At 73.0% G+C, this 111,159-nt stretch carries 108 protein-coding genes (1 of these 108 cut by a window edge); 51 read left to right on the top strand and 57 right to left on the bottom strand.

The genetic code is table 11. From position 1 onward, the window contains the following. Window positions 1-67: 67 nt before the first annotated feature. From OHA81_RS04110 to OHA81_RS04090, 5 genes are all read right to left on the bottom strand, one after another. Window positions 68-478 carry a rodlin gene (locus tag OHA81_RS04110; protein ID WP_329192847.1) on the bottom strand — a complete coding sequence of 137 codons (411 nt, stop codon included), beginning with the start codon at window positions 476-478 and terminating at the stop codon, window positions 68-70. A gap of 179 nt (window positions 479-657) precedes the next feature. Next, the gene (locus OHA81_RS04105) at window positions 658-849 is read right to left on the bottom strand and encodes a DUF5302 domain-containing protein (RefSeq protein ID WP_329192845.1); all 192 of its coding nucleotides are present in this window, start codon (window positions 847-849) and stop codon (window positions 658-660) included. A gap of 90 nt (window positions 850-939) precedes the next feature. Further along, window positions 940-1,215 carry a hypothetical protein gene (locus OHA81_RS04100; RefSeq protein ID WP_329192843.1) on the bottom strand — a complete coding sequence of 92 codons (276 nt, stop codon included), beginning with the start codon at window positions 1,213-1,215 and terminating at the stop codon, window positions 940-942. Then, window positions 1,212-1,925 carry a GmrSD restriction endonuclease domain-containing protein gene (locus OHA81_RS04095; RefSeq protein ID WP_329192841.1) on the bottom strand — a complete coding sequence of 238 codons (714 nt, stop codon included), beginning with the start codon at window positions 1,923-1,925 and terminating at the stop codon, window positions 1,212-1,214. The genes OHA81_RS04100 and OHA81_RS04095 overlap by 4 nt, the downstream gene beginning before the upstream one ends. A gap of 160 nt (window positions 1,926-2,085) precedes the next feature. After that, entirely contained in the window at window positions 2,086-3,591 is a 1,506-nt protein-coding gene (locus OHA81_RS04090) for an MFS transporter (protein ID WP_329192839.1), read from the bottom strand. 137 nt (window positions 3,592-3,728) lie between these two features. Here OHA81_RS04090 and OHA81_RS04085 point away from each other — a divergent pair, with 137 nt between their 5' ends. After that, window positions 3,729-4,181, top strand: a complete 453-nt coding sequence (locus tag OHA81_RS04085; protein WP_329192837.1) for a MarR family winged helix-turn-helix transcriptional regulator — start codon at window positions 3,729-3,731, stop codon at window positions 4,179-4,181. Window positions 4,182-4,203: 22 nt separating this feature from the next. Here the strand turns inward: OHA81_RS04085 and OHA81_RS04080 are convergent, their stop codons facing one another. Further along, a complete protein-coding gene (locus OHA81_RS04080; RefSeq protein WP_329192835.1) occupies window positions 4,204-4,683 on the bottom strand; it encodes a MarR family winged helix-turn-helix transcriptional regulator in 480 nt (159 codons plus the stop codon). 149 nt (window positions 4,684-4,832) lie between these two features. Between OHA81_RS04080 and OHA81_RS04075 the strand changes: the two genes are divergently transcribed. Then, the gene (locus OHA81_RS04075) at window positions 4,833-5,243 is read left to right on the top strand and encodes an organic hydroperoxide resistance protein (protein ID WP_329192833.1); all 411 of its coding nucleotides are present in this window, start codon (window positions 4,833-4,835) and stop codon (window positions 5,241-5,243) included. 194 nt (window positions 5,244-5,437) lie between these two features. Continuing rightward, window positions 5,438-5,824, top strand: coding sequence for a hypothetical protein (locus tag OHA81_RS04070; protein WP_329192832.1), 387 nt, complete (start codon window positions 5,438-5,440; stop codon window positions 5,822-5,824). 33 nt (window positions 5,825-5,857) lie between these two features. Here OHA81_RS04070 and OHA81_RS04065 read toward each other — a convergent pair whose 3' ends face one another. Then, window positions 5,858-6,319 (bottom strand): hypothetical protein, encoded by a 462-nt coding sequence (locus OHA81_RS04065; protein ID WP_329192830.1) that lies wholly within the window; start codon window positions 6,317-6,319, stop codon window positions 5,858-5,860. Window positions 6,320-6,495: 176 nt separating this feature from the next. On the opposite strand from OHA81_RS04065, the gene OHA81_RS04060 reads away from it, so the two are divergent. From OHA81_RS04060 to OHA81_RS04050, 3 genes are read left to right on the top strand one after another with little or no spacing between them, the layout of a single operon-like run. Further along, window positions 6,496-7,770 (top strand): sensor histidine kinase, encoded by a 1,275-nt coding sequence (locus OHA81_RS04060; protein WP_329192828.1) that lies wholly within the window; start codon window positions 6,496-6,498, stop codon window positions 7,768-7,770. Continuing rightward, on the top strand, window positions 7,758-8,414 hold the full coding sequence (locus OHA81_RS04055) for a response regulator transcription factor (protein ID WP_329192826.1): 657 nt from the start codon (window positions 7,758-7,760) through the stop codon (window positions 8,412-8,414). Before OHA81_RS04060 ends, OHA81_RS04055 begins: the two co-directional genes overlap by 13 nt. Next, entirely contained in the window at window positions 8,411-9,274 is an 864-nt protein-coding gene (locus tag OHA81_RS04050; RefSeq protein ID WP_329192825.1) for a hypothetical protein, read from the top strand. Before OHA81_RS04055 ends, OHA81_RS04050 begins: the two co-directional genes overlap by 4 nt. Before the next feature lie 21 nt (window positions 9,275-9,295). On the opposite strand, the gene OHA81_RS04045 is transcribed toward OHA81_RS04050, so the two are convergent. The 4 genes from OHA81_RS04045 to OHA81_RS04030 form a co-directional block, all read right to left on the bottom strand. Next, entirely contained in the window at window positions 9,296-10,339 is a 1,044-nt protein-coding gene (locus OHA81_RS04045; protein ID WP_329192823.1) for a LacI family DNA-binding transcriptional regulator, read from the bottom strand. Window positions 10,340-10,428: 89 nt separating this feature from the next. Beyond that, window positions 10,429-11,847, bottom strand: a complete 1,419-nt coding sequence (locus OHA81_RS04040; RefSeq protein ID WP_329192822.1) for a glycoside hydrolase family 16 protein — start codon at window positions 11,845-11,847, stop codon at window positions 10,429-10,431. A 199-nt stretch (window positions 11,848-12,046) separates the two neighbouring features. After that, window positions 12,047-12,784, bottom strand: a complete 738-nt coding sequence (locus tag OHA81_RS04035) for an SAM-dependent methyltransferase (RefSeq protein WP_329192820.1) — start codon at window positions 12,782-12,784, stop codon at window positions 12,047-12,049. 144 nt (window positions 12,785-12,928) lie between these two features. Continuing rightward, window positions 12,929-13,840, bottom strand: coding sequence for an AraC family transcriptional regulator (locus OHA81_RS04030; RefSeq protein WP_329192818.1), 912 nt, complete (start codon window positions 13,838-13,840; stop codon window positions 12,929-12,931). Between the two features lie 99 nt (window positions 13,841-13,939). Between OHA81_RS04030 and OHA81_RS04025 the strand changes: the two genes are divergently transcribed. Both OHA81_RS04025 and OHA81_RS04020 read left to right on the top strand, forming a co-directional pair. Continuing rightward, window positions 13,940-14,869, top strand: a complete 930-nt coding sequence (locus tag OHA81_RS04025) for an MBL fold metallo-hydrolase (RefSeq protein WP_329192816.1) — start codon at window positions 13,940-13,942, stop codon at window positions 14,867-14,869. Window positions 14,870-14,935: 66 nt separating this feature from the next. Further along, window positions 14,936-16,129 (top strand): cytochrome P450 family protein, encoded by a 1,194-nt coding sequence (locus OHA81_RS04020; protein WP_329192815.1) that lies wholly within the window; start codon window positions 14,936-14,938, stop codon window positions 16,127-16,129. A 64-nt stretch (window positions 16,130-16,193) separates the two neighbouring features. Here the strand turns inward: OHA81_RS04020 and OHA81_RS04015 are convergent, their stop codons facing one another. After that, complete coding sequence (locus tag OHA81_RS04015; RefSeq protein WP_329192813.1) at window positions 16,194-17,765, bottom strand: alpha/beta hydrolase; 1,572 nt, start codon at window positions 17,763-17,765, stop codon at window positions 16,194-16,196. Between the two features lie 230 nt (window positions 17,766-17,995). Here OHA81_RS04015 and OHA81_RS04010 point away from each other — a divergent pair, with 230 nt between their 5' ends. Further along, window positions 17,996-19,861, top strand: a complete 1,866-nt coding sequence (locus tag OHA81_RS04010; RefSeq protein WP_329192811.1) for a galactose oxidase early set domain-containing protein — start codon at window positions 17,996-17,998, stop codon at window positions 19,859-19,861. Between the two features lie 36 nt (window positions 19,862-19,897). On the opposite strand, the gene OHA81_RS04005 is transcribed toward OHA81_RS04010, so the two are convergent. Next, window positions 19,898-20,518 (bottom strand): L-threonylcarbamoyladenylate synthase, encoded by a 621-nt coding sequence (locus OHA81_RS04005; RefSeq protein ID WP_329192809.1) that lies wholly within the window; start codon window positions 20,516-20,518, stop codon window positions 19,898-19,900. Window positions 20,519-20,727: 209 nt separating this feature from the next. Here OHA81_RS04005 and OHA81_RS04000 point away from each other — a divergent pair, with 209 nt between their 5' ends. Then, complete coding sequence (locus OHA81_RS04000) at window positions 20,728-22,257, top strand: MFS transporter (RefSeq protein WP_329192808.1); 1,530 nt, start codon at window positions 20,728-20,730, stop codon at window positions 22,255-22,257. On the opposite strand, the gene OHA81_RS03995 is transcribed toward OHA81_RS04000, so the two are convergent. From OHA81_RS03995 to OHA81_RS03980, 4 genes are all read right to left on the bottom strand, one after another. After that, window positions 22,237-23,037, bottom strand: a complete 801-nt coding sequence (locus OHA81_RS03995) for a hypothetical protein (RefSeq protein ID WP_329192807.1) — start codon at window positions 23,035-23,037, stop codon at window positions 22,237-22,239. The two genes, OHA81_RS04000 and OHA81_RS03995, sit on opposite strands and share 21 nt — an antisense overlap. Window positions 23,038-23,118: 81 nt before the next feature. Next, window positions 23,119-23,655, bottom strand: coding sequence for a cupin domain-containing protein (locus tag OHA81_RS03990; protein ID WP_329192806.1), 537 nt, complete (start codon window positions 23,653-23,655; stop codon window positions 23,119-23,121). Beyond that, the gene (locus tag OHA81_RS03985) at window positions 23,652-24,893 is read right to left on the bottom strand and encodes a cytochrome P450 (RefSeq protein WP_329192804.1); all 1,242 of its coding nucleotides are present in this window, start codon (window positions 24,891-24,893) and stop codon (window positions 23,652-23,654) included. The genes OHA81_RS03990 and OHA81_RS03985 overlap by 4 nt, the downstream gene beginning before the upstream one ends. Before the next feature lie 16 nt (window positions 24,894-24,909). Further along, window positions 24,910-25,971: a type III polyketide synthase gene (locus OHA81_RS03980; RefSeq protein ID WP_329192803.1), complete on the bottom strand. Its 1,062-nt coding sequence runs from the start codon at window positions 25,969-25,971 to the stop codon at window positions 24,910-24,912. A 205-nt stretch (window positions 25,972-26,176) separates the two neighbouring features. Here OHA81_RS03980 and OHA81_RS03975 point away from each other — a divergent pair, with 205 nt between their 5' ends. Further along, window positions 26,177-27,433 carry a cytochrome P450 gene (locus OHA81_RS03975; protein WP_329192802.1) on the top strand — a complete coding sequence of 419 codons (1,257 nt, stop codon included), beginning with the start codon at window positions 26,177-26,179 and terminating at the stop codon, window positions 27,431-27,433. After that, window positions 27,430-27,684, top strand: coding sequence for an acyl-CoA carboxylase epsilon subunit (locus OHA81_RS03970; RefSeq protein WP_329192801.1), 255 nt, complete (start codon window positions 27,430-27,432; stop codon window positions 27,682-27,684). The genes OHA81_RS03975 and OHA81_RS03970 overlap by 4 nt, the downstream gene beginning before the upstream one ends. Window positions 27,685-27,841: 157 nt before the next feature. Here OHA81_RS03970 and OHA81_RS03965 read toward each other — a convergent pair whose 3' ends face one another. Further along, entirely contained in the window at window positions 27,842-29,014 is a 1,173-nt protein-coding gene (locus OHA81_RS03965) for an anhydro-N-acetylmuramic acid kinase (RefSeq protein ID WP_329192800.1), read from the bottom strand. Then, window positions 29,011-30,309: an MFS transporter gene (locus tag OHA81_RS03960; protein ID WP_329192798.1), complete on the bottom strand. Its 1,299-nt coding sequence runs from the start codon at window positions 30,307-30,309 to the stop codon at window positions 29,011-29,013. Before OHA81_RS03960 ends, OHA81_RS03965 begins: the two co-directional genes overlap by 4 nt. 242 nt (window positions 30,310-30,551) lie before the next feature. Here OHA81_RS03960 and OHA81_RS03955 point away from each other — a divergent pair, with 242 nt between their 5' ends. From OHA81_RS03955 to OHA81_RS03945, 3 genes are all read left to right on the top strand, one after another. Further along, window positions 30,552-32,639: a SpoIIE family protein phosphatase gene (locus OHA81_RS03955; RefSeq protein ID WP_329192797.1), complete on the top strand. Its 2,088-nt coding sequence runs from the start codon at window positions 30,552-30,554 to the stop codon at window positions 32,637-32,639. A gap of 216 nt (window positions 32,640-32,855) precedes the next feature. Next, window positions 32,856-33,506: a DUF4360 domain-containing protein gene (locus OHA81_RS03950; RefSeq protein WP_329192796.1), complete on the top strand. Its 651-nt coding sequence runs from the start codon at window positions 32,856-32,858 to the stop codon at window positions 33,504-33,506. Window positions 33,507-33,694: 188 nt separating this feature from the next. Then, window positions 33,695-35,311 (top strand): phospholipase D-like domain-containing protein, encoded by a 1,617-nt coding sequence (locus OHA81_RS03945; protein WP_329192794.1) that lies wholly within the window; start codon window positions 33,695-33,697, stop codon window positions 35,309-35,311. Between the two features lie 16 nt (window positions 35,312-35,327). Here OHA81_RS03945 and OHA81_RS03940 read toward each other — a convergent pair whose 3' ends face one another. The 3 genes from OHA81_RS03940 to OHA81_RS03930 form a co-directional block, all read right to left on the bottom strand. Beyond that, a complete protein-coding gene (locus OHA81_RS03940) occupies window positions 35,328-35,975 on the bottom strand; it encodes a hypothetical protein (RefSeq protein ID WP_329192792.1) in 648 nt (215 codons plus the stop codon). Between the two features lie 127 nt (window positions 35,976-36,102). Further along, entirely contained in the window at window positions 36,103-38,088 is a 1,986-nt protein-coding gene (locus OHA81_RS03935) for an RICIN domain-containing protein (RefSeq protein ID WP_329192790.1), read from the bottom strand. 384 nt (window positions 38,089-38,472) lie between these two features. After that, window positions 38,473-39,690, bottom strand: coding sequence for an Ig-like domain-containing protein (locus tag OHA81_RS03930; protein ID WP_443056745.1), 1,218 nt, complete (start codon window positions 39,688-39,690; stop codon window positions 38,473-38,475). 400 nt (window positions 39,691-40,090) lie between these two features. Here OHA81_RS03930 and OHA81_RS03925 point away from each other — a divergent pair, with 400 nt between their 5' ends. Further along, window positions 40,091-40,525: a VOC family protein gene (locus OHA81_RS03925; protein WP_329192787.1), complete on the top strand. Its 435-nt coding sequence runs from the start codon at window positions 40,091-40,093 to the stop codon at window positions 40,523-40,525. A gap of 258 nt (window positions 40,526-40,783) precedes the next feature. On the opposite strand, the gene OHA81_RS03920 is transcribed toward OHA81_RS03925, so the two are convergent. The 5 genes from OHA81_RS03920 to OHA81_RS03900 form a co-directional block, all read right to left on the bottom strand. Then, window positions 40,784-41,050: a hypothetical protein gene (locus OHA81_RS03920; RefSeq protein ID WP_329192786.1), complete on the bottom strand. Its 267-nt coding sequence runs from the start codon at window positions 41,048-41,050 to the stop codon at window positions 40,784-40,786. A 27-nt stretch (window positions 41,051-41,077) separates the two neighbouring features. After that, window positions 41,078-41,725, bottom strand: a complete 648-nt coding sequence (locus OHA81_RS03915) for a hypothetical protein (protein WP_329192784.1) — start codon at window positions 41,723-41,725, stop codon at window positions 41,078-41,080. An 80-nt stretch (window positions 41,726-41,805) separates the two neighbouring features. Continuing rightward, window positions 41,806-43,083: a pyroglutamyl peptidase gene (locus tag OHA81_RS03910; protein WP_329192782.1), complete on the bottom strand. Its 1,278-nt coding sequence runs from the start codon at window positions 43,081-43,083 to the stop codon at window positions 41,806-41,808. A gap of 55 nt (window positions 43,084-43,138) precedes the next feature. Continuing rightward, the gene (locus OHA81_RS03905; protein ID WP_329192780.1) at window positions 43,139-44,368 is read right to left on the bottom strand and encodes a low temperature requirement protein A; all 1,230 of its coding nucleotides are present in this window, start codon (window positions 44,366-44,368) and stop codon (window positions 43,139-43,141) included. Window positions 44,369-44,442: 74 nt separating this feature from the next. Then, window positions 44,443-45,534, bottom strand: coding sequence for a mechanosensitive ion channel family protein (locus tag OHA81_RS03900; RefSeq protein ID WP_329192778.1), 1,092 nt, complete (start codon window positions 45,532-45,534; stop codon window positions 44,443-44,445). Between the two features lie 370 nt (window positions 45,535-45,904). On the opposite strand from OHA81_RS03900, the gene OHA81_RS03895 reads away from it, so the two are divergent. After that, on the top strand, window positions 45,905-48,403 hold the full coding sequence (locus tag OHA81_RS03895) for a molybdopterin oxidoreductase family protein (protein ID WP_329192776.1): 2,499 nt from the start codon (window positions 45,905-45,907) through the stop codon (window positions 48,401-48,403). Beyond that, a complete protein-coding gene (locus tag OHA81_RS03890; protein WP_329192773.1) occupies window positions 48,400-48,894 on the top strand; it encodes a hypothetical protein in 495 nt (164 codons plus the stop codon). The genes OHA81_RS03895 and OHA81_RS03890 overlap by 4 nt, the downstream gene beginning before the upstream one ends. A 26-nt stretch (window positions 48,895-48,920) precedes the next feature. On the opposite strand, the gene OHA81_RS03885 is transcribed toward OHA81_RS03890, so the two are convergent. After that, the gene (locus OHA81_RS03885) at window positions 48,921-49,478 is read right to left on the bottom strand and encodes a hypothetical protein (RefSeq protein WP_329192771.1); all 558 of its coding nucleotides are present in this window, start codon (window positions 49,476-49,478) and stop codon (window positions 48,921-48,923) included. Window positions 49,479-49,645: 167 nt separating this feature from the next. Continuing rightward, window positions 49,646-49,858, bottom strand: coding sequence for a hypothetical protein (locus OHA81_RS03880; protein ID WP_329192769.1), 213 nt, complete (start codon window positions 49,856-49,858; stop codon window positions 49,646-49,648). Window positions 49,859-50,044: 186 nt separating this feature from the next. On the opposite strand from OHA81_RS03880, the gene OHA81_RS03875 reads away from it, so the two are divergent. Continuing rightward, the gene (locus OHA81_RS03875; RefSeq protein ID WP_329192767.1) at window positions 50,045-50,689 is read left to right on the top strand and encodes a flavodoxin family protein; all 645 of its coding nucleotides are present in this window, start codon (window positions 50,045-50,047) and stop codon (window positions 50,687-50,689) included. Window positions 50,690-50,814: 125 nt separating this feature from the next. Here the strand turns inward: OHA81_RS03875 and OHA81_RS03870 are convergent, their stop codons facing one another. The 3 genes from OHA81_RS03870 to OHA81_RS03860 all read right to left on the bottom strand — a co-directional run bounded on the left by OHA81_RS03870 (window position 50,815) and on the right by OHA81_RS03860 (window position 56,205). Next, on the bottom strand, window positions 50,815-51,192 hold the full coding sequence (locus tag OHA81_RS03870; RefSeq protein WP_329192765.1) for a hypothetical protein: 378 nt from the start codon (window positions 51,190-51,192) through the stop codon (window positions 50,815-50,817). 46 nt (window positions 51,193-51,238) lie between these two features. Further along, window positions 51,239-52,135, bottom strand: a complete 897-nt coding sequence (locus OHA81_RS03865; RefSeq protein ID WP_329192764.1) for a C40 family peptidase — start codon at window positions 52,133-52,135, stop codon at window positions 51,239-51,241. Between the two features lie 305 nt (window positions 52,136-52,440). Next, window positions 52,441-56,205, bottom strand: coding sequence for an nSTAND1 domain-containing NTPase (locus OHA81_RS03860; protein WP_329192761.1), 3,765 nt, complete (start codon window positions 56,203-56,205; stop codon window positions 52,441-52,443). 156 nt (window positions 56,206-56,361) lie between these two features. On the opposite strand from OHA81_RS03860, the gene OHA81_RS03855 reads away from it, so the two are divergent. After that, complete coding sequence (locus OHA81_RS03855; RefSeq protein ID WP_443056744.1) at window positions 56,362-57,606, top strand: serine hydrolase domain-containing protein; 1,245 nt, start codon at window positions 56,362-56,364, stop codon at window positions 57,604-57,606. A 158-nt stretch (window positions 57,607-57,764) separates the two neighbouring features. Further along, on the top strand, window positions 57,765-58,505 hold the full coding sequence (locus OHA81_RS03850) for a VOC family protein (protein ID WP_329192759.1): 741 nt from the start codon (window positions 57,765-57,767) through the stop codon (window positions 58,503-58,505). A gap of 41 nt (window positions 58,506-58,546) precedes the next feature. Here OHA81_RS03850 and OHA81_RS03845 read toward each other — a convergent pair whose 3' ends face one another. From OHA81_RS03845 to OHA81_RS03835, 3 genes are all read right to left on the bottom strand, one after another. Further along, on the bottom strand, window positions 58,547-59,032 hold the full coding sequence (locus tag OHA81_RS03845) for a VOC family protein (protein WP_329192758.1): 486 nt from the start codon (window positions 59,030-59,032) through the stop codon (window positions 58,547-58,549). A gap of 119 nt (window positions 59,033-59,151) precedes the next feature. Continuing rightward, window positions 59,152-59,973: a class I SAM-dependent methyltransferase gene (locus tag OHA81_RS03840; RefSeq protein ID WP_329192756.1), complete on the bottom strand. Its 822-nt coding sequence runs from the start codon at window positions 59,971-59,973 to the stop codon at window positions 59,152-59,154. A 50-nt stretch (window positions 59,974-60,023) separates the two neighbouring features. Further along, the gene (locus OHA81_RS03835) at window positions 60,024-61,127 is read right to left on the bottom strand and encodes a YihY/virulence factor BrkB family protein (protein WP_443056428.1); all 1,104 of its coding nucleotides are present in this window, start codon (window positions 61,125-61,127) and stop codon (window positions 60,024-60,026) included. 363 nt (window positions 61,128-61,490) lie between these two features. Here OHA81_RS03835 and OHA81_RS03830 point away from each other — a divergent pair, with 363 nt between their 5' ends. Beyond that, window positions 61,491-61,700, top strand: coding sequence for a hypothetical protein (locus OHA81_RS03830; protein ID WP_329192754.1), 210 nt, complete (start codon window positions 61,491-61,493; stop codon window positions 61,698-61,700). A 75-nt stretch (window positions 61,701-61,775) separates the two neighbouring features. Beyond that, window positions 61,776-62,873 carry a glutamate--cysteine ligase 2 gene (locus OHA81_RS03825; protein WP_329201972.1) on the top strand — a complete coding sequence of 366 codons (1,098 nt, stop codon included), beginning with the start codon at window positions 61,776-61,778 and terminating at the stop codon, window positions 62,871-62,873. Between the two features lie 146 nt (window positions 62,874-63,019). On the opposite strand, the gene OHA81_RS03820 is transcribed toward OHA81_RS03825, so the two are convergent. Next, complete coding sequence (locus OHA81_RS03820; protein ID WP_329192753.1) at window positions 63,020-63,247, bottom strand: DUF5133 domain-containing protein; 228 nt, start codon at window positions 63,245-63,247, stop codon at window positions 63,020-63,022. 235 nt (window positions 63,248-63,482) lie between these two features. Here OHA81_RS03820 and OHA81_RS03815 point away from each other — a divergent pair, with 235 nt between their 5' ends. After that, window positions 63,483-63,905: an ATP-binding protein gene (locus OHA81_RS03815; RefSeq protein WP_329192751.1), complete on the top strand. Its 423-nt coding sequence runs from the start codon at window positions 63,483-63,485 to the stop codon at window positions 63,903-63,905. Window positions 63,906-63,926: 21 nt separating this feature from the next. On the opposite strand, the gene OHA81_RS03810 is transcribed toward OHA81_RS03815, so the two are convergent. Together OHA81_RS03810 and OHA81_RS03805 are read right to left on the bottom strand one after the other, a co-directional pair. Beyond that, window positions 63,927-66,392, bottom strand: a complete 2,466-nt coding sequence (locus OHA81_RS03810) for a SpoIIE family protein phosphatase (protein ID WP_329192749.1) — start codon at window positions 66,390-66,392, stop codon at window positions 63,927-63,929. Window positions 66,393-66,431: 39 nt separating this feature from the next. Continuing rightward, window positions 66,432-70,493 (bottom strand): HAMP domain-containing protein, encoded by a 4,062-nt coding sequence (locus OHA81_RS03805; RefSeq protein ID WP_329192746.1) that lies wholly within the window; start codon window positions 70,491-70,493, stop codon window positions 66,432-66,434. 217 nt (window positions 70,494-70,710) lie between these two features. Between OHA81_RS03805 and OHA81_RS03800 the strand changes: the two genes are divergently transcribed. The 5 genes from OHA81_RS03800 (at window position 70,711) to OHA81_RS03780 (ending at window position 74,769) form a co-directional block, all read left to right on the top strand. Continuing rightward, a complete protein-coding gene (locus tag OHA81_RS03800; protein WP_329192744.1) occupies window positions 70,711-71,628 on the top strand; it encodes a SigB/SigF/SigG family RNA polymerase sigma factor in 918 nt (305 codons plus the stop codon). A 107-nt stretch (window positions 71,629-71,735) separates the two neighbouring features. Next, a complete protein-coding gene (locus tag OHA81_RS03795; protein WP_329192742.1) occupies window positions 71,736-72,626 on the top strand; it encodes an MEDS domain-containing protein in 891 nt (296 codons plus the stop codon). Beyond that, window positions 72,623-73,579: a sensor histidine kinase gene (locus OHA81_RS03790; protein ID WP_329192740.1), complete on the top strand. Its 957-nt coding sequence runs from the start codon at window positions 72,623-72,625 to the stop codon at window positions 73,577-73,579. Before OHA81_RS03795 ends, OHA81_RS03790 begins: the two co-directional genes overlap by 4 nt. 125 nt (window positions 73,580-73,704) lie before the next feature. Continuing rightward, on the top strand, window positions 73,705-74,076 hold the full coding sequence (locus OHA81_RS03785) for an STAS domain-containing protein (protein ID WP_329192738.1): 372 nt from the start codon (window positions 73,705-73,707) through the stop codon (window positions 74,074-74,076). A 201-nt stretch (window positions 74,077-74,277) separates the two neighbouring features. Next, entirely contained in the window at window positions 74,278-74,769 is a 492-nt protein-coding gene (locus tag OHA81_RS03780; protein ID WP_329192737.1) for an ATP-binding protein, read from the top strand. 126 nt (window positions 74,770-74,895) lie between these two features. On the opposite strand, the gene OHA81_RS03775 is transcribed toward OHA81_RS03780, so the two are convergent. Both OHA81_RS03775 and OHA81_RS03770 read right to left on the bottom strand, forming a co-directional pair. Beyond that, window positions 74,896-75,474, bottom strand: coding sequence for a Dps family protein (locus tag OHA81_RS03775; RefSeq protein WP_329192735.1), 579 nt, complete (start codon window positions 75,472-75,474; stop codon window positions 74,896-74,898). 130 nt (window positions 75,475-75,604) lie between these two features. Next, on the bottom strand, window positions 75,605-75,829 hold the full coding sequence (locus OHA81_RS03770; protein ID WP_329192733.1) for a DUF5133 domain-containing protein: 225 nt from the start codon (window positions 75,827-75,829) through the stop codon (window positions 75,605-75,607). Between the two features lie 227 nt (window positions 75,830-76,056). On the opposite strand from OHA81_RS03770, the gene OHA81_RS03765 reads away from it, so the two are divergent. Both OHA81_RS03765 and OHA81_RS03760 read left to right on the top strand, forming a co-directional pair. After that, window positions 76,057-76,395, top strand: a complete 339-nt coding sequence (locus OHA81_RS03765; RefSeq protein ID WP_329192731.1) for a hypothetical protein — start codon at window positions 76,057-76,059, stop codon at window positions 76,393-76,395. 58 nt (window positions 76,396-76,453) lie between these two features. After that, a complete protein-coding gene (locus tag OHA81_RS03760; RefSeq protein ID WP_329192729.1) occupies window positions 76,454-77,053 on the top strand; it encodes a VanZ family protein in 600 nt (199 codons plus the stop codon). A 24-nt stretch (window positions 77,054-77,077) separates the two neighbouring features. Here OHA81_RS03760 and OHA81_RS03755 read toward each other — a convergent pair whose 3' ends face one another. The 4 genes from OHA81_RS03755 to OHA81_RS03740 form a co-directional block, all read right to left on the bottom strand. Then, window positions 77,078-77,305, bottom strand: a complete 228-nt coding sequence (locus tag OHA81_RS03755; RefSeq protein ID WP_329192727.1) for a DUF6296 family protein — start codon at window positions 77,303-77,305, stop codon at window positions 77,078-77,080. Window positions 77,306-77,421: 116 nt separating this feature from the next. After that, a complete protein-coding gene (locus OHA81_RS03750; protein WP_329192725.1) occupies window positions 77,422-77,922 on the bottom strand; it encodes a C40 family peptidase in 501 nt (166 codons plus the stop codon). A 175-nt stretch (window positions 77,923-78,097) separates the two neighbouring features. Beyond that, a complete protein-coding gene (locus OHA81_RS03745; RefSeq protein ID WP_329192723.1) occupies window positions 78,098-78,484 on the bottom strand; it encodes an STAS domain-containing protein in 387 nt (128 codons plus the stop codon). A 43-nt stretch (window positions 78,485-78,527) separates the two neighbouring features. Next, window positions 78,528-79,211, bottom strand: a complete 684-nt coding sequence (locus OHA81_RS03740; RefSeq protein WP_329192721.1) for an HSP18 transcriptional regulator — start codon at window positions 79,209-79,211, stop codon at window positions 78,528-78,530. Window positions 79,212-79,349: 138 nt separating this feature from the next. On the opposite strand from OHA81_RS03740, the gene OHA81_RS03735 reads away from it, so the two are divergent. The 7 genes from OHA81_RS03735 (at window position 79,350) to OHA81_RS03705 (ending at window position 86,040) form a co-directional block, all read left to right on the top strand. Continuing rightward, entirely contained in the window at window positions 79,350-79,787 is a 438-nt protein-coding gene (locus tag OHA81_RS03735) for an Hsp20/alpha crystallin family protein (RefSeq protein WP_329192719.1), read from the top strand. A 153-nt stretch (window positions 79,788-79,940) separates the two neighbouring features. Continuing rightward, window positions 79,941-80,336, top strand: coding sequence for a DUF2267 domain-containing protein (locus OHA81_RS03730; RefSeq protein ID WP_329192717.1), 396 nt, complete (start codon window positions 79,941-79,943; stop codon window positions 80,334-80,336). A 70-nt stretch (window positions 80,337-80,406) separates the two neighbouring features. Next, complete coding sequence (locus tag OHA81_RS03725) at window positions 80,407-80,859, top strand: DUF2267 domain-containing protein (protein WP_329192716.1); 453 nt, start codon at window positions 80,407-80,409, stop codon at window positions 80,857-80,859. A gap of 1,201 nt (window positions 80,860-82,060) precedes the next feature. Continuing rightward, on the top strand, window positions 82,061-82,240 hold the full coding sequence (locus OHA81_RS03720) for a hypothetical protein (protein WP_329192714.1): 180 nt from the start codon (window positions 82,061-82,063) through the stop codon (window positions 82,238-82,240). 213 nt (window positions 82,241-82,453) lie between these two features. Further along, complete coding sequence (locus OHA81_RS03715; RefSeq protein WP_329192712.1) at window positions 82,454-83,905, top strand: uracil-xanthine permease family protein; 1,452 nt, start codon at window positions 82,454-82,456, stop codon at window positions 83,903-83,905. A 24-nt stretch (window positions 83,906-83,929) separates the two neighbouring features. After that, window positions 83,930-85,336 carry an amidohydrolase family protein gene (locus OHA81_RS03710; protein WP_329192710.1) on the top strand — a complete coding sequence of 469 codons (1,407 nt, stop codon included), beginning with the start codon at window positions 83,930-83,932 and terminating at the stop codon, window positions 85,334-85,336. After that, complete coding sequence (locus OHA81_RS03705) at window positions 85,333-86,040, top strand: sulfite exporter TauE/SafE family protein (protein WP_329192708.1); 708 nt, start codon at window positions 85,333-85,335, stop codon at window positions 86,038-86,040. Before OHA81_RS03710 ends, OHA81_RS03705 begins: the two co-directional genes overlap by 4 nt. On the opposite strand, the gene OHA81_RS03700 is transcribed toward OHA81_RS03705, so the two are convergent. The 3 genes from OHA81_RS03700 to OHA81_RS03690 all read right to left on the bottom strand — a co-directional run bounded on the left by OHA81_RS03700 (window position 86,037) and on the right by OHA81_RS03690 (window position 88,616). Then, window positions 86,037-87,077: a LacI family DNA-binding transcriptional regulator gene (locus OHA81_RS03700; RefSeq protein ID WP_329192706.1), complete on the bottom strand. Its 1,041-nt coding sequence runs from the start codon at window positions 87,075-87,077 to the stop codon at window positions 86,037-86,039. The genes OHA81_RS03705 and OHA81_RS03700 overlap by 4 nt on opposite strands. Window positions 87,078-87,162: 85 nt before the next feature. Continuing rightward, window positions 87,163-88,368: a beta-ketoacyl-[acyl-carrier-protein] synthase family protein gene (locus tag OHA81_RS03695; protein WP_329192704.1), complete on the bottom strand. Its 1,206-nt coding sequence runs from the start codon at window positions 88,366-88,368 to the stop codon at window positions 87,163-87,165. Continuing rightward, the gene (locus OHA81_RS03690) at window positions 88,365-88,616 is read right to left on the bottom strand and encodes an acyl carrier protein (RefSeq protein WP_329192703.1); all 252 of its coding nucleotides are present in this window, start codon (window positions 88,614-88,616) and stop codon (window positions 88,365-88,367) included. Before OHA81_RS03690 ends, OHA81_RS03695 begins: the two co-directional genes overlap by 4 nt. 203 nt (window positions 88,617-88,819) lie before the next feature. On the opposite strand from OHA81_RS03690, the gene OHA81_RS03685 reads away from it, so the two are divergent. After that, the gene (locus OHA81_RS03685; protein ID WP_329192702.1) at window positions 88,820-89,653 is read left to right on the top strand and encodes a lysophospholipid acyltransferase family protein; all 834 of its coding nucleotides are present in this window, start codon (window positions 88,820-88,822) and stop codon (window positions 89,651-89,653) included. Between the two features lie 23 nt (window positions 89,654-89,676). Here the strand turns inward: OHA81_RS03685 and OHA81_RS03680 are convergent, their stop codons facing one another. From OHA81_RS03680 to OHA81_RS03670, 3 genes are read right to left on the bottom strand one after another with little or no spacing between them, the layout of a single operon-like run. Beyond that, window positions 89,677-90,675: a beta-ketoacyl-ACP synthase 3 gene (locus tag OHA81_RS03680; protein WP_329192700.1), complete on the bottom strand. Its 999-nt coding sequence runs from the start codon at window positions 90,673-90,675 to the stop codon at window positions 89,677-89,679. A gap of 38 nt (window positions 90,676-90,713) precedes the next feature. Next, window positions 90,714-92,174 carry a hypothetical protein gene (locus OHA81_RS03675; protein ID WP_329192698.1) on the bottom strand — a complete coding sequence of 487 codons (1,461 nt, stop codon included), beginning with the start codon at window positions 92,172-92,174 and terminating at the stop codon, window positions 90,714-90,716. A gap of 46 nt (window positions 92,175-92,220) precedes the next feature. Further along, window positions 92,221-93,645 (bottom strand): lipase family protein, encoded by a 1,425-nt coding sequence (locus OHA81_RS03670; RefSeq protein WP_329192696.1) that lies wholly within the window; start codon window positions 93,643-93,645, stop codon window positions 92,221-92,223. Between the two features lie 369 nt (window positions 93,646-94,014). On the opposite strand from OHA81_RS03670, the gene OHA81_RS03665 reads away from it, so the two are divergent. From OHA81_RS03665 to OHA81_RS03640, 6 genes are all read left to right on the top strand, one after another. Next, window positions 94,015-94,572 carry a hypothetical protein gene (locus OHA81_RS03665; protein ID WP_329192694.1) on the top strand — a complete coding sequence of 186 codons (558 nt, stop codon included), beginning with the start codon at window positions 94,015-94,017 and terminating at the stop codon, window positions 94,570-94,572. 103 nt (window positions 94,573-94,675) lie between these two features. Continuing rightward, window positions 94,676-95,491 carry an SDR family NAD(P)-dependent oxidoreductase gene (locus tag OHA81_RS03660; protein WP_329192692.1) on the top strand — a complete coding sequence of 272 codons (816 nt, stop codon included), beginning with the start codon at window positions 94,676-94,678 and terminating at the stop codon, window positions 95,489-95,491. Window positions 95,492-95,615: 124 nt separating this feature from the next. Further along, a complete protein-coding gene (locus OHA81_RS03655; protein ID WP_329192690.1) occupies window positions 95,616-96,443 on the top strand; it encodes an NAD(P)H-binding protein in 828 nt (275 codons plus the stop codon). Window positions 96,444-96,560: 117 nt separating this feature from the next. Next, complete coding sequence (locus OHA81_RS03650) at window positions 96,561-97,199, top strand: hemerythrin domain-containing protein (protein ID WP_329192688.1); 639 nt, start codon at window positions 96,561-96,563, stop codon at window positions 97,197-97,199. Next, entirely contained in the window at window positions 97,196-97,702 is a 507-nt protein-coding gene (locus OHA81_RS03645) for an anthrone oxygenase family protein (protein WP_329192686.1), read from the top strand. Before OHA81_RS03650 ends, OHA81_RS03645 begins: the two co-directional genes overlap by 4 nt. A gap of 143 nt (window positions 97,703-97,845) precedes the next feature. Beyond that, on the top strand, window positions 97,846-98,853 hold the full coding sequence (locus OHA81_RS03640; RefSeq protein ID WP_329192685.1) for an AraC family transcriptional regulator: 1,008 nt from the start codon (window positions 97,846-97,848) through the stop codon (window positions 98,851-98,853). A gap of 3 nt (window positions 98,854-98,856) precedes the next feature. Here OHA81_RS03640 and OHA81_RS03635 read toward each other — a convergent pair whose 3' ends face one another. The 6 genes from OHA81_RS03635 to OHA81_RS03610 are packed head-to-tail and all read right to left on the bottom strand — an operon-like array spanning window position 98,857 to window position 104,931. Further along, window positions 98,857-99,507, bottom strand: a complete 651-nt coding sequence (locus OHA81_RS03635; protein ID WP_329192683.1) for a 4'-phosphopantetheinyl transferase family protein — start codon at window positions 99,505-99,507, stop codon at window positions 98,857-98,859. Window positions 99,508-99,517: 10 nt separating this feature from the next. Next, on the bottom strand, window positions 99,518-100,354 hold the full coding sequence (locus tag OHA81_RS03630; RefSeq protein ID WP_329192681.1) for an alpha/beta fold hydrolase: 837 nt from the start codon (window positions 100,352-100,354) through the stop codon (window positions 99,518-99,520). Further along, a complete protein-coding gene (locus OHA81_RS03625; RefSeq protein WP_329192679.1) occupies window positions 100,351-100,836 on the bottom strand; it encodes an SRPBCC family protein in 486 nt (161 codons plus the stop codon). The genes OHA81_RS03630 and OHA81_RS03625 overlap by 4 nt, the downstream gene beginning before the upstream one ends. Window positions 100,837-100,895: 59 nt before the next feature. Next, window positions 100,896-102,422, bottom strand: coding sequence for an FAD-binding protein (locus OHA81_RS03620; protein WP_329192677.1), 1,527 nt, complete (start codon window positions 102,420-102,422; stop codon window positions 100,896-100,898). A gap of 37 nt (window positions 102,423-102,459) precedes the next feature. Continuing rightward, on the bottom strand, window positions 102,460-104,025 hold the full coding sequence (locus tag OHA81_RS03615) for a flavin-containing monooxygenase (RefSeq protein WP_329192675.1): 1,566 nt from the start codon (window positions 104,023-104,025) through the stop codon (window positions 102,460-102,462). A gap of 9 nt (window positions 104,026-104,034) precedes the next feature. Beyond that, window positions 104,035-104,931 carry a class I SAM-dependent methyltransferase gene (locus tag OHA81_RS03610; protein ID WP_329192673.1) on the bottom strand — a complete coding sequence of 299 codons (897 nt, stop codon included), beginning with the start codon at window positions 104,929-104,931 and terminating at the stop codon, window positions 104,035-104,037. Window positions 104,932-105,211: 280 nt separating this feature from the next. On the opposite strand from OHA81_RS03610, the gene OHA81_RS03605 reads away from it, so the two are divergent. The 3 genes from OHA81_RS03605 to OHA81_RS03595 are packed head-to-tail and all read left to right on the top strand — an operon-like array spanning window position 105,212 to window position 107,213. Further along, the gene (locus tag OHA81_RS03605) at window positions 105,212-105,466 is read left to right on the top strand and encodes a hypothetical protein (protein WP_190183911.1); all 255 of its coding nucleotides are present in this window, start codon (window positions 105,212-105,214) and stop codon (window positions 105,464-105,466) included. An 11-nt stretch (window positions 105,467-105,477) separates the two neighbouring features. Further along, entirely contained in the window at window positions 105,478-106,464 is a 987-nt protein-coding gene (locus OHA81_RS03600) for a 3-oxoacyl-ACP synthase III family protein (protein ID WP_329192668.1), read from the top strand. Continuing rightward, window positions 106,461-107,213: an SDR family NAD(P)-dependent oxidoreductase gene (locus OHA81_RS03595; protein WP_329192666.1), complete on the top strand. Its 753-nt coding sequence runs from the start codon at window positions 106,461-106,463 to the stop codon at window positions 107,211-107,213. The genes OHA81_RS03600 and OHA81_RS03595 overlap by 4 nt, the downstream gene beginning before the upstream one ends. Before the next feature lie 173 nt (window positions 107,214-107,386). On the opposite strand, the gene OHA81_RS03590 is transcribed toward OHA81_RS03595, so the two are convergent. Next, a complete protein-coding gene (locus OHA81_RS03590; protein ID WP_329192664.1) occupies window positions 107,387-108,226 on the bottom strand; it encodes an AfsR/SARP family transcriptional regulator in 840 nt (279 codons plus the stop codon). A gap of 341 nt (window positions 108,227-108,567) precedes the next feature. Here OHA81_RS03590 and OHA81_RS03585 point away from each other — a divergent pair, with 341 nt between their 5' ends. The 3 genes in view from OHA81_RS03585 to OHA81_RS03575 are tightly spaced (at most 53 nt apart) and all read left to right on the top strand, a layout consistent with a single transcriptional unit that may run on beyond the window. Further along, window positions 108,568-109,785: an aminotransferase class I/II-fold pyridoxal phosphate-dependent enzyme gene (locus tag OHA81_RS03585; protein ID WP_329192661.1), complete on the top strand. Its 1,218-nt coding sequence runs from the start codon at window positions 108,568-108,570 to the stop codon at window positions 109,783-109,785. Between the two features lie 53 nt (window positions 109,786-109,838). Beyond that, complete coding sequence (locus OHA81_RS03580) at window positions 109,839-111,092, top strand: beta-ketoacyl-[acyl-carrier-protein] synthase family protein (protein ID WP_329192659.1); 1,254 nt, start codon at window positions 109,839-109,841, stop codon at window positions 111,090-111,092. Beyond that, window positions 111,089-111,159, top strand: partial view of a MaoC/PaaZ C-terminal domain-containing protein gene (locus OHA81_RS03575; protein ID WP_329192657.1) — the 5' end (the start) only. Its footprint extends 784 nt past the window's final position; only the first 71 of its 855 coding nucleotides appear in the window; it begins with the start codon at window positions 111,089-111,091; the stop codon falls past the right edge of the window. The genes OHA81_RS03580 and OHA81_RS03575 overlap by 4 nt, the downstream gene beginning before the upstream one ends.

The following is a 111,159-nucleotide window of genomic DNA, read 5'->3' as shown; positions in this document are numbered from 1 at the left end:
CGCCGACGCGAACGCCGGACCGGCGTGACGGCCGAGGCCGTCACGCCGGTCCGGGGACGAAGAGCGGTCAGCTGTTGGCGGACAGGTTCCCGGACAGGACCGGGATGTTGTCCAGGATGTGCGAGAGCGACTCGTCGCCCTTGGCCTGGGTGCTGTTCTCCGTGCACTGCTGGTTCTGCGGGTTGGACAGGACGTTGATGTCCTGGACGCCGATGTTGAGCAGGGCAATGAGCGACTGCACGTTCGCCTTGGCCGGCAGGCCGACGCAGAGCTTGTTCAGCGAACCCTGGACCAGGCTCAGCTGCGGGCTCATGGCGCCCTCGGTCTTCTGGTTGCCGTAGATCTGGGCGGCGCCGTTGCCGTTGACGGTGTTCACGCCGTTGTCGTTGCCGATCGCCATCGCCGGGGTGGCGGCGAGGGCGCCGGCGCCGACTACGGAAGCGGCGACCGCGGCGGTGGCCATGAACTTCTTGAGCATGGTGAGGAATCCTTCTGTCGCATGAGCTGTCCCCGGCGGGTACGACCGGATCAACTAGCGACCTGCCCGGGGGTTATCACCCGTCACCCATGCGGCCCAACGATCAGAGGACCGTCGAGGCGGGGCGCCCGCTGGGCGGCGCACCCCGCACAGGGGTCCCGGCCGCCCGGCGGAACGCGTCAGCCGGTCTTGCGGCGCACCTTCTTGTTCTTGCCGCCGGGGCCGCTGCTGGCGCCCTGCACCTTCGCCCGGCTCTGGTGGGCCTGCTGCGAATGGGCGTTCGCCGCGTTGCGCTCCAGGGCCTCGCGGAACTTGCGCTTGGCCTCCTCGGCGGGGGATTCGTCCTGCGGGGTGTCGGTCTCGTCGGCCATGGGGTCCTCCTGGGAGTGATGGAGCCACCTCAGTCTGTCAGCCCGCAGCCACGCTGACCAGCGCGTTCCCCGCGGCGGCCGGCTGACCGGTCAAGCACCGGGACGCGGAGCCCGCGCGCCGCCGCCCGCGCGGACGGCGCGCAGGGCCGCCAGGTGGAGGGCGTGCGGGTCACCGTGGGCGACGGGACTGCCGGTCAGGGTGTACCACTCGTCGGCGTCGAGGTACTGGATCTCGAAGCGGACCTTGCCGTCCGGTCCGGCGACGGTGCGCAGGGTGAGTTCCCCGGTGATCACGCCGACCTCGTCGGTCATGGCGCCGCCGCGCCCGGCGAGGACGTCGTCCTGCCACTGCCCGGGCGCGGTCATGAGGCGCAGGTGTCGATCATCGTGGTGAGCATGGCTTTCTCCGGTGGGGTGACGGTCAGCCCGTAGTAGGACTTGACGGTGGTCCAGGCGCGCCCGTACTGGCACCAGCTCGTCTTGTCCGGCGGCTGCCACAGGTCCGGGCTCTGGTCGCCCTTCGACCGGTTGGAGGCCGCCGAGACGGCCAGCAACTGGGGGCGCGTCAGGTCGTTGGCGAAGGCCTTGCGTTTGGCGGCGTCCCAGCCGGCCGCGCCGGAGCGCCAGCCCTCGGCGAGCGGGACCATGTGGTCGATGTCCAGCTTCGCCGGGTCGCCGACCTGCGCGCCGTCGTACAGGCTCTTCCACGTGCCGGACACCGCCCGGCACTGCGCGTCCTGGGTGACGTTCTTGCCGTCGCGCCGCAGGACGACCTCACGGGTGTCGCACTTGTCGCCCTGCTCGGCCCAGTGCGTGAACTTGTCGCGGCTGTACCCGGCCATCGTCCCCGGCTTGCCGACCACCAGCGCGGCCAGCTGCGTGCGGGCCACGGCCGCGCTGACCATGCCGGGCAGTACGTCCCCCGGAGCGGGTTTCGCGTCACCGCCGGCCGGGGGCCCGCCGGTGGCCCCGCCCCGCCCGCCGTCCGCGTCCCCGCCGGGCTGAGCGCACCCGGCAAGCCCCAGCAGCAGCGCCGCGGCCACCGCCGCGCCCCGCAGCCCCGCCTGACGACCCATGAACCCCACCCCGCCCCGAACTCCGTGCGCTGTCCCGGGAAGCGTACCCAGCCTGGCCCGTCCCACCGCCCTGGACCCGCGCGAGCCGCTTCGAGGACGACGCGACCGCCCCCGGTCGTCCAGGAGGACCGGGGGCGGTACGGGTGCGGGTGGCGGGGGATCAGACGGCGTCGGCCGTCTCGACCACCTTCGGGGCCGGGGCCTCGCCGGACGCGACGGGCTCCGTCACACGGGGGCCGTGGCCCTTGCGCAGTCCGGCCCAGCTGATCAGGGCGACCAGGGCGAAGGCCGCCGCCCCGATGCCGAACGTCAGGGTGAAACCGGACTCCGCGGGCAGGGCGGGGACGCCCGGCGGGAGGTGCTCGATCGTCTTGGAGGCCAGGATCGTGGTGACGATGGCGCTGCCGATCGCGCTGCCGGTCGAGCGGGAGATGGAGTTGATGCCGTTGGCGATGCCGCTCTGGTGGTGCGGGACGCTCGCCATGATCACGGCGGGCATGGCCGCGTAACCGAAGCTGACGGCCGCGCCGACGACGACACCGGCGCCGATCACCGAGAAGGTGTGGCCGTGGTCGAGGGCCAGCCAGCCGAAACCGGCTGCGCCGAGCCCGGCGGCCAGGGCCAGCGCGATGCGCGGACCGCGGTGACGGACCAGCTGGCCGCCGATGGGGGAGGCGAGCAGCGAGACGATCGCACCCGGCAGCAGGAACTGGACGGAGGCGCGCAGGATGGACGCGTCGAATCCGTACCCGGTCAGCGCCTTGGGCATCTGGACGAGGTAGGACACGCCCAGGAAGTTCGCGAACATGCCGAAGCCGACGAGGATGCCGGCCAGGTTGGCCATCAGCACCGGGCGGTGGACGAACATCTTCATGTCGACCAGCGGCTCGCGCACCTTGCGCTCGACCACGACCCACACGGCCGTCATGACGGCGGCGCCGGCGAAACTGGCGAGCGTACGGCCGGAGGACCAGCCCCACTCGTGGCCCTGCGAGATGGGCAGCAGGAGCAGCAGCAGGGCGATGCCGAGGGTCAGCGCTCCCAGGAAGTCGGTGCGGCCGCCGGTCTTGTGGCGGGTGGCCGGGACCAGGAACACGACCGCCAGGAGGGCGAGGGTCGCGAAGCCGGTCGCCATCCAGAAGGCGTTGCGGTAGTCGGCGCCGTCACCGGAGGTCAGCAGGCCGGTGGCGACCAGAGCCAGGCCGCTGCCGAACGCGAGCGTGCCGCTGACCAGCGCCATCGCACCCGGCAGCTTCTGCGGCCGGACCTCTTCGCGCAGGACGGAGAGCGCCAGCGGGAAGATGGCGGTGGCCGCGCCCTGGAGCACCCGGCCCAGGATGAGCAGGGGCAGCGAGGTCGCGAGGGCGGCGACGACGGAGCCCGCGACCATGATGGCGAGTACGGCCACCAGGGTCGGCTTCTTGCCGTGCTGGTCGCCGAAGCGGCCCAGGAGTGGGGTGAAGACGGCGGCGGACAGCAGGGTGGCGGTGGTCACCCAGCTGACGTTGGCGGTCGTGGTGCCGAGGTCGTTGCGGATCAGACCCAGGATCGGGACGGGCAGGGTCTGCATCATCGACACGACCATGGCGGCGAGGCTCAGGGCGAAGACGATGACCGTCTCGTTCCTGGGCCCGGCGGCGGAGGGGGCGGGTGCGGCGGTGCTCATGGCTGGCAGGACCTTCTTAACGCTTCAGATCGCAGATGTTTTACGTCATCAAGTACTTGGATGAAGGTAGACGGCAATAGTTAAGGAGGTCAAGTAAACAATTGATAATGCCAACCTTCTTGCGTACGCTCGACGGCATGAGTGCCACCGCCGGACCGGCCGCCCCCCACCGCCCCACCAAGCTCCAGCTCCTGGAGCTGCTCGCCGCCATCGGTACCGCCCAGTGGCGGGATTTCGCGGCCGCCGCGGCCCGCTACGGCCTCACGTCCACGCAGGCCAGGGTGCTCGCCCAGCTGGAGGGGCCGGTGCCGATGCGGGGCCTGGCCACCCTGCTGGTGTGTGACGCGTCCAACGTCACCGGCATCGTCGACCGGCTGGAGGCGCGCGAGCTGGTGCGGCGCGAGCCGTCCGCGGTCGACCGGCGCGTGAAGAACGTCGTCGCCACGGACGAGGGCCGGGACGTCATCCGGCGGGTGCGCGAGGAGATGCAGGCCACGCACGGCGCGCTCGACACCCTCGACGAGGAGGAGGGGGCGACGCTCTACGCCCTGCTGGAGCGGCTGCGCCCCACCATGGAGAAGGACGCCTGATCCCCGGGGGTCCGGCCGGGTTCTAGAGCTCCTGGCCGAAGGCGGCGGCGTCGAGGGCTGTGGTGAGGCGGCTCAGACGCGTCTGGAGATCGCGGATCTCCTCCAGCTCGAAGCCCGTCGCCTGCGCGATGCGGCGGGGTACCTCCACCGCGCGGGCGCGCAGCGCCGCGCCCTCGTCGGTCAGCACGGCGTGGACGGAGCGCTCGTCCTGCGTGCTGCGCTCGCGCCGGATCAGGCCGGCCCCCTCCAGCCGCTTGAGCAGCGGTGACAGCGTGCCCGAGTCGAGCCGCAGGTGCTGTCCGAGCTGCTTGACCGGCATCGTGCCGTGCTCCCACAGGACCAGCATCACCAGGTACTGCGGGTAGGTGAGGCCCAGGTCCTTGAGGACGACCCGGTATAGGCCGTTGAAGGCGCGGCTCGCGGCGTTGAGCGCGAAGCAGATCTGCCCGTCCAGGCGCAGGAAGTCCTGGTCGTCGAGCGGGGTGGCGGGCTGCTGCGTCATGTGGGCCAGTGTACCGCGAGGTGACTTGCAAGCCATTGAGTTGTGCACAACTGAATTGTGTGCTCTATTAGTGGAGGCAGTCGGGTCACCGGCCCCCCGCCGAGGTTCGAACCCGGACCGCCTTCCACCACCTCCCGAGAGGAACTCCGATGGACGCGCTGTACACCGCTGTCGCCACCGCCAACGGCCGTGAGGGCCGCGCAGTCAGCTCCGACGGCCAGATCGACCTCGCGCTGGCCATGCCCCCGGCGCTGGGCGGCAACGGGCAGGGCACCAACCCCGAGCAGCTCTTCGCGGCCGGTTACGCCGCCTGCTTCGCCAGCGCCCTCGGCCTGGTCGGCCGCCAGGCCAAGGTCGACACCGGCGACATCTCCGTCACCGCCGAGACCTCCATCGGCCAGGACGGCTCCGGCTTCGGTCTGGCCGTCACCCTGCGCATCGAACTGCCCGACTCCCTCGCGGGCGAGACGGGCGCGCTCCTGGTCAAGCAGGCGCACGAGGTCTGCCCGTACTCCAAGGCGACCCGCGGCAACATCCCCGTCGAGCTCGTCATCGAGTAGCGGTCGGCCCCGGCGGGCGGGAATTCCCCGCGGCGCCGCACGTGCCGCAGTGCAAGCGCCTCCGGCGCCCCGACGAGGGGCGCCGGAGGCGTTCGCGTCGCCGGGCAACTCCCGGCTCGGGCACACGTTTTGGGCGAGGGGGAAGTACGGCGGATCGGCTGCACGCGCCGGTGCGCCGCCACTACCGTTGCCGCATGAGCGCCGATGAACTCGACCCCCGGGACGTGTGGCCGCTACCGCCGGCCTGGATGTTCGACTGCACCGACTGTTTCCGGCTCTACCGTTCCATGAAGCGCATCGAGCGGGTCACGGAGGAGATGTGGCTCACCGGGCGGCGGGGGATCGACTGGGACCCCGTGGACAACGGGCCCGGCTCGCGGATCCGGCTCGCCCGCCACCTGGCCACCAGCCACGAGAGCCTGTTGCCCGACTGGGCGCCGGAGTGCGAGCGGTGCGGCGACCACGCACGCAGGCTCGCGCGGGGCGAGGACGCGGAATTCGGTCTCGCGGCGGCCCTGGTGGCCGCCGAACACCGCGCCGCGCACCTCTTCGTCCCGCCCCGCGGGCTGGGCCTCGTCTGACCGGAGGCGTCGGGGGCCCCTGCGCGGGGCCGCTCAGCCGCGCCGCCGGGCGGCCACCACGACGCAGGCCACCGCGAGCGGCACCTCCGCCCCCGCTGCCAGCAACAGGGCCGGCCCCTGGCCGCCGGTTCCCAGCGAGGTCGTGACGTCGAACCAGGCGTCCACCGCCAGCAGCGCGGCCGTCGCGGCCGCCACCGGCGAAGCCCGGGGGTCCCTCCGGCGCACCAGCAGCCCGGTCCCCGTCAGTCCGGCCGCCAGCATCACGTCCAGGCCGATCCAGGCGGTGGCCCAGTGGGACACCTCGGCGCTCCCCGGCAGCGTCATCGCCAGCACGACCATCCACGGGAGCAGCGCCGCACCCGCCCCCGTGAGGACCACGGAGATCCCCGGCACGGCGCGGCGGGCGGCAGTCCGGCGGCCCGTTGTCCGAGGAGCGGTCACCCGGCGGGCGGTCGTCCGTGCGGCGGCGGGCGGGCAGGGGGCGGTGAGGGCCATGGCCGCGGGTCTCCTTCCGGCCCGGCGGTCCGTCCGCGGGGCACGCCCCCACTCTTGTGTCCCGCAACGCGAAGATCAGTAGCCCCCCGGTCCGAACCCGGGGTGGTGCCCGTACCACCCCCGAGCGGGTACCAGGGTGGGCGCACGTCCTGAGCAGTGCGATTACCGTACGGGTCATGGCACTTCGCGGCGCGCTGAGGCGTACCTCCACCTGGTTCGCCGCCCACGCCCCGTGGTCGGCGTGGGCCTGGCGCAACACCGCCTTCGCGGCAGCCGCCATCCCGCCCGCGCTGCCCGTCCTCGCCGGGGTCACGGTCCTGTCGGTCCTCCCCGGGGACGGGCCCGTACCGCTGGCTGCCGCGCTCGCCGCGCTCGTGCTGTGCCCCCTGCTCACGCCGCTCCAGCGCAGCCGCTTCCGGTCGCTGCTCGGCCTCCACGTTCCGCCGGTCGTGCGCGAGCACCGGTGGTGGACCCCGCGCGGGGCGGGCGAGCGGCTGGGCTCCGGGGCGATGTTGCGGCAGTACGGGTACCACCTCATCGTCGGTCCCCTCACCGCGCTGGCGGGCGCCGCCGTCGTCCTCGCCTGGGCGGCGGGTGCCGTCGGCGCCACCGTCTACGGATGGGTCTGGCTGCTGCCCGGCCCCGGCGGAACGGGCGCCCCCGGCTGGACCGGGCAGTGCGACGTGGTCACCGTTGCGGGCGCTCTGGCCGTGCTCGCGGCCCCCTGGGCGGCCGCCCTCGTCGCCCGTCTCGACGCACTCGCCGCATCGGCGCTCCTCGGCCCCAGCCGCGCCGGCGAGTTGCTGCGCCGCGTCGAGGACCTCGCCCAGAGCCGGGCCGGCGTACTCGACGCCGCCGACCTCGAACGCCGTCGTATCGAACGGGACTTGCACGACGGCGCCCAACAGCGCCTGGTCTCCCTCGCCATGAACCTCGGGATCGCCCGCGCCACCCTTCCGGACCTGCCGCCCGAGGCCAGGGCCGTGATCGACGAGGCCCACCGCGAGGCGAAGGAGGCCATCGAGGAGCTGAACAGCCTGGTACGGGGCCTGCACCCGGCCGTGCTGGAGGACCGCGGGCTCGACGCCGCGCTCTCCGGGATCGCCGCCCGCGCCCCCCTGCCCGTCGAACTGTCCGTGGACATCACCGAACGCCCGGACCCGACGGTGGAGGCGGTCGCGTACTTCGTGGTCTCCGAGGCCCTCGCCAACGTCGCCAAACACGCCGGAGCCGCGCGCTGCACCGTCCGGGCCCAGCGGGTGCCCGGCGGCCGCACGGACCTGCTGCGCGTCGTCGTCACCGACGACGGGGCGGGCGGCGCCGACCCGGGCTCCGGCACCGGCCTGAGGGGTCTGCGCAAGCGGGTAGGGTCGGTCGACGGAACCATCAAGATCGACAGTCCTCTCGGGGGCCCGACCGTCATCACCGTGGAGCTGCCGTGCGTGCCGTGATCGCCGAAGACTCCGTCCTGCTGCGCATAGGACTCGTCAAGGTCCTCGAAATGGCGGGGTTCGAGGTGGCCGCCGAGGCCGGGGACGCCGAAGCGGTGCTCGCCGCCGTCGAGGAACACCGGCCCGACCTCGCGCTGCTCGACGTGCGCATGCCACCGGGCTTCACCGACGAGGGAGTCCGCGCGGCGCTGATGATCCGCAGCCAGAGCCCGGGCACCGCCGTCCTGCTGCTCTCGCAGTACGTGGAGGAACGCTACGCCGCCGACCTGCTGTCGGGCGAGAACGGCGCGGGCATCGGCTACCTCCTCAAGCAACGCGTGGCCGACGTCGAGGAGTTCATCGACGCCCTGCGCCGGGTCGCGGCCGGCGGCACCGCACTCGACCCCCAGGTCGTCGCCCAGCTCCTGCTGCGCCGGGGCGGGGGAGCGGATCCGCTGGAGCGGCTGACCCCGCGCGAACGCGAGGTGCTGGCCCTGATGGCCGAGGGCCGCTCCAACGCGGGCATCGCGGCCGGACTCGTGGTCAGCGAGAGCGCCGTGGCCAAACACATCAACAACATCTTCAGCAAGCTGGACCTGCCCCAGGCCGAAGGCGCCCACCGCCGCGTCCTCGCGGTCCTGCGCTTCCTGGACGGCACCCCGTGACCTCCGCCGACGCCCCCGCCGACGCCCCCGGCGCGCCGTCCGCCCCGGCTCGCCGGGAGCACCGCCGGGCGTGGCTCCTCGCGGCGCTGGCCGGTGCGTTGCTGGTCCTCGTACCGGCGGGCCGTCAGGCGTGGACGCACCACTCCCTGCACAGCCGCGTCCTGGCCGGCGACAGCGGCGGACCGCCGGTGCGGGCGCTGGAGATCACCGGCCGCAGCGCGGACATCACCGTCACCCCGCGCGCGGACGGGGTGGTCGGCTACCGGGCGGAGCTCGGCTGGTCCGCCCGGCCGCCCGTCGTCGAGGAGAGCCGGCTCGGCGACACCCTGCGGCTGGCCGCGCGCTGCCCCGGCGACGGCGGCGACGGCGGAGGTCCCGACGGCCCGGGCCCGGGGCCCGGCTGCGACGTGCGGCTCGCGGTGACCGTGCCGGCCGGCATCCCCGTACGGGTGTCCGCCGGCTCCGGCCGGGTCGACATCAGCGGCATGGCGGGCCCCGTCGACGCCAGCGTCGACTCCGGCACCCTGAACCTCGTCGGCCTGCGCGGCGCGGTGCGCGCCCGGGCCGGCTCCGGCGCCCTGACCGCCACCGGTCTGGCCTCGGCGCGGGCCGACATCGCGGCGGACTCCGGCCACGCGCTGGCCGCCTTCCTGGCCCCGCCCGAAGACGTCACCGCCCGCGTCGGCTCCGGCGGGCTCGACCTCGCCTTTCCGCCGGCCACCCGGTTCCGCGTCGACGCACGCGCGGGCTCGGGCACCTGCGAGGTCGCCCCGGCCCTGCGCGACCCCGCCTCCCCGTATACCCTGACCGTCTCGGCGGAGTCGGGCCGGGCCGAAGCCCGCACCACCGCGTCGTACTGACCGGTGGCGCCGGCCGCGGCGTCAGGCGGAGGCCCGGCGGACCAGTACGGTCGGCGTGATCACCGCCCGGGGCGCCGGCGGGGTGTCCAGCGCGCCCAGGGTGCCCAGCAGCAGCCGCGCCATCAGGCGGCCCATCCCCTCCACGTCCTGGCGGACCGTCGTCAGCGGCGGCTCCGCCGCCTCGGCCACCCGCTCGGTGTCGTCGAAGCCGACCACCGCCACGTCCCCGGGCACGTCGAGCCCCCGCTCCCGGAGCACCGCGAGGGCCCCCGTCGCCATCAGGTCGTTCGCGGCGAACACCGCGTCCAGGCCCGGCCGGCGCCCCAGCAGCTCCCGCATCGCACGGGCCCCGCCGGCCGTGGTGAAGTCACCCGCCGCCACCAACGCGGGGTCGGCGCCCACCAGTACGTCCCGGTAGCCGTCGAGCCGGTCGACGGCCGAGGTCTGGTCGAGGGGGCCCGCGATGTGCGCCACGCGCCGTCGGCCGCGGGCGAGCAGGTGGCGCACCGCCTCCCGCGCGCCGCCCCGGTTGTCGGCGTCGACGTAGGCGGCGCAGGGGTCGTCGGGGCCGGTCGTCCAGCCCGGCCGGCCTCCGTAGACCGTGGGCATGCCGACCCGGCGGGTGATCTCGGGCAGCGGGTCGTCGGTGTGCAGCGAGAAGGCGAGCGCCCCGTCGACGTGGCCGCCCGCCAGGTACCGTTCGATCCGGTCGTAGTCCGCCCGGTCCTCCACCAGGAGCAGCACCAACTGGGCGTCGTGCGCGGTCAGTTCCCGGCTGATCCCGCGTATCTGGCGGGAGAAGAACGGGTCGGAGAAGATCCGTGCCTCCGGTTCGGGGATGATCACGGCGACCGCCCCGGTGCGCCGGGTGACCAGGGTGCGGGCCGCGTGGTTCGGTACGTAGCCGAGCTCGCGCACGGCCTCCCGCACCTTGTCCGCCAGGTGCGCGCGGACCCCGTCACCGCCGTTGACGACGCGGGAGACCGTGGCCCGGGACACCCCGGCCAGTGCAGCCACGGCCTCCAGGGTGGGGCGGTTCCCGGGAACACGAAGCTGTTCGGGCACGGGCGCTCCTCATGCGTGGCCGTCGGCGGTTGACTTGCCGCGCAGCAGGTTAACCCCTGCCGCCGGGGGCGCCCGGCGCCCCGGCCCGCTCAGTGGCCGAAGTCGAACCAGTTCACGTTCACGAAGTCGGCCGGCTGGCCGCTGGTGAAGGTGAGGTAGACGTCGTGGGTGCCCGTGACGGCGCTGATGTTCGCGGGGACGGTCCGCCAGCTCTGCCAGCCTCCGGTGCCGGCGACGGAGAAACTGCCGACCGGCGGGCTCGTGCGGCTGTCCAGGCGGACCTCCACGAGGCCGCTGACCCCGCTCGCCGCGCCGCTCGCGACCCGCCCGTAGAACTGGCGGGCCGCGCTCGCGCCGAAGTCGACGCCCCGGTACACGGCCCAGTCACCGTTCGCCAGCGAGGCGAGGTCCTGGCCACCGCCGGTGTCCGAGGTGGTCTCCTTGGCGGTGCCCGCCTGGTCGTCGTACGACTCCGCCTGGATGGCGGCGTAGGCGTTCCGCGCCCCGGAGGGCGGCGTCGTGGGGGGCGTGGTGGGCGGGGTGGTGGTGCCCGTCTTCTGGAGTACCAGGACGTAGTCGACCACCATCGGGTGGCCGGGCTCGGTGCCGGCGTCCGGTCCGCCGCCGAAGGCGTCGGGGAAGCCGCCGCCCATGGCGACGTTCAGGATGATGAAGTAGCCGTGGTCCGTCGCATTGGTCCAGGTGGTGGCGTCGACCTGGTTCGCCTTCACGGTGTGGAAGTTGACGCCGTCCAGGTAGAAGCGCATCTCCTCCACGGCCGTGGACCGGTCCCACTCCACCGCGTAGGTGTGGAAGCCGCCCTGGCAGGTGGTGCCGGTGCAAGCGCGCTGGCCGCCGATGCCGGAGGTCTCGTTGCAGGGGCCGCCCGGGCTGGTGCCGCAATGCATGGTGGCCCACTCGTTGTTGAGGCCCTGGACGTTCTCCATGATGTCCAGCTCACCGATGCCGGGCCAGTTCCACCAGTTGCCCCGGTAGGGGGCTCCGAGCATCCAGAACGCCGGCCAGTACCCCTTCGCCGCGGCGCCCGTGACGTTCGGCATCTGTATCCGGGCCTCGGTGCGCAGGGTGCCGCCCGCCGGGGGCCGCAAGTCGGAGCGCCTGCTCTCCACGCGGGCCGAGGTCCAGTTGCCGGCCGCGTCCCTGCGGGGGGTGATCCGGAGGTTGCCGGCGCCGTCGAGCGAGACGTTGGCCGGGTCCGCGGTCATCGTCTCGATCTCGCCGGTCCCGAAGCCGGTGGGGCCGCCCGGGTAGCCGCGCCCGGTCGTGTACTGCCAGTCGGTGGTGTTCACACCGGAGCCGGCGGTCCCGTTGAAGTCGTCAAGGAACACCTGGGACCAGCCGGCCGGGACCGGGGGAGCGGCGGCGTTCGCGGGCGGGGTGACGGCCACGGCGGCAGCGGCCGCCACCGCCACCGCCATCGTGCTCAGGGTGGCGATGACGGAACGCCTGGTGGCGGGGCGGCGCCTTCTGCGGGATGTCTCACGCATGGGTGGGTGCCCTCTCTGCGTGCGCCTCGGGGGCGCGGTGGGGGGAGGTGCGGACCGTGACACCGCCTTGAGAGCGCTCTCACAGCGATGTCGCCCGCCACTGTGCTCCCCGCCACCGGGACCGTCAAGAGATGGAACCGTCAAAGCCATTTGCGGGGCGGGGAGTTCACAGGTTGAAGGGGCTCGGTGCCTCGTGGGGTCAGTCGGACGTCCGGCGCAGGATCAGGGAGACGAAGCCCCAGGTGTCCCGGTAGACGCGCAGCCACTCGGAGCGCCGGACGCCGGCCGTTTCGAGGGCCTGGGAGCCGTCCGGACCGGCAGGATGGTCAAGGCCCCATGACGCCAGCGAGCCCCAGCAGGACCACTCGTAGTCGTCCAGTTCACTGCGCGTGCTGACGTGCCCGTAGACGGGTGTCCACCCGTCGGCGACGACCCGGTCCACGGTGGTCGCAAGGTCGGCGAAGTCCCCGAGCATCCCGACGGCCTCCGGGGAGGGTTCGCGGTCCCAGAACCCCTCGCCGACCAGGACCCGGCCGCCGGGGGTCAGGTGCTTGCGGGCCGCGGCGAGGGTGGGGAGCAAGCCGCCGAATGCGTGCGTGGCCCCGACACTGAGCACGAGGTCGAACGGCTCCGCCGGGGCGAAGTCCTCGGCCGGGATGTGGTGGAGCACGAGGCGTTCTCGGACGCCGAGGCGGTGCGCGGCCTGATCGGCGAGCGCCAAGGCCTCCTTCGAGACGTCGACGCCCTCGGCATGCAGGTGGGGGTGGTTGTCCAGGGCGCGCAGCAGCCATTCCGCGGTGCCGCAGCCGAGGTCGAGTACTCGGGCGTCGGCGCGGGGGACCGCGCGGTCCAGCAGTCGGCGTACGGACCCGTCGTCGAGCGGGGCCTTTATCGGGTGGTCGGCATGGGCGATCTGGGAGATCTGTTCACGGTTCACCGGCGCAGCCTGCCAGCAGCCGGAGGCCGCGCACACCTCCTTTTCGGTGCCGGAACCCCGCGCCCGGTGACGGCGTGGGCTGCGCCGGGCCGTCCGGACGCGTACCCGTCACCGCGCACCGCCGGCCGGCCGCGCCTGGTCGCGTTAGCGGCCCGGGGGTGTGCCGAACTGTCTGTTGAAGGCGGCGGAGAAGGCGTACGGGCTCCCGTAGCCGCAGCGGCGGGCGATCGCCGACAGCGGGTCCGCGCTGTCGCGGAGCAGCGCCGCGGCGAAGGTCAGCCGCCACCAGGTCAGGTACGCCATCGGCGGCCGGCCCACCAGTGCCGTGAACCGGCGGGCCAGCGTGGCCCGCGAGACGCCCGCTTCGGCGGCGAGGCGGTCGTTGGTCCACGGGGCGGCCGGCTCGGAGTGCAGGGCCCGCAGGGCGGCGGCCGTCACGGGGTCGCCCAGTACGGCGGGCCACGCCCCGGTCGCGGCGTCGGCCAGCCAGGACCGGACCATGTAGACGAGCAGGAGGTCGAGCAGCCCGGGGACGGCGATCCCCGCGCCGGGCCGCTGTCCGCCCAGTTCACGCCCCAACAGGTCGATGGCGAAGCGCAGTTCCGGGTGCGCTCCCACCCTGTTCGGCAGGTGGACGACGGTCGGCAGTTCGCCCATGAGCGGGTGCATCCGGCTGCGGTCGAGCCGGTACTTCCCGCACAGCAGCTCCACGGCCCTCCCGTCGGCATTCCCGTCGGGGCCGGCGGCGCCCCGGCGCGGGTGCTTCCCGTCGGCCCATTCCTCGAACGCCACCGCGCGCCGCCGGTCCGACGCGTCGGCACGGGAGTCGGCGAGGACGTGCCCGGCGCCGTGCGGCAGCAGCACCGCGTCGCCCGCCCCGAGCGGCACCGGCACGCCGTCGTCGGGCAGCAGCACACAGCTTCCCTCCACGACGACGTGGAAGCCGGCACCGTCGTACGGGGCGAGGCGGGTGCACCAGCTTCCGGTGACCCGGACCCGGTGGGAGGAGGGCCGTCCGATGCGGATGGTCGATATCGCGTCGCTCACCACGTCCATGCCGAAAGCGTAGCCCCGGCGTCAGCGGCGAGAGCCTCGCGCATCCGTATGAGCCATCAGCGCATTGAGGGGCTCACGCCGCGTTCATAGGGTCGGGGCATGAGCAGCGAGAACAAGCAGAGCACCATGCTGGGGGACGTCGAGGTCACACGTGTCGTCGAGTGGCAGGGGCCGGCCGCCCGCACCTCCGAGATCGTGCCCGCAGCCGGGCCCGAGGTGTGGCGGGACAACGCCGGCTCGCTCGCCCCCGACCACTGGGACCCGCAGGGCGACCGCGTGGTGATGGCGGTGCAGACCTGGGTGCTGCGCAGCGCCGGACGGACCGTACTGGTGGACACCGGGGTCGGCGACATGCGCGAGCGCCCCGGATCGCCGATGTTCCATCACTGGCGGGGCGACCTCCTCGCCCGGCTGGCACTGGCCGGGGTCCGGCCCGAGGACGTGGACCTCGTCGTCAACACGCACGTGCACGGTGATCACGTCGGCGGCAACACCACCGGCGCGCAAGGTGAGTGGACCCCGGCCTTCCCCAATGCCCGGTACCTGATCCCGGCCGCGGACGACTTCCACTACGGGCCGCGCAACGGGTACGCGCAGGGCAAGAGGGTGGACGACCGGCTCGTGTACGAGGACAGCGTCGAGCCCGTCCACCGTGCCGGGCAGGCCGTGCTGTGGGAGGGCGTCCACCGTATCGACGAGCACCTCGTCCTGGAGTCCGCGCCCGGTCACACGCCCGGATCCAGCGTGCTGCGGCTCGAATCCGGCGGGGACCGTGCGGTGTTCGTCGGCGATCTGCTGCACAGCCCCGTGCAGATCCTGAACCCCGGACACAACAGCTGCTTCTGCCTGGACCCGTCGCAGGCCGCGGCCACCCGCCGCCGGATCCTCGAAGGAGCCGCCGACCGAAGGGAATGGGTGATACCGGCGCACTTCGGCGGAGCGGGCGCCGTCGAAGTCCGGCGCCGGGGCCACGACTTCGCCCTCGGGCCGTGGGCGGCCTTCGAAGGGGACGCGCCGGCCGGGCGGTGATTCCGGCCCGGACGACTGGCCGGAAACAGCGCGTTCAGCGAAGCGTGACCGCCGTACTGTGGAGTGATGCCTGTAGTAGACATCAGTTCCGGGGCCCAGAACTTCCATGCCGACCCGTATGCCTTCTACGCGAAACTGCGGGACAGCGGACCGGTCCACCACGTCGTTCTGGACGACCGGGTGTCGGGGCCGAGCTGGCTGGTCGTGGGGTACGAAGAGGCCCGTCAGGCCCTGAACCACCCCGCTCTGCTCAAGGACTGGCGCGATACCGGCCTGTTCCCCGAGATCACGGCGACGGCGGCCAACGCGAACATGCTGGAATCCGACCCGCCGCACCACACCCGGCTGCGCCGCCTGGTCGCGCGCGAGTTCACCGCGCGCCGCATGGAGTCCATGCGGGCCCGCGTCCAGGAGATCACCGACGAACTGCTGGACGCCATGGCCGCCCGGCCCGAGCGCTCCGCCGATCTGATCGAGGCACTCGCGTTCCCGCTGCCCATGACGGTGATCTGCGAACTGCTCGGCGTGCCCGACCTGGACCGCGAGCGCTTCCGGCACTGGTCCAACGAGGTCGTCGCCCCCACCCAGGGCGCTCCGGCGGGCGCCGCCCACGAGCAGCTCAGTGCCTACCTCGCCGAGCTCGTCGAGCTCAAGGCGAAGGCGCCGGGCGGGGACCTGCTCAGCGCGCTGATCCGTACCCGTGACGAGGACGGTGACTCCCTGTCCGGGGAGGAGCTGATCGGGATGGCCTTCCTGCTGCTCGTCGCCGGCCACGAGACCACGGTCAACCTCATCTCCAACGGCGTACGGGCCCTGCTCGCCCATCCCGGTCAACTCGCCGAGCTGCGCGCCGACTTCGACGGGCTGCTGCCCGGCGCGGTCGAGGAGATGCTGCGCTACGACGGCCCCGTGCAGAACGCCACCTTCCGCTACGCCGGTGAGGACGTGGAGATCGGCGGCGTCGTCATCCCGGCCGGGGACACCGTCCTCGTCTCGCTGGCGGGCGCCGACCGCGACCCCGGGCGGTTCGGGGAGCCCGATGCCTTCGACATCCACCGGGCCCCCCAGGGCCACCTCGCCTTCGGCCACGGACTGCACTTCTGCCTCGGTGCCCCGCTGGCCCGGATGGAGGGCCGCATCGCGATCCGGAGCCTGCTGGAGCGCTTCCCGGACCTGGCCGAGGACCCGGCAGGCGGCCCCCCGGCCTGGCTGGCGGGCAGCCTGATGAGGGGCGTGAGCCGGCTTCCCGTCCGCTGGTAGCGCCGCCGGGTGCCGACGCCCGCCGTCAGCGCCCGCCGTCAGTCCCCCCAGTCAGTGCCCCCCGTCAGTGGCCGCCGGGACGGCCGGCCGGCTCCGGCAGCGGCACACCCGCGCAGCGGGCGCCCTCGGCGGGCAGCACACCGTCGAGCAGGTAGGCCTCGACCGCGGAGTCGACGCACGGGTTGTGGTTCTGGAACTGGCCGTGGTCACCGCCGTCCACCGTGAGCAGCCGTGAGCCGGCCAGCCCGCGGTGGGCGCGCACCGCGGACTCGTAGTACGTCGCCGGGTCGTTCGTCGAGTTCAGCATGAGCACGGGGGGCAGCTCCTCGCCGGTGACCTCGACGCGGGGCGTCCGGGAGCGCGGCCAGTTCGCGCACACTGAGGCGAAGGCGAGCTCGCGCGCTCCGGCCAGCGGATAGGTCTGCGTGGCCCCGGCGCTGTGCTCCTCCCAGTAACGGGCGTCCCGCGTCCACGGGGTGTCCCCGCAGGTGACCGAGAAGAAGTCGGCGGCGAAGTCGGCGCCCAGGGGGTGCGCGAGCTGCGCCGCCACTGTCTCCCGTACGTCCGCCGGAGCCTGCTCGGGGTGGCTGAGGACCCCGAGGAGCACGGCGAGCCCCTCGAATCCGTCCCCCGCGTCGTAGAGCGAGTTCGTCGTGGCCGCATCGAGGTGGTTGGGCGTGACGACCGTTCCCCCGAGGTCGAGGGGGTGCGCGCCCAGGGCGGCCCGCAGCCGCTCGAAAGAGGCTCCGGCCTCGGCCGGGGTGGCGCCCTGGTGGTAGGTGGCGTCGTGCGCGGCGAGCCAGGGCAGGAAGTCCTCCTCGAACCTGCGCTGGAAGCTCATCGGCTGACCGGTCATGAAGGACTGCCAGGTACCGGTGAAGTCCACGTTGCTGTCGAGCACCACCCGCTCCACGCGGCTCGGGAACTCGGTGGCGTAGTACGCGCCGAGGAACGTCGCGTAGGAGGGACCGTAGTACGAGACCTTCCGGGCGCCCAGGAGTTCCCGGTACAGGTCCATGTCGTGCACCGCCTGATCGGTGGTGATGTACGGCAGCAGGTCGCCCGAGCGGCGCCGGCAGTCCTGCACGAAGCCCCGCGCCCGGTCGACTGTCCGTCGCACGGCCCCGGGGGACCGGTCGCGCAGGTCGCCGCTGCCGAACAGGGCGTCGACGGCGCTCTGGTCCGAGCAGGTGACACGGGTGCTCGCGCCGACACCGCGCTGATCGAAGCCGACGATGTCGTACGCGGCCGCCAGCCGTGGGCTGTACGAGGCCAGTCGCGCGGGGCGGCCCAGCCCCGACGCGCCGGGTCCGCCCGCCGCCACCATGAGCACGCCCCGGCGTCCGGCCGGGTCCGCCGCGCGGAGCCGGTCGACCTCCACGTGCAGGTCCGGCCCGGAGCCGGGGTGGTACCAGTCCCGGGGCACGGTCATCGTGGCGCACTCCAGCGGGCCCGTCGCGCACGGATGCCAGTCGAGCCGCTGGTGCCGGTAGCGGTCCGGTACGCGGGGGGCGGCGCCCGCTTGTGCGGCGCCCGCCGGTGCGGCGCCCGCGGTGGTGGCCGGCAGGGCGGCGGCGGCCAGCACGCCGCACAGGGCGGTCGCCGCCCACCGTGCGGACTTCCTGAACAAGGACATTGCTTCCTCTTCCCCCTGGGATCTCCTGGACGCTCAGATCGTCGCCCGCGCCCGCCGGGTGCTTCGATCCCCCTGGCACCCGGATCCGGGGTGGTGACAGGACCACCCACCCCGGCCGTCGCCACCCCATCGGGCGGAGGCCGTTCGTGGATGCCGCCGGGTCACACGCGGACAACTGTCCAATTTCTTCTACCATGGGCGCTTTGTCGGCGGTTGCTGCGAGGAGTCCCATGGTCCTGAACCCTGTCCGGGCGATCTTCGAGGACCGGCCCGTCCCGTCCCTGCGCCTGCTCGCGACGGTGCTGCTCGCCTCCGCCGTCCTCGCCACCACCACGCCCGTCCTCGCCTCGGCCCCCGCGCCCGACGACACCCACCACGCGGGCTCCGTGCCGGGCGAGGCCGCCGTGCTCGGCGCGGACCACGCCCGCGCCCACGCCGGCCGCAGGAAGGCCGCCGACGCGATGCGCGAGTACCCCCAGTCGAGGCGCACCGCCGGCCTCGCCTCGCTGCGCGCCTCGCAGCGGCGGCTCAACGCCGCCTTCACCGCGTCGGATTCCGGCCGCTTCACGGACTACTTCCCCTCACCCGACTTCGGTGTGCACGTGGCCCAGCTGCCCACCGGCAAGGTGCTGCTCTTCTCCTTCGAACGGGTGGAGGTCAACCCCACCAAGGAGACCGGTCCCACCGACCGCCTCGGCCGCACCAACGCCGGCCGCGCCTACCTGTGGGACCCCGCCAAGGGCACCGGCACCACGGCGTTCAAGAAGGTGCCCCCGCCGACCGTGCTGATGCCGGACGGCACCTACGCCCCGCGTCCCGCCCCCTTCTTCTGCGCGGGCCACTCCTACCTGCCCAACGGCATGGTCGGCGTCTTCGGCGGCAACGGCGGCGGCAAGGGCGGTACGGGGGCCAGGCTCTCCTTCGTCTTCGACCCGTGGACCGAGACCTGGTTCCGCAACCGGGACATGATGGTGGGCCGCTGGTACCCCTCCGTGGTCACCGGGGCCGACGGCCGACAGCTGATCATGTCGGGGCAGGACGAGCGCGGCACCGGGCACCCCACCCCGCTGGTCGAGCGCTTCCCGGCGCGCGGGTACCGGGTGCCCTGGCGCCCGTACGAGATCCCGGCGGGCGTCCCCGCGGAACGGTTCGCGGCGGACGCCCCGTTCCGCAACGACTACCCGCACCTGTTCTCGCTGCGCGACGGCATGATCTACGGTCTGGGCCGCGACGCCGACCAGCAGTGGGTGTTCGACCCGGTCAAGGAGACCCGGACCGATCTGCCCCGGCGGCCCGCCGGCTTCCGCGGCTACGGCTCGGCGGTACCCCTGCCCGCGGGTCTGCGCGGTCCGGACTCCGTGCTGGTGCTCGGCGGCGACCCGCTCGACCCGTCCACGTACCGGCTGTCCGGCGGAGCCTGGCGCACCGACACCCCCCGGGCGTTCGGCCGCACCCAGGACGACACCCTGATCCTCCCGGACGCCACCCTGCTCACCGTCAACGGGGCGCTCGACACCAGGAACTACGGCTACGGGCCGTTCAACCCGAAGGCCGACCTCAAGTACCGGCAGGTCGAACTGCGCGACGCGCAGGGTCACTGGAAGCTGGGACCGGCCCAGCGGCTGCCCCGCGGCTACCACTCCAACGCCCTCGTCATGCCCGACGGACGGGTCATGGTCACCGGTGACGAACTCCAGCAGATCGCCAACGACCCCGACATCGCGGACGGCATGGACGGCAGCATCGAGCTCTACGAGCCGCCCTACCTGCACCGCGGCCCCCGCCCCGCCCTCGACCGGGCGCCGCGCGGCGAACTCGCCTACGACGCGCAGTTCCAGGTCCGCACCTCCACCCCCGCGGACGTGGCGCGAGCCGTCCTGCTGGCCCCGACGACCGTGACGCACGCAGTCAACACCAGCCAGCGCCACCTGGAACTGCCTCTGACCGCCACCGGCGGCGACACCCTCACCCTGCACACCCCGCCCAGCGCGGCCGACGCCCCGCCCGGGTACTACATGCTGTTCCTGCTGAGCGCCCGGGGGGTGCCGAGCACGGCGCAGTGGATCAAACTGGGTCCCCGGCCACGCAGCCGCTGAGGGGCCGTGGCACCGGCCACCGCCCCCGGCGGCGGGCTACTCGAAGCGGTCCGTGTCGCCCGCGCCGTAGCGGACGATCTCGGCGCCGCCGCCCGAGAAGTCGATGACCGTGGTCGGCTTCGTCCCGCAGTCGCCCGAGTCGACGACGATGTCCACGACGTGGTCGAGCCGCTCCTTGATCTCCCAGCCCTGGGTCATCGGCTCGTCCTCGTCGGGCAGCAGCAGGCTGCTGGACAGCAGCGGTTCGCCGATCTCCGCGAGCAGGGCCTGGACGACCGTGTGGTCCGGGATGCGGACACCGACCGTCTTCTTCTTGGGGTGCAGCAGCTGGCGCGGCACTTCCTTGGTGGCGGGCAGGATGAAGGTGTAGCTGCCCGGAGTGGCCGCCTTGATCGCGCGGAAGACGTCGTTGTCGATCTGCACGAACTGCCCCAGCTGCGCGAAGTTCTGGCAGACCAGGGTGAAGTGGTGCCGGTCGTCGAGGTCGCGGATGGAGCGGATCCGGTCGAGACCGTCACGGTTGCCGAGCTGGCAGCCCAGTGCGTACAGGGAATCGGTCGGGTACGCGACGAGCGCGCCGGAGCGGATGCTGTCGGCCACGTTGCCGATCGTGCGCGCTTGGGGGTTCTCGGGGTGCACATCGAAGTACTTCGCCATCCGCCGAGCCTACGGGATGCCCCGGCCCCGCCGTTCCACCCGTCGGCGCGGCGCCCCCGGTCGCGGCCCCGCCGGCCCGCCGCGCTGGTCCGTCCGGACGGCATCGTGGCGTGGCGAACGGGGCAGGGGCCCGGCCCGGGGGCTCCGCTCGCCCACTGTCGAAGCAGACACCCGCCCGCCAGTACGAGTGGAATCCATGGAGTGCCACCGTGTCCACAGAACCCACCGGTCCCGGAACCAGCACCGCCGCCGACGCTCGCGACGCCGCACCGCGGCCCGATCCACGCCGCTGGTGGATCCTCGCGGTGATCGGCCTCGCCCAGGTCATGGTCGTCCTGGACGCCACGGTCGTGAACATCGCCCTGCCCTCCGCCCAGGCCGACATCGGCTTCTCCGACGGCCAGCGCCAGTGGGTGGTGACCGCGTACGCCATGGCCTTCGGCAGCCTGCTGCTGCTCGGCGGCAGACTCGCCGACCTGTTCGGGCGCCGCAGGGCCTTCATCATCGGCCAGGCCGGTTTCGCGGTGTCCTCCGCGGTCGGCGGCTCGGCGGCCACTTTCGGTCTGCTGGTCGGCGCCCGCGCCTGCCAGGGCGTGTTCGCGGCCCTGCTGGCGCCCGCGGCCCTCTCGCTGCTCACCACCACGTTCACCGCCCCCGCGGAACGGGCGCGGGCCTTCGGTGTGTTCGGGGCCCTGGCCTCCTCCGGCGGGGCGGTGGGACTGCTGCTGGGCGGGGTGCTCACCGAGCACCTCAGCTGGCGCTCCACCCTCTACGTGAACGTGCTCTTCGCCATCGCCGCCGTGCTCGGGGCCCTCCTGCTGCTCCCGCCGCAGCCCGCCGCCACCCGGACCCGGCTGGACCTGCCCGGCACCGCCCTGGCCTCCACGGGCGTCTTCTGCCTCGTCTACGGGCTCGCCGGGGCGGGCTCCCAGGGCTGGCTCTCCCTGCGCGCCGGGGGTTTCCTGTGCGCCGGCGTCCTGCTGATCGCCGCCTTCGCCCTGTGGCAGGGCCGCTCCACGCATCCCCTGCTGCCCCTGCGGATCGTGCTCGACCGGGTGCGGGGCGCGGCACTGCTGGCCATGTTCATCGCCGGCGTCGCCACCTTCGGGGTGTTCCTGTTCCTGACGTTCTACCTCCAGCACACCCGGGGCTACAGCCCGGCCATGACCGGTCTGGCATTCCTGCCGATGTCCGGCGCGATCATGTTCAGCGCGATGGGCAGCGGCTCGGCCCGGTTGCGCAAGGTCGGCGGGCGCACGCGTGTCGCCGGCGGGATGCTGCTGGCGGCGGGCGGGATGGCATGGCTGACCCGCCTCTCCGTCGACGGGTCCTACATGATCGAGGTGCTGCCGGCCCAGATCGCCTCCGGCCTCGGTGTCGGACTGCTGACGGCGGCGGCCATGAACCTCGCCACGGCGGGCATCGCTCCCGGGGAGGCCGGAGTCGGCTCCGCCACCGTCAACTCGATGCGCCAGATCGGGGGCTCGGTCGGCACGGCGCTGATGAGCACTTTCGCGGCCGCCGCGACGGCCGGCTACCTGGCGACGCACCGGCAGCCCGGACCGCTCACCGCGGGCCGGGCTGCCGTGGAGGGCTGTCACGCCGCTTTCACGGCTTCGGCCGTGGTCTTCGCCGCCGGAGCCGTCCTGACGTGGTTCATGCTGCCCGAGGGACTGTCGGTGGAGCGGAGCCACGGTCGCCCCGGGCAGCCCAGGGGGTCAGAGGCAGTTCGCGATTGAGCTGCGGATCCGGTCGCCGGTCGAGAAGTGCTTGACCTTGCAGTGGTTGGTGCCGATGCCGCCGTCGACCTGTCCGTAGCCGGGGCCGATGGTCAGGACGGAATCGTTCTGGCCGCGGACCCGGTCGTCACCGGGGCCGCCCAGGATGACGCCCGCGGACTCCGAACCCACCGACTTGGGCTCGATGACGTCGTCGCCGGCGCCGCCGAGCACCCGGCCGCCGAGGTCGACGTTGCCCGTGCGGATCAGGTCGTTGCCGTCGTTGCCGAAGACCTGGCCGCCGCCGCGCTCGTACTCGCCCGGCGCGCCCATCACGCTGCCGGTGGTGATGGTGTCGTTGCCGTGGTCTCCGTACACGGCGGCACCGTGGGCCGCCGTGCCGACGACGAGGGCGGTGATGATCGTGTCGTTCCCCAGGCCGCCGCGCACCGTCGAGTTGCCGTTGCGCGGGTACAGGTTGTTGACCTGCAGCGTGTCGTCACCTTCGCCGCCGAGCACCTGGGCGTCGATGAGCATGCCCTTCACCCGGATGTTGTCGTTGCCGCCCTTGCCGTCGATGATGGCGTTCTCGACGTCGTTCTCGCACACGATGGTGTCGGGTCCGTCCGTGCCCTCCACCACCGGCCCGGGACGGGCTTCCTGGCCGTTGACGTAGCACCAGTGGGACGGCAGGGGTTCGGCGGCGGCCTGGGCGGGGCCCGACGCGAGCGAGGCGGAGGCGACCACCGTGGCGGCCAGGGCGTACGTCGCGGTGCGAAGCGTGCGGCGAGTGCGCAGCATTGAGTCTCCCGAGCGTGGTGAGGGGTGGGAAGGGGAACGGTGTCCCGGCCGCGAGGGGCCGGCCGGTCGGCCGGCCGCCAATCAGGACGGGCCGTGGCGCAGCGGTGTCAGCTGCTCGATGTCGTAGCGGGCCCGCAGTTCCCGGATGGCCGAGGCGTCCGGTGAGGGGTTGGCGTCGAGCAGTTCGAGGAGCTCCTCGAAGTACCGTTCGTGGTCGGGCGGGGGAGAGGCCTGGAAGAACATCCGGGCCGGTTCCCCCGTGGGGTTGGCGAAGGCGTGCGGACAGCCGGGCGGTACGACGATGACCGTCCCCGGGGTGGCCCGGACGACCTGGCGGCCGTCGAGCGACTCCCAGCGTCGCCAGTCGTCGCCGCTACGGACGCGAGGCTCGAACGCCATCACGTCGAGTTCACCCTCCAGGACGTAGAACAGCTCCTCGCTGCGCGTGTGGAGGTGCGCCCCGACATCGAATCCGGGCGGTACGACGACCTCGAAGCTGGAGGCGACCCGTGAGTCCTTGCCCGTGACCTTGAAGGTGACCTGCTGGGCGGCGCTGTGCAGGGTGCGGCCGTGTCCCGGTGGCACCAGCAGTCCGTGCCGGGCCAGGTGCGCCGTCACGACCAGGTCACCGGCAGCGCCTCGGGTCCGCGGATCAGCGCCCCCGGCCGCCAGCCCAGTTCCTCCACCGGCACCGCGAACCGCGGGTCGGGGAAACGGTCCAGCAGCGCGTTCACGAGCAGCTCGGACTCCAGCCGGGCCAGCATGTTGCCGGGGCAGAAGTGCGGCCCGTAGCCGAAGGAGACGTGCGCGTTGGGCGTGCGGTCCGGCCGGATCTCGTCGGGGTCGGGGAAGACCTCCGGGTCCCGGTTCGCGGCCAGGTAGGAGACGTACACCGCCTCGCCGGCGCGGATGACCTGGCCGGCGACCTCGACGTCCTCGAGGGCGATCCGGGACAGCCCGACCGAGTTGCGGTGCGGGATGTAACGCAGGAGCTCGTTGATGGCCGTGGGCCGCAGGGCGGGCGAGGCGCGCAGCTCGTCCATCAGATCCGGCCGGGTGAGCAGGACGTACACCATGTTGCCGACGTTGTTGGTGACGGCCTCGCCACCGATCTGCAGGAGCAGGGCCAGCCCGACGGCCTCTTCCTCGGTGACCTCGCCGGCCGCGACCGCCCCGGCGAGCATGCCGATGACGTCGCCCACCCCGTCGGCCCCGCCGTCCTCGCCCCTGGCGCCGCGGCAGGCCCGCAGCCGCTCACCCAGGTAGGCGCACATCTGCGTCTTCGCCTGCTCGCTGCGCTCGGCGCCCTGGGCGGAGGACAGGATCTTGGCGGTCCACTCGTGCATCTTGGGGCGGTCCTGCTCCGGAACGCCCATCAGCTCGCAGACCACCGCGAGCGGGAACGGCGCCAGCAGTCGCTCCGTGAGGTCCGCGGGCGGCCCGTCGCGCAGGATCGCGTCGACGAGCTCGTCCAGCATGTGTTGCGCCCTGGTCCGCAGGCGCTCCACCCCGGCGGTGGTGAACGCGGCGGCGACGGTGCGGCGCAGCCGCGTGTGGTCGGGCGGGTCTTCGATGCCGACCGCCCCGGGGGCCGGGATGAAGTGGGGGGCCAGACGGGTGACGTCGTGCTCCATCACCAGCTTGCGGCTGAACCGGGGGTCGTTGGTGACCATCCGCACGTCGTCGTACCGGCAGACGAGCCAGGCCCATCCGCTCCCGTTGGGGAGTGTGATGCGGGTGATCGGCCCCGCGCGCATCAGCTCGGCGAGGACGGGGTCGAAGTCGACCCCGTCCAGGTCCAGGGCGGGCCAGTGCGTGACGGGTGGCCTAGAGGTGGCGGGGCCGTCCTTCAGCATCGTTCGGATTCCTCCCTCACGGGGTCGCCGGATCCGAAACCCAGCTCCCGATCGAGATCTCGGCGGTGATGCCCGGCCCGAACCCGGCGAGCATGCCCTTGGCGGCATGGGCGGTGCCGTTCTCGTCGAAGAGCCGGCGCAGGGCGTCCAGGACCACGGCGCTTGCGATGTTGCCGTATTCCGTCAGTGTGGCCCGACTGAAGCGGAATGCCTCGGCAGGCACACCGAGGTACTTGCTGAGGTCGTCCAGGATCCTCGGGCCACCGGCGTGGATGATGTAGAAATCCAGCGCCGAGGCGTTCCACCCGTGCGCCTGGGCGAGGCGTTTGAGTGACGGGGCCAGCGGTTCCATCGTGCCCGGGACGCGCCGGTCGAGCTTGAAGTGGAATCCGGTGGCCTTGACGTCGTACATGATCCAGTCCTCCGTCTCCGGGATGATGTACGACCCGTTGCGGTGGAGGTCCACGCCCGTGCCGCCCCGGCCGCGGACGACGACCGCGCCGACGCCGTCACCGAAGAGGCCGTTGGAGAGCAGGTTGCCGACCTCCAGGTCGCTCGGCTGGTAGCAGAGCGAGCAGAACTCGCAGGAGACGATCAACGCGTTCGCCGCCGGGTAGGCGGTGCAGAAGTCGTGCGCCCGGTTCACCGCCGCACCGCCCGCCGCACAGCCCAGCTGGGCGATGGGGAGCTGTCTCGTATCGGTGCGGAAGCCCATCGAGTTGATCATCCAGGCGGTCAGCGACGGCATCAGGAAGCCCGTGCACGACACGAAGATGATCAGATCGATGTTCTCGGGACGCAGCTGCGCGTCATCGAGGGCCCCGCGTACCACCGCCGGTATCCGGTCCTTGGCCTCCGCCTCGTAGACGGCATTGCGTTGTTCGAGGCCGGGGTGCCGCAAGGTCTCCTCGATGGGACGCACGATGTGCCGCTTCGCGACGCCGGTGTTCCGGATCAGGCGCAGCGCGAGGTCGAGCTGCGGGTGATCGGCGTGAACGGACCGGGCCAGATCCAGGGTCTGCTCCATGGTGATCACGTGCTCGGGCACGTGCACCGTTGGTCTGCACAGAGTCGCCACAGTCGGCTCTCCTTTCCTTTCCCGACCAAGCCTCACGGACCCGTGCCGGTTCCGCTCGTCGGATCCGCGCCGCCTGGCGACGTGCGCCATTGCGGTGACAGTCGCAGCCACAGGCAGCGGAGCGAGCCGGTGCCGGGAAGGGATCGTCAGCCGGAGTCCCGGCGCATTCGCCTACCTGGAGTGACATCAAGGCTGGGAGACCACCATGACGACAGACCCCGACACGGCTCTTGGGACGCGTCCGGACCCGCCTGCGGAGGGGCCGGTGCACTGCTGGAACCTGGATGACCTCGAAGGCCTGCAGTTCGATCCGTTCCTGCACGCCCGGCTCCAGGACGACAGGGCCACTCGGGTGAAACTGCCGTTCGGTGAGGGCAGCGCCTGGCTCATGGCGCGCTACGCCGACGTCAAGGCCGCCACGACAGATCCGCGCTTCAGCAGGCAGGAACTGGTCGGGCGCACGATCACCAGCTCCTCGCCGCACGCGATCGCCTCGCAGAAGGCGTCACTGAACTACGCCGACCCGCCCCGCCTCAACGACATGCGCCGCGTGGTGGCGCGGGCCTTCACCGGCAAGAGCATGCAGCGGCTGCGGCCCTCCGTGCAGGCCACCGCCGACCGGCTCCTGGACGGGATGGAGGAGCACGGCTCACCCGCCAACCTCGTGGAACACCTGCACGGTCCCTTCCCGCTCGCGGCCGTCGCCGACCTCCTCGGGATGCCGCGGGACATGCGCGAGGGCATGACCTCCTGGGCGAACGTGATCATGACGCCGGGTCCGGCCCCGGAACGCAGCGCCGACGCGATGAAGACCGTCCGCGAGAGCGTCGTCGCGCTCCTCGCGCTGCGCCGCGCGCAGGCGGCGGACGAGCCGGGCGAGGACCTCGCCGCCGTCCTCGCGGCCGCCGCCGACGAAGGGGAGATCACCGAGGCGGAGGCCGTCTCCCTCGCCACCGCGATCCTGGTGAGCGGCGCCCACGCGGTGCGCAACAACAGCGCCAACATGATCTACGCCCTGCTCACCCATCCGGAGCACATGGCCCGGCTGCGCGCCGAACCGGAGATGATCCCGCAGGCCGTCGACGAACTGCTGCGCTTCATCCCGCACCGCAGCGGCGTCGGCATCCCGCGGGTCGCCACGAGGGACGTCGAGCTGGGCGGGGTACTGATCCGGCAGGGGGAGGTCGTCTACTCCTCGTACCTCGCGGCCAACCGCGACCCGGCCGTCTTCCCGAACCCGGACGCGCTGGACTTCGACCGCGGCCCCATCGCCCACATGGCCTTCGGCAACGGGCCCCACCACTGCGTCGGCTCGATGCTGGCCCGGATGGAGTCCGAGATCATCGTCGCCACCCTGCTCGACCGGTACCCGAGGCTGGAGCTGGCGGTGCCGCCGGAGCAGATCGAGTGGCAGCCGGGCGCCCTGATCCGCGGGCCCAAGACCCTCCCGGTGACCTGGTGATACGCCGGATCCAGGTGGTCCGCGGCAACCCGGACCACAGAGAACTGGCGGCCCTCACGACCGCCCTGGTCATGCTGGCCCGCAGCGCCCCGGCGGTGCACGAACACCACCACCACGCACACCCGCACCACCATCACCGCCGCCGTGCCCACTGGGACCGCCACTCGACCCTCGTCCACCCCGCCAACTCCTGGCGCGCCCGTCCCCCGCTCCACAGGACGGGGCACGACCAGACGGGCAGCCGCGTCTGAGCGCGGGCGCGCGGGGGCCGCGCACGCCGCCTCGGGGGCGACCTGCTGCCCCTGGGCGGCCTGCGCTTCCTGCGCGCTCTCGCCCCGCCGGGCCGTCCCGCCCGCCCCGAGCCGGCCGTCCGCCGCGAGCCGGCCGTCCGCCGGCCCGTACGCGGGGTCACTGCACGATCAGGGAGTGCGGGGGGCGTGACGGGACGGCGGGCAGCCGCAGGGGGCGGCGGCCCGGGGTGACCGAGCCCAGGACGCGCGGCCCCGAGGCGCCCGTGCATCCGGGCACGTTGCCCGGCAGCCCGTGCAGCGTGAGGTATCCCAGCACCGCGAACGCGTAGGCCTCCTTCGCGGCGGCCGGCAGGCCGAGCTCCTGCGAGCCGCGCAGCACTGCGGGGCCCAGTTCCGCGCGCAGCATCGCCGTCAGCGTCGGATTGCGGACGCCCCCGCCCGAGGCGAACACCTCGGTGGCCCCCAGCGGACGCAGCGCGGCGGCGATCGTGGTGGCGGTGAGACGCGTCAGCGTGGCGATGAGGTCCTCGGGCGGGAGAGCGGCGAAGGCCGGGTCGGCCGCCGTGCCCCGCAGGTAGTCGCGGTGGAAGAGCTCCTTGCCGGTCGTCTTGGGCCAGGGCATCCGGTAGTACGGCTCCGCCAGCAGCCGTTCCAGCAAGGGGGCGTGGACCCGCCCGGCCGCCGCGAGGGCGCCGTCCTCGTCGTACGCCAGCCGCCCGCCTGTCACCTCCCGCACCGCGGCGTCGATCAGCGCGTTGCCCGGGCCGGTGTCGAAGGCCACGGGGTCACCGCCCGAGGGGACGACGGTCAGGTTCGCGATGCCGCCGATGTTCAGCGCGGCCGGGACACCGGGCCGCCCGCGCAGCAGCATCAGGTCGACCAGGCTCACCAGCGGCGCACCCTGGCCGCCCGCCGCCACGTCGCGCGGGCGGAACCCGGAGACGACGGGGCAGCCGCTGCCCTCCGCGATCCAGGCCGGCTCACCGAGCTGGAGCGTGCCGCTCACCCGGCCGTCCTGCGTCCAGTGGTACACGGTCTGGCCGTGGGAGGCGACCAACTCCGCCCGGCCCCCGCACAGTTCCCGGTCGGCGCGGACCGCCAGCCGGGCGAAGGCCTGCCCGATGCGGGTGTCCAGGCGGCAGACGTCGGCCATCGTGGTCGCCGCGGGCGGCAGCGCGGCCGCCAGGGCGGCCCGTACGTCGTCGGGGTACGGTTCGCCGACCATCCCCAGCGGTGTCAGGCGCAGCGTCCCGTCCTCGGCGCTCAGATCGGCGGCCGCGGCGTCGACGGCGTCGTACGAGGTCCCCGACATCAGGCCGATCACCCTCATCGCAGCGGCTCCCCGTGGCCGTCGCCGCGCAGGGTGGCCAGCGCGAGCGCGCTGACGGCGCACGCCGCAGCGGCGTACCAGGCGGGCACCGAGGCGTCCCCCGTGGCCGCGATCAGGGCGGTGATGACGAGGCCGGCGCAGCCCGAGAACACCGCGTTGGCCAGCGAGTGGGCGAGCCCCAGCCCGGTGCAGCGCACGCCGCGCGGGAACATCTCGGCGAGCATGGCCGGTCCCGGCCCCGCCATCAGGCCGACGAGCGCGCCCGCCGCCAGCAGTGCGCCGGCCCGGGCAGCGGGGGAGAGCCCCGGGTCCCGCAGCAGGTGCAGCAGCGGGAAGGCCAGCAGCACGACGCCCAGGGCCCCGCCGAGCATGACCGGGCGCCGCCCGATCCGGTCGCTGAGCAGCCCGGCGGGCAGGACGCAGGCCGCGAAACCGAGGTTCGCCAGAGCCGTGGCGGTCAGGGCCCCGCGTGCCGAGGAGCCCAGCGCGGACTGGAGGTAGGACGGCAGGACGACGAGGAACGTGTAGCCGGCCGCCGACCAGCCCATGACCCGGGCGACCGCGAGGGCGACCGCACGCACGGGCCCCTGCCCGGGTGGCGCTGCCCCGCCGGGGACCGGCGCGGACGGCGGCGGCTCCTCCAGGGCCGCACGCAGCCACAGGGCGGCCCCGCCGAGCGGCAGGGCCAGCAGGAACGGGATCCGCCACCCCCACGCCCGGAGGGCGGCTTCGGGCAGGACGCCGGCGAGGGTGGCGGCCGTCGCCGCTCCCGCCAGCAGCCCGAGGGCGACGGTGAAGGACTGCCACGCCCCGTAGAGCCCGCGCCGGCCCGGCGGGGCGGATTCCGTCATCAGCGACACGGCGCCCCCGAACTCCCCGCCGGCCGACAGCCCCTGCAGGACGCGCAACAGCGTCAGGAGCCAGGGCGCGGCGGGACCGATGACGGCCCGGGTGGGCAGCAGCCCGATCAAGGTGGTGGCCAGCGTCATGAGGCTCACGGCGAGCACCAGGACGGGCCGCCTGCCGAGACGGTCGCCGAGACGCCCGAACAGCAGCGCTCCCACGGGGCGGAAGAAGAACGCGAGGGCGAAAGAGGCGTACGTGGCGATCAGCGCCGGGGCGCCACCCGCCGCCTCGGCCGGTGGGGTGAAGAAGTGGGTCGCGATCACGGTCGCGAAGCAGCCGTAGACGCCGAACTCGTACCACTCGACGAGGTTGCCCACCGAGCCGGCCAGCAGCGCACGGCGGGAGGCGGCGCGGTGCGGGGCCGCCGGGCGCAGGGCGAGAGGGGTCACGCGTGCTGCGTGCCCACCGGGCGGGGCCGCGACGCCGGGCGGCCGTCGGGTTCAGCAGAACGCAGCACCCGCGTCGAAGGCGTCCTTATGCGTGGAATCCGATCCCGCCGCTTCGCTTATGGCCGCGGGGGGCGGAAGCCGGGTCGCCGGTACGCGGAGACGGTGGGAGGGTTTGGAGGAACGGCGCGGTGGTGTGGGCCGGCACGGGGTGCGCCACGGAGTGAACGGAAAGGGTTCGGGCCATGAGCACGTCCGACGCGTTCCGGGCCGAGATCCACAGCACGGAGGCGGATCCGGGGTCGACAGGCGGCCTGCTCGACGTACTGAGCCTCGCCGCGGTGGTCCTGGACGACCGCGGCCGCATCGTGTTCTGGAGCCCCCAGGCCGAGGACCTGTTCGGCTACTCCGCGCAGGAGGCGCTCGGGCGGCCCGCGGCCCTGCTGCTGGTGTCGGAGGAGAACCGCGGCCTGGTGGTCGAACTGTTCACCCAGGTCATGAAGAGCGGCCGGCGCTGGGCCGGGAGCTTCCCCATACGGCACAAGGACGGCAGCTCCCGCCTGGTCGAGTTCCGCAACATGCGGCTCCAGGACGACCTCGGGGACTTCTACGCCCTCGGCATCGCCACCGATCACCTCACGCTGCGGCGTGTCGAGCGCGACCTGGCCCTGTCCCTGCGGCTGGTCTCGCAGTCCCCGATCGGCCTCGGCGTGACCGACACGGAGCTGCGGTACGTGCTGGTCAACCCGGCGCTGGAGCACATCAACGGCCTGCCCGCCTCCGAGCACCTCGGCCGGACCGTCCGCGAGGCCCTGTCCTTCCTGGACGTGGAGGCCATCGAGTCCTCCATGCGGGAGGTGCTCGCCACCGGCGTACCGCTCCTGGACCAGTTCGTGACCGGCCGCACCCCGGTCGACCCCGAGGAGCGGGCCTGGTCCGTGTCCTACTACCGGCTCGACGACGCGGCCGGGCACCCGCTGGGTGTGGCCGTCTCGGTGGTCGACGTGACCGAGCAGCACCGGGCCGCCGCCGACGCCGCCCGTGCCCGCCGCCGCCTCGCGGTGGTGGCGGACGCCTCCGTACGCATCGGCACCACGCTCGACCTGGAACAGACCGCGCGGGAACTGGCCGAGGTGTGCGTACCCCAGCTCGCCGACGTCACCACCGTGGACGTGCTCGACAGCGTCCTGCACGGCCGCCGCACCACCGGCGAACCGGCCGGACCGGCCCGCTTCCGGGCCTTGGCGGTGGTCACCGCCTACCCCACGGGAGCCGCCCAGGCCACCGACCCGGCCGGCGAACTCGCCCAGTACGACACCGACCGCGTCATCACCCACTGCGTGAACACCGGGCGCCCCGTCCTGCTGGCGCGCGTGAGCGGCCCGGACCTGCGCCGCATTGCCCGGGACGACAACGCCGCCGCGCTGCTGGCCGCGGCCGGGGTGCACTCCTACCTGGCGGTCCCGCTGGTGGCCCGCGGCGAGGTGATCGGCGCCGTCGGCATGATGCGCGCCCGCACGCCGGCACCGTTCGACGAGGACGACGTCACCCTGGCGGTCGAACTGGCCGCGCGGGCGGCCGTCTGCGTCGACAACGCCCGGCTGTTCCAGAACCAGCGGCACGCCGCCCTCACCCTCCAGCGCAACCTGCTGCCGCACCAGCCGGCCCACCGGCTCGGCCTGGAGATCGCCCACCGCTACCAGCCGTCCGGGGCCACCAGCGAGATCGGCGGCGACTGGTTCGACGTCATCCCGCTGGCCGACGACAAGACCGCCCTCGTCATCGGCGACGTCATGGGCAGCGGCATCGCGGCCGCCGCCACCATGGGACAGCTGCGCACCGCGACCCGGACCCTGACCCAGCTCGACCTCGACCCCTCCCAGGTCCTGCAGTACCTCGACCAGGCCGCTGCAGGCATGGAACACACCATCACCACCTGCGCCTACGCCGTCTACGACCCCCTGCGCGCCGAATGCCACATCTCCCTCGCAGGGCACCTGCCACCGGTCCACATGCGCCCCGGCCGGCTCCCGGAACTGCTCGACCTGCCCACCGGCGCCCCGCTCGGGGTCGGTGGCGTACCCTTCCACACCACCCGGATCGCGCTCGCCCCCGACGACCAGCTCGTCCTCTACACCGACGGGCTCGTCGAGACCCGCGACCAGTCCCTCGACGAGCGCCTCGACCTCCTGCTCAGCCTGCTGGCCGGCCCCCACCGCCCCCTGGAGGCCACCTGCGACCTGCTCCTGCGCGCCCTGCGCCGCCCCGGCGACCACGACGACGTCGCCCTCCTCATGGCCCGCATCCTCCCGGTCGACCCCACCCTGCCCTGACCCGGCCCGCCGGCCCGCCGGCCCGCCGGCCCGCCGGCCCGCCGGTACGCCGGGGCGCAGCAGCGCCCCGCGCCACGGTCGGTTTCTTCGGCCGGTATGCGACCTACTGCGGGCGCGGGCGGGTCCCTACTATCCGAAGCGGTCCGCAACCCGCTCCGCCGTGCGGCCGGACGTCCCCCACATCAGGCAAGGCCACCGACAACCGATCGGAGCATCATGCCCGGTGTCTTATTCGTGAGCGGTGCGACCGCCGCGCTCCTCGCCGGCTCAGCGCTGGTTACGTCCGCTCCCGCCCCCTTCACCCCGCCGCCCGACAAGATCGTCATCGACGTCGCCTCCGTCAACGGCTCCGGCTGTCCGCTCGGTACCGCCGCGGTCGCCCTCGCCCCCGACCACACCGCCTTCACCGTCACCTACAGTCAGTACCTGGCACAGGTGGGCCTCGGTGCGCAGCCGACCGACTTCCGCAAGAACTGCCAGATCAACCTGATCGTCCACGTCCCGCAGGGCTACTCCTACGCCGTCGCGAGCGCCGACTACCGCGGCTACGCGCATCTGGAACGCGGCGCGCGAGCGACGCAGAAGGCCTCCTACTACTTCCAGGGCTCGCCCGACACGGCGAGCAGGACCCACGCGTTCAACGGCCCGCTCGACAACGACTGGCAGGTCACGGACTCCACCGACTGGGACCAGCTGGTGTGGGCGCCGTGCGGGGTGCAGCGCAACTTCAACATCAACACCGAACTGCGGGTCAGCGCGGGCGCCTCGGACCCGGCCAAGACCAACAGCTTCGTCGCCATGGACTCCGCGGACGGTGACATCCGGACCGTCTACCACTTCGCCTGGAAGACCTGTCCCGCGCGCTGATCCCCCGTCAGCCGCGGCGGCGGCCGGGCACCCGGGGCCTGCGTGCCCGGTCGTGCCCGGCCGTCCGCTGCCCGCGGGGTGGCCGAATCCGACACAGGGGATTCCGGGCACCTCCCTACGCGGTGGTAACTTCCCGCGAGTCGATCTTGATCGGCTCCTCGTCCACGGCTCTCGCCCAAGGAAGTACATTGCCCCGCCCCTCGCTCCGCCGTCCCTCCTCCCTGCTCACCCGGGCCGCCGCAGCGGCCGTACTGCTGGCTCTGCTGCCCGCCGGCGCGGCGGCGGCCGAACCCGGTTCGCCGACCCCGCACCTCGACGCGGTCGAAGGGACGCTCCGTCAGGTGTCCCCCGGACTCGAACGCCGGGTCTGGGAACGCACCGCGGGCAACGCCCTCGACGCCTCCTCGGCGGGCGGCGGAGACTGGCTGCTGCAGACACCCGGCTGCTGGGGCGACGACACCTGCGCCACGCGGCCGGGCACCGAGCGCCTGCTGGCCAAGATCACCGAGAACGTCTCCTCGGCCACGGGCACCGTCGACGTCTCCACCCTCGCACCCTTCCCCGACGGAGCGTTCCAAGACGCCCTGGTCGCGGGCCTCAAGGCAGCGGCGGCCCGCGGCAACAAGCTCAAGGTGCGCATCCTCGTAGGGGCCGCGCCCGTCTACCACCTGAACGTACTGCCGTCCAAGTACCGCGACGACCTCGTCGCCAAGCTCGGCGCCGACGCCCGTTCCATTGACCTCAACGTCGCGTCGATGACGACGTCGAAGACCGCCTTCTCCTGGAACCACTCCAAGATCCTCGTGGTCGACGGCCGATCGGTGATCAGCGGCGGCATCAACAGCTGGAAGGGCGACTACCTGGAAACCGCCCACCCGGTGGCCGACGTCGACATGGCCCTGACGGGGCCCGCGGCCGCGTCCGCGGGCCGGTACCTGGACGAGCTGTGGTCCTGGACCTGCCAGAACAAGGGCAACTTCGGCAGCGTCTGGTTCGCCTCCTCCAACGCCGCCGCCTGCATGCCCTCGCTCGCCGGGGACGCGGCGCGGCCGGAGGCTCGGGGCACCGTACCGGTCATCGCCGTCGGCGGACTGGGCGTGGGCATCAAGCGCGACGACCCCGCCTCCGCCTTCCGGCCGTCCCTGCCCACCGCCGCGGACACCAAGTGCGGCGTCGGCCTCCACGACAACACCAACGCCGACCGCGACTACGACACGGTCAACCCGGAGGAGAGCGCCCTGCGGACCCTGATCTCCAGCGCCGGCCGGCACATCGAGATCTCCCAGCAGGACCTCAACGCGACCTGCCCGCCACTGCCCCGCTACGACGTCCGCGTCTACGACGCCCTCGCCGCCAAGATGGCCGCCGGGGTCAAGGTGCGCATCGTGGTGAGCGATCCGGCCAACCGGGGAGCCGTGGGCAGCGGGGGCTACTCACAGATCAAGTCCCTCTCCGAGATCAGCGACACGCTCCGCGACCGGCTCGCCCTGCTGACCGGGGACCGGCGCACGGCCGGCGCCGCGATGTGCTCGAACCTCCAACTGGCCACCTTCCGCGCCGCACAGGACCCGACGTGGACGGACGGCCACCCGTACGCCCAGCACCACAAGCTGGTCTCGGTGGACGGCTCCGCCTTCTACATCGGCTCGAAGAACCTGTACCCGGCCTGGCTCCAGGACTTCGGCTACGTCGTGGAGAGCCCCACCGCGGCCCAGCAGCTCGACGCGCAGCTGCTGGCCCCGCAGTGGCAGTACTCCAAGGCGACCGCCACCGTCGACTACGAACGGGGCATCTGCCAGGGGTGACCGGGCCCGGTCCGGCCTAACGCCTACGGGCGCGCCGCAGCCACAGACCGACGGCGGTCCCGGCGAGGGCGGTGACCGCCACCCCGGCCGTCGTCCACCACCAGCCACTCCCGTCGCCGGACGCCTCGGCCGCCCCGGCGGCAACGGGCGCGGCCGGGGCGGAGCCTGCGGAGGACGGCGCGGGACCCGGCGAGGACGGCGCGGGACCCGCCGAGGACGGCGCCGGGCCGGCCGGTGACGGCGCGGCCGCCGACGGCTGGGGGTCGACCACCGGTACGGCGATCTCCTTCTCCGCGTGCCCCAGGGCCGGGAACCCGACGTCGACGGAGACCTTCCACGCGCCCGGCGGCAGGACCTCGGCCGTGCTCCACCCCGCACCGCCACCGCCACCGGCATCGCGGACCAGCCGCCAGGGACCCGCGGTGCGAGAGCCGTCCGCACTGGTCGCGTTCACCGTGGCGGCTACCGCCTCGTCCACGGCGTCCCCGTCGTTCTCCCAGGTGACTTCGGTGGTGAGGTGGCCGTCCCGCTGGCCCGTGATCACGACCTTGACGGTGTCACCGTGCGCCTGGGCGGCGGTGGGGGCCACGAGCGCCCGGGTGAGGGCCAGGGCCAGGAAACCGGTGGCGGTCAGGGCCTGGAAGGAGTGTCGTCTGCGTCGCATCGTCGTGGTGCTCCCATTGCGGTGGGGTGGAGAAGGAGGGGTCGGGGAGGAGGGGCGGAGAAGATGAGGGGAGGGCAGTGGAGCGGGGACGGCCGTCCCCGCTCCACTGCCCGGTGCGTGCGGCAGGTCAGCCGGCCTTCTGGACCGTCCACACCTGCGTCGCGCGGCCGTCCGCGCGCTGGAGGTCGAGCAGCCAGTCCCCGTAGTAGGGGCGGTTGCTCACGGTCAGCGCGTAGCCGCCGGAGGCGTCCGTGACGGTCACCGCGCCCGCGCGGGAGGAAACCCGCCAGTTCTGGGCGGAGTTGTTCCCGCACGGCTGCTGGGCGACCCACACGCCGGCGGCCGGGGCGCTGCCCGTCTGGAGGCACTTCCCGGAGGCCGCCGAGCGGATCCGTACGAGCCCGCCGCCCGCGTCGTCGAAGTACCACTGCTGCGGCGCGTAGCCGTTGGCCCGGGCCCCGACGAGCACCGTGCCGTCGGCGGTACGGCCGCCCCACAGCTCGGCGGACATGCCGGTGCTGCCGTTGCCGAGGGTGTAGCGGCTGCCCGGGGTGGTGGCTCCGCCGCCGGCGCCGGGCGTACGGAAGGACGCGGCGCTGCCGGGGCCGCTGTCACGGCCGGCGCCGTCGCGCACCGATACGGCGACCTTGTAGTCCGTACCGGGCTGCAGGTTGTAGATGCGCAGTACCTGGGACTGCGTCCAGGTCAGGTGCTTGCCGTTCAGCAGCACCTGGTACCAGACCGCGCCCTCCACCTTGGGCCAGCTGACGACGACCGAGTCGGCCTTGAGCTGACCCGCCGTCACGGTGGGACCGCCGGTGGGCTTCTTGGTCGGGTTGGGGCTGGGCGTCGGGGTCGGCTTCGGGTTGGGGTTCGGGTCGGTGCCGCCGCCCGTGCGCATCAGGAACTGGTTGTTCGCGATGTTCCAGTGCGTGGCCAGGTAGCTGCCAGGCTTGGGGTTGGTGTGGAAGTAGTCGTCGTGGTTGCAGTCCAGGATGTTCTCGGCCGCCTGGTTGGAGCACACGTACCGCATCTGCGGGTAGTACGGGGTGTCCGAGTAGCACATCACGTCGTACTCGTCCGTGCAGTGCGCGCCGCGGCTGGTGTTGGGGGCGCTGTTGTTCACCGCGCCGAGGTTGTGGCCGAGTTCGTGGGCCGCGGTGTGGCCGCCCCAGCAGCCGGAGTCCGTACGGCCGTAGGAGGGGCCGAAGTTGCTCAGGTTGTCCTGGCCGGCGCGCTCGTCGCCGTTGAACGTGCCGATGCCGCAGTAGACCTGGGTGTCCGCGAAGATCATGTACTTGCGGTCGCGGCGGTCGAGGCCCTTGCCGGCCAGCGCGTTGTTCGTCGCGCTGAACTCCGAGAGCGAGGACGCGGGGAGTTCGATGTTCAGCACCGTCGGGGTGCAGTCGGCGGCCGTCACGTAGCGGATGTGGCGGATGCCGCCGGTCTCCTGGGCGCTCGTCGAGTAGATCAGGTCGGCGTCGGCCGCCCACTTGCGGAACGAGGCGACGTACTCGGAGTACCGGTCGCGGTCGGGGCCGTGCACGTAGACCACCTGGACGCGGTTGCCGGTGCTGCCGTCACCGTCGCACTGGACGGTCTGGCCGGCGGGGCCCGTGGCGACGGCCTTGCCCGCGGACGAGGGCGCGGGCGCCGGGGCGGCGGCAGCGGCCTTGGCGGTGCGGGCGTCGGCGGCGGGCGCGTCCTGAGGACGCCCGTCGGCCTCGGTGCTCGCGGGGGTGCTCGCCTCGGGGTGGGCCGGATCCGCCGCGGCCGCCTTCGTCTTGACGGCGGGGGGTATCTCGGCCTTGATGTCGACGCCCTTGGGCGGCGCGTCGGGGCCGTGCGTGCACTGCCCGGCTTCCGTGCGGTAGACGCCGACGCAACGGTCGCCCTTCTGCGCGGCCTTGAGGCCGTCGTAGACCATGCCGCGGGCGTCCTCGTTGGCGGGCGCGCCCCCCAGGGGCGCCGGCTCCTGGTCCCTGGCCGGTGCGGCGGCCGGTGCGGGTGTCTGCGAGCCGAGCGCTTCGGCCTGTACGGGCTGGGCCGCCTGGGCGCCGTCACCCAGTCCGGAGTAAGCGACTCCCCCCGCGATCACCGCCGCCGTGGCCATGGCGGCGGTGATGAGTATGAACCGCCGGGGTTTACGCCGGTGTTCTCGTCTGCGATGTCTAGTCATGCGCACCTCAACTCGTGGTCGGAAGAGTGGGTGCGCGGAAGCCTGCCAGACGGTTTGCGTGGAAAATTCGGACAAACGGGAAAGCAGTCCGAGATATCGGACCGTTACCTACCGGAACGTATTTGATGAACGGTCAGATCCCTTGTGCCACAAGGGGTATACGCGCGTCAACCGTTATTGGTCCAGGCCTTTTATGGTCATCTCGTTATGTAATCGAGATATAAGGTCCAGGCTTGTTGACGGTAATTCAGTCAGTCTTTCATCTATTTATCACCAGCCGAATTCCCGCCGTCACGAACCGTGAGTTGGGCCGGACCCTCAGGTGAGGGGCCGCAGCCGCGAGGAGGCGCGGACCGCCGCCGGCACCGCGGAGGAGGCTTCCCGGGCGGCGGCGAGAGCACTGCCCTCCTGCCAGGCCCGCCAGTCCAGGTTCCAGTCGCCGTAGCCGTTCCCGAACGGCGTCATCTTCTCGCCGCCGCTGTTCACCACCTCCACGATGTCCCCCTCCCGTACCGTCCCGAAGAACCAGGCGGCGTCCTCGGTGCTCATGCCGGTGCAGCCGTGGCTGACGTTCTCCTCGCCCTGCGCCTCCACCGACCACGGCGCGGCGTGCACGTACTCGCCGCTCCACGTCACCCGCGTGGCATAGCGGACCGGCAGGTCGTAGAACTCGCTCGTGCCGCGGCCGATGCCCACGGAGTCCCCCCGCATCCGCACCTCGAGCTCCTTGCCCAGCACGACCTTGACACCGGTGCGGGTGCGGAAGCCGGCCTTTCCGGTGGTGACCGGGATCGTCCGGATGACCCGCCCGTTGCGGCGTACGGTCATCTCGTGCTCCGCGGCGTCGGTGACCGCCTCGACGCGGTCCCCGATGGTGAGGTCGAGTCCGTCCGAGGAGCCCCCGTAGGCGTGCTCGCCCACCTCGACCCCTTCCAGACCGCTGCGTACGTGCACCACGGCACGGGCCGGCCAGTACGTGCGCGGGCGGTAGTGCAGCGTCGAGGCGTCGACCCAGTGCCACGCGCCCTCGACCGCCGGCTCCGACGTCACCTGGAGCGACTGCTCCACCCGGGCGCGGATCGTCCGGTCGGTGGCGGGAATCGGGCGGCTGAGGGTGGCCGTCACGATCTGGCCCGCGCCGTACGTGCCCTCCTTGGGCCCGAACTCGACCGTGAGCCGGCCGTCGTCCGAGGGCGGCGCGGTCCGGAACGCCATCGTCACGCCGACCGGAGTCCCCGCCGCGTCCTGGGCGCCGACCCGCACCGTGTACTCCTCGCCGGCCCGCAGCGGTTCGGTGTTGGTCCAGCGCCGGTTCCCCGGGGCCAGTGCGCCGCCCACGTAACGCCCGTGCCGGTCGTGGACGGTGACGTCGGTGAGCCGTCCCGGTTCGGCGAGGGTGATCTCCAACGGACCGTCTGCGTCGGTGGGCAGGGCGACCGTGGGCGCCGGCCCGGCCGAACCCGCCGGCCCGCCCAGGACCGATCCGGCGCCCCAGGCCGTCGCCAGCACCCGCTGCTGCCGCCAGCCGTCGCACAGTCCGGCCTGGAGGGCCTTCTCCGCCGGGCACCGTACGGTGACGTTGCCGTGGCCGTCGTCCAGGGCCCTGCCGACCAGCAGCGTGACGGCCGCCTCCGCGCCCTCGGCGGCGAGCCGCGAGGCATCGGATCCCACCGGTCGGCCCGGGGCCGCCGCCACCACGAGGGCCGCCCCGGCAACCGCGGCGAGCACGCCCCACCACCTGTTTCGTCCTGCCCCGTGTGCCGATGTCATCGCCACGCAGCCTTCCCGGATCGCCCACGGCCCGATGACACCATCAAAACGATGGGAAGCCTTGATGATGATCACCCGCTCGGGCGGAGCCGCCGAACGGGCACCCAAGACAACCCGCACGGAGCAAGCCCGGGGCCGCCGCCGGGAGCGGTGGTAGCTTCCGGCCATGGAACAGCGCATCAGCCTGATCACCCTGGGCGTCGGCGACCTGGCCCGCTCCCGGGCGTTCTACGAGGGCCTCGGCTGGCGGGGACAGGAGACGTCGCAGACCGTCTTCTTCCAGACCGGCGGCCTCGCCCTGGTCCTGTGGAGCCGCGCCGAGCTGGCGGCGGACTCCGGGATCGAGGACACCGGCCGGGCGGGCTTCGGCGGGATCGTGCTCGCGCACAACGTGCGCGACCGCGAGGAGGTCGACGCGCTGATCGCGGCGGCACGCGACGCCGGAGCCACCGTCACCCGCCCTCCCGCGACCACGTTCTACGGCGGCTACGCGGGCACGTTCACCGACCCCGACGGCCACCCCTGGGAGATCGCCCACAACCCCGGCTTCACCCTCGCCGACGACGGCTCCCTCACCCTCCCCGACTTCGGCGCGGCATGACGGCGCAGGACCGCCGTTCAGCGCTCGCCTGCGGGAGCCGGGTGCCAAGGGGTGGTCCCGTCGTCCGGGCCGTCGTCCCCGTCGGCCGCGCCGGTCAGCCCGGCGGCCGCGATCACGCCCGGTCCGTGGGGCGCTCCCGACGGGGTGTCACGGCGCCGCGCCGGCTGTTCCGTACGAGATGCGGACCGGGCCGCGGACCGGCGGAGTGGCGGCGCCGCGCCGGACGGGGGCGGCCGCTCGGGGCGCGCCGCGGGTGCCTCACCTGCCGCGGCGCTTCGCCACGGCCGTGAGCCCGTAGTCCAGTTCGGCGCCGTCGACGAGCAGGGCCTCCACCGTGCCGCTGTCGGGGTCGATGTCCGCCAGCATGCCGCCCCCCTCGTAACGGGGGTACCCCGAGGCGCCCGTCTCACCGGTCGGCTCCACGACGGCCGAACGTACGGGGTCGCCGGACCGGTGGGGTTCCCCCGGCTTCTCGACGTGGGTGGGGACCAGGAGGATCTCGAAGGGCTGCAGTGACGTGTTCATGGGACGACGTTAACCACGCCCGACGGCTCAGCGGGGGAGCGGCGCCGCCGCGAGGCCGGACGCGGCGAGGGCGCGGCGCATCGCCGGGAGGTCCCGGGCCGGGTCGCCGGCGGCGAGCTCCTCCAAGTGCTCGGGGGACAGGCGGTAGCCCTCCGCGGCGTCGAGGAGGACGGACGCCGTCGGGCCCTCCACCGGCTCGTCGGAGTCGGCCAGCAGGCCGAGCACCTCCTCGCGGTCCAGGAAACGGCTCATGCCGCAGTCCAGGCGGTCGTCGGCGAGGCCTTGCGGGTACGGCGCGCGGGCCCAGGAGCCGTTCTCGTACCAGTAGACGCAGCCGAGTTCCCAGCCTTCGAGCAGGTCGCGCAGCTTCTCGTGCGGGAGCCACCGGGGCGCACCCGCCAGCATGTCGATGCGGGGCTCGTGCCACTTGACGCCGCTCGACTCGTCCTCGCCGTAGAGCACGTAGCGGCCCTCGCCGCCGCGGGACAGGGTCCACCAGGTGCAGCCCGCGTCGTCGAGGTGGAGGCCGGTGCCGGTGATCCAGTGGCCCGTACGGTGCACCCCGCGGCCCTCGGCTTCCGTGGTCGCCTCCAGGACGGCGAGCAACGCCCAGAGCGCCCATAGGAGTTCCGGCGAGGGCAGGTCGCCGGGCTGCCCCGGTCGATGGACCGTCATGGTGTCGTCGACTTCCTTCGGCTGACGGGCGGACGTACGCGTCAGATCGTATAGCCCGCCCGTGACGCGCCTGCTCGGGATCAGCGGGCCGTGGGCGCGGCCGCGTGTTCCAGTACCGCGCGGACCTCCGCGGTGATCGCGCTCTCGTTGCGCTCGAACTCCGGGCCGGTCAGCAGCTGCGGATCGGCCGGCAGGCCCGTCAGGACCGGGGTGTGCAGGTGGCCGCCCGGCAGCGCCGGGGCGAGCTCACCGCGCAGCCGGTTGGAACGGTAGGCCACCTCGTTGGAGAGGTAGCCGCCCCCGCCGCCCTCCACCGCCCGGGAGCCGGGGGTGGGGCCGTCGGCCCGGTCCACCGGCGCCGTGCCGCCCGCCGGGATCTCGGTGACCTCCGTATTGAGGAAGACGGGGTAGGGGGCCTGGACGGCGCCGGTCACCGCGTCGGCGGGCAGCGTGGTGGCGATGAACTCGGCGCCCGGGCCGAGACCGGGGGCGGTCACCGGGTGTTCCCGGGTGCCGCCCGACAGGGCGCCGGTGTTGTCGGGGTACGGGTCCGCCGACCGGGCCCGGCCCGCCCACGCCTCCAGGGTGAAGATGCCGGGGTAGCCCTGGCTGACGGTGGTGATGACGTCCGCCGCCGCGGGGCCGCCGGCCAGCCTCGGGGCGAAGGCCCGCTCCACGATCCCGGCGTCGAAGTCGGCGTAGCGCACGGGCAGGACCACGGCGCGGACCTCGGCGGGGCTCCCGTCGGCCAGTGTGATGCGACGGCCGCTCAGCCGCAGGGCGGCGGAACCGGACGGGTTCGCGCGGCGGAGCTCGGCGTCCAGCCCGAAGGGGTCGAAGCCGCTGATGAACACGCGCCGCACCCCGGGCGCCGGCCGGAACGCGTTGTCCGTGAGGCCGCGCGAGGCGTCCTCGAAACGGCTGCGCAGGGCAGGGCGGTCGACGGCGAACCCCGGGTCCCAGCGCGCCAGCTGGGCGGTCATGGCGAGCCGGGTCCAGTACAGCGGCCGGTCGTCACCGGCCGGCAGGTCACCGGCCGGCCGCTGCCCCTGGGCCCTGCGCACGGCGGACTGCCACAGCGCCCCGCCCCAGCTGTCGAGCAGCCGGCCGGCTTCGGCGGGGCCGCGCACACTGCACAGGGCGGTCGGGAAGCGACGTACGAAGTCCCCGAAGCCGCCGCGCTCCACGAGCGCCGCGGTGCGGGGGTCCGCGAGCCGCGCCTGCTCGGCGTCGGGCGCGGCGGCGAGGGAGGTGCCGCACGCCGCGCCGTCGGCCGCGTGCGCGGCAGGGGCGACGGCGAACGGGAGGAGGACACAGAGGAGGGACGCGGCAGACGCCACGCGCCGTAAGATCGTCATGCGATGTGACATTACATAGGGCCGGTCGCCCCAACCAGGGCCTCACCGGACAGCCTTACGGATGCTCCTCGGCCGCCGCCGCATCGCGCCGCCGCAGCACCTTGCGCGCGTACAGCAGGTGCACGATCGCCTCCGCCGCCAGGAGCAGGACGGCCAGCCACGGCGCGAGGTGGGCGCCGCCCCACACGACGAGCAACGGGACACCGATGCCCGGTACCGCCCACACGGCGACGGAGGGCAGGGAGCGGCGGTAGCGCAACCCGATGCAGGCGTGGGCGGCGTGGTAGAGCGCCAGTCCGCCCGCCAGGGCCCGCAGCGCCCCGGACGGCAGGTGTCCGCGGTCGGCCTCGGCGACGGCGGTCGACAGCCCGCCGGCCATGCACAGCACGCCCGCGGTCACGAAGAAGTGCAGAAAGCCGCCGACGTCACGCGCGAGCAGATAGGCGGCGCGGTCGGTCGCCGCGGCGAACACGCGCTCCGCGGAGGCCGAGCCGAAGTCGAAGTACGACCACCAGAGCGCGGCCAGCAGGACGAAGCCGAGGACGCCGGTCACCCCGGCCCGCAGCGTCCACGCCTGGTCGGTGGCGGTCACCAGGGCGATCACGGACTCGCCGAGCACGATGATGACGACCAGCCCCACCCGCTCGACCAGGTGCCCGGTGTCCAGACGCCGGGGCACGCCCGCCCCGCGCGAGCTCAGCAGCAGCACCATCTCGGCGGCGATCAGCACGGCCCAGACGCCGTACTGCGCGGGCGCGGGGACGGCGGCGGATCCGGCCCACAGCAGGCCGGAGGCCAGGCAGTAGCTCAGCGGACGCCAGCGGGGCACCCGCTGCGGACCGGGGAACCGGGTGGCCGGCCACCACAGCCCGAGGAGGACGAGCCGGGTGCCCGCGTAACCGAGGGCGTACCAGGCCCCCCGGTCCGTCTCCGCCGCGGGCACGGCGACGGCCATGACGGCGAGGCAGAGCATGGCGGACAGCATGAGGAGCCGGCGGCGCGGGCGGTTGTCGGCGAAGACGTTCGCCGACACGGTGAGGTTGATCCACAGCCACCACGGCGGGAAGTACAGCGCCAGGAACACCGCGAAGTCGCGGGGACTCGGATCGCCGTGGAGCCGGCCCGACAGCTGGGCGGCGAGGGCGACGAAGACGAGGTCGAAGAAGAGCTCCAGCCAGTCGGCGTGGCGGCTTTCGTGCGCCGGCTCCTCAGCCGGCCCGGCGCCCGCAGCCGGGCCCCCGACGGTGTCGCCGCCCCCGCCCGCCCCCGGCTGAGGTGTGGCCATGGCTCCGCCCCGGTCCGTCCCGCCGCGCACGCGGCCTGCCCTTCGTATGACACCACGGCCCCGGGCCGGCCGCATCAGCGCACCGTCGTCCGCCCGCCCTCGCGCTGGTGCGGCAGGACCGGGTGCACCGGTGGCGCGTCCTCCCGCCGGAGGGCGACCGTCCGCGTCGGAGCGGGTATCGAGATGCCTTCCTCCCGGAACCGCTGGTGCAGGCGCTTGATGAACTCGTGCTTGATCCGGTACTGGTCGCTGAACTCGCCGACGCCGAGGATCACGGTGAAGTTGATCCGTGAGTCCGCGAACGTGTGGAAGCGGACCGCTCCCTCGTGCTCGGGGACGGCGCCGTTGATGTCGGCCATCACGGTGTCGACGACGTCCAGCGTCACGCGCTCCACGTGCTCCAGGTCGCTCTCGTACCCCACGCCCACCTGCACCAGCAGCGACAACTGCTGTTCGGGCTGGGTGTAGTTGGTCATGTTCGTCTTGGCGAGCCGCCCGTTCGGGATGATGACCAGGTTGTTCGACAGGTTGCGGACCACGGTGTTGCGCCAGTTGATGTCGACGACGTACCCCTCCTCGCCACTGCTGAGGCGGATGTAGTCACCGGGCTGCACCGTCTTCGACGCCAGGATGTGCACGCCCGCGAAGAGATTGGCCAGGGTGTCCTGGAGGGCGAGGGCCACCGCGAGACCGCCCACGCCGAGCGCGGTGAGCAGCGGCGCGATGGACACGCCCATCGTTTCGAGTGCGACGAGCACGCCCATGGTCAGCACCACGATGCGCGTGATGTTGACGAAGATGGTCGCCGAGCCGGCCACTCCGGTCCGCGACTGCGCCACGGACTGGACCAGGCCCGCGATGACCCGGGCGGCGCTGAACGTGGCGAAGAGGATCAGCAGGGCGGTCAGCGAGGCGTTGACGAACCCCGAGATCCTGGCCGTCAGCGGCAGCGTCCCGGCGGCCACCGCCACGCCCGTGATCACAGCGGCTCCCGGCGCGAGCGTGCGCAGCGCGTCGACGATGACGTCGTCGCCGCTCCACCGGGTCCGCTGGGCGTGCTTGGCCAGCCAGCGCAGCAGCCCCCGCAGCAGGAGCGCGGCCACACCCCCGGCGGCCAGCGCGATCCCGGCCACCAGCCAGTCGTGCAGGACGAGGTCCCGGTTCAACGCGGGCCCTCCGTTCCACGTCGGACCGGGGGAGCGGCGACGGCCGCCGCAGGCCGTCGTATGGGGTGTGTCGTCACCTTGTCACCTGTCAGTTCGTCGTGCGGAGGCTCCCGTTCGGGCGGATGGGCGCCCTGCGAACGGGAGTTTCCATCCTGCCCCATGGGAGGGGCCGGCCCGGCGGCCGGGCCGCCCGCCACCGCCGCTCCTCGCCGCCGGCCCCCCGCTCCCCGCCGCCGCTCCTCGCCGCCGGGCCCCCCGCCGCCGGTGCGGGCGCTGCCCCGTCCGGGGGAAGGCGCCGGGCGCCCGCGTGAGCCGCCCGGCCCCGGGCAGGCGTCGGTGGGAACGTACCGGAGACCGGTGGAGGTGCGTCATGGAAGCGTCGGTGGACCGCATCGCGGACCCTTGGGGCGGCCGTACGCCCTATGCGCGGGGAGCGGCCTGGCCCGTGCGGACCGACACGCACCTCGCACCCGGGACCACCACCGACGAGGTCGACCGCTGGGTCCAGACGGCGTCCCTGCTGCACTCCAACGGCGACGCCATGGACATCGCCGTCCGCGACGGGCGGATCGTGGGCGTCCGCGGGCGCGCCGCGGACCGGGTGAATCGTGGCCGGCTCGGCCCGAAGGACCTCTTCGGCTGGCAGGCCAACGCCTCCCCGGACCGCCTGACGAGCCCTCTCCTCCGCGACGGCCGCCGACTGGTGCCCTGCGACTGGGACACCGCGATGGGGCGCATCGCGGCCCGCTCGAAAGAACTCCTGGACAAGCGCGGCCCGGGCTCCATCGGCTTCTACACCAGCGGCCAGCTGTTCCTGGAGGAGTACTACACCCTCGCCGTGCTGGCCCGGGCCGGCATCGGCACCAACCACCTCGACGGCAACACCCGGCTGTGCACCGCCACCGCGGGGGAAGCCCTGAAGGAGTCCTTCGGCTGTGACGGCCAGCCCGGCTCGTTCACGGACGTCGACCACGCCGACACCCTCGCGCTCTTCGGCCACAACATGGCCGAGACGCAGCCCGTGCTGTGGATGCGCGTGCTGGACCGGCTCGACGGGGCCGACCCGCCCCGTCTGATCTGCGTCGACCCCCGCCCCACGCGCGTGGCCCGCAGGGCGGACGTCCACCTCGCGCCGCGGCCCGGGACGAACGTCGCCCTGCTCAACGCCCTGTTGCACGAGATCATCCGTACCGACCGCGTGGACGGGGAGTTCATCGGGGCGCACACCGTCGGCTTCGAGGAACTCCGCCGGCGCGTCGCCTCCTGCACCCCCGAGTGGGCCTCCGCGATCTGTGACGTGCCCGCGGCGGCGATCAGCGAGGCAGCCGGACTCCTCGGCTCCGCGGAGCGGCTGCTGTCCACCGTCCTCCAGGGGGTCTACCAGTCCCACCAGGCCACGGCCGCCGCCGTACAGGTCAACAACCTGCACCTGATCCGCGGCATGCTCGGCCGGCCCGGCGCGGGAGTGCTCCAGATGAACGGGCAGCCCACGGCGCAGAACACCCGCGAATGCGGGGCGGACGGCGACCTGCCGGGGTTCAGGAACTGGCAGAACGACCGGCACGTCGCGGACCTGGCCCGGGTGTGGAACGTGGAACCGTCGGCCATCCCGCACTACGCGCCGCCCACGCACGCCATGCAGATCTTCCGCTACGCCGAGCAGGGGTCGCTCCGCATGCTCTGGATCAGCGGCACCAACCCGGCGGTATCGCTGCCGGAACTCGGCCGGATCCGCTCGGTCCTCGCCCAGGACCGGCTGTTCACCGTCGTACAGGACCTGTTCCTCACGGAGACCGCGCAACTGGCCGACGTCGTCCTGCCCGCCGCGACCTGGGGGGAGAAGACCGGCACCTTCACCAACGCGGACCGCACGGTCCACCTCAGCGAGAAGGCCGTCGACCCTCCCGGGGACGCCCGCCCCGACCTGGCGATTTTCCTCGACTACGCGCGCCGCATGGACTTCCGTGACAAGGACGGCGGCCCGCTGATCACCTGGGACGGGCCACAGGAGGCGTTCGAGGCGTGGAAGCGGTGCAGTGCCGGACGGCCCTGTGACTACACCGGCATCACCTACGACAAGCTGCGCGGCGGCAGCGGCATCCAGTGGCCGTGCGACGAGACCCGTCCCGAAGGGACCGAGCGCCTCTACACCGACGGCATCAGCTGGGCCCACCCTGACGTCTGCGAGAGCTACGGCAAGGACCTCGTCACCGGTGCCTCCGTGGAGGTGGTGGAGTACCGCTCCCTGAACCCGGACGGCAAGGCCGTCATCAAGGCCGCCGAGTACCGGCCCGCCCACGAGGAACCCTCGCAGGAGTACCCGCTCCAGCTCACCACGGGCCGGACCCTCTACCACTTCCACACCCGCACCAAGACCGGCCGCGTCCCGCAGCTGAACGCGGCGGCTCCCGAAGTGTGGGTGGAACTGTCCGCCGCGGACGCGAGCGCCCGAGGCCTCGCGGAGGGCGACCTGGTGGACGTCACCACACCCCGCGGCTCCCTGCGCGGCACGCTGCGCATCACCGGGATCCGCGAGGGCCTGCTCTTCGTCCCGTTCCACTACGGCTACTGGGACACCGCCGAGGGCTACGGGCCGTCCGGGGAAGGACCTGGCCGGGCGGCGAACGAGACCACCGTCACCGACTGGGACCCCGCGTCCAAACAGCCCCTGTTCAAGACCGCCGCGGCCCGCCTCACCCTGGTCAGGCGGGGCGACGGAGTCCCGGCGCCCGCTCCCACCACCACCGCGTCCGCCCCGGCCCGCCCCGACGGGATCCGTCCCACCGAGGGCGGCCCCGACGCCCGGGCCACCCAGAGCACGGACGTCCCCCGGGGCGACTCCACCCCCGACGAGGCGGCCCGGCCATGAACGGCATCACCCTCACCCTGCGCGCGCTGCACCACGGTGAACGGCACCTGGAGGACGAGCTGCGGGCGGCAGCCGAACGCCACCGCACCGAACACGAGGTCCACCACGTCGCCCTCGACCTCGCCGGGTGGTCCCACGAGCACGCCGCCCGTCTGGCCGAGGCGGGCCGGCACTACGCGCTGGACCTCGACGGGCCGCCCGGACACCGCGACCCCGGCGGAGCGCTCACCGCGCTGCGGGAGAAGGCGTCGCAGGCCCTCGGCAGGCGCCCCGAGCCCGGCCTGCTCCTGCTGCACGACCTCAAGGACCTCTACCTGGCCGCCGCCGAGAACTCGCTGCACTGGGAGATGCTCGCGCAGACGGCGCAGGCCACCCGGGAGCCCCGGCTCCTGGAGCTCGCCTCCTCCTGCCACCCCCGCACGCTCCGGCAGGTCCGCTGGGCCAACACGACGATCAAGAACCTGTCGCCGCAGATCCTGGGCGCTCTGTGACGCGGGGCGCGCGGTGGCACGCGGCGTCACTCGCCCTCGTCGGCCCTGCGTACCCGCTCGTCGTCGGCCTTCGGCTGCGCGCCGGTCCCGGTCCGGGAAGGATCGCCGGGCGCGCGGCCGTGGTCGTCCGCCGTGCCCCCCTCGTGCTGGAGCAGGGGGCGGTGCGGTGCCTGCGGGGCGCGCGCCTCTTCCTGCCGCCCCGCCCCGTCCGGCGCAGGGTCCTCGGGCCGCAGGGAACGCAGCCTGCGCGCCGTCGCCTGCGGGTCGGGGATGCTGAGCGCGATCCGGCGGAACTCGGCGCCAGCGGCCAGCTCCAGGCGGAGCACCGGGCCGCGGGCGCGTACCGAGACGAAGTCCTCGCCCCCTCCGCCTTCCGGTGAACGCCTGATCCCCACACAGTGCCCGGGGTGCCAGCTGCCCCTGCCCGCCGTCCCTCGCAGTACGCGCCACCAGCTGGTTTCCACGGCGACCTCGCGCACCGCCGCGACGGGGACGCGGATGTGGTGCCGACGACGCACGGCAAGCCGCTCGCGCATGGACAGCCGGACGACGATTTCCGCCCCTTCCACCGACAGCCGGGCCATGTGGTGCCTCCTTGCGCCTCGTGCACGCGGTCCTGGCCGATGCGCCTACCCGCGAGGAGCGGCCGCATGGCCCGGCTGCCCGGCCCCTTCGCCCGCGAGCCGCCCGGCACGGCGGACTCCGGCCGGTGGTCAGCCACCGGCCGGAGTCCTGTGCGAGCGGCCGCGGGTCAGCGACGCTCGTCGCGGGGCATGTCCATGTCGTCGTCGCCCAGCATGTCGTCGTCGACGGCGCGGTCGTGCGACACCTCACCCGGCTTGCGCTGACGGCCACCGGCCGGCCGCATGGATCCGGCGTCCTGGCCGGGACGCTGCTGCCGCTGGTGCTCCTGCTCCTCGCGGCCCTTGCCCGGCTGCTGGTTCTTGTCCCGCATACCGCCCATGACGGTTCACGCTCCTTGCTCTCGTCGGGAGGGCCTCTTTGGCCTCCGCACCACCGACGCTGCCACGGTCCGCTACCCAGCGCACCTTTTCCGTGACCGAGCGTGTGGTTCAGGGGTGTCTTCCGACGGTGCGGGCAGCGCCCAGCGGCCCGGTAGAGAACGCCGCGGGAGGGCACCCGCGTCCGTATGGACACGACACAGAACCGCCAGACCGCCTCCCCGACGACCCCGCTGCGCGCCGTGGCGCTGGTGTGCAGCCTCACTCCCTCACCGGAGCGCTCCAGCTCCCAGTTGCTGGCCGAGCAGACGATGGAGGCCCTCGGTGAACACGGTGTGAGCGGCACGGTGATCCGGGTCGTGGACCACGACGTCAAACCGGGAGTGGGGACGGACATGGGCGACGGGGACGCCTGGCCCGAGATCCGCCGGACCGTCCTCGCCAGCGACATCCTCGTCATCTCCACACCGATCTGGGTCGGCCACCCCTCCAGCGTCGCCCAGCGGGTCCTGGAACGGCTGGACGCGGAACTGTCCGAGACCGACGACGAGGGCCGCCTGCTCACCTACGGCAAGGTCGCGGCCGTGTGCGTCGTCGGCAACGAGGACGGTGCCCACAAGGTCAGTGCCGATCTCTTCCAGGGCCTGAACGACGTCGGTTTCAGCCTGGCGCCCGGCGCCGTCACCTACTGGGTCGGCGAGGCGATGCAGGGCACCGACTACCAGGACCTGGACAAGACGCCCGAGGAGACCGCGGGCACCACCGCGACCCTCGCCGCGAACACCGCACACCTGGCCCGCTGCCTCAAGGCGGCCGCGTACCCGCCGAGCTGACGCGGCGCCGGTCCGCCGACCGCCCGCGCAGAACGAACGGTGGGGCCCGCTCCCGGCCGGGAGCGGGCCCCACGCGCTGATCGGCTCAGCAGTCGTGCTCGGCAGTCCTGCTCAGAAGGCGCGGCTCAGCACTGGCGCAGGCCGTAGGCAGGGTCGTTGGGCGTGTTGACGTCGACGGCCGGGACGTTGCCCCACGCGCCGTTGTCCAGCTGCGTCCAGTACCAGACGTTGTTGCCGCCCGGGTGCGGGTCGCCGGGGCCCCAGCACACGAACCAGCTGTAGGTGGTGTTGAGCGTGCCGCGCGTCGCCGAACGGTACGAGCGGTCCGCGTAGCCCTTCGCGCCGGCCCTGTTCCCGCAGTAGAGCCTGCCGTCCGAGTGGACGCCGCAGTCGGCGGCCGGCTTGGCCGGGGCGGCGGTCGCCGAGGGCAGTGAGGTGACGGTGAGCCCGGCCGTCAGGGCGGCCGCGCCGGCCAGCAGGGCGAACTTCTTGGGTGCGTTCACGGTGTACTCCTCGGATCCTTGTGTGTGCGGTGTGGGTGAAGGTGTGTCAGGGGCAGGTGGGGACGCCGTCCAGCCAGGCGGCACCCCGGACGTAGATGTTGGTGATCCAGGCGTTGTAGTCGGGCAGGTAGGACCAGGCGTCGTTGTGGTAGCCCTCGGCGTCCACGGGCTGGGCGTGCTTCTGGCAGCTGATCCGCACCTGCGTCGGGCCGTCGAACTTGTGGACCCGCCCGCTGGTCGTGGACGGCTCGCTGTGCGTCCACACGTCGGTGCCCCACGTGGAGAAGGTGCCGCCCTGCCCCGGGTCGGCAGCGATGCGCACGGCGCCGTTGTAGTCGCCGCCGAGCCGGACGTCGCTCACCATCACGTGGGTGCCGGACTGCCGGGCCTCGACCATCTTTCCCGCGCCGAGGTAGACGGCGATGTGGTGGATGGAGTTGTCGCCGCCCCAGGCCAGCAGGTCACCCGGCAGCAGTGGACCGGTGCCCTGGGACGCGCCGAAACGCGCCGTGACCCGGGACGAGTGGTACTGGGCGTTGGAGGTGCCGGCCAAGATGTCCTGACCGGTGGCCTGGGCGTAGGCGTACCGCACGAGCCCCGAGCAGTCGAACCCGCGCCGCTCCGGGTCGTGCTGACTCGCCGGATCGGTGGGGTCCACCTGCCCGTAGGTGGGGCCCGGCTGCGCCCCGTGGCCGCCTCCCCACGTGTACCAGACGCCGATCTGCGAGCAGGCGGCCCGGACCGCGGCCTGTGCGGCAGCGGCCGCGCCGGGCGCGAGGACGTCACAGCTGCCTTCGGCGGCCGCCGCGCCCGCCGAAGGTGCCCCCTCGGCCCTCCACGCCGGTGCGGCGCCCGCTTGTTGGGCCGTGGCCCCGACCGCGCAGAGCGCCAGGAGACCGACCGCCGCGACGGACCGCCTCGCTTTGTGCAGGATGGTGCGCATACCTGGTTTCCCCGTTCTCCCCGTTGTCCTGCGGACGACGTCGTGTTCCCGACGACGGCCTCGTGGCCGGTGGGCCTCGTGACCCACCACGTGGTCTTCCGTGACGTGCCTCGTGGTCGCCGGCTTCCGCGCCGACGGCCGCAAAGCCCGCACGGCCGGCCGGTGACGGCGGTTGCCACGGAACTCGGCCACCGGCTGCGGTGGTTCGAGACTGGGCCGCGGCGGGCGCCGCTGTCGAGACGCCACGCGTCGCCCTTGCCGGTGGGAAACGGGAAACCCCCGGGGAAACGGGCCCCTCCCGCAGTTCAGCCGGCGTCGGCCGGACACACGCTCCGATAGGGGACGTCGGGCAGTAGCCCGGCCCAGCGCTCGGGCCCGGTGTCCCCCAGGAGGCGGCAGAGCCCGGCAACGCGCTGCGCGATGCCGGTGTTCCACAGCCGCACGGTCCCGTCGTTGCTGCTGCTCGCCAGCGTTCCCGGCCGCGCCGGGTCGAAGGTGACGCCCCACACGGCTCCCGTATGGCCGTTGAGCGTGGCGGTCTGCTCGGCGCGCCGCGGGTCCCAGAGCTTCACGCTCTGGTCACTGCCGCTGCTGGCCAGCACCTTGCCGTCGGGGCTGAACGCCACCGCCCGCACCGACCCGCTGTGTCCGGCGAGGGTGGCGGCCGTGGTGAGCCGGGCGGTGTCCCACAGCCGGACCGTTCCGTCGTTGCCGCCGCTGGCGAGGATGCGCCCGTCGGGGGAGAACGCGACGCCGCGCACCGAGCCGGTGTGGCCGCGCAGTACGGCCCGCGGCGCGTGCCCGGCGGTCCGTACATCCGTCACGTCCCACAGTCGTACCGTCAGATCATCGCTACCGGAAGCCAGCGTGCGCCCGTCCGGGCTGAACGCCACGGCGTTGACGAAGTCCTGGTGGGCGTCGAGGGTCGCCTCCCGCCGGCCCGTGCCCACGTCCCACAGGGCCACGGTGTGGTCCGCGCCGGCCGAGGCGAGCGTCCTGCCGTCCGGGGAGAACGCCACCGCGAAGACCGAGCCGCCGTGGCCGGTCAACACCGCGGCCGGTTTCCCGTCCGCCACCTTCCAGGTCCTGACCGTACGGTCGGCCCCCGCGGCGGCGACCAGGTGCCCGTCCGGCGAGAACGCGACGGAGAACACCGACCCCCCGCAGCCGGTCAGGGTGGTCAGCAGCCGGCGCCGGCCCGGCTCCCACACCCGTACGGTGTGGTCCGCCTGCGCCGACGCCAGCAGTCGGCCGTCCGGGGAGAACGCCGACTGCCACGCCTCGGTGAACGGCCGGGTGGCCAGAGCGGCCCGGCCGGGGTCCCACAGCACCACGGACTGGTCGAACCCGCCGGTGGCGAGCTGCTGCCCGGGCCCGGCGGCGACGGCGAGCACGTAGTCGGTGTGACCCGAGAGCGTGGCGATCACCTTGCGGGTGACGGGATCCCACGACTTGACCGTGCCGTCACCGCTGGCGCTGACCACGCTGTCGCCCGTACGGCTGAACGCGACCGCGTTCACGTCGTCGCCGTGGCCGGTGAGCACCGCCCCCTCCGCGCCCCCCGGCATGCCCCACAACCGCACGGTCCGGTCCGCGCCACCGGAGGCCAGGGTCCTGCCGTCCGGGGAGAAGGCGATCCCGAGCACCTGATCGGTGTGACCGGAGAGCACCACCACCCGTCCGAGGTCCGCCGCGTCCCACAGCCGCACGTTGCGGTCGGCCCCGGCGGAGGCGATGAGGGAGCCGTCCGGGCTGAACGCCACGGCCATCACCGCGTCCTCGTGCCCGGTCAGCACCGTCCGCGCGGCGCCGTCCGGTACGTCCCACAGCCGCACGGTGTGGTCGGTGCCGCCGGAGGCCAGGGTGCGCCCGTCCGGGCTGAACGCCACCGCACGCACACCGCCACGGTGCCCCGTCAGGGTGGCGGTCAGCCGCCGGGCCCCCACGTCCCACAGGCGCACCGTCCCGTCCGCCCCCGCCGTCGCCAGCCGGCTCCCGTCGGGCGCGAAGGCCACCGATGCCACCGCCCCGGTGTGCCCGGTGAACGTGCCGACGAGCCGGCGCCCGTCCGCGTCCCACAGCCGTACCGAGGAATCCGAGCTCGCCGAGGCCAGCACCTTGCCGTCCGGGCTGTACGCCACCGAGTTGACCGCTCCCGCGTGCCCGCGCAGCCGGCCGGCGAAGTACTGCGACTGGCTGCTCAGCAGCGCCCCCCGGGCCTCCGCGGTGGGCGCCGTGCGGTAGGCGGCCGCCGCGAGCAGCATGGAGGCCTCGGGCTGCCCCGCCGCCAGCGACCGCGACCGTACCGCCATCGCCTGCGACTGCGCCGTACGCCCCTGGTCCAGCGCCTGCGAACGCTGCTGGAAGGCCAGCGCCCCGGCGGCCAGCGCGACCGCCAGCAAACCGGCCAAAGTGACGACCAGGGCCCGGCGGATCCTGCTCTGGCGCCGCACCGCCCGGCTCCGCCGCTCCTCCTCGGCCTCGCACGCCGCGATGAACTCCCGCTCCTCGGGCCCCAGCTGGGACGGGTCCTGCCGCTCGACCCACTCCCGCACCCCGGCCAGCCGCGACCCCCGGAACAGCAGGCTGGGATCACGTCCGCCCCGCACCCACTCGGCCCCGGCGTCGGAGACCCGCTGGCGCACCACGAGGGCGGCCCGGTCGGACTCGATCCACTCGCGCAGGCGCGGCCACGCCCGCAGCAGAGCCTCGTGGGTGATCTCCACCGACGCCCCGTCGGCGGTCACCAGCCGGGCCTCGATGAACGCGTCCAGGACCCGGCCGCCCGCCCCGGGATCCGCCACCTGCCGCAGCAGCCGGTCCCGTTCGACCGGCCTGCGGGTCTGGGCACCCTCACCGTCCGCGATGTGCACGAGCCTGATCAGCAGGTGGCGCGCGATGCGCCGCTCCGCGGGCTCCAGCCGGGCGAACACCGACTCGGCGGTGCGTGCGACCGCTCCGTGGATCCCGCCGGTCATCTCGTAGCCGGCCACGGTCAGGGTCCTGCCGCTGCGCTGCTGCCAGGTGCCGAGCAGGGCGTGGGCCAGGAGCGGGAGGGAACCGGCGTGGGCTGCCGAGCGGTCCCCGAGATCGCGCAGCAGCAGCTCGACCAGGCCCACCTCCAGGGTCAGCCCGGCCCGTGCGGCGGGCTCGGAGATGGCCCGGCGCAACTGGCCTTCGGACATCGGGCCGAGGGCGAACAGGCCGTGCGTGAACACCTCCACCAGCTCCGGATGGCCGAGGCAGTGCCCGCAGAAGTCGGCCCGCAGCCCGATGACCACGGCGGTGGTGGCGCAGGCGGCCAGCGAGTGCAGCACGCGCACGAAGGCCCCGCGCTCCCGGTCGTCCTCGCACAGCGTGAACACCTCCTCGAACTGGTCGACGAGGAGTACGAGCCCGGGCCGGCCGAGGGAACCGGCCACCGCGTGCGGCAGCCGGTCCGGACGGTCCGCCAGTTCCTCCGGCGTGATCCCCGCCGCAGCCGCCCCCAGCACGTCCGCCGCGCAGCGCAGCAGCTCCTTGAGGGGGTGGGCCCCCGGCGCGCACACCACCACCGGCCAGTCCTGCGACCCCGCGACCGGCAGCGCCCCCCGGCGCAGCGCGGGCAGCAGCCCGGCGCGCAGCAGCGAGGACTTCCCGGCGCCCGACGGGGCCACCACCGCCACGGCCCCGTGCCCGATCCGCTCGGCGAGCCGGCCGGTCAGCTCGGCGGTGGCGCTGTCACGGCCGAAGAACCACTCCGCGTCCTGGGGCCCGTAGGAGGCCAGGCCCCGGTACGGGCAGACCGCGCCGGAACCCGCGGGGCCGGGCCCGTCGTCCCCGGCGCGGGCCTGGGGGACGGCCGGTACCGGCGGGACCAGGCGCAGCAGTTCACCGCCCGCGTCGAGAACCTCGTCGCACCGCCGGGCGACATCGGGGGTGGGCGGCTTCCGCCCGTTCTCGATCTTGCTGAGGTAGCCCTTGCTGTAGTGGATCGAGCGGGCGAGGTCCGAGAGCGACACGTTGCGCCGCCGGCGCAGGCGTCGTAGCTCGGCCGCGAATCCATCGAGGGTCTCGTCGTCCGTCGGCACGGGGCCTACCTTCCCTCGCGGACGGAACGTACGCCTGAGGGGGAACGAGTTCGCCCGCACCGGTACTGACGGCCCCTTACGGGGCCCGTGCGTGCGTAGGCTGCCACCGCCACTTGGCCCCCGCGAACCGAGTTGAGGAGCAACGTGTCCCTGACCATGGACCGTCGCCTGGCCGTCAGCGCAGCCCTGATCGCGGTGGTGACCGGGCTCGCGCCCGCCGCCACCGCGTACGCCGCACCCACCGCGCCCACGGTGCGCAGCGGCCCGCCCGCGCCCGATCTGGACGCCCTGACCCGGGCGTTGCGCAACACGACCGGTGCCGGAGCACCCGGCGCCATGGCGCGCCTCACCGGCCCGACGGGGGTACGGACCAGGGCCGTCGGGGTCAAGGACCGGACCACCGGCGCCGCCATGGACCCCAACTCCCGCTTCCGGATCGGCAGCGTCACCAAGACGTTCTCCAGTGTGGTGCTGCTGCAGCTGGTCGACGAGGGCAGGATCGGCCTGGACCAGCCCGTCAACCACTACCTGCCGGGCCTGCTGCCCGACGACCGGATCACGGTGCGTCACCTGCTCACCCACCGCAGCGGGCTCGCCGACTACACCAACGCGATGTTCGCCCGGACCGTTCCCGGCTTCGAGGCGGTCCGCAACAAGGTGTTCGGTTACCGCGAACTGGTGAACCTCTCCCTGCGCGAGCCGCGGACCTCGCAGCCCGGCGCGGCGTACTCGTACTCCAACACCAACTTCGTCGTCCTCGGCATGCTCATCGAGAAGGCCACCGGGAACCCGGTCGCCGAGGAGTACGAGCGGCGCATCATCAAGCCGCTGAAACTCAGGAACACCTCCTACGTGCACCCCCGCACCGAGATCAAGGGCCCGCACGCGCACGGCTACCTCTACCCCGACGAAGCCGGGGCCGGGCCGGTCGACTCCACCGAGCAGACCGTCTCCTGGGCCCAGTCCGCCGGGGCGATGATCTCGAACGCGGCCGACCTGAACACCTTCGTCTCCGCACTGCTGGGCGGCAGGCTGCTGCCGGCACGCACCCTCGACGCCATGCTCACGATGACGCCCACCGACGCGACGCACACCCGTTTCTACGGTCTGGGCCTGCGCCGCTACGACCTGTCCTGCGGCACCTCGGTCTACGGCCACACGGGCACGGTCCAGGGCTTCTACACCTACGCCTTCGCCACCCGCGACGGCCGGCGCACCCTCGCCGCCATGGCGAACACCTCCAACCGGGGCGAAGCCAACACGGCGCTCGGCGGCACCCTCGAAGCGGCGTTCTGCGGCAAACAACCGCCCGCGACCGCCACGGGCGCCCCCCGCCGCGGCTTCGCCGCCCTCCCCGCCGACGAGGACCTGCCCGAGCGGGGCCAGGCCCGGGCGCGTTGATCAAGCCCCCGGCCGTGCGGCGCGTCATGACGGCGGCGGTGCGGCCGGGACGGTACCTCTTGAGGGGGGCCGCCGCCGTGGCGCCCCGGCATCGGGCTGAGGGACGGAGCGCGGCTGTGCAGGATTCGACGGGTGATGCCCTGGGCGCTCCGTGCTGGGTGAGTCTGGCGACGCGGGACCTGGAGGCCGCCCAGCGCTTCTACGGCGCGGTACTCGGCTGGTCGTTCCGGCCGGGTGGGCTGGGTGAGGGCCTGGCCGTCGCCGAGGTGGAAGGCGCCCCGGTCGCCGGGATCGGGGCCCTGGCCGGGGAACTCGAAGTGCCCGCCGCCTGGACGCCCTACTTCGCCGTCGAGAGCGCCGACGAGACCGTCGCCCGGATCCGGGAGCGCGGCGGAACGGTCGGCGTGGGGCCCGTCTCCTTCGACACCGGCGGCCGCGGCGCCCTGGCCACCGACCGCGACGGCGCCGTCTTCGGGATCTGGGAGGGCATCGTCTTCTCCGGCTGGCGCGTGGGCTCCGGCCACGCCCCGGCGTGGCTGGAACTGCTCACCCTCAACGCCTTCGACGCGGCCCTCTTCTACGGCGAGGTGCTGCAGTGGACCAAGGGGCCCGTGGAGATCTCCTACGAGGACGACCAGGTCGTCCTGCGCCACCTCGGCGAGCCCGTCGCCCGGCTCAACAGCGGCCCGGTGGAGACCGCCGCGCTCCAGCCGCAGGTCCGGCCGCGGTGGCGGGTCCACTTCCGCGTCCCCGCACTGGAACCGGCCCTGGAGGCGGCCGCGGCGCTCGGCGGCCGGATCATGTCGGACATCGAGGAGAACGCCACCGAGCGCTGGGTCGCCCTGCGTGACCCCGACGGAGCCCTGTTCACCGTCACGGCGTCCCTGACGGACGAGTAGGCCCTCCGGGCGGACGGGACCCGGCCGCCGTCCCGGTCCGGTCACCCGGCGGCGGCCAGGCGACGCCGGAGCTCCTCCTGTGAGACGTCATCCACGTGGGTCAGGAACACCCAGATGTGACCGGACGGGTCCCTGAGGATGACGGTGCGGTCACCGTGGAACATGTCCTTCGGCGGCTGGAGGATCTCGGCGCCGGCGGCTTCCGCGCGCACGGCCAGCTCGTCGACATCGGGCACGAAGACGTGCAGGGTGACGGACGTGCCTCCGCCGAGCGCGGCCGGTGCGGCGAAGGACGCGGCCTCCGCCTCGTCCACGCCGGCGTCACCCAGCATCAGGACCGAGCGTCCGATGGTGATCTCGGCGTGCAGGACCCCGCCGCCCGGAGCGTCGAGCCTGAAGTCCTCGCGGGCGCCGAACGCCCGCCGGTAGAAGTCGATCGCCGCGGCGGCGTCGTCGACCATGATGTGGGGGATCACGGCGTAGCGGTAGCGGTCGGGTACCTCGATGTCGGCTGTGCGCTCGCTCACGGCGAACCTCCGTGCAAATGCGCCGCCGGTCGGTTCCTGCGGCTCTGGGAGGAACGTAGGAGCTCAAGTCCGGTTGAGGTCAAGCGTCGATACCGACCGGCACCTGCCGGCCCGCGGCCTCACGCCGCGACCGCCGTCGTGATGACCAGCGGGGGGCGGGTGCGTTCCGCCGTCCAGGGGAAGCGCCCGGCGAGGCCGGGTTCCGCGAGGGGGAGGGCCTCCGCCACCGTCGGCCGGCGCTGGAACACGTCACGGAAGCGGGACCGCTCCACCAGGGCCGCCAGTACGTCCACCGGCCAGGCGTGGTTGCGCACCTCCTGCCAGGAGCCGTTCGTCCGGCGCAGCCCGAGCGGCATCTCCTCGCCCGGCCCGTACACCGCCCCCGCCCGGCCCACGCGCAAGGAGGCGTACTCGATGCCCGCACAGGCCGGGTCGGTGCCCAGTAGCACGAACGGCCCGCCCGGCCGGAGCAGGCGGCGGATCTCGGCGAACACCCCGAGCACCGCTTCCTCGGTCGCCAGGGAGGCCAGTACGTGGTTGCACATCACCGCGTCCGCGCACCCGTCCGGCAGGCCGGTCGCCCGGCCGTTCTGGACCAGGTGGTACTCGGCCACCGCCGGGCTCGTCCGCCGGGCCAGCTCCAGCATTTCGGGAGAGGTGTCCACGCCCACTACCCGCGCTCCCAGCGTCCGCGCCGCGCGGTCCGCCACCCGGCCCGGCCCGCAGCCGTAGTCGACGAGCACCGCGCCCGCGCCCATCCGGTGGGACAGGGCCTCGAAGACGAACGGGTAGCCGAGCAGCCAGTCGGTGGACGCTTCCACCTCCGCGAACGCCCGCGCCCCGACGGGGCCCGACCAGTCGATGCCCCCGCCGCCGGAGCCCTGCGGCGGCGCGCCCTGCCCCGGCCGTCCCGGCCCCTGTTCCTGCGATCCGTTGCCCACCGCTCCACTATCGGCCGACCGGCCCGCCGATCCGGGCAGGACACGAGGGGTCACTCCGCGCGCCGTTTGTCCTCCTCGCTCCACTCCCGGGTGTCGCGCGGTTCGACGTACGGCTCCCGGTCGGGCGGGAGCCCGCCCGCGATCGCGCGCTGCCGGCTCATCTCGGCGTCGAACTCGAGGCCGAGCAGGATGGCCAGGTTGGTGATCCAGAGCCAGATGAGGAAGACGATGACACCCGCCAGCGTGCCGTACGTCTTGTTGTACGAGCCGAAGTTCGCCACGTACAGCGCGAAGCCGGCGGAGGCGGCCATCCAGATCAGCAGGGCGAGGAAGCTGCCGGGCGTGATCCAGCGGAACCCGCGGCCCTTCGCGTTGGGGGAAGCCCAGTACAGCAACGCGATCATGATCGTGACGAGGATGACCAGAACGGGCCACTTCGCGATCGACCACACCGTGACGCCGGTGTTCCCGAGACCCAGGGCGTCACCGGCGCGCCGGGCGAGAGCGCCGGTGAACACCACGATCAGCCCGCTCGCGCACGCCATGACCAGCAGCGCCACCGTCAGCGCGAACCGCAGCGGCAGCACCTTCCACACGGGCCGCCCCTCGGGCACGTCGTAGACGGCGTTGGACGCGCGGATGAACGCCGCCACGTACCCGGACGCCGACCACAGTGCGGCGATCAGACCGACGACGGCCAGGACCGAGCCGAGTCCCGTGCCGCCCTGGAGCTGACGGACCGCGTTGGAGATCACGTCCCGCGCCGCGCCCGGCGCCAGCTTCTGCAGGTTGTCCAGCACCGACTGCGTGGCGGACTTCCCGGCCACCCCGAGCAGCGACACCAGCACCAGCAGCGCCGGGAACAGGGACAGGACGGCGTAGTAGGTGAGGGCGGCGGCCCGGTCGGCCAGCTCGTCCTTCTGGAACTCCCGGACGGTCCGCTTCAGCACGGCCCCCCACGACCTGCCGGGCAGGTCCGTGGGCTCATCCGGTGCCCTTCGCTCCACCTCGGGGCCCGGGCCGGGGCCAGAGCCGGAGCCGGGGCCGGGGTCAGCGCCGGAGCCATGGCCGGGGCCCGATCCGGGTACGGGCTCCGTGGGCCGGACCCGGCCGTCGCGGTCGTCCTTGTCGCGCGGAGCTGGGGTGTCGTTCATGCCTGGCGGATGTCCACTCGAGGGCGGGCGAAACCTGACGGGCCCAGCGCCGGCGGGCGCGTCGCCGCCCGAATCGCGGGCAAGCGCGGTAACACGGCAATGACAGAGCGCTACGCCCCGGCGGAAGGCAGCGGAGATGTGGAAGACGACGGCCGGTGAACACGTTCCGGCAGGCCCGGTATGGCTGCACCTGGCGCTGATGGCGGCGGCCCTGCTCATCCTGGTCTACAACCTCAAGCGGAGCAGCCGCTGACCCGGCGGGGCGGGCTCCCCTCGCTCCCGACACGACAGTTGCCCCGACGACTCCCCACGACGGTTCCCCCCTCACAGCCCCCCGATGGATCCCCCTGACAGGAGACAGACATGGAATCGACCGTTCCCGTCCCGTCCCCCCTCCTCGACGAAGCCCGCACGGCGCTGCGCGACGTCAGCGACCCGGCCGCCCGTGCCCTGGTCCTCGCGGTCCTCGCCGCGGCGCGGGAGCTCCAGGACGTCGCCCAGAGCACCGAGCGACTCGACGCCCGCCTGGAGTCGCTCAACCAGTACCTCGGAGCCATCGCCAACAAGCCGTAGCGCATGGCGGGCCCGGGCCGGGGCAGCCGCGCACCATCGGTACAGAGGAAACGAACGGAAGTGGTGCGAGTGCGTCTGCGCAGCGTCGGGGTGGAAGAGGAACTCCTGCTGGTCGGATCGGAGAGCGGGGAACCGCTCTCCGTGTCGGGCGCGGTCCTGGCCGAGGCGAAGCGGCATGCCGTGGCCGAAGAGCAAGGCACCTTCGAGAAGGAGCTGATGCGCGAGCAGGTGGAATTCTCCACCAAACCGGTGACGGAGATGGGGGAGCTGACGGAGGAGATCGTCAGGTGGCGCTCCGAGGCGGCCCGGCACGCTGCGAAGGCCGGCGCCGAGGTGGCGGCGCTCGCCACCTCGCCGCTGCCCGTGCGGCCCACGGCCAACGCCGGGGAACGCTACGCGTGGGTCGCGGAGCGGTTCGGCCTCACGGCGCAGGAACAGCTGACGTCCGGCTGCCACGTCCACGTCGGCGTCGACTCCGACGAAGAGGGCGTGGCCGTGATCGACCGCATCCGGCCCTGGCTGCCCGTCCTCACCGCCATCAGCGGCAACTCGCCCTTCTGGCAGGGCCAGGACAGCGGCTACGGGAGCTACCGCAGCCGGGTGTGGAACCGGTGGCCCTCCGCGGGGCCGACGGAGATCTTCGGCAGCGCGGACCGGTACCACGAGCAGGTCTCCGCCATGGTCGGCACCGGGGTGCTCCGGGACCAGGGCATGATCTACTTCGATGCCCGGCTCGCGGCGAACTACCCCACCGTGGAGATCCGGGTCGCGGACGTCTGCCTGCACCCCTCCACCACCGTCCTGCTCGCCACGCTCGTACGGGGGCTCGTGGAAACGGCGGCACGCGCCTACGAGGCCGGTCAGCCCCCGGCTCGCATCGGGGTGAGCCTGCTGCGGCTGGCGTCGTGGCGGGCGGCCCGCTCGGGCATAGACGGACCCCTCATCCACCCGACGACGATGCTGGAGGCGCCGGCGCGCGTGGTGGTGGACGCGCTGTTCGAGCACGTGCGCGAAGCCCTTGAGGACCACGGCGACGCCGCGGCGGCCCGCCAGGGCATAGAGGAGCTCTTCGAGCGCGGCAACGGGGCGCGCATCCAGCGGGAACTGCTGTCCAAGACGGGGGACCTGGGCGCCGTCGTACGGGAGTGCGCCCGCATCACCGCCGGCGCGTAGCACCGCAAGCCCGCGGCCCGCACGCTGCTGCCCCGCCCCTCGTCAAAGGAGCAGGGCAGCGGCGCGAGGAGTCCCGACCGGCGCTAGGGCGTGTCTTTCGGATCATGCCGGGCCCGCGGCGGCCCGGCTGATCCGAAGGACACGCCCTAACTGGCCAGGACCGAGTCGTCGAAGGTGCGTGCGCCCGGGAGGCGGTAACGGGCGGCAGCGAGCGCCGCGTCCACACTGGAGGTGCCCGTCGCGACGCACAAGGTGTGCGCGACGTCGTCCATGCGCCCGCGGGTCTGCGGAGTGTCGTCGTGGGCGCACAGGACCGCCAGCGCCCAGTAGCGCTCGACGAGACCGGAGAGAACAGCCGGGTGGGCCATCAGCATGGGCGGATCCTTTCGGGAAAGCCGGACGATCTTGGCCCTCGGCTGCCCCGGTTGCGCGGGGCTACACCTGCCTCGCGGACGCGGAGTCCGGCGCGGGCCCCGGGGATGCCCCCGGCCGTGCGGGGTACTCGCGTCGTCGGCAGGCGAAGCGGCATGGAGCGGCGGCGATCGCAGCACCGACGGCGGCGCGGATAGCGGCACTTGGCAACGAAGGGAAACGGTGAGGATGATGGCGATGAGGGCAGTCGGGTGGGCCCGGTCTTTTCCGGTGTCGAACGGGGTCCGCGCGGCCCGCCAGTGGACCGCCGAGCACCTCGCGTCGCTGGACTGGGCGGCCGACGCCCCGGACACCGTCCACTCGATCCTGCTCAGCGTCTCCGAACTGGTCGCGAACGCCCACGTCCACGCCGCCGAGACCGCTCACCTCGTCCTGACGTGGGACGGCCACTGCCTGCACGTGAGCGTGGCCGACGCCGATCCGCGGCTGCCCAGGCCCCGCGAGGCCGACGCGACCGCCACCTCCGGCCGGGGCCTGGGCATCGTGGACGCACTCGCCGACACGATGGACGTCCACGCCTGCCACGGCGGCAAGGCGATCAGCGCCTGCTTCCACCCGCCCGGGGTGGCCGACCCGCACGGAGAACCCGTCCCGGAGTGAGCCGGGGACCGGGTCCGCCGCTCAGCGGACCTGGATACCGATGAGGCAGGTGTCGTCGTCGGTGTCGGACCTGCTGTGCGTCAGCAGCCGGTCGACCCGCCTGTCCAGGGAATCCGCCTCCCGCGCCGCGAGGGAGAGCAACTGCGAAAGGGAGTCCGTCACGGAGACGTCCCGCCGCTCGACGAGCCCGTCGGTGTACATCAGCAACGTGTCCTCGGGCTCCAGCCGCACCTCCTCCTCCTCGAAGTCGGCGTCCGGCAGCGCCCCCAGCAGCAGCCCGTGGGCCATCGGGAAGGCCTGCGCCTCGGTACCCCGTACCAGGACCGGCGGCAGGTGTCCGGCGCGCGCCCAGCGCAGTGCCCGCGTCCGAGGATCGTAGATGCCGCACACGGCGGTGGCGGTCACGTTGGTGGTCAGGTGGTGGGCGACCGTGTTGAGCCAGGACAGCAGCTGGGCGGGCCCGGCGCCGGTCACCGCGAGGCCCCGGAGGGCGTTGCGCAGGATGACCATGCCGGTGGCCGCCTCGATGCCGTGCCCGGCGACGTCGCCGACGCACAGCAGCACCTTGTCGTTGGGCAGCACGACCGAGTCGTACCAGTCGCCGCCCACCATCGCCTCAGACTCCGCGGGCCGGTAACGGACCGCGATGCGGATGCCGGGGACCTCCAGGGGGGCGGGCGCCGGAGGCATGATGGCGTGCTGGAGCTGGAGGGCGAGCCTGCTGCGCTCGGCCGCCTCCGCCTCGGTGTGCGCGAGCTGGTCCCGGGTGGCGGCGAGGGCCACCTCCGTCCAGTGCTGGGAGGAGATGTCCTGGTAGGCGCCGCGCACCGCGTGCAGGCTGCCCCGGTCGTCGAGGACGGGCTCCGCGACGAGACGGATGTGCCGGGTGATGCCGTCGGTGCGCTGGAGCCGGAAGTCAACCGAGGATTCGCGCCGGTGGTGCAGGAGCGTGCGCAGGAAGCGGTCGATGGAGGCCACGTCGTCCGGGTGGGCGTGGGCGCGCAGCTCCTCCAGGGGGACGGGGGAGGAGGTCAGGGGCCGCCCGTAGAGCGTGAACAGCTGCCCGTTCCAGGTGATCTCACCCGTCGTGATGTTCTCCTCGAAGCCGCCGACACGGCCGAGTCGCTGGGCGTGCTGGAGCAGGCTGGCCAGCCGCGCCGTCTCGTCCTCTATCCGCCAGATGAGCAGCAGGGCCGCGCCGTGGCGGCTGATGCTGGCGTCGGCGATCGCCGTGAGGGGGACGTCGTCCACGAACGCGGTGAGCGCCATCCGCTGGGTCCGGCAGGGCTCGCCCGTCGCGTAGACCCGTTCGAGCTTGTCGAAGAGACCGCTGTCCTCGGCGGCCGCCGGGTACGCCTCCAGGAACGACGAGCCGCACACCGAGGTGCGCGGCCGCCCGGCGGGGTCGATGAAGCGGTCGTTCGCGTGGTGGACGCGGAAGTCCACCAGCCGGCTGCCCAGGTCCAGACAGGGCGTCAGTACGAGTGCCGGGTCGTACAGGTTGTCGGCGAGGTTGACCATCTCGGCCACTCCGGCGACGCCGTGCTCCGGGGTTTCGGGCTCGGCGGACGGGGTCACGTCCTGGTCGCCCAAGGTGTGCGCGCACAGCTCGGCCAGCGCCTCCAGCTGGCGCAGGACCTGCGGGGACTGCGGTTCCAAGGGCTCCGGCCAGCACACTTCCAGCACGCCGTGGATGCGGCCGCCGGTACCGGCGGGCACGACGACGCGGCCGCCTCCCGGGTGCTGGCGCCGGCCGATGGAGGGGATACCTGAGTCGCTCAACCGCGGTACGACGGTCAACTCGCGCTTGTCCAGAGCCAGATGGGCGCAGGTCGCCACCTCCGGCGGGACGTAGCGCCACCGGCTCGCCTCCTCCTCCGGGAAGCCCGCGTGCCCCACGAGCGTCAGGGAGGAATCCGAGCCCGCCACCCAGATCGCGACACCGTGCGCCCCGAGAGCGGTCAGGGCGTTATCCAGCAGGGCCGCGGCCACGGCCTGGGAGTCGGCGGCGGCCAGCAGCCCGCTCTCGGCGGCGCGAAGCCGCACGGCCGGCGTGCTCGCGCCGGCGACGGGGGCCGACTGGGCGGCGTTCTCCAGGAACTCCCGCGCGACCTCGCTCACGTGGTCGCGCGCCGCCTGGTTGACGACATCGACGGCCAGCGCCAGCAAGGTCGTACCCGACTGCTCGGCCAATTTGGCCAGTTGCCGCGCCGCCTCGGCCGGACCGCACCCGAGACGGCCGACGAGCACGCCCTTGGCCATTTCGACCAATGCCCGGCCGTCCGCGGCGGCCTGGGCCTCCCGCACCTCCTGGCGCAGCCGCTCGACGGTGGCGGCCAGTCGGCCGGCGTCGGTCACCGCCGGGGACGCGTCGGTGCGGACCGGCGGGAAGCCGGGACCGGGGCCGTCGCCGCCGTGGCGCGGGCGTAGCTCGGGCACGGCCCGGACGTCACCGGACTCGTCTCCTGCATACGTGGGCGTGTTCACCGTGGACCGGCTTTCTCGGCGGGGGAGGGGAGTCGTACGTCAGGCACCGGCGGCACTCTCGGCTCCTTGGGCGGACTCCTGCGGAAGCAGCCAGCGCCGGACCCGGGACATCAGGTCGTTCGCGTCGACCGGCTTGGTGACGTAGTCGTTGGCGCCGGACGCGAAGCTCTTCTCCCGGTCGCCGGGCATCGCCTTCGCGGTGACCGCGATGATCGGCAGCCCCGCGTAGGCGGGCATGCGCCGGATCTCGGCGGTCGCCGCGTACCCGTCCATCTCCGGCATCATCACGTCCATCAGGATCAGGTCGATGCCGGGGTTGGCGGCCAGGGCGTCGATGCCCTTGCGGCCGTTCTCGGCGTGCAGGACCTCGATGCCGTGGAGTTCCAGGATGCCGCTGATCGCGTACAGGTTGCGGGCGTCGTCGTCGACCACCAGGACCGACCGGCCCGCCAGGCGGTCGTCGACGTGCGCCGCCGGGCCGGAGGCCGGCGAGGGCGCGCCGGTCCGCACCAGCGGGGGTACGGCCCCGGGCCACTCCGCGGAGAGGTGGAGCGCTATCCGTTCGCGCAGCTCGTCCAGGCTGGAGAGGACCTCGAGCGGCTGGTGGGCGGAGTGCCGGGCCAGTTCCGTCCGCTGCGCCGTCGTCAGCCGGCGGCCGTCGTGGGCGAGCACCGGCAGGGAAGCCAGGGCCGAGTCGCCCGCCATGGCGTCCAGGAAGCGCAGGGCCTCCCCGTCGCTGCCCAGGTCGAGGACGACGCAGTGGAAGGAGGCCTGCGCGAGGACGGTGGCCGCCTCCACGGCGGTGACGGCGGTCGCCACCTCCACCTGCTCTTCGGTACCGGTGGCGGCACGGCCCGCGGCAAGATCACGGGCGGCGCTCTCCGCGACGAGACTGAGCAGGCCGTTGTTGCGCTCCTCGATCACCAGGAGCCGCCGGGGGTGGCGCGCGTCCTCACCGGCGGGAGGGAGCGCTGACACCGCACCGGAGGGGCCGTCGATCGCCTCGGGGTCGCCTTCCGGCGCCGCCTCCAGGACCTGCCCCTCCAGGACGAGGTCGTGGAAGTCGTCGTAGGAGACGGGCAGGTACAGGGTGAAGACCGAGCCCTCGCCGGGCACGCTGCGCGCCGTGACCACACCGCCGAGGAGCCGTGCGATCTCCCTCGTGATCGACAGGCCGAGCCCGGTGCCCCCGTATCTGCGGCTCGTGGTGCCGTCGGCCTGCTGGAACGCGGCGAAGATCGACTCCAGGTGCTGTTCGGCGATCCCGATGCCCGTGTCGGCGACCCGGAAGGCCACCACCGATCCGGCCCGGTCCAGGTGACCGGGCAGCTCTTCGGAGACCGCGGGCTCGATCCGCAGCTCCACCCGGCCGTGCTCGGTGAACTTGACCGCGTTGGACAGCAGGTTGCGCAGGATCTGACGCAGCCGCGAGTCGTCGGTCAGCAGGTCGACCGGCACCCCGGGCGAGGTCACGATCTCGAACTCGAGGCTCTTTTGCGTGGTCAGCGGCCGGAAGGTGGCCTCCACGTAGCCCAGGAGCTGCTTGAGGGACACCCGTTCCGGGTTGATGTCCATCTTGCCCGCCTCGACCTTGGACAGGTCGAGGATGTCGTTGATCAGCTGGAGCAGGTCGGAGCCCGCCGAGTGGATGATCCCGGCGTACTCGACCTGCTTGGCCGTGAGGTTGCGGGTCGGGTTCTGCGCCAGGAGCTGGGCGAGGATGAGCAGGCTGTTGAGCGGCGTGCGCAGCTCGTGGCTCATGTTCGCCAGGAACTCCGACTTGTACTTCGAGGCCAGCGACAACTGCTGTGCGCGGTCCTCCAGTTCCTGCCGGGCCTGCTCGATCTCCAGGTTCTTCGTCTCGATGTCCCGGTTCTGGGTGGCGAGGAGGGCGGCCTTCTCCTCCAGCTCGGCGTTGGAGCGCTGGAGTTCGTCCTGCTGGACCTGGAGCTGCTCCGAGCGCGCCTGGAGCTCCACCGTCAACCGCTGGGACTCGCCCAGGAGTTCATCGGTGCGTGCGTTGGCGACGATCGTGCTGACGTTGACGCCGACGGTCTCCATCAGGCGGCCCAGGAAGTCGCGGTGCACCGGGGTGAAGGTCTTGAAGGTGGCGAGCTCGATGACGCCGAGCACCTGCTCCTCCACGACGATGGGCAGCACGATCAGTCCCGCCGGGGCGGAGCGGCCCAGCCCCGAGGAGACGACGTAGCCGGGCGGCACCTCGTCGGCCACGATGATCCTCCGGCTGCGGGCCGCCTGGCCGACGAGGGTCTCACCGCGCCGAAGACGTACGGAGGCGGGGCTTCCGGCGGGCCGGCCGTAGGAGCCGATGAGCGTGAGCCACGTCTCGCCCTCGCTCTCCTCGGCGAGGTAGAAGGCGCCGTAGCTGGCGTCCACGAGCGGCGTCAGCTCGTCCATGACGAGCTCGGCGACGGCGGACAGGTCCCGGTGGCCCTGCATCAGGCCGGAGATGCGCGCCAGGTTGGACTTGAGCCAGTCCTGCTCCTGGTTGGCGCGGGTGGTCTCCCGCAGGGAGCCGACCATCGAGTTGATGTTGTCCTTGAGCTCCGCCACCTCACCGGAGGCGTCCACGGTGATGGAGCGGGTCAGGTCGCCCTCGGCGACCGCGCTCGCGACCTCGGCGATGGCCCGCACCTGGCGCGTCAGGTTCCCGGCCAGCTCGTTCACGTTCTCCGTCAGCCGCTTCCAGGTGCCCTCGACACCCTCGACCTCGGCCTGGCCGCCGAGGCGGCCCTCGCTGCCGACCTCGCGCGCCACGCGCGTCACCTCGGCCGCGAAGGAGGACAGCTGGTCCACCATCGTGTTGATCGTGGTCTTGAGTTCGAGGATCTCGCCCCGGGCGTCGACGTCGATCTTCTTCGAGAGGTCGCCGTTGGCGACGGCGGTGGTCACCAGGGCGATGTTGCGGACCTGACCGGTCAGGTTGTTCGCCATGGAGTTGACGTTGTCGGTGAGGTCCTTCCACGTGCCCGCCACGTTCGGGACACGGGCCTGGCCGCCGAGGCGCCCCTCGGTACCCACCTCGCGGGCCACCCGGGTGACCTCGTCGGCGAACGCGGACAGCGTGTCGACCATCGTGTTGATGACCCCGGCGAGCGCGGCGACCTCTCCCTTCGCCTCGACCGTGATCTTCTGCGAGAGGTCGCCCTTGGCGACGGCCGTGGCGACCTGGGCGATGGAGCGCACCTGCCCGGTCAGGTTCGACGCCATCACGTTGACGTTGTCGGTCAGGTCCTTCCAGGTGCCCGAGACCCCGCGCACGGTGGCCTGTCCGCCGAGGTTGCCCTCGGTGCCCACCTCGCGGGCGACACGGGTGACCTCGTCCGCGAACGCGGAGAGCTGGTCGACCATCGTGTTGATGGTGTCCTTGAGCTCCAGGATCTCGCCCCGGGCGTCGACCCGGATCTTCTGCGAGAGGTCGCCCTTGGCGACGGCCGTGGCGACCTGGGCGATGGAGCGCACCTGGGCGGTGAGGTTTCCGGCCATGAAATTGACCGAATCGGTCAGGTCGCGCCAGGTGCCGGAGACGCCCTTGACGTCGGCCTGGCCGCCGAGGATCCCGTCCGTGCCCACCTCGCGGGCCATGCGGGTGACCTCGTCGGCGAACGCGGAGAGCTGGTCGACCATCGTGTTGACGGTGTCCTTGAGCTCCAGGATCTCCCCGCGGGCGTCCACGGCGATCTTCTGCGAGAGGTCGCCCCGCGCGACGGCGGTGGCCACCTGCGCGATGTCGCGGACCTGCGTGGTGAGGTTGCCCGCCATCGCGTTCACGGAGTCCGTCAGGTCCGCCCAGCTGCCGGACACGCCCGGCACTTCGGCCTGACCGCCGAGCGTCCCCTCGGTGCCGACCTCGCGGGCCACCCGGGTGACCTCCGAGGTGAACAGGGACAACTGGTCGATCATGCCGTTGAAGACGGTCGCGATCTCGCCGAGGAGCCCATCGGCCCCGTCGGGCAACCGGGTGCCGAAGTCACCGTCACGCACCGCCGTCAGTCCGGCGAGCAGCTGGCGCAGTTCCGGCTCGCCCACCGCGCCCGGTGAACCGGGCCCCGAGCCCTGCGTGACCGTAGCGTTCGTCATCTCTTCCCCACCATCTTCCGACACCTCGTCACCGACGGGGACACAGGCCCTTGCGTCACGCGCCGGGACGTAGTCCACCACATCCCGGGCGGCCGGAAGCCCCCGATGGGCCCGTGAGCACCGTCTCGGAAGAAACTTCCATCAAGGCCGTGTGGAGTGCAATTCTCGGGGCAAGCGAGCGTCGTCAGCCGTCCGTCGTCGGGAGGAAAGGTCCCCCATGCCTCGCTCCGCCGCAGTTGTAGACCCGGTCCGCACCACAGACCTGAAGGACGCACCGGCCACAGGCCGTACGACCGAGGAACCCGAGGGCCGACTGCCGCGGATCGCCGACGCCCGCGAGGTGGCCCCGTCGGACGCGCGGCAGCTCTCGCGCGTCTTCCTGCTGCGGCTGCGCTCGCTGGAGGAGGGCACCCCGGAGTACCAGTACGCGCGCAACACGCTGATTGAGATGAACGTCTCACTGGTCCACTTCGCCGCCCGCCGCTTCCGCGCCCGTTCCGCCGGCGGCGGCGTCGACATGGACGACATCCTCCAGGTGGGGACGATCGGCCTGATCAAGGCGATCGACCGGTTCGACCCCGAGCGCGAGGTGGAGTTCGCCACGCTGGCGCTCCCCTTCATCACCGGCGAGATCAAGCGGTACTTCCGCGACACCACCTGGGCCGTGCACGTCCCGCGGCGCCTGCAGGAGCTGCGCACGGAACTCGCCAAGAGCCGGGAGGCCCTCACCGACCTCCTCGGCCGTGCCCCGACCGTCAAGGAACTCGCCCAGGACCTCGAACTGAGCGAGGAGGAGGTCGTGGAGGGGCTGGTCGCCGCCAACGGCTACACCAGTGACTCCCTCGACGCCTCCGCCGGCTCGGAAGAGGACTCCGCCTCGGGCCGCAGGACCCGGTCACTGGCCGACACCCTCGGCGAAGCCGACTTCGCCATGGAACTCTTCGAGGAGTTCCACACCCTCGCCCCCCTGCTGGCCGAACTCGACGAGCGGGACCGCCGCATCCTGCAGATGCGCTTCGGAGAGGAGAAGACCCAGGCCGAGATCGGAGCCGAGCTGGGCATCTCCCAGATGCAGGTGTCGCGCCTGCTGTCCCGCACCCTGGCGCGGCTGCGCAGCGGCATGCTCGCCTCCTGAATCCTGTCCGCACATCCCGCCGAGGCGGCGGGCGGGCCGGTGCCGACAAGGACCGGCGGTAGCCTTGTCACTCGACCCGGCCAACCGCCCGCCCCCGGAGGGAAGACGTGACCCCGCCCCCTCGTCACAGCCGGTACCCGGCTGCCCGTGGTGAGCATTCCTCCTTCGCCTACGACAGCGACCTGGCGTGGGCGGACACCGTGGTGCGCTTCGTGAGCAACGGCCTGGAGCGCGGCCAGCGCGTCTGGTACAGCGCCGACAGCACCGAGCCCAGCGCCGTCATCGACGTACTGCGACGCGGCCACATCGACGTCGACGGGGCCCGCCGGGACGCCCGCCTGAGCGTGACCGGAACGGAACGGTCCTACCTGCGCCGCGTCCCCTTCGACCCGGACTGGGTCATCTCCATGTTCCGCGCGGCCTGTACCGAAGCCCTCGCCGACGGCCACACGGGCCTGCGGGTCCTCGGTGAGATGTCCTGGTCGGCGCGCGAGGGGGCGGACGTCGACCGCATCCTGGAATCGGAACTGCGCCTGGACCGCGAGGTCTACGCGGACCTCCCGCTCACCGGGCTCTGCCTCTTCGACCGCCGCCTGATCCCCGGGCCGACCGCCGACCTGCTCACCCGGGCCCACACCGCCTGCGCCGACGTCCCCCGGCCCCCGGCCGACGGCCTGAGAACCCTGCCGGCCGCCCTGGCCGCCGTCCCGATGCGGGACCGCTCCGGAATCCGGCTGTGCGGCAGCGGCGACGTCGACTCCCGCCACATCCTGCGTTCCGCGCTCGCCGCCCTCGCGCGGATGCCCGGTCCCATCGTCCACCTCGACCTGTCCGCGGTGACCTTCCTCGACCCCGGCGCCGTCGCCGTGCTCGTGGACGTCTCGAACTCACTGACCGGGAAGGGCCGGAGCCTCCTTCTCCACAAGCCCCCGTACTCGCTGCGCAAAGTGGCCGAGTTGTTTCCGGAGGAATGTGCCGCGCTGGAGGTCGCAGCATGATCGTCACCCCTGTTCCGGCGGCCGCAGAGCCCGCCGACTTCATCCATCCCGCCCTCTTCTACCGGGACCTGGAGGAGTACACGGCCGGTGTCGGCGCCTTCGTGCGCGCGGCTGTGGCGGCGCAGGAGCCGGTCCTCCTCGCCGTGCCGGGCCCGCAGCTCGACGCCCTGCGCGAGAGCCTGGGCAGCGACGCCGACGGCATCGACTGCGTGGACATGAGGGAGCTGGGCCGCAACCCCGGCCGGATCCTGGCCGCCCTCCAGGGCTTCGCGGACCGCAACCCCGGCCGGGCCCCGCGCATCGTCGGAGAGCCGATCTGGCCGGGCCGCACCGAAGGCGAGATCCTCGAAGCCACCCGTCACGAGGCGCTCATCAACACCGCTTTCGCCGGACGGCCCGCCACCATCCTCTGCCCGTACGACCTCTCCGGTCTGTCGTCGCAGGTGGTGGCCGATGCCCGGCGCACCCACCCCACGGTGATCGAGGACGGCCGGGACGCCGTCAGCCCCCACTACACGGACGCCGACGTCGTCTGTTCGGACTGCGACCTCCCGTTTCCCGAGCCCGGCGACGAGCCCCTCCTCCTGGAATACTCCGGCGGCGGGCTCGCCCAGGTCCGCGAACACGCCGAGAACTGGGTCCGCGGGGCGGATCTCGAACCGGCCCGGCGGGGCGACTTCGTACTCGCCGTCAGCGAAGCGGCCGCCAACTCCCTGGCCCACGGAGGCGGCAAGGGCACGCTGCGGCTGTGGAGCACGGCCGCGGGCGGCGTCGTCGCGGAGATCCGGGACGGCGGCCGGCTCTCCAACGCCCTCGCCGGCCGCCGGCGCCCGTCCCTGACGTCCGGCAACGGCGGCCGCGGCCTGTGGATGATCCACCAGCTCTGCGACCTGGTCGAGATCCGGGCCCTGGAATCCGGTCTCACCCTGCGCCTCCACGTCAGCGGCATCTGACCCCGCGCAGGGCGGCGGCCCGCGGGGCTCCCCGGCCGCCACCGGCGCCTGTAAAGTTGCGCCAGTACGGCACGAGGGGCGACGGAGAGGCTGACGTGGGAACTGGCAACCCGGGAGAGGACGAAGTGACTCCACAGGGGGGCACGGCCACAGACGGACCGCACGGAGCCGGGCTCCGCACGAGCGGGACGGGCGCGGTGGTGTGCGCGATCACCGGAGACCTGGACCTGGACGGCCTCGGCGCCGTGCGGCCGCTCTTGGAGCAGGCCGTCCGGTCGGGCGCGAACCGGCTGGTCATCGATCTGACGGACCTGGGCTTCTGCGACTCCTCGGGCCTCAACCTGCTGCTCGCGGCGCGTCTGGACGCGGAGAAGGCCGGCCTCGGGGTGCGACTGGCCGCACCCACCCAGCAGCTCCTGAGGCTCCTGGAGATCACCGGCGCGGACACCGTGTTCACCATCGACACCACCGTCGACGCCGCACTCACCGCGCCTTGAGCCCGCTCGTGCCCGCCGCGCGTCCTGCCCGCGCGACCCAGCGGCACTGCGCCGATCGGAGTACCCACGTGTCCGGGTGGTCAGACCGGGCATACGCAACACCTGAGGCACCGAGGGCGGATCCGCCCCGGCCCGTTGCCCGGCCGAACCGGCCATTCGCGATACACGTCGATCAGCGTCACAGACGGGGGTGAGACCACAGTGAAGACCATCGGATCGGACACCAGCGATCCACTGCCCACCGGACCACCGGTCATGGGCCAGCGCCGTCGGCTCACCCTCAGCGGTACCAGCGGCCAGGTCGCCAAGGGCCGTGAGTTCGCGAAGCAGGTGCTGCGCGACTGGGGCTGGGACGGCACCGAGACCGCCGACGACGCCCTGCTCATCGTCTCCGAGCTGGTGACCAACGCCGGCGTCCACGCGGGCGGCTGCCACCAGCTGCTGCTGGTCGCCGGGGAATCCCTGCGCATCGAGGTGTTCGACGGGGACCCCGAGCCTCCCCGTCCGCGCGAGAGGCACCAGCGGGGGACCCCCGGAGGGCAGGGGCTGTACATCGTGCAGCGCCTCTCCGACCGCTGGGGCACCGTCCCGCACGACACCGGCAAGTCCGTCTTCGCCGAGATCGAAGCGGACCGGCTGGTCACCGGACGGCCCGCGCCCAAGCCGGCGCCGCCGGAGGCCTCCCTCAACTGAGGACGGCCGAGGGCGAGCGGGGACTCCGCCGAGGACGAGCGCGCGCCCACCGGGCGCCGCGCACAGCATCGCCGGGGCCGCCCGCCTCCCTCGGGGGAGCGGGCGGCCCCGGCGTGCCTACCGGGATCAGGCCGTCCGGCGGGCGTCCCGCAGTGCCTGATCGGCCGCTTCGTCCAGGGTGTGGGCGCCGGCCGTGCTCAGGCGCCCGCCGCTGCTCTCCAGGTGTGCGCGGACGAACCACTGGAAGAGCTCCAGCTGCGCCAGCTGGCCGATGAGCATGTCCTGCGTGACCGGGTCCAGCTCATCGGTGGTCTTCATCGCGGCCCGGTGGTCCTCGATGACACCCGCGTAGACCAAGTCCAGCGCGCCGAGGTGGGCGACGGCGTCGGCCCGGCCCACGTCGTAGTCGTCCCAGGTCCGCTCGGCCACCAGTGCGCCCGGGGTGCCGGCGGGGACGCCGCCGAGGGTGGAGATGCGTTCCGCGGTGGTGTCGATCATCTCCCGTACCGCGTCCACCTGGGGGTCCAGCATCTCGTGGACGGCGATGAAGTGGGGTCCCACCACGTTCCAGTGGACGTGCTTGAGCGTCAGCGCCAGGTCGTTGAGCGAGTGCAGCCGCATGCGCAGCACCTCGACGACGCGGACGGCCTCCTCCTTCGACATCCCCGGCACGGTGTAGTGCGGGGTGGGGGTGTGCTCAGCCATGACGAAACTCCGAATCTGTACTGATGGGCGTTGTTCACCGTCTGCCTAGTTTGCCCCGATTCATGCATAGGGCACGCGGTCGCCGCGCGGTGACGGCCGCGAGGGGGTGCAGCGGCGTCGTCGCCGTCGGCTACGCGGCAGCCGTGCTCATCTCCTGACGGCCCGTCGGCACCTCGCGCTCGGCCAGTACCTCGGCCGCGGCCAGGGCGTCCTCGATCGTGGTCGTCGCCGTCGTGACGCAGAGGGTGTACGAGACCTGCTCCAGCTCCTGCCGCGCGGCAGCGGAGTCCTGGCCGGCCAGGGAGGCGTACCGGGCGAGGAGGGAGCGGACGACGATCGGGGACGGCATCAACATGGAAGGTCCTTTCGGGCCGGTTCACGGGACTGATCACCGAGGTGCCCCCGAAAGCCGAAATGATGCGCGGACCCCGTGCGGGCGTACGGGCGCTGTCCCGTGCGGCCGTACGGTGCTCCGGTCGTGCCCGGCCGGCATGCCCTGCGCGTGACCGGGCAGACGCGCCGAGGAGACGCCCCGCTCGCACGCGGGGCGGGCCGCGGCGAACCCGGGGAGGCGGGGTACGTATGGCGACGCGATCCACGAACCGCAGTGGCGAAGAGATGGTCGGAACCCGCCGCCGAGCCGACATCGAACGGGAGTGCAGAAGGCTGGAGCGGACGACTCCCTTCGCCCGCGGCGCCGCCAGCGGATACCTGTGGGCGCTCGGACGGGACCGCGAGGGCCCGGTCACGGGCGTGCACGCCGAAGGTCCGCCCGGCATGGACCTGCTGACCGCGGAGGTGGACGCTGCGGTCGTACGGCTGGAGGAACAGCCGCAGAGCTCCGTGCCGCACGACCACATCCAGGGCGTGCACGACGCCCTCGCCTGGGTCTGCGGCCACACCGAGGCCCGCCCGTCCTGAGTCAACTCATCTGCGTTCAGGGCGCGTTGGGCGCCGCCGCCGGGGTACAAGGGCCCGCATGACATCGAGGCCCCTATGGTTGCGGCGTACGAGGAAGACCGGCGGGACGATCGCCCCGGGCGGAGTGCGCGACCGGCCCCCCGTGCCGTTCGGCCGGCCCCCGGCGTCTCCGGTGGTCCGGGCGCTGGCCATGGCCGGCGCCTTCGCGGCGACCGTACTGTTCAGCGTGGTGCTGGCCCGCCTGACGCTGGAGCCCTCCGCCGCCTCCGTGGCCCTCGTGCACAGCAACGTGCACCCCGGCCGCTCCATCAGCGCCTACCTGGAGGGGGCTTCCGTCCGCGAAGCCGCACGCCAGCTCGGCGGCAACGTGCTGCTCGGCGTGCCGCTCGGGGTACTGCTCCCCGTGCTCGTCCCGCAGGCCCGCGGACTGCTGCGGGTCGCGGTCGTGACGGCGGCCCTGATGACGCTGGTGGAGCTGATCCAGGGCGCGCTGGTGAGCGGGCGTGCGTTCGACGTCGACGACGTCATCCTGAACACGACGGGCGCGCTCCTCGGGTACCTGCTGATCGGACGGCGCCTCGGCCGCGCCGTGCATCCGCGGCGCCGGCACTGGTGGCACCGCAGGCCGCGCCCGGTCGAGGCGGGTACGGGGGAGTGAGGTTCCGGCGGCGACCGGGGGCCCTCACTGCAGCGGGCGGGCCTCCAGGGCCGAAACGGGGTCCTGGTGGCCGCCGGACGGCAGCATCCGCACCTCGCCGCGGTCGCTGATCTCCGCCCGTACGATGCCGGTCCGGTCCTCGTACACGGGGTGGCCGCCCGGTCCCGTCAGCTGGGTCCGGGACACGACCACGGTGTCCGGATCCGCCCCCGGCTCGCCGGGAAGCACCAGTTCGTAGCGCTCGGCGCTCACCTGGGGCCTCCTTCCGTACGGCCCTTCGAGGGCTCCTCCTCCCATGATGGTCGAAGGGGCCGGGCGGCGCGCGAGGGGGCGCCGCCCGGCGCGGGGAGCGCTGTCAGCCCGCGCTGTCAGCCCGCGCGTCCGTACCGCACGTCGGAGGTCCAGATCCGGTCGAGGCGTACCCGGCCCCCCGGCCGGGGGGCGTGCCAGATCTTGCCGCCCCCGGCGTAGATGCCGACGTGCCCCATGGTGGCTCCCCGGGGGAAGAAGACGAGGTCGCCGGGTGCCCGCTGCACGGGTGGGATGTGGCGGGTCTGTTCGTACTGTTGTTCCGCGGTGCGCGGCAGCCGGCGTCCCGCCTTGCGGAACGCGTAGAAGGTCAGTCCCGAGCAGTCGAAGCGTTTGGGCCCCGCGGCGCCGTAGGCGTACGGGGCCCCCCGTTTGGAGGCGGCCACCGCGACGGCTCTTACGCCATGCGATACGGCGGCCTGGGCCGGTGAGGCGCTGCCGGTCACCGTCGAGGCGGCGAGGAACAGGCCGAGGAAGGACAGGGCGAGGACTCGGGGCGAGGCGGCCGGGGGCCTGGGTTCTCCGGGTGAATGCGCGTCTTCCGTTCCGTAGGGGGCCATCGTGATACCTCCGCATTGGGTTGCAGGAACAGCCCCGGTCCGGGGGCTGGTCTTGATTGACATGCGCTTGGCTCTCGACGGCCGACCAGTCTTCCCCCCGATCGGGAGATTTCTGGTGATTTGGCATCCCATGCGGTGTATCGGTTACGTAAAGAGACGGGTCTCCGCTTTCCGGCTACGCAAAGTCACGGCCGCCCGGATGCCGGCGCCTCCTCCCGACGGTGGCCGTGGTCGTCCCCGTCAACTCGAACAGGCGCCGCACCTGCGGCGAACGCACTCCGGTCACGCGCAGGGCCCGGCCGTGGGTGCGGGCGTGCCGCTCCGCGGCGAGCAGCACGTTCAACCCCGAGCAGTCGCAGAAGGAGACCCCGCTGAGATCGGCCTCGACCCGCGTCACACCGTCGCAGAGCGCCGCCCGGAGTGCCTCGGCCAGCAGCGGAGCGGTCGCGATGTCGATCTCCCCCGTGACCGACACGGTGGTGCGGCCGTCGCGGCGGCTCGTGGTGACGGCCGCCGCGAGCTCCTGCGGCGTCGGACCGGGCTCGTACGGACGCGTGGACATCCCTCGCTCCTTCCTCCTCACCGCGGGTCGGGGGCTGTGCCCCTCAGGTCTCGCGGCGCTGGGTGTCGCTGTCCTGGCGCAGCCGGTGCGTGTGGCGGGTCATCTCGTCGATGCGCTCGGCGAGTTCGGAGTGTTCGGGGCGCAGGTGGCGCCGGGTGTCGGTGAGGGGGCGGACGAGGTGCGACGCGTCGTCGCGGGCGAGTGCCCGGTTGAGCTCGCCCAGCTGCCGGTCCGCGCTGGCGGGCAGGTCGGTCAGGGCGGTGACCTGCCCGGCGAGCCGGCGCAGGCCCGCGGCGTTGTCCCGGGCCCATGCGGTGACGGTGCGATCGGCCGCCCGCCGGTCGCGCACCGCCTGTACCCGCTGCTCACCGGTGACCCCCGCCTCGCCGGGGCGCTGGCGCAGGTAGCGCCGCTCGGCGGCCTGGCGGCTGGCCACGCCGAGGGGCCCGGCCAGGTCCGCCCAGCTGGCGCCGGCTTCCCGGGCGGTTTCGATCAGGCCGGTCTCCCAGCCGGCCAGCTGCTCCCGTACCTGGCGCAGCAACAGGAGGGAGGCCAGGGCCGGGTGGGGTCCGTCCGTGGTCCCGGAGGGGGCGCCGCCCGGCTCCCCGCCGTCGGTTCTCTGGGCCTCCCGGACGGCCCGGTCGATGGTTTCCAGGGCCGCTGCCGCGGCGAGGAACGAGGCCGGGCCCGTCCCCGCTCGGGGCTCGGGCTGCGCGGATGCGGTCATGAGGCACTCTCCGGGGGTCTCGTCGTCGTCATCCTCCAGATGACGTCTGACTTGTCATCGTCTGGACGACATGTTACAACGGAAGCACGTTGAAGCGCATTGGCAGTTCCTGCCTGAACCGACTGGAGGTGTTTCGCGATGTTGATGCGCACCGACCCGTTCCGCGAGCTCGACCGGCTCACCCAGCAGCTGATGGGCACGACCGGCACCTGGTCGAAGCCGTCCGTGATGCCGATGGACGCCTACCGCGAGGGCGAGGAGTACGTGATCGCCTTCGACGTCCCGGGTGTCGCCGCGGACGCGTTCGACATCGACGTCGAGCGGAACATGCTGACCGTCAAGGCCGAGCGCCGGCCGACGGTGAGGGGCGAGGACGTGCAGATGGAACTCTCCGAGCGTCCCCTCGGCGTGTTCTCCCGGCAGGTCATGCTCGCCGACACCCTGGACACCGAGAACATCAAGGCCGACTACGACGCGGGTGTCCTGACCCTGCGCATCCCGATCGCCGAGCGCGCCAAGCCGCGCAAGATCACCATCAGTGCCGCCGACGGCGGCCGCAAGGAGATCTCCGGCTGAGTGGCCCCTCGGCCACCCGGGCGGCGGAGGACGGGCCGCTCACTCCCCCCGGCAGTCCCGTCCTCCGCGCCACCCCGAGCTGTTCCCTGGCGGCGCCCGTCGCCCGCGGGCGCGCGTACCGTCCCCGCCGGCACACCGAGGAGGACAGGTCCCATGGCCTTGCGTTGGGAGGCGTTCCTCGACCAGGTCCAGGAACGCGGCGAATACGACACCCCTGAGGAAGCCGACCGTGCGGCCCGGGTCGTCCTGGCCCTGCTCGGCGCCCACATCGTCGGCTCCGAGCGGGCCGAACTGGCGGCCCGTCTGCCCGAGACGTACTCCCTGATCCTCCTCAACCCGCTCCAGGCGATGGAGCCGCTCTCGCCGGAGCGCTTCGTCCGCGCCACGGCGGCGTGGATCGAGGGGGCCTCGCAGGCGACGGCGGCCTGGGACGTCGGCGCCGTGCTCAGCGTCGCCGCCGACGCGGCCGGCCGGGACCTCATCCGTCGGATCCTGCTCCAGCTGCCACCCGGCTACGACCTCCTCTTCGGGCACCCACAGGCCGCCTGAACGTCCGCCTGAAAGTCCGCTTGAACGTCAACCACCCCCGACCCGTCGATCAGAAAGGCGCACAGCATCCATGTTCCACCGGCCTGAACAGCTCCAGCAGGCGCCGGAGATGACCTACGACCAGATGGTGGAGAAGGTGCGTTACGAAGGCGCGTACCCCACCCGGGAGCGGGCCGAGGACGCCGTCCGCCGCGTCATGTCGGCACTCGGCCGCCAGATCACGGGCGACGAACGCGTGGGCCTGGCCGCCCGCCTGCCCGTCGAAGCCGCCCTCGCCTTCACCGCCCAGGTTCCCGATCCGCGGCCGCTCACCGGATGGGCGTTCGTCAAGGAGCTCGCGAGCCAGGCCGGCGGTACTCCCGCCACCGCCCGCTGGGAAGCCGGCGCGGTCCTCACCGTCGTCGCCGCCCTCGCCGGGCCCGACCTCCTCGCCCGTGTCCTGTCCGGCCTGCCCGACGGCTGGGCGCTCCTCTTCGGCCAGGCCCAGCTGCTCACCCCGCAGCCCGCCCGCAGCGCGGCCTGACACCGGCGGCGACGACCGGAAATCCGGGGGCGGCCGCTGCCGCCCCCGTCCGCTGCTCCGCGACGATCGGGGGGTGCCCGTCGGGCCAACCTCCGTGACCGTCCTGACCGTCCTGACCGTCCTGACCGTCCCCCTCTGGGATCACGCCGGACGCACGTGGGCGAGGAGGCGGAGCGGCCCGGACCGTCATCGGCTTCCCGGCCGCCGTCCGCGGCCCTCCCCGACGCTCCGCGATGACGACGGGCTCTTGTGCGCCGGCGCCCTGGGCCGTCTCATCCGGATCGCGCCTGACCCGCGCCGCCCGGCACCGCACCCCGCAGCGTTGTCGGGGCGCCGTGCTGCCGGGCGCGGGTCGTTCGGCCCCGTCTTCGCCCTTTCCCCGCTGCTCATGCGGCTTTCCGGCCGGGCCGCCCCTGGGTGCTGTTGATGCCGGGGGTCTTCGCGGCGGCCGCCCGGAGGGGCGCGCGGCGCCGTCGCCTACGCGGTCTTCCGCCGCTTCTTCGCCGCGGACCTGGACGCGCCCGGCGGAGCCGGCCCGAGACGGCCGAGCAGTCCGGCTCCCCTGGTTCGCACGGGTGACCGTCACCTCCGTCCTCGTCGGCTCCGCCGGTGGGCATCGAACCGGCCCGGGCTGATGCGGCCGGCCCCGAGGAGGGCCGCCCGACGGGTCGCCCGCTCGCCGGACCACGCCTGGCCGCGCTCCGCGGCCCCGTCCTTCCCGGCCTTCGTGCGCATGCCCGCGTCGGGGTCCACGCAGTGGTCGGGCCACGGGTTCGGCGATGCCCCGGGCTGCGCCCTGCCCGGCGGTACGGGGGGCCGCCCGACTGCTCGGCTCCGCCGCGCTCGCCGCGCTGCGGGCTCCGCCGCGCTGCCGGGCCGACCTGCCCAGAAGCTGCCGGCCGTCCTGGCTCTCGTTCCGTCGGCCGAGCCCGCCGGGGCCCGGCGCGGTGCCGGCCGTACTCGTCGGGTGAACATCCGCCCCGTCCTCACCTGCGCCGGGGTCGCCGGCCACCTTGCAGTGGCGGTGGATCGCCGACGGACACGACTTCGGAACGTCCTGCGCCGGGTCACAACTGCCGCTCTTTGCCCTGGCGTTACCGAGCACACTCACCCGTTGTGTTTACCGCCGTGATTTTCGGTTACAGGATGTAGTGACAGACAGGCAGTGAAAGACCGTCAGTACCCGACGGAAGGCAGGAACATGAACCTCGTTGCCGGGCTCATCCTCGTCCCGGTCCTCGCCCTCATCGCCCTCCTGGTCGTGGCCCCTTCGGCCCCCTCGCGGCGCAACCCCTTTCCGGACCGCCGACGTTCCGGCGCCCACCGGCTGAAGACCGTTCCCCAGCAGCGCGGCGCGGGCCGCTTCCACACCCCGCAGTGACCCGCACCGGGGCACCTTACTCCCCCAACCCCCTCGTGGGGGAGGGGGAGTTTTCATAACCGGACGGCGTTCCAAGCGTCTCGTCCCACTCCCTTGACGCGATCGAAGAGCCCTCACATACTGGCGGCCAAATCGATTTGGCTCCGTCATCACGACCCCCGTCCCGGGTCGTGGGACCAGCCATATCCGGAACGAGCCGAACGGAGCTCGAACGTGCCCGGTTTCCGCATCGCGAACCGCCGTCCCGTACCACCGCAACCTCACTCCGACACCCAGCCGGACCCGGCGTCCCGGCTGCACACGCAGCCCCACCACGACGAGGCGCTCCCGGACGACCAGCCCCACCCCGTGGACCAGACCCGCCCGACGGGCAGGATCCTGCTCTTCGGCATCCAGCACGTCCTGGTGATGGCCGCGACCCCCATCTCGGCGATCTTCCTGATGAGCGCGACGCTCGGGCTCGACTCCCGCCTGACGGTCAAACTGCTCTCCGCCGCCTTCGTCCTGTCGGGTATCGGCTCGCTCATCCAGTCCCTCGGCCCCTGGAAGATCGGGCCCCGGCTGCCGTTCGTCATGCTCCCCGGCGGCGCGCCGCTCATCCTGTTCCTCGCCATCGCCCAACAGCACGGCCTGCGCACCGCCACCGGCGCCGTGATCCTCACGGCCGCCTTCTACTTCGTGGTGCTGCCGGTCTTCTCCCGGCTCCTCGCCTTCTTCCCCACGCTCGTCATCGGAACGATGATCGTCATCGTCGGGGTGAACCTGGTGAAGGTCGGCGCGGTCCTGGTCACGGGCCGGCCCGGTGAGCCGGGCTTCGCCGATCCCACCCACCTCCTGCTTGGCCTGGCCACCATCGGCTTCACCGTCGCCTTCTACCGGCTCTTCACCGGCGTCCTGCGCCAGCTCGCCGTCATGCTCGGCCTGATCGCCGGCACCGTCCTCGCACTGGCCCTCGGAGCCGCCGACTTCGGGCCGGCCCTCCACGGCCCCCTGCTGGGCGCTCCCGAGCTGCTGCCGTTCGGCTCCCCGCAGTTCAACCTGGTCGCCGCGCTCCCGCTGATGCTCTACAGCCTCGCCTCGATGGCGGAGGCCACCGGCCAGACCGTCATCAACGCGGAGGCGGTCGGCAAGGCCATCGACCGCCGCACCGACGTACCCAAGACCATCCGCGGCGACGCGGCCGTCTCCTTCCTCGGCGGGTTCTTCGGGCTTCCGCTGATGGTGACGAGCGGCGAGAACATCGGCATCGTCCGCGTCACCGGCGTCCGGAGCCGCTTCGTCACCGCCGCCGCCGGCGTGGTGCTCATCTGCATCGGGTTCCTCGCTCCCGTGACGCGAGCGATCAGCGTGGTCCCCGCGGCGGTCGTCGGCGGTACGGCCATGGTCGTCTTCGCCGTGATCACGGTCCTCGGCATCCAGATGCTCGGCCGCGCCGCACTCGACCGGCACACCAACACCTTCATCTGCGCCGTGTCCCTCGCCCTCGGGCTGCTGCCCATCCTGGTCCCGGGCGTGTACGGGAGCCTGCCGTCGGGCCCGCGGATCCTCCTCGAAAGCGGCGTGGCCGTCGGGGCGTTCACCGCCGCCCTCCTCAACGTCCTCTTCCACCACCCGCGGCTGCGCCGCTCCCCGGCCGGGGTCCCCGAGCCCGCCCCACGCACCTGAACCGCGCCCACCGGAAAGAGAACCATGAACGACGTGTCCCCCGACCACCTCACCGGCACCGGCCCCCGGCTGCTCGTGCCCGACGTGGTCTTCACCCCCGACGGGCCGCTCGAATCGCATGCGGTCGTCGTGGCCGACGGATCTTTCGGCGCCATCGGCCCCGCCCGCGAACTGGAGCGTCTGCACCCGCGGTTGACACCGGTGCGGCTGCCGGGCCACGCGCTGGTGCCCGGCTTCGTCGACAGCCACCACCACCTCACCCAGAGCTTCGGCGCGGCGCTCGCGTTCGGCGAACCCTCCGAGATATTCCGCCGGGTGTGGGCGCCCCTGGAGGGCGCGCTGGACGAGGAGTCCGCGTACGTGGCGGCGAAGCTGGCCGCGCTGGAGTCCCTGCGCGGTGGTTTCACCACCGTCGCGGACGCGGGCACCCGCGCTGCCGTCGAGGCCGATGTCGTCGCCACCGCCGCGCGCGACGCAGGGATCCGCTGCGTACTGGGACTGCTGTGCAACGACGCCCCGGGCGGGGACTCCGCGGACGTCATGGCCCGGGCGCACAAGCACCTGGCCCGCTACGACACCGACGACCTGATCCACCCGTCCCTCGCCGTCTCCATCCCCGAGGCCGCGACCGCCCGCACCCTGAGGGAGAGCGCCCGCCTCGCCGCCGAAGCGGGAGCCGTCGTACAGATCCACGTCAACGAGCACCTCGTCGCCGTCGAACGCTCCCTCGTCCGGCACGGCATGCGCCCCCTGGAGCACCTGCACCACGTGGGCGCCCTCGGGCCGCAGTTGGTGGCCGCCCACGCCACGCTGCTCACCCCGGCGGAACTCACCCTCCTCGCCGACAGCGGCGCGGCCGTCAGCTACAACCCCGTCGCCAGTGCCTGGAAGGGCAACGCCGTCGCCGCCGCGGCGCTCATGGCCGAGCGCGGCATCCGTTTCGGGCTCGGCACCGACGGCACCCGCGGCGACGCCTTCCGGCTCGCCGACGCCGCGGAGTCCGCCCAGCGCCTCGCCTACGGACTCGCCTCCGGCGACTCCTCCTGCGGAGCGGGCTGGACCTGGCTGGAGCACGGCGCCCGCGGCGGCGCCGACGCGCTCGGTCTCGGCTCCTTCACCGGAACCGTCACCGAGGGGGCCGCCGCAGATTTCCTGCTCGTCGACACGGCGACCCCGGAGATGCGGCTGACCTGGGACCTGCCGTGGGAGCTGGTGCGGCGCGGCAACCGGGACCAGATCAGCGCCGTGTTCGTCGGCGGCCGGCTACGGCTGTGGCAGGGCTGGCCCACCGACTGGGACGGTCCGGCGCTGGTGCGGCAGGCGGCCGAGCTCTCCCGTTCCGTGCTGGGGCGCGCCGCCGTCACCCGGGTCCACCCCACCTCCACGGCCGCGCGCGCCGACCGCCACCGCGGACGGAGCGTGGCCCGGTGACCTCGCAGACCTTCGCCCTGCTCGCGGTGACGGTCACGCTGGCCGCCTTCGTGCAGGGGACCAGCGGGCTCGGGTTCGCGCTGATCGTCGCCCCGGTGGCGGGCCTGCTGGATCCGGCGCTGCTGCCCGTGTTCGTCCTCGCGTCGATGATCCCGCTCAACGCGTACGTGGCCTGGCGCGAGCGGGGCAGCCTGGACCTGCGCGGCGCCGGCTGGATCACCGGGGCGCGGCTCGCCGCCACCCCCCTCGGCCTCGCCCTCCTGTGGGCCATCCCCGACGGCCGGCTCGGGCTGTTCGTCGGGGCGGCCACGGTCCTGGCGGCGCTGGTCAGCCTGGCCGCACCTGCCTTCACCCCCGGCCGGGGCGCGTACCTGGGGGCGGGCCTGGTCACGGGCCTCACGGAAACCGCGACGGGTGTGGGCGGCCCGCCGCTCGCGCTGGTCTACCAGCACCGGCCGCCCGCGGAGCTGCGGGCCACGATCGCGGTGTGCTTCCTGGTCGGCGAAGTGGCCTCCCTCGCCCTGCTGTTCGCGACCGGCGAGGGCGAACCGGGCCAACTGGCCCCGGCGTTGCTGCTGCTGCCCGCACTCGCGGTGGGGGCCTGGCTCAGCCGCCTGGTGCACCACCGCCTGGACGCCCGCCGGATGCGCCTGTTCGTCCTCGGCTTCGCCCTGGTGTCCGGGGTGGTGCTCATGCTGGGCTAGGACGCGGGGCCGCCGCGCAGGGACGACGCGCGGGCGATCAGGCGGGGCTCGGGCGCCGTGGCGACGGGCGGGGTGTCCTGCCCGCGCAGCCGGCCGAGCAGCAGTTCCACGGCCTCGGAAGCGGCGTGGTCCAGGTGCAGGTCGACCGCCGTGAGCGGGGGCTCGCAGGTCCGGGCCCGCAGTCCGTCGTAGCGGGTGACGACCGCGACGTCCTGCGGGATCCGCCGGCCGCTGTCCAGGATCGCCCGGACCGCTCCGACGGCGAAGGTGTCCACCAGGGCGCAGACGGCGTCGATGCGGGGGTGGGCGGCGAGCAGCGCCGCGCAGGCGTCGTACCCGGCCTGTTCACCCCCCTCCTCGGGGGCGGCCGCCACCATCGGGTCCCAGCCGTGCCGCGCCGCCGCCCGCTCGTACACGGTCCGGGCGTCGACCCCGGAGTGCCGCGCGCCGTCACCGACGATCAGCGCGGGCCGGACCGCGCCCTGCTCCCGCAGGTGTCCGAGCAGCAGTTCGGCGACCGGAGCCCCGCGCAGGTCGACGTACGGGGCGGCGTCGGCGGGGGAGACCGGCCGTCCGAGCGCCACGTAGGGCAGCCCCCGCTCGCGCAGCTGCGCCACCGCGACGTCGTCGGTGTCCGGCTCCACGACGATGGCCCCGTCGATGTCCACCGAGTACAGGGGGGACCCCGTACGGACCGGCGGGACGAGCACGAGTGCGTAGCCGTGCACGAGCGCGCGTTCCGCCGCGGCGGCGGCGACCTCCATGTAGAAGCCGAGCCGTGACGGTCCGCCCGCCACGGCGAACGGCATCGACGACGCCAGGGCGATGGCCTTGGCCTCCCCCCGGCGCAGCCGCTGCGCCCGCAGGTTCGGCCGGTAGCCGAGCTCGGCGGCGATCGCCTTGATGCGCTCCCGGGTGCGGGGGTCGACCTTGCCGATCCCGTTCAGGGCGTGGGAGACGGTCGTCGGTGACACCGACGCGGCCCGGGCCACGTCGGCGATCGTCGGCGGCCGGGCACCGGTACCGGAAGGGGACATCTGGGGTAACGCTCCTCGCGCCGCGCTGGGGTGACCTCCGCATCTTCCCCGACCGGCGGCGCCGCCGGAAGACGCGCCCGTGTGTTCAGGCGCGCGCGAGGACCGCGACGGCGTTGTGGCCGCCGAAACCGAAGGAGTTGCTCACCGCGATCTCACCGGCCTGCCCGCGTGGTGAGCCCGCCACGACGTCGATCTCCATCCCGGCGCCGGGCTCGCTCAGCCCGGCCGTCGGCGGAACCGTGTCCTCGGCCAGCGCCAGGACGGTCAGCGCCGCCTCGATGGCTCCCGCCGCGCCCAGCGTGTGCCCCAGGGCCCCCTTGGCCGAGGTGACCGGCGGCCGGTGCGGGAACACGCGCCGCAGGACACCGGCTTCGATGGCGTCGTTCTGCCGTGTGGCGGTGCCGTGGGCGTTGACGTGGCCGACGTCCCCCGGCGCCACGCCGGCGTCGGCGAGCGCGGCGCGGACGGCCTGCTCCGCGCCCCGCCCCTCGGGGTGCGGGGCCACCAGGTGGTGCGCGTCGGTGGAGGCCGCGTACCCGATGAGCCGCGCCAGTGGCCGTGCCGCCCGGGCCGCCGCGTGTGCGGGCCGCTCCAGTACCAGGGCGCCGGCGCCCTCCGCGATGACGAAGCCGTCGCGGGTGGTGTCGAAGGGCCGCGAGCCCGTGCCCGACAGGGCGCCCATCTGGGTGAAGCCGGCCACCATCAGCCGGGTGATGGCCGACTCCGCGCCGCACACGAGGGCGATGTCGCACTGCCCGGTCGCCATCAGGTCCCGGGCGAGGCCGAGTGCGGTGGTGCCCGAGGCGCAGGCCGTGGAGGTGGAGAGGGCGGGACCGGTCGTCCCGAAGCGCAGCGCGATGTTGGCGCACGCCATGTTGATCAGATAGCCGGTGAGGAAGTAGGGCGAGACGAACTCCGGCCCCCGGTCGGCCAGCCGGGCCAGCGCCTGTTCCTGGGTCAGAAGGCCGCCCATGCCACCGCCCGTGACGACGGCGACCCGGCCGGCGTCCCACTGCTCCGGGTCGAGTCCGGCCTGGTCGAGCGCCTGGGCGACCGCCGCCAGGGCGAGGCGGTCGACCCGGTCCAGGCGCCCCGAGCCGCGACGGCGCAGGACGGGGTGGTCCAGTTCCGGCACGCGGCAGCTGAGGGAGACCGGCAGACCGGCCAGCGCGGGGTCGGGTGCGCAGGTGCGGCGGCCGTCGAGGACCGCCGACCAGGTGGTCTCCAGGTCACAGCCGCCCGGCGTGACCAGGCCGATCCCGGTGACGACGGCCGGGGGGCGTCGGTTCAACGGCCCGTGCAGCGCGCACCGACGGCTTCGGCGAACCCCGCGAGCGTCGTCCCGCGCAGTTCTTCCTCCTCGACCTTGACGCCCAGCATCTCGTGCACGGCGATGGCCATCTCGACCACCATGAGCGAGTCGGCCAGCAGTTCGCGCATCGGCGCGTCCGCCCGTACCTCGTCGGCGGGGACCTCGAACTTCTCGATGAGCAGTTCACTGATCGCGTGGAGGACGGATTCCTGCGCGGAAATGGTCACGGCATCTCTCATTTGCGGTTTCGCGGCCCTTTGCAGCATGGTGGCGCAAACGGCCGGCGGTCGAAGGCGAACGGAAAATCGATTTCCCCGGCGCGGTGGGGCCGGGGTTTCGTGCCCACATAAGTACCACGGCCGCCGAATTACTCAAAACCTGTCCGCAATGGGCCTCCCAGTGACGCCTGACGGGCAAGTGAGGATCATTCATGTCGGAAATTCTTGTCGATTCGACCGTTGACCCGGTCGACCAGATCGTCGGCCCGGTCGATGTGGCCGACGTCCTCGACGTCGCCGGGACGGAGCTCCGAAACCTCAAGCGGTTGCTGGGCAAGGCGGGGGAGAGCGCCTGGGACCGGCTCCTCGACTGGCTCGTGGACGAATACTTCCGGCTGGAGGTGACGGGCTGGGAAAACATTCCCGCCGAAGGGCCCGCCGTCCTCGTCGCCAATCATTCGGGTGCCTGGGGGCTCGACGCATTCGTCCTCCAGAAGGTTCTCGTGCGGCGTCTCGACCGGCCGCTGCACGTGCCCGCCGCCCCCTTCGTCTTCCGGGTGCCGGTCATCGGATCGTACGCGCGCAAGAAGGGGGCCATTCCGCTCGATCCGACGCTGGGATGGGAACGCCTGGCCGCCGGAGAACTCGTAGGAGTGTTTCCCGAGGGGATCGCCGGACTGGAAAAGCCTTTCGAGGAGCGCTACCGGCTGCGTCCGTTCAGCCCCGGCTTCGCCGTCACCGCAGTGCGGACCGGCGCCCCCGTCGTCCCGGTCTCCGTCGTCGGCGCCGAGGAGGCGTGCCCCAGGCTGGGTGAGGTACCGGCCCTGGCGCGCCTCCTCGACCTCCCCTACTTCCCCCTCACGCCGCTCTTCCCGCTGCCGTCGAAGTGGCTGGTCACCATCGGGGAGCCGATCCCGGTGCCGCCGCGGCCCGGGTCCCTCGCCGAGCGCTCGGCCGCCGCCCGCCGGCTCTGCGCCGAGAGCCAGGCCGCCGTGCAGGAGCTGGTGGACCGGGAACGCGGCAGGCGCGAGACGCCCTTCTGGTGAGCCGTCCGGGCAGGGGGGACGGCTCACCCGTCGTCGGTCACCGCCCGGACGTCGGGCCAGACCAGGGTGGTCGACCCCCAGGCCAGCCCCGCCCCGTACGCGGTCAGTGCCACCCGCATCCCGGGCCGCAGCCTCCCGGCGGCGGCCGCCTGGGCCAGCAGGACGGGCACCGAGGCCGTGGCCGTGTTCCCGTACGCCTCGATGTGCGACAGCACCCGCCCGGACTCCAGGCCCAGTTCGGCGGCGAGGCCGTCCAGGATCCGCTGGTTGGCCTGGTGGGCGACCACCGCGTCCAGCTCGTCGAGCGACCACCCGGCCCCCAGTACGGCCCGCGTCAGCGAATCGCACATGCCGACCACCGCCTGCTTGCGCACGGCCGGCCCGTCCATCCGGAAGTACGGCGAGAACCGCGCCTCCGGCGCCGCCAGGATGCGCTTGCGTGCCCGCGCCCCTCCTCCGGGCACTTCCAGCAGGTCGGCCTGCGCACCGTCGCTGCCCAGGTCGAACGGCCCGAGGGCCCCCGGCTCGCCGGCGTCGCCGGCCCGCAGCACCACCGCCCCCGCGCCGTCGCCGAAGATGGCCGCCATCAGCCAGTCGTCCGGGTCGACGAAGGCACTGAACACGTCCGACGCCACCAGCAGCACGCTGTCGAGGACCCCCGAGGTGATCAGCGACGAAGCGACGCCCAGGCCGTACACGAACCCGCTGCACCCCGAGGCCAGATCGAACGCCGGGACCGTCCCGCACCCCAGCCGCGCGGCCACCTCCGGCGCCCCGGCCGGCACCAGCCGGTCCGGCGAGATGGTGGTCAGGACCACCGCGTCGGCCCCCGGGGCCCCGGCGGCCTCCAGCGCGCCCCGGCCGGCCCGTACCGCGAGTTCGACCGTGGCCTCCCCGTCGGCGACGCGACGGCTCCCCACCCCGATCCGGGAGCGGATCCACTCGTCGCCGACGGGCCGGTTCCCGCACAGCTCGGCGTTGGTGAGGGCGCGCGGCGGCACGTAGGAACCCAGTCCCGTCACCACCGCGCCCCGGCGGGACTCCGCTGAGCGGCCCGGCATCAGCCGGCCAGCCGCTTCGCTGCCCGCCGCACGTCCCCGGCGGCCTTCGCACACCGCTCGGCGTGCCCGAGGAGGGTCATGCGGAACCGCTCGCCCGCCTCGTCGGTGTCCCAGCCGCTGTGCCCGGCGCAGGCGGCGAGGCTCTCCGCGTGGCGCTCGAGCCGGTCCGCGCTGGCGTGGGCCAGCGCCCCGTACGCCGCCGGCGCGAAGCCGTGCACCCGGACCGGCAGCGCCGCCGGCAGGCCGACCGTCACCCGGCCGTCCGGGATCAGGCCGCCGGCCTCGCGGAAGGCCACGAGCAGCGTGTCCGGGTCCAGCGCGTCCGGCAGCCGGTCCGCGCTGAACGACGGCGAGATCAGCACGGGGTGCACCGCCGCCGTGACGCGGCGCACGACCTCCTCGGCGACGTGCTCCGCGAAGCGCGCCGCGGCGCAGCCGTCCGGGTGCGCCGCGGCGCACCCGGACGGCGCCCCGCACAGCGCGGACGGCCCCTGCCCCGGGCGGTCCTCCCCGGGCGCCCAGCCCGGCGCCCACAGGATCTCCGTCCCGTGTTCGACCGCGAGGTCCTCCCACACGAAGGCGCCCTCCACCGGGTACACGGCCGCGCCGACGGCCGGGTAGCGGCGCAGGGCCTCGCCCACCGCCTCACCGGCTCCGGCCACCGAGCCCACCGCGAGCAGGGCCAGCGCCTGCAGCGCGGACCCGGCCACGGCCCCTTCGACCACGGCGAGCGCGTGCGTGACGGCCGGGCCCGCCGCCTCGGGCGCGGCGCCGTCCGCCAGCAGCCACCCGGCCAGCGAAGCGGGGTCCGGATCGGCCAGGTAGGGGGCCAGCCGCCGCTCCAGCGCCGCGCTGCGAACCCGGTGGGACCGGCTGCCCGACTCCGCCGCCGCCCGCGCGGCCACCTCGCTCAGCAGCGTGTCCTCGGCCGCCGCCGCGCCCACCACGACGCGCCGGGCGACCCGGGCCGCGCCGCGCCGCCACGTGTCCCGGTCGAGCGTGCCGTCCCCGCGCCGGGCCGCGATCACCGCGTCCACGTCCTCGGCCGCCAGGGCGGCCCACTGCCCCCGCGCCACCGGCACCTCCCGCTCCAGGGGCACGTGCGGGGAGAGCCCGTACCGCAGGCCGCCCGGCGTCAGACCGCTGGGGGCACCGAGCACCCCCGCCTCCTGCGCCGCGGCGAGGAGGCTCGCGGCGTCAGCGCCCGACGGCGGTACGAGGAAGGTCCCGAACGCGGTGCGCAGGCGTACCGGCCTCCCGGAGCGGGTACGCCGCAGGTGCGCCAGCAGGCCGCCGCGCACCCCGTCGCGCGTGAGCGCGTCCAGCCCCAGCGCGCGGGCCGGGGCGTCCGTCCACGGTAGCCGGTGGGCGAACATGGCCGCGCTGAACACGGCGTTCTCCAGCGGCCAGGCCGTCGCCGGCCGTCGCGCCGTGGTGGCCGGGCTCTCGGCAGTGGTCATCGGTCGGTCTCCCTCGTGGTCGCTGTGGTCGGTGCGGTCGCCGTGGTCACTTGTCACGGAGCATGTAGGGCTGGTTCCCGACGACTTCGCCGTCGTAGGCCGTGATCAGCTTGTTGACCTGGTCCCGGTAGGTGGTCAACTCCCCGCGCAGAGTGTCCGAGTACGCCTGCGGGGCGTGCGACAGCGGGTAGTCGTACGACTCGTCGAGCCAGGACAGTTCGACCCAGCTGTCGGGGATGTCGTTGGGCGAGGCCGGGCCGCGCCCGTCCAGCATGGGGATCACGTCGTGCTTGTTGACGAGGCTGATCACCTGGGTGGTGTGGTCGGCGGGCCGCTTGCTGTCGATCGGGGAACCCACCGTGATCACGTGCGTGATGCGGTAGGTCGACGCGACGTCCACGTCCATCGCGAGGTTCATCGCGGTCAGCCCGCCCAGACTGTGGCCGACGATCATGAGTTCCGACCCGGCGGGCAGTCCCGAGCGCAGCAACAGCTGCTTCACCGCCCGGGTGTACGTCGTGTCGGTGCGCAGCAGTCCGTCGAACGCGCCGACGAGGTCCTGCGGGGTGCTGTTGCTCAGCAGACCGAAGCTGGTCCCGGGCAGCAGCAGGACGTACCGCTGCTGCCCGTCGGTGCAGGCCACGCGGCGCAACAGGACCAGCCCGTGGTTGCCCAGGGCGCCGATGTCGCCCACGTAACTGACGATGTCGTTGCGGGAGGTGCCCAGCACCTTCTCCAGGATGGAGTCCGCGTCGGCCCGCTCCGCCCGGCCGGGTCCCGGGTTGAGGCGGCCCAGCAGCGAACTCGGCAGCCCCAGGAAGGGATCGGTGGTGGGCACGCCGCCGGCGAGCGTCACCCACGAGAAATCGTCGTTGACGGGGTTCTCGTCGAGCAGCCCCGACAGGGCCAGCAACTCCATGATGACGGGGGACACCGTGGTCAGCGCGCGGGTCACGCCGAGCCGCTCCACCAGCGCGTACATCGCCCGCAGCGCCTCCAGCCGGTTCCCGCCGACCATCGCGTCCGTCAGCCGCCTGGCCAGGGGTGAGTCCAGGTTCGGGTGCTCGACCGCGACGGCGCGGATGCGCATCGCGAACGCGTCCACCGCCATGGCCACCTTCGCGGGACGGCGGTACGTCACGCTCCCCGCCATCCGCGCCAGTTCGCCGAGGAGGCCCCCGTTCGCCCCGAAGCCGAGCCCCGCCGGGCTGGTGAGCGCCTGCACGCAGGAGACCGCCGTGCCCAGCGCCCAGCCGGGGCGGCGCAGCGCGTCCAGCACGAAACGCCCACTGGAGAGCGCTCCCGTCAGCTCCGCGCCGGCCTGCTTGGCCGTGAGCGCCGCGTCCGCCAGCAGGATCGACGCCGCGATGAGCAGTTCCGCGTCGGTCCGCTCCGGAGCACTCGCCCCGGCGCCCTGCGGCCCCTGCTGTGCGGGGACATGCCGAGTCGTCCCGTCGACCACCTGAGTCACCGCTGTGCTCCCTTACGTCCCTGTGCGACGGCTGCGTCCCTGTGCGACGGCCGCGCCGCCTCGCCCGCTGTTCGCGCAGGCATGGTGGCACCGAAAGTGATCGCCCGGACGCGGCCCTCGCGCCGTCCCACCACCCCCGCGCGCCGGGCGCGCCGGGCGGACCCCGGTCCCGTGCGGCCGTGGCGCCCGGCCCCGGGTGCGGGAACTGGGCGCCCCCGGTGGGGTGAACGCGCGGCCCTCGTGTTGACAGCGGCCCGGTCGACACCCCGCAGGGCCGGAGGGACGATGGAAGGGGCGGAGCCCGCGGGCCGCGCGTGGCCGGCCCCTCCCCGCTCCCGCACGTCTCTTTCCCGGAAGGGGAGTACCACCATGCACCGACACACCCGACGCACCGTGATCACCGCGCTGCTCGCGTCGTCCTTCGCGCTGTCCGGCGCGGTCGCCCTGGCCCCGTCGGCCGGGGCCGCCGTACCCACCGCGAGCTGTACGGTCACCCCGAACGCGAACGGCACCTCGGTCACCATCAAGGGCGAGGGGTTCACGGCGCCGCGCAACCTCAACGACGGCGAGAGCACCGTGCCGCTGAACGTCGACGCGAGCGGCAACTTCCAGGTCACGCGCTTCCAGAAGAACGTCGACTACACCGTCCTCGCCGTCAAGGAAGACCAGAACTTCACCTTCGTCAACTGCAAGGTCGTCAAGGCCGACGACTCCACCGGCACCACGACCGGCAACAACAAGATGGACTACAAGCGCGGTTTCGGCGACGGCTACCGAGCGGGCCGTTCCGCGGGGCAGAAGAGCTGTGACCAGACGCCCACGCCGGACAAGAGCGGCCAGCAGCACTCCGACACCTACTGGAAGGGATGGCAGAGTGGCGCCGACGCGGGCTTCAAGAAGACCTGCAACTCGCACAACGGCGGCTGACCGTCCTTGAGGCGGGACTCACCCGGTCCTCCATCCCCCCTCCGGTGCGCCCCGAGCCGCCGCTGCCATCGTCAGGGCATCAGCGAGCAACGGAGGGCGCCCGATGAAGGCACAGTCGACGCCGGGGGCCGTCAAGGCCTCCGACGGGTCCCTCGCCCTGGTCACCGGGGCGACCAGTGGTATCGGCCTGGCCGTCGCGCGCGACCTGGGCGCCCGGGGCCACCGGGTGTTCATCTGCGCACGCACGGAGACGGACGTCAAGCAGACGGTCGAGGACCTGCGGGCCGACGGCATGGAGGTCGAGGGGGCCGCCGCCGACGTACGCAACCGGGCAGAGGTCAAAGGGCTCGTGGCGGCAGCCGTCGCGACCTTCGACAGACCCGTCAGGATCCTGGTCAACAACGCCGGCCGCAGCGGCGGCGGCGCCACCGCCGACCTCACCGACGAACTGTGGGAAGAGGTCATCGACACCAACTTGAACAGCGTCTTCCTGGTCACCCGGGAAGCGCTGACCAACGGCGGCCTCGCCGCCGCCGGCCGCGGCCGGATCGTCAACATCGCCTCCACGGCGGGCAAGCAGGGGGTGCTCCTCGGCGCCCCCTACTCGGCGTCCAAGCACGCCGTGGTCGGTCTCACCAAGGCCCTCGGCAAGGAGCTGGCGCCGCTCGGCATCACCGTCAACGCCGTCTGCCCCGGGTACGTGGAAACGCCGATGGCGGCCCGCGTGCGCGCCGGCTACGCACGGGTGTGGGACACGACCGAGCAGTACGTACAGCAGCAGTTCGAAGCCCAGATACCCTTGGGCCGTTTCTCCACTCCCGAGGAAGTCGCCGGTCTCGTAAGCTACTTGACCACCGACCTGGCGGCGTCCATCACCGCGCAGGCCTTGAACGTCTGCGGCGGACTGGGCCGCTTCTGACCTCTCCGCCCGGCCCGGCCGGTCCCGCTCCTCCCGCCCTGACACGACCACGCGTAGACGCACGCATATGGAACTGAGCTTTGCGGCCATGTCCCGTCTCGCGCCGAGGGACTTGACTGTACTCATGACTTCCACCACCCAGAACATCAGGACCACCCTCGTCATCGGCGGCACCGGCAAGACCGGTCGCCGCGTCGCCGAGAAGCTCTCCGCCCAGGGCCTCCCCGTACGGGTCGGCTCCCGCTCGGGCGAGCCCGCCTTCGACTGGAACGAGCCCGACACCTGGGTGCCCGCGCTGGAGGGCGTCGACCGGGTGTACGTCACCTACTACCCCGACCTCGCCTTCCCGGGCGCCGCCGAGCAGGTCGGCGCGTTCGCCAAGGTGGCCGTCGACAACGGCGCCCGCCGGTTGGTCCTGCTCTCCGGCCGCGGCGAAGAGGCCGCGCAGGCAAGCGAGGACAACCTCAAGGCCTCCGGTGCCGACTGGACGATCGTCCGCTCCAGCTGGTTCAACCAGAACTTCAGCGAGAGCTTCTTCCTGGAGCCGGTCCTGGCCGGCGAGATCGCCCTGCCGACCGCCGACGCCGTGGAGGCGTTCGTCGACGCCGACGACATCGCCGACGTGGTCGTGGCCGCACTGACCGACGACAAGCACATCGGCAAGACCTACGAACTGTCCGGTCCGCGTCTGCTCAGCTACAGCGACGTGGCCGCCGAGCTGTCGAAGGCCACCGGCCGGCAGATCACGTACGTCTCCGTCACCAACGACGAGTACCGCGCGGTGCTCCGCGAGAACGGTCTCCCGGAGGAGTTCGCCGACCTGTTCACCATGATCCTGGACGGTCGCAACGCGCACCTCGTGCACGGGGTCGAGGAGGCTCTGGGCCGCAAGCCCAAGGACTTCGCCGACTTCGCCCGCGAGGCCGCGGCGACCGGGGTCTGGGACGTCTGACCGCGCTGGGCACGCGCCTTCCGCGGGACGGCCGCCTCACACGGCGGCCGCCCCGCGCGGCGCACGCCCCGGGCGCGGAGCACGTACGCACGCCGCACCGACCGGCAGGAGGCCACGATGCCCACGCACCAGCCGCCCTACTCCAGCGAACACGGACTGGACGCCCTCGCGCCGCACTACCACGGATTCGCCCTGATGCACCGGGCGATGCGCCGCGACGCCGCACGACTGCGTGACGCCGCGCCGGCATGGCGGGGCGGCGGCGCCGAGTGGTGGCAGCGCCTGCGCGAGGTCATCGAGTGGCACCACACCAGCGAGGACGACGTGCTGTGGCCCGGACTGCGCCGCCGCGACGCGGACTTCGATGCCCAGGCCCGCGAACTGCACGACGACCACGAGGACCTGGACACGGCCATGGCGGCGGTCACCACCGCCGTCACCCGGGGCGGCGAGGGGCTCGTCCGGGCCGCCCGGGACTTCCAGGAGATCCTGCACGACCACCTGCGCGACGAGGAACGCGTCGTGTTCCCCGTCTTCGACCGGATGGGGGAGCGGGCCTACCTCGCGGAGGAACGCAAGGTGGTGGCCAGTGCTCCCCGGCGCGTGCTGCTGTACCTCCAGCCCTGGATGTTCGACGGAGCGGGCCGCGAGTCCGTCGCGCACGTGTCCGCCACCATCCCGCCGCCGGTCCGGCTGCTCGGCGCGACCCTGCTCCGCAGGCGGTACGAGAACACCTTGAAGGGACTCCGGAAGTGACACGACTGACGACGGGCACGACGGCCCAGTCCGCGACCCTGGTGGCGGCGACCGTGGGCACCGGCCTGATGGCCGGCCTCTACTTCGCCTTCGACATCTCGGTGATCCCGGGACTGGGGCGCGGCGACGACGAGACGTACGTGACCGCGATGCGCAACATTAACGACGCCATCGACAACGGCCTGTTCGGACTGTTGTTCGTGGGCGCGTTCATCGCCACCGGCGTCGCCGCCGCGCAGCAGCAGCGCGGCGGACGCCCCCACGCGGCCCGCTGGGCCTGGACCGCCTTCGCGCTGTACACGCTCTCGCTGGTCGTGACGGCCCTGGTGAACCTGCCGCTGAACGCCCAACTCGCCCGTGCCGGGTCCGACTTCACCGCCGCCCGCGCCGGGTTCGGCACGCGCTGGCGGGCCGGCAACATCGTCCGCACCCTGGCCTGCGCGACGGCCCTGGCCGCCCTGGGCCGGACGCTGGCCCTGCACGGCCGCACCCCGGCCGCGTAGGCCCTGGCCGCCCGTCCCGCCGGACCCGGCACCGGACCGCTCCGGCGTCCCCGTGAACGGCGCCCGCTCTCGCATCCGTCCCCCGCGGGAGAGCGGGCGCTTCACGCGTTCCCGCCCGGCGGGAAACGAGAGAGGATATCCGCATGGACACGCTGACCGGTCTGCTGGAAGGCCCGAAGGCGCGCGGCGCCTTCCTCCTCAAGTCCGTCTTCAACCCGCCCTGGTCGCTGCGCGTGGAGGACCGGGCGCCGCTGTCGGTCATCACGATGGTCCACGGCGACGCCTGGCTGGTGCCGGACCACGGCACCGCGGTACGGATCCGGCCCGGCGACGTGGCCGTGGTGCACGGACCCGAGCCGTACACGGTCGCCGACTCCGTCGGTACGCCGGTCCAGATCACGGTCGGGCCGGAGCAGCGGTGCAGCACCGCGAGCGGCGAGGACGTCACCGAGACCATGGCCCTCGGGGTCCGTACCTGGGGCGATCCGCTCCAGGACGCGGGCTCGGCGGTGATGCTGAGCGGCACCTACCAGGCGCCGAGCGAGATCGGCCGGCGGCTGCTGAGCGTGCTCCCCACGATCCTGGTACGCCCGGCGGAATCGGCGGACCACGCACTCATCACGCTGCTGACGGCGGAGATCTCCCGCGACGAGCCCGGCCAGGAGATCGTCCTGGACCGGCTCCTGGACCTCCTGCTGATCGGGGTCCTGCGCGCCTGGCTCGCGGCCCCCGGCAGTGGCGCCCCGACGTGGTACCGGGCCCAGAGCGACCCGGTGGTCGGACCGGCGCTGCGCCTGCTGCACGAGAACCCGGCGCACGGCTGGACGGTCGAGGAACTCGCGCGCAAGGTCGGCGTGTCCAGGGCGGCCCTGGCCCGCCGCTTCACCGACGTCGTGGGGGAGCCCCCGGTCGCCTACCTCACCGGCTGGCGCATCGCCCTGGCCGCCGACTACTTGCGCGAACCGGAGGCCACGGTGGCGACGGTGGCCCGCCGGGTCGGCTACAGCGGGGCGTTCGCCCTGTCGGCGGCCTTCAAACGGGTGCGCGGAGTCAGCCCGAAGGAGTACCGCGCGGGCATCACCGCGCCCGCCGGCGGGCCCGGCTCGCGTTCGCCCCGCACGGTCGTGCTCGGCGGGCCCGGACCGCGCTGATCCTCAGCCGCGCCGCGCGACCACGGTGAGGACCAGCTCCGGCCCCGCCGACCAGCGGCCGTGGTAGACCGGATCGACGGGTTCGCCCGGCGATGCCGGGACGTCGAGGGTGCAGGTGAACGTGCCCTCGGGGGTGAGGGCCACGGCGGCGTCGCGGAAGCCGAGCCAGACGCCGGTCGCCGGGTACCAGGCCTTGTACGCCGCCTCCTTGGCGCTGAACAGGAGACGGTCCCAGGGGACGCCGGGGTGCGCCGCGGCGAGCTCCCGCAGGTGGGCGCGTTCCGCGGGAGAGGTGACCAGCCCCAGCACGCCCTTCGGGAGCGGGCCCGCGGGCTCCGCGTCGATGCCGAGGGCCGACGTACGGTCGCGGAGGTCCGCCACGGCCGCGCGGTAGCCGTCGCAGTGCGTGATGCTGCCGACCACGCCCGCCGGCCAGGCGGGAGCGCCTCCCGGGCCGGGCAGCAGGGGTGCGGGGGAGTGGCCGAGAGCGGCCAGACAGCGGCGGGCGCAGGCGCGGGCCGTCGCGAACTGGCGGCGACGGCGCGCGAGGCGGCCCTCCATGAGGGCCGCCTCGGCGGGGAAGAGCGGCGCGGGCGCCTCGTCGTCGAAGGCTTCCGACGACGTGACGCCCGGCGGCAGGAGTGCCTCGATCATCGTCCGGCGGTCACCGGGACGCGAGCTCGGCCACGGCGGACACGACCAGCAGGGGCCGCTCCAGCGGGAGCATGTGGCCCGCTCCGGGCACCGGTTCGAACCGGGCCCCCGGCAGGGTGTCGGCCAGCGTCCGCGCCAGCGCGGGATCGATGACCTTGTCCGCCTCACCGTGCAGGACCACCGCCGGCACGGTGACGCCGGCCAGCGCCGGGCGCAGGTCCCAGCCTCGCGTGCAGCGGAAGAACTCCGCCCGGATCCGGGGGTCCGTCGCCGCGAACAGCTGCCGGTTCACGTCCAGCAGGGCCGGGTCCACGGTCTTGGCCATGGTGGACGACAGCAGTTTGCGGCCGAGCGGGGGGCGGCGCAGCGCCCACGAGAAGAGGGCGCTGCCCATCATCTTCACCTCGCCGTCGGGCGTGTCCTGGCCGTGGGCCGCAGCACCCAGCAGCACCAGGCCGCCCAGCCGCCCGTCCCGCCCGCCGCCGGCCGCGTGGGACAGCGCCGCGAAGGCGCCGCCCGAGTGGCCCACCACGACGGCCTCGCGGGCGCCCACCGCGTCCAGCACCGCCCCGAGGTCGTCGCCGAGGCGCTCCACGGAGACGGCGGTGCGTCCGCAGGTGGAGGCGCCGTGGCCCCGCTGGTCGTACAGCACCACGCGGTGACCGGCCCGGATGAGCCGGTCGGCGATGGTGCCCCAGGCGCGGCGGGAATGCGCCCAGCCGTGCACGAGGACCACGTCCACGGCGGCCGGCGTGCCCGCCAGCGGGGCCAGTACCGTGACGGCGAGTTCCGCGCCGTCGTCGGTCCGCACGGTCAGTTCCCGGGTGACTTCGGCGGCCGTGGTCATCGCCGGGCCCCCGCGGTGGAGGACGACAGCAGCCGGCCAAGGGACTCGAAGGCCGCCAAGGTGGCCTTCGAGTGCTCCGCGCCGAGGTCGACGGCCTTGGCCAGTACGCGCAGCCAGCCGTGCGGCCTGCCCGCGAAGTGCATGGACAGCCGGGTGCGGCCGTCCGGCAGCGGTTCGAGGCGGAAGGCCGCCGGCCCGCGGAACGCCCCGTCGACGTATTCCACGTCGAGCCGGCGGCCGCTGTCCACGGCGACCGTGCGCGCCGTGAAACGGAGCTTGAGACCGCCGTTGCCGACGCCCTTGGTGTGGACGGTCACCCCCACCTCGCCGCCGACCCGGTCGGGCGAACCGGAGACCGGGGCGAAGGTGTTGGCCGGGACCCACCAGCGGGCGGCGCCGCGGAACTCCGAGAGGAGCGCTTCCCAGACGGCGGTCTCCGGGGCGTCGATCACCGCCTCGTCGATCAGGTCGTACGTTGTCATGTCGAGCCTCCTCAGGTGCACGGTCGTGCGGAGTTGCGCGCGGGTGTCCGGGGTCGGGGTCAGGCGAAGAAGCCCTGGCCCGGGGTGAAGAGGTTCGCCGGGTCGAACTTCTTCTTCGCGTTGACGAAGCCGGTCCAGCGGTTGCCGAAGTGGGCCCGCCAGTCGGCCTGCGTCATGTGGGGGACGGCGCCGACCAGGTAGCGCTTGGCTCCCATCGACACCGCCAGGTCGTACAGCCGCCGGTTCTGGTCCAGCATGGCCTGGATGTTCGGGTCACCCGGGTTGGGGAACCGCAGCAGGTCGAAGAGGTAGGCCACGGACTCGCCCGGCATCATCGCGAGCGGCCGCTTGACCTGCGAGGTGAGGAACGGGGAGAAGAGCAGGAAACCGCCCCCGAGGGAGTCGGCGGTCAGCTCCTGTTCGACCCGCTTCATGAACGTCTTGGTCTTGGAGGCTGGGAGGAACATGCTCAGCCACGGCTTGGGCGAGTACCAGTGGCCGGACTCCTTGAGGTAGGCCTCGTAGGCGTCGAGCCGGAACATGTACTCCCGGTAGGTCACGTCCTCGATCACCGCGTCGGCCCGGACGTCCTGCAAGCCGCCGAGCAGCTTCGCCCGGTCCGGCGGCGTCGTGCTGTAGGTGGCCCCGACCTCCATCTTGTAGCGCCAGCCCGAGCCGTCCGGCTTCTGCAGCATCTCGCCGGCCTGGACCTGGAAGCGGCCGTCGGCGAGCACCTTCTCGGCGTCCTGGAGGTAGGTCTCCACGTCCGCGTAGTAGAGGGTGAAGATGACCGACCGCTTCGGCGCCGGGACGACGGCGACTTCGGCACGGACGATGATCCCGACCTGACCGCCCCCCGACAGCGCCGCGTTGAACAGCTCCGGACGGGTCGTCGCCGTCGCGGTGACCAGCTTCCCCTCACCGGTGACGATGTCGATGGAGCGCACGGTGTCGCACAGCAGCCCGTACTTGGCCACGGTGCCGCCGATGCCGCCGATGCTGATGGTGCCGCCGATCGACAGGTACAGGTAGTCGGGCAGCGCGGGCGGGGTCTTGCCCACCTGGAGGCACGCGTCGGTCAGCTGGGCCCAGGTGACGCCCGCCTCGACCACCGCGCAGTTCCCGCTGATGGAGATGATCTTCGACATGCTGCGGGCGTCGATGGATATCCCGCCCGGGACGCGGGCCTGGCCGTACACCGAGTGCGACTCGATGTCCGTACCGGAACCGCCCTGCCCGTTGACCGCGACCTTGATGCCGTTCGCCCGGGCGTAGTTCACCATCTTGACGATGTCGTCCACGCTGCCCGGCCGCAGCACGGCCCACGGCTTGTTGCCCGCGTCGTCCCACAGGTGTCCGAAGTCCTTGCCGAAGGACTCGACCACGGAGGGCGACGTCTCCAGCGTGCCGGTCAGCGCCGGCACCGGGACGACGGCCGTACCGGACGTCTCCGCGGCCGTCGCCCAGCTCTGGTCGACGGTGTTCCAGCCCACGACGGCCACGGCGGTCGCCGCGATGCCGCCGAGCACTCTGCGCCGGGAAGGGGCGGCGGCCGTGCCCGTGGCCGTTCTCGGGGTGCTGCTCATCTGCGTACGTCTCCCGTTTCTCATGCCTGCCGGAGTCCTACTGGTGCGTCGCCGGGGCGGCGGTGCGCACCTGTGAAGCGAGCTGGTACTCGCTCAGGTCGAAGCGCTTGGTCTGGCGGCGGAAGCGCCAGGTGTACGTCGGCCAGATGGAGGGGTTGCGCCCGTTCTCGTCGAGGTACCAGCTCTTGCAGTTGCCCGCGTTCCACACCGAACCGTCGAGCTTCGCGTCGAGCGCCTGGTTGTAGGCCTGCTGCGCTTCCTTGCGCACCTCGACGCTGGACAGCCCGCGCTTCTCGGCCTGCTTGAGCGCGTCCACCACGTACTTGATCTGCGCCTCGATCATCACGACCTGCGAGGAGTGCCCCAGGGTGGTGTTCGGACCGAGCAGCATGAACAGGTTCGGGAAGCCGGCGATCGTGGTCCCGCGGTGGGCCGACATGCCCTCGCGCTGCCAGGCCTCGCGCAGTTGTACGCCGTCCCGGCCGAAGACCCGGCGCGCGACCGGGCGGTCGGTGGCCTGGAAACCGGTGCCCAGGATGATGGTGTCGACCTCGCGCTCCACCCCGTCGCGGCCCACGATCGACTTGGCGCGGACCTCCGCGATCCCGTCGGTGACCAGGTCCACGTTGGGCTGCTGGATCGCCGGGTACCAGGTGTTGGAGAACAGCAGCCGCTTGCAGGCCATCACGTAGTCGGGGGTCAGCTTGGCGCGCAGGGCCTCGTCCGGGACCGACTTCTTCAAGTGGTCGCTGGCCATCTTCTGCATCTTCCCCGCGACCTTCGGGCGGGCCATCACGAAGGCCAGGATCTCGCGGCCCCACATGTTGAAGTTGCGCCGGAAGCTCTGGTAGCCGGGCACCGAGCGCAAGAGCTTGGCCTGCAACGCCGTGGTCGCCTTGTCGTTCTTCGGGCCGACCCACGGGGGCGTGCGCTGGTAGAGGTCGAGGCGCTCCACGTCGGGCTGGATCTTCGGTACGAACTGGATCGCCGAGGCGCCCGTACCGATGACGGCGACGCGCCGGCCGGTGAGGTCGTGGTCGTGGTCCCACCGCGAGGAATGGAACACCTTGCCCTCGAAGTCGCTGAGGCCCTTGATGTCGGGGACGGCCGGCTCGCTCAGGTAGCCGGTGCCGGTGACCAGGAACTGGGCGGTGTAGTCGCCCTGAGAGGTCTCGATCCGCCAGTGCCTCTCGCCCTCGTCCCAGCGGGCGGAGAGCAGTTCGTGCGCGAAGCGGATGTGCGGGCGGACCCCGAAGCGGTCGGCCGTGTCGCGCAGGTACGCGTACAGCTCGTCCCGCTTGCCGAAGGTGGACTTCCAGTTCGGGTTCTGGGCGAAGGAGAAGGAGTAGAGGTGGGACATGACGTCGCACGCACAGCCCGGATAGCTGTTGTCGCGCCACGTGCCTCCGACCTCGTCGGCCCGCTCGAACACGAGGAAGTCGTCGATGCCCGACTGCAGCAGCCGGATGGCGGTACCCAGGCCGGAGAACCCGGTACCGATGACCGCGACCCTCAGGTGCCGGGCCGGTCCGCGGCCCCCGGAGGAGGCCTGGGCCGTCGGACGGGCTCCGCCGTCCCTGGCCGGTTCGAGAATGCTCGTCACGTCGGCCTCCTAGCGGCGCGTGAGGGTCACGCGGAAGTTGTTGAAGAACTTGTCTTCGAGCGTGTACGCGAAGATGTCGAGGTAGCGCTCGAAGCGGGCGACGACCTCCTCGCCCTCCATGGCCACGGCCTCGTCCCGGCGCTCGGCGAGCAGCACCAGCCAGGCGCGGCAGGCCATCGCGAACGACTCGCGCTCGTTGACGATCTCGTCGACCTCGAAGAGGCCCTCGGCGCCGGCGGTGAGCTCGTGCAGGTGCGGGATGTGGCACCTGGCGAACTCGGAGCGCTGGAGGAACTTCAAGTCGTCGAGGAGCGCGCGGTTCATCGGCAGGGCTTCGGCGGTCATGGTGTGCAGGACGAACTTCGCCCCGGGGACGAGGGTGTTGGCGACCTGCTGGAAGAAGAAGCGGTAGCGCTTGGTGCGCTCCTTGGGCGGCAGGTTCGAGGAGACGAAGTGCTCCAGCGCGTTGATGCAGAACGCCGCGCCGTACTTCTCGCCGTCGTCGGCGACCGTGTAGTCCGCCCAGCTCTTGACCAGCGTGGTGATGCGCGGGTTGCCCAGCGCGTCGATGAAGGCTTCCTGGGTGCGGGACAGCGTCAGGCCGACGGCCTCCTCGGCGCCGTGCACGGTGGTGAGGCGGTGGAGCATGGTGCCCCAGCCGCAGCCGATGTCCAGCACCCGCTTGACGCCGCCGGCGCGGACGTTCGCGAGGTCGGCGAAGGTGTCGAGCTTGCGCTCCTGGGCCTCGTCCAGCGCGCCGACGAGGTCCTCGCCCTCGTTCCAGTAGCCGCCGGAGTACATCATCGTGGGGCCGAGGAGCAGCCGGTAGAAGTCGTTGCTCACCTCGTAGTGGTGCCTGATCGCATCGACCTCGGGGTCCACCGTCCTGGGGGCGACCGTTGTCATCTGAATCCTCATTCCTGCGAGCGGGAAGGGCGGCTCTGGCCGTCCGTGCCGAATTCCTTCCGAGGAAAACGGATCCCCCGCAAGGCGCACGCAACACGAGCCCGCCCGGTACCCGGTCCGTACCAAAAGGAGGGTGAAAGGGAGGGAAAAGGCGGGGAAAAGGCGAGGGGCGTCCACGGCCCCCGGCATGTTGCGTCTTCCTTGCGGCCGCGGGGCTTTCATCGCTCTCGAAAAGAACGACGCGGCTCCCGGGCCGCACCGTCGAGAGAGGACCGACCCCATGTCGCTGCCCACCATCGAAGAGCTCGCGAGCCAGCTGGAGGCCGTTTCCGGCGCCGCGGAGGTCAGCCCCGACGCCCCGCTCCAGCACATCACGGACGTCGACTCGCTGGACCTCATGGAGTGGCTGTACGGCTTCCAGACCAAGTACCCCCACATCCCGGCCGACGAGACGCTCTTCGCGGACCTCGACGACACGACGACGCTGCGCGACGTCTACGCGAAGATCGTCGATCTCGTCCCGGCCCAGGCATAGCGAGGAATCACGTGACCGGCTTCGACATCACCGGGTGGGGCATGTCCGTACCCGAGCGCATCGTCACCAGCGCGGAACTCGCCGAGCGTTTCGGCGTGGACGAGCACTGGGTCGTCAGCCGCTGCGGCATCCGTGAGCGGCGGGCCGTTGACCCGGGGCAGACCACCGTCTCCCTGGCCGTCGAGGCCGGCCGGCGCGCTCTGGACAAGGCGGGCCTGACCGGCGCCGACATCGCCCACCTGATCGTCGCCACGGCGACGCCCGAGCAGCCGTCCCCGGCGACGTCCGCGTTCGTCCACCACGAACTCGGCATCGCCGGCAGCGCCCACGACGTGAACTCCGAGTGCGCGGGCTTCGTGTACGGGCTCGTCTCCGCGATGGCGCTCATCGCGATCGACCCCCGGCCGATCCTGCTGATCGGCTCCGACACCCACACCCTGACCGCCAACCCCGCCGACCGGGACCTGTCCATCCTCGTCGGCGACGGCGCGGGCGCCGTCGTCCTCCAGCCCGGCCCCGAGAACCGGGTCAAGGCCTGGAACCTGGGCGCCGACGGCTCCTGCACCGGCTCCTTGAAGGTGCTCGCGGGCGGCAGCCGGATGCCCGCCACCGCCGAGACCGTGGCGGCGGGACTGCACTACGCGCAGATCAACGGCAACGAGATCTACCTCAACGCCGTCCGCTACACCGTCCGCACGGTGCGCGAGACGCTGGAGAGCGCGAAGGTGGACGCGGCCGACGTGGACCACGTCGTACCGCACCAGGCCAACATCCGCATCATCAACTCGATCATGTCCCACACCGGACTGCGGCCGGAAGCGCTGATCACCAATCTGGAGAAGTACGGCAACACGGCCTCGGGTTCGATCCCGATCGCGCTGACCGAAGCCCTCGACGCGGGACGCATCAAGGCCGGGGACACGGTCCTGCTGGCCGGGTTCGGCGCCGGCATGACATGGGGCTCGATCCTGATGGAATGGGGCGGAAGGGCGGCATGAGCAACAAGAGCACGGGCGTACGGCCCGAGGCGCCGGTCGCGCTGGTCACCGGCGCCTCGGGCGGCCTCGGCCAGGCCCTGGCGCTGGAACTGGACGCGCTCGGCTGCCGGGTCGCCGTCCACTACAACAGTTCGCGGGACGCGGCGCTTGCGGTGCAGGAGAAACTGACCAACCCGTCCGTTCTGGTCACCGGCGACGTCGGCTCCTGGGAGACGGTCCAGGGGATCTACGCCGAGATCACCGGGGCGCTGGGACCGGTGGACGTCCTCGTCAACAACGGGGCCATCCGCAAGGACAGCCTGATGGCGATGCAGAACCCCGCGGACTGGGCACAGGTCATCCAGACCAATCTGATCGGGTCCTTCCACACGGCCCGGGCCGCGGTCCCGGCCATGCTGCGCCAGAGGTGGGGCCGGATCGTCAACATCGTCTCGCCGTCGGGCATCATCGCCACCGCCGGCCAGACGGCGTACTCGGCGTCCAAGGCGGGCCTGATCGGCTTCACCCGCACCCTCGCGGCCGAATGCGGCCGCCGGGGCGTGACCGTCAACGCGCTGTCCCCCGGATTCATGATCACCGGTATGACGAAGGACCTTCCGGAACGGGTCATCGAGGGCATGGAGGGCAAGGCGCCCATCCCGCGCTTCGTCACGGTCGAGGAGGTCGCCCGCAGCGCCGGCCTCTTCCTGGACCAGGACTGCATGACGGGCCAGGTCATCAGCATCGACAGCGGAGTCTCCATCACCTGACGCGTGCGCGTCCTGCCGTCCCGGACACCAGCCCCGGCCCCCTGTCCCAGGGGGCCGGGGCCGCTCGGGTTGCCCCGGCGGGCCCGGTGTGCCCCGGCGTTCCGGCGTGCCCACGGGCACGCCGGAACGCCGTACCGCGGCCGGCCGGCCGCGGTACGGCGTTCGGGGAGGGCCTACGCGGCGGGAGAAGCGGCGGGGGACTGGGCCGCGCCGTGCCCGCGATGGGTGGCGCAACCGCGCCCGAGGGTGCACGGCCGCGGGCCCGAAACGGTCCGGCCGACCTCGAACACCCCCATCAGGAACGGGTCCAGGACTGCGGAAGGACGCTGCGGCGCGCGGGGCTGCGGCGTACGCAGGATCTCCAGGTACGCGGCCTCCGTCTCCGGCGCCGGATCCGTGCCCAGCTCCTCCGCCAGGACCCGGCGCAGCTGGTGGTAACTGCGCAGCGCCTCGGCCCGGTTGCCGGCGCGCTTGTGCGCCGTCATCCGGCACCGGTACGCGCTCTCCCGGAACGGGGCCCGCCGCACCGCCTCCTCCGCGTAGCGCAGGGCGTGGTGCTCGTCACCGAGCGCGGAGGACGAAAGGCTCGCCAGCTCCAATGCCGTCAGGCGCAGTTCCTCCAGTTGCTCGCGCATCGCGTTGACCCACTCGCCCTCGTGCGAGGGCAGGAAGGACCCGCGCAGGTTCGACACCGCGCCCGACGCCAGCTGCTGCGCCACCGCGAACGCGCCCTCCGCGAACGCGGAGGTCGCCTCCGTCACCGCGAGCTCCGCGCACTCCACGTCCACTGCCGCGTCCTTGGGCACGCGCAGCACGTACCGCCCGCCCTGCGCCACCAATGCGGCCTCACCGGGCTCGTCCTGAGGCATCGTCACGAACGTCCGCACCCGGCTGACGACACTGCGCAGCGCGGAGGCCCACGTGTCGGGCAACCCCTCCGGCCACACGGTTTCCGCCAGCTGGTCCCGCTCCGTACCGCCCGCCCGCTCGATGACCAGCCGAGCGAACGCCACCTGTGCCTGTGCGCCGGAGAGATGCCGCGAGGGCGCTCCCGACGGCTCGATCGTGACAAGTCCTACGAGTCTGATCAGCACTGTGTACCCTCCGAAACTGCCGGGATACCGGCCGTGTCCCCCTGGTCTTGTGCGCTGCGAACATACACGCGCCACTTCTCCGCATGTCAACAACAAATGGGGAACGCACGGAGTCGGGATTCGCTTTCGTCCTTTTCGCGTCCCGCTGTTGCGTCGCTCTTGCGCCCCGCAGGTGTTAATCGAATTCCACTAGAGCTCGTCCGGAACGACGGCAGGGCGCCGATGGAGTTCCGTGTCCGCCGGGCGATCACGACGAGGAGATGAACGTGAACGCAACCGAAGCCTGGGCCCGTCTGGAGCCGAAGCTGGCCTACTTCCGCGACCGCGTCCGGTCCTTGGAGTACGAGCCCGTCCGCAAGAACAGCTTCGTCGCCTACACCGTCGAGCGGGATTCCGCGTACGCCGACCAGGACGGCCAGCGCCTGCTGATGATGTCCGGCTACAGCTACCTCGGCCTCGCCGGGGACGAGCGCGTCGTCGCGGCGGCCAAGGCCGCCCTGGACCTCTACGGAACCGGCAACCACGGGGTGCGCGCCCTGGCGGGCTCGACCCCGCTGCACGAGGACCTGGAAGCCGAGGTCGCCCGGTTCGCCGGCCGCGAACGCGCCCTGGTGTTCGGCTCCGGCTACGCGGCGAACGTGGGCACCGTCGGCGCCCTCGTGGGACCGGGCGACACCGTCTTCATCGACAAGTACGACCACGCCAGCATCGTCGACGGCTGCAAGCTCTCCGGTGCCACGGTCACCCGGTTCCGCCACAACGACCCCGGCCACCTGGACCGCCGCCTGGCCGCCGCCCCCGACACCGGGGTGCGCCTGGTCATCGTCGACAGCGTCTACTCCATGGACGGCGACATCGCCCCCCTCGTGGACCTGCGCAAGGTCTGCGACGCCCACAACGCGCTGCTGATGGTCGACGAGGCCCACGCCCTCGGAGTCATCGGCGCCACCGGCAAGGGCATCGAGGAGCACTTCGACTACGAGGTGAAGGTCGACGTCAAACTCGGCACCCTCTCCAAGGCCATCCCCTCCATGGGCGGCTGGGTCGCCGGCTCCGCCGACCTGATCCACCACCTCAAGTACGCGGCCCGGCCCTTCCTCTTCTCCGCGGCCCTCGGCCCGGCCCAGGCCGCCGCCGCGCTGGAGGCCCTGCGCATCCTCCAGCGGGAGCCGGAACGCGTCGAGTTCGTGCAGCGCGAAGCCGAACGCTTCCGCGGACTGCTCCACGCGGCGGGCATGAGCACGGTCGACAGCGAGACCGCCGTCGTCCCGATCATCGCCGGCTCCGACACCGCCGCCTACGACTACGCGACCACCTGCCGCAAGAACGGCGTCATCGGCCTGCCCGTCGTCACCCCGGCCGTCCCCAACGACCTGGCCCGGCTGCGGATCGCCATCACCGCAGCCCACACGACGGCCGACATCGACTTCGCCGCCGACGCGTTCATCACCTCCGCCCGCGAGTGCCGGATCATCTGACCGCCCTCCCGCGCGCCACTTCGTCCCACCACCTCACTCCAGGGGGAGCACAGATGCCCGGATCGTCCAGGGGCAGTTCGGTACGGCCGGCGGTCGCCATCACCGGTATGGGCGTGGTCACCCCCGGCGGATGCAGCCCGGACGACCTGTGGGCCACACTGCGGGCCGGCCGCTCCACCGCGGCCGAGCTGACGCACATCGACCTCAGCCGGCACCGGGTACGGATCGGCTGCCGCGTCCGGGGACTCGACGGACTCGCCGGGCTGCTCCCCGCGAAGGACGCCCGCCGGATGGACCCCTTCGCCCACTACGGCACCCTGGCCGCCCTCGCCGCCCACCGCGACGCGGGCGCACCCGCCGCCGAAGCCGGCCGGACCGCCATCGTCGTCGGCAACGCCGTCGGCGGACGCGCCACCAGCGACCTGGAGTCGGCGCACTACGGCGAGAGCGGCCCCGCCGGGGTCAACCCGCTGATGCCGCTGATGACGATGCCCAACGCCGCCGCCGCCCAGATCGCCATGCGGCTCGGCTGGACGGGCCCCGCCCTCACGCTGGCCAACACCTGTGCCAGTGGCGCCGACGCCATCGGCCACGCCCTGCTGCTGCTCCAGACCGGCCGCGCCGACCTCGTCCTCGCCGGGGGCTGCGAGCACACCCTCACCCCCGTCACCCTGGCCGGCTTCGGCAACCTCAACGCCGTCTCGCTGCGCAACGACCGGCCCGAAAGGGCCTCCCGGCCCTTCGACAAGGACCGCGACGGGTTCGTGATGGGGGAGGGCGCCGGATTCGTCGTCCTGGAACGGCTCGACGACGCCAAAGCGCGCGGCGCGAAGACGTACGGGCTCGTCGCCGGGTACGCGGCCACCGCCGACGCCCACCACCTCGCGATGCCGCTCCCCGACGGGGCGGGCGCCGCGGCGGCCATGGCCTCGGCCATCGCCGACGCGGACCTGGACCCCGGCGACATCGTCCACGTCAACGCGCACGGCACCTCCACGCCCCACAACGACCGCGCCGAGGCCGCCGCCCTCACCAAGGTGTTCGGCACCGCCCAACCGCCGGTCACCGCCCCCAAGTCCGTCATCGGGCACCTCATCGGCGCCGCCGGAGCCGTCGAACTCATCGCCACGGTGCAAGCCATGCGGCGCTGCGAGGTGCCGCCCACCGCCAACCACGAAGAGCTGGAGCCAGGAATGGACATCGATGTGGTCCACGGCGCACCCCGCGCCGTGCGGCTGGGACCCGCACTCAGCAACTCCTTCGGGTTCGGCGGCCACAACTCCTCCGTCGTGGTGGTGCCGGCATGACCTCGGCACCCCCTTCACCGCTCCTGCCCCCGCCGGTCCGCACCCTGACGGTCGGCGAGGCCCAGAT

This window comes from Streptomyces sp. NBC_00667, assembly GCF_036226825.1.
Lineage (GTDB): Bacteria > Actinomycetota > Actinomycetes > Streptomycetales > Streptomycetaceae > Streptomyces.
This window is presented reverse-complemented; position numbering and strand designations above follow the sequence as displayed.

What these genes read in the sequence shown, in the direction of transcription:
- OHA81_RS04110 (WP_329192847.1), bottom strand. Translation starts at nt 478, where the DNA reads ATGCTCAAGAAGTTCATGGCCACCGCCGCGGTCGCCGCTTCCGTAGTC.
- OHA81_RS04105 (WP_329192845.1), bottom strand. Translation starts at nt 849, where the DNA reads ATGGCCGACGAGACCGACACCCCGCAGGACGAATCCCCCGCCGAGGAG.
- OHA81_RS04100 (WP_329192843.1), bottom strand. Translation starts at nt 1,215, where the DNA reads ATGACCGCGCCCGGGCAGTGGCAGGACGACGTCCTCGCCGGGCGCGGC.
- OHA81_RS04095 (WP_329192841.1), bottom strand. Translation starts at nt 1,925, where the DNA reads ATGGGTCGTCAGGCGGGGCTGCGGGGCGCGGCGGTGGCCGCGGCGCTG.
- OHA81_RS04090 (WP_329192839.1), bottom strand. Translation starts at nt 3,591, where the DNA reads ATGAGCACCGCCGCACCCGCCCCCTCCGCCGCCGGGCCCAGGAACGAG.
- OHA81_RS04085 (WP_329192837.1), top strand. Translation starts at nt 3,729, where the DNA reads ATGAGTGCCACCGCCGGACCGGCCGCCCCCCACCGCCCCACCAAGCTC.
- OHA81_RS04080 (WP_329192835.1), bottom strand. Translation starts at nt 4,683, where the DNA reads ATGACGCAGCAGCCCGCCACCCCGCTCGACGACCAGGACTTCCTGCGC.
- OHA81_RS04075 (WP_329192833.1), top strand. Translation starts at nt 4,833, where the DNA reads ATGGACGCGCTGTACACCGCTGTCGCCACCGCCAACGGCCGTGAGGGC.
- OHA81_RS04070 (WP_329192832.1), top strand. Translation starts at nt 5,438, where the DNA reads ATGAGCGCCGATGAACTCGACCCCCGGGACGTGTGGCCGCTACCGCCG.
- OHA81_RS04065 (WP_329192830.1), bottom strand. Translation starts at nt 6,319, where the DNA reads ATGGCCCTCACCGCCCCCTGCCCGCCCGCCGCCGCACGGACGACCGCC.
- OHA81_RS04060 (WP_329192828.1), top strand. Translation starts at nt 6,496, where the DNA reads ATGGCACTTCGCGGCGCGCTGAGGCGTACCTCCACCTGGTTCGCCGCC.
- OHA81_RS04040 (WP_329192822.1), bottom strand. Translation starts at nt 11,847, where the DNA reads ATGCGTGAGACATCCCGCAGAAGGCGCCGCCCCGCCACCAGGCGTTCC.
- OHA81_RS04030 (WP_329192818.1), bottom strand. Translation starts at nt 13,840, where the DNA reads ATGGACGTGGTGAGCGACGCGATATCGACCATCCGCATCGGACGGCCC.
- OHA81_RS04025 (WP_329192816.1), top strand. Translation starts at nt 13,940, where the DNA reads ATGAGCAGCGAGAACAAGCAGAGCACCATGCTGGGGGACGTCGAGGTC.
- OHA81_RS04020 (WP_329192815.1), top strand. Translation starts at nt 14,936, where the DNA reads ATGCCTGTAGTAGACATCAGTTCCGGGGCCCAGAACTTCCATGCCGAC.
- OHA81_RS04015 (WP_329192813.1), bottom strand. Translation starts at nt 17,765, where the DNA reads ATGTCCTTGTTCAGGAAGTCCGCACGGTGGGCGGCGACCGCCCTGTGC.
- OHA81_RS04010 (WP_329192811.1), top strand. Translation starts at nt 17,996, where the DNA reads ATGGTCCTGAACCCTGTCCGGGCGATCTTCGAGGACCGGCCCGTCCCG.
- OHA81_RS04005 (WP_329192809.1), bottom strand. Translation starts at nt 20,518, where the DNA reads ATGGCGAAGTACTTCGATGTGCACCCCGAGAACCCCCAAGCGCGCACG.
- OHA81_RS03995 (WP_329192807.1), bottom strand. Translation starts at nt 23,037, where the DNA reads ATGCTGCGCACTCGCCGCACGCTTCGCACCGCGACGTACGCCCTGGCC.
- OHA81_RS03985 (WP_329192804.1), bottom strand. Translation starts at nt 24,893, where the DNA reads ATGCTGAAGGACGGCCCCGCCACCTCTAGGCCACCCGTCACGCACTGG.
- OHA81_RS03975 (WP_329192802.1), top strand. Translation starts at nt 26,177, where the DNA reads ATGACGACAGACCCCGACACGGCTCTTGGGACGCGTCCGGACCCGCCT.
- OHA81_RS03965 (WP_329192800.1), bottom strand. Translation starts at nt 29,014, where the DNA reads ATGAGGGTGATCGGCCTGATGTCGGGGACCTCGTACGACGCCGTCGAC.
- OHA81_RS03955 (WP_329192797.1), top strand. Translation starts at nt 30,552, where the DNA reads ATGAGCACGTCCGACGCGTTCCGGGCCGAGATCCACAGCACGGAGGCG.
- OHA81_RS03950 (WP_329192796.1), top strand. Translation starts at nt 32,856, where the DNA reads ATGCCCGGTGTCTTATTCGTGAGCGGTGCGACCGCCGCGCTCCTCGCC.
- OHA81_RS03940 (WP_329192792.1), bottom strand. Translation starts at nt 35,975, where the DNA reads ATGCGACGCAGACGACACTCCTTCCAGGCCCTGACCGCCACCGGTTTC.
- OHA81_RS03935 (WP_329192790.1), bottom strand. Translation starts at nt 38,088, where the DNA reads ATGGCCACGGCGGCGGTGATCGCGGGGGGAGTCGCTTACTCCGGACTG.
- OHA81_RS03925 (WP_329192787.1), top strand. Translation starts at nt 40,091, where the DNA reads ATGGAACAGCGCATCAGCCTGATCACCCTGGGCGTCGGCGACCTGGCC.
- OHA81_RS03920 (WP_329192786.1), bottom strand. Translation starts at nt 41,050, where the DNA reads ATGAACACGTCACTGCAGCCCTTCGAGATCCTCCTGGTCCCCACCCAC.
- OHA81_RS03915 (WP_329192784.1), bottom strand. Translation starts at nt 41,725, where the DNA reads ATGACGGTCCATCGACCGGGGCAGCCCGGCGACCTGCCCTCGCCGGAA.
- OHA81_RS03910 (WP_329192782.1), bottom strand. Translation starts at nt 43,083, where the DNA reads ATGACGATCTTACGGCGCGTGGCGTCTGCCGCGTCCCTCCTCTGTGTC.
- OHA81_RS03905 (WP_329192780.1), bottom strand. Translation starts at nt 44,368, where the DNA reads ATGGCCACACCTCAGCCGGGGGCGGGCGGGGGCGGCGACACCGTCGGG.
- OHA81_RS03895 (WP_329192776.1), top strand. Translation starts at nt 45,905, where the DNA reads ATGGAAGCGTCGGTGGACCGCATCGCGGACCCTTGGGGCGGCCGTACG.
- OHA81_RS03890 (WP_329192773.1), top strand. Translation starts at nt 48,400, where the DNA reads ATGAACGGCATCACCCTCACCCTGCGCGCGCTGCACCACGGTGAACGG.
- OHA81_RS03885 (WP_329192771.1), bottom strand. Translation starts at nt 49,478, where the DNA reads ATGGCCCGGCTGTCGGTGGAAGGGGCGGAAATCGTCGTCCGGCTGTCC.
- OHA81_RS03880 (WP_329192769.1), bottom strand. Translation starts at nt 49,858, where the DNA reads ATGGGCGGTATGCGGGACAAGAACCAGCAGCCGGGCAAGGGCCGCGAG.
- OHA81_RS03875 (WP_329192767.1), top strand. Translation starts at nt 50,045, where the DNA reads ATGGACACGACACAGAACCGCCAGACCGCCTCCCCGACGACCCCGCTG.
- OHA81_RS03865 (WP_329192764.1), bottom strand. Translation starts at nt 52,135, where the DNA reads ATGCGCACCATCCTGCACAAAGCGAGGCGGTCCGTCGCGGCGGTCGGT.
- OHA81_RS03855 (WP_443056744.1), top strand. Translation starts at nt 56,362, where the DNA reads ATGGACCGTCGCCTGGCCGTCAGCGCAGCCCTGATCGCGGTGGTGACC.
- OHA81_RS03835 (WP_443056428.1), bottom strand. Translation starts at nt 61,127, where the DNA reads ATGAACGACACCCCAGCTCCGCGCGACAAGGACGACCGCGACGGCCGG.
- OHA81_RS03830 (WP_329192754.1), top strand. Translation starts at nt 61,491, where the DNA reads ATGGAATCGACCGTTCCCGTCCCGTCCCCCCTCCTCGACGAAGCCCGC.
- OHA81_RS03820 (WP_329192753.1), bottom strand. Translation starts at nt 63,247, where the DNA reads ATGCTGATGGCCCACCCGGCTGTTCTCTCCGGTCTCGTCGAGCGCTAC.
- OHA81_RS03815 (WP_329192751.1), top strand. Translation starts at nt 63,483, where the DNA reads ATGAGGGCAGTCGGGTGGGCCCGGTCTTTTCCGGTGTCGAACGGGGTC.
- OHA81_RS03805 (WP_329192746.1), bottom strand. Translation starts at nt 70,493, where the DNA reads ATGACGAACGCTACGGTCACGCAGGGCTCGGGGCCCGGTTCACCGGGC.
- OHA81_RS03800 (WP_329192744.1), top strand. Translation starts at nt 70,711, where the DNA reads ATGCCTCGCTCCGCCGCAGTTGTAGACCCGGTCCGCACCACAGACCTG.
- OHA81_RS03790 (WP_329192740.1), top strand. Translation starts at nt 72,623, where the DNA reads ATGATCGTCACCCCTGTTCCGGCGGCCGCAGAGCCCGCCGACTTCATC.
- OHA81_RS03775 (WP_329192735.1), bottom strand. Translation starts at nt 75,474, where the DNA reads ATGGCTGAGCACACCCCCACCCCGCACTACACCGTGCCGGGGATGTCG.
- OHA81_RS03770 (WP_329192733.1), bottom strand. Translation starts at nt 75,829, where the DNA reads ATGTTGATGCCGTCCCCGATCGTCGTCCGCTCCCTCCTCGCCCGGTAC.
- OHA81_RS03765 (WP_329192731.1), top strand. Translation starts at nt 76,057, where the DNA reads ATGGCGACGCGATCCACGAACCGCAGTGGCGAAGAGATGGTCGGAACC.
- OHA81_RS03760 (WP_329192729.1), top strand. Translation starts at nt 76,454, where the DNA reads ATGACATCGAGGCCCCTATGGTTGCGGCGTACGAGGAAGACCGGCGGG.
- OHA81_RS03750 (WP_329192725.1), bottom strand. Translation starts at nt 77,922, where the DNA reads ATGGCCCCCTACGGAACGGAAGACGCGCATTCACCCGGAGAACCCAGG.
- OHA81_RS03745 (WP_329192723.1), bottom strand. Translation starts at nt 78,484, where the DNA reads ATGTCCACGCGTCCGTACGAGCCCGGTCCGACGCCGCAGGAGCTCGCG.
- OHA81_RS03740 (WP_329192721.1), bottom strand. Translation starts at nt 79,211, where the DNA reads ATGACCGCATCCGCGCAGCCCGAGCCCCGAGCGGGGACGGGCCCGGCC.
- OHA81_RS03735 (WP_329192719.1), top strand. Translation starts at nt 79,350, where the DNA reads ATGTTGATGCGCACCGACCCGTTCCGCGAGCTCGACCGGCTCACCCAG.
- OHA81_RS03730 (WP_329192717.1), top strand. Translation starts at nt 79,941, where the DNA reads ATGGCCTTGCGTTGGGAGGCGTTCCTCGACCAGGTCCAGGAACGCGGC.
- OHA81_RS03725 (WP_329192716.1), top strand. Translation starts at nt 80,407, where the DNA reads ATGTTCCACCGGCCTGAACAGCTCCAGCAGGCGCCGGAGATGACCTAC.
- OHA81_RS03720 (WP_329192714.1), top strand. Translation starts at nt 82,061, where the DNA reads ATGAACCTCGTTGCCGGGCTCATCCTCGTCCCGGTCCTCGCCCTCATC.
- OHA81_RS03710 (WP_329192710.1), top strand. Translation starts at nt 83,930, where the DNA reads ATGAACGACGTGTCCCCCGACCACCTCACCGGCACCGGCCCCCGGCTG.
- OHA81_RS03700 (WP_329192706.1), bottom strand. Translation starts at nt 87,077, where the DNA reads ATGTCCCCTTCCGGTACCGGTGCCCGGCCGCCGACGATCGCCGACGTG.
- OHA81_RS03685 (WP_329192702.1), top strand. Translation starts at nt 88,820, where the DNA reads ATGTCGGAAATTCTTGTCGATTCGACCGTTGACCCGGTCGACCAGATC.
- OHA81_RS03675 (WP_329192698.1), bottom strand. Translation starts at nt 92,174, where the DNA reads ATGACCACTGCCGAGAGCCCGGCCACCACGGCGCGACGGCCGGCGACG.
- OHA81_RS03665 (WP_329192694.1), top strand. Translation starts at nt 94,015, where the DNA reads ATGCACCGACACACCCGACGCACCGTGATCACCGCGCTGCTCGCGTCG.
- OHA81_RS03660 (WP_329192692.1), top strand. Translation starts at nt 94,676, where the DNA reads ATGAAGGCACAGTCGACGCCGGGGGCCGTCAAGGCCTCCGACGGGTCC.
- OHA81_RS03655 (WP_329192690.1), top strand. Translation starts at nt 95,616, where the DNA reads ATGACTTCCACCACCCAGAACATCAGGACCACCCTCGTCATCGGCGGC.
- OHA81_RS03650 (WP_329192688.1), top strand. Translation starts at nt 96,561, where the DNA reads ATGCCCACGCACCAGCCGCCCTACTCCAGCGAACACGGACTGGACGCC.
- OHA81_RS03640 (WP_329192685.1), top strand. Translation starts at nt 97,846, where the DNA reads ATGGACACGCTGACCGGTCTGCTGGAAGGCCCGAAGGCGCGCGGCGCC.
- OHA81_RS03635 (WP_329192683.1), bottom strand. Translation starts at nt 99,507, where the DNA reads ATGATCGAGGCACTCCTGCCGCCGGGCGTCACGTCGTCGGAAGCCTTC.
- OHA81_RS03630 (WP_329192681.1), bottom strand. Translation starts at nt 100,354, where the DNA reads ATGACCACGGCCGCCGAAGTCACCCGGGAACTGACCGTGCGGACCGAC.
- OHA81_RS03625 (WP_329192679.1), bottom strand. Translation starts at nt 100,836, where the DNA reads ATGACAACGTACGACCTGATCGACGAGGCGGTGATCGACGCCCCGGAG.
- OHA81_RS03620 (WP_329192677.1), bottom strand. Translation starts at nt 102,422, where the DNA reads ATGAGCAGCACCCCGAGAACGGCCACGGGCACGGCCGCCGCCCCTTCC.
- OHA81_RS03610 (WP_329192673.1), bottom strand. Translation starts at nt 104,931, where the DNA reads ATGACAACGGTCGCCCCCAGGACGGTGGACCCCGAGGTCGATGCGATC.
- OHA81_RS03605 (WP_190183911.1), top strand. Translation starts at nt 105,212, where the DNA reads ATGTCGCTGCCCACCATCGAAGAGCTCGCGAGCCAGCTGGAGGCCGTT.
- OHA81_RS03595 (WP_329192666.1), top strand. Translation starts at nt 106,461, where the DNA reads ATGAGCAACAAGAGCACGGGCGTACGGCCCGAGGCGCCGGTCGCGCTG.
- OHA81_RS03585 (WP_329192661.1), top strand. Translation starts at nt 108,568, where the DNA reads ATGAACGTGAACGCAACCGAAGCCTGGGCCCGTCTGGAGCCGAAGCTG.
- OHA81_RS03580 (WP_329192659.1), top strand. Translation starts at nt 109,839, where the DNA reads ATGCCCGGATCGTCCAGGGGCAGTTCGGTACGGCCGGCGGTCGCCATC.